Genomic DNA, 112,817 nt, shown 5'->3' on the forward strand with positions numbered 1-112,817 from the left:
TTCGAGATCAGAGTGGCCGGCGCGAGGCCGGTCAGCTTGACCTTGCCGATCATGCCCGCTTCCTCGAGTGCACGCGCGGCCGCCGGAAGGCCAATGCCTGCCGGGACGATGATCACCTTGAGATCGGGAAACGCCTGGACCAGCGCCAATGCCTGCTGCTGGTTGATCTGTTCGCTTTCTTCACCATAAGCCACCTGCACCAGCTTCATCTTGGAGAACTTCGGCTCGGCCGCCATCTTCGCCTTCATGAAGTCGATCCAGGCATTCTGGTTGGTCGCCGTCGGCGTCGACGACAGGATCGCGAATTCGCCTTCACCGTCGCTGAGGGCGAATGCACTTTCCAGCATCATTTCTGCCAGACTGTCGCCCTTGACCTGATTGACAAACACCGCGCGGGCATCGGCAGCCACATCGGAGTCGTACGAAATCACCCTGACGCCCTGCTGAACGGCGCGCTTCAGCGCAGGCGCGACCGCATTGGCGTCATTGCCTGCAATCGCGATGACCCCGACCTTCTGCGAGACGAGGCTGTTGATGAATTCGATCTGCGCCTCGGCAGCCGCCTGCGACGGAGCGACCTGGGTGGCGGTGCCGCCAATCTCCTTGGCCGCCTCTTGTGCGCCTCCGAACGCCACTTTGAAATAGGGATCTGTGTCGAGCTTGGGCAGGAAACCGACCGTTACGGGTTCCTTGGCGCATTCCTGGCTGAAGGCCAGCGACATTGGCGCAAGCAGAACCGCGGATGCGAGCAGGGCTAATCTAAACGCTTTCATTGTGACTCCTCCGTCGAAATTCGGGCTTGAAGGAAGGGGCCCGAGATCACCCCTTTGTCTCGCGCATTGCGCGGGATCTGCTGAGCATCTCCTGTGTGGAGCGCCAGTAATTGCCGACCAGCAGCGAACCGATCAGAAGCAAGCCGATGATCATGCCCTGCGCGTCGCCACCGATCTGGTTCAGCGCCAGTACGTTGCGGATGATGGCGATGAGGACCAGTGCCAGCATGACGCCGGTCAGGCGGCCCTTGCCGCCAAAGACGCTGACGCCGCCGAGCAGCACGATGGTGATGACGTCGAGTTCCATGCCGAGCGCATTGTTGGCGCGGGCGTTGGAGAGGCGCGCGGTATAGACGATGCCGGCTATGGCGGCGACAACGCCCGAGACGACGAACAGGTTCAGCACCATCCGCCGCGTGTTTATGCCCGAATAGCGCGCCACTTCGGGGCCGCCGCCGAGCGCGTAGATGCGCTTGCCGGTCGGCGTCTTCTGCAGCACGACCGCAAACACCGGCGCCAGCACCAGGAAGGGCACGATGGTCCACGGTATCTCGGTGCCAGGCAGGTTGTTGATGCCGAAATCGACGACCGCGGGCGGCAGGATGTTGACCGAGCCGGTGCCGAGCAGGATGTAGCCAAGGCCTCGATAGAGCGCCATGGTGCCGAGCGTCACAACCAACGACTGCAGTCCAAGGCCCGAGACCAGATAGCCGTTGAAGGCGCCGAGCAGGCCGCCGCCGACGAGTGTCAGCGGGATTGCGGCAAGCGTCGGCATACCGGCCTGGACCAGCGAGCCAAAGACGACGGATGTCAGCGCCAGCACCGAGGCGATCGACAGGTCGATCTCGCGGGTGATGATGAGCAGCGTCATCGGCAGGATCAGCAATGCCTTTTCCGAGGCGCTGGCGGCCAGTTGCGAGAGATTGAAGCCGGAAACGAAATTCGGCACGAAGATCGCGGCATAGAGGAAGATGGCTACACAGGAGGTCGCCAGCAGCAGATCCCAGAAATCGATCGAACGGAGGAACTTTTTCACCGCGCCCTCGCCTGTCTTGCCTGCTCGGCGCGCCGTACGATGAAGGTGTCGATGCCGATGGCGACCAGGATCACCAGGCCGTAGACGCCCTGCAGCCACAGCGGATCGACGCGCACCAGCGTCAGCCCGTTTTTGATGACCAGCAGCGTGAGGGCTCCGAGGATGATGCCGAGCAGCGTGCCCGAACCACCGCGGATGGCGACGCCGCCGACCACCGCTGACGCGATCACCGTGAGTTCGAAGCCGAGCGCAACGCGGGCGTCGATGGTCGCATAGCGCGATGCCCACAGCGCGCCGCACAGGCCGCCGAGCAGGCCGGCCATGCCAAAGGCCAGCAGAATGCGCCGGTCGACGGGGATGCCGATCAGACGCGCGCCGTCGGGATTGGAGCCGGCGGCGAACAGTTCGCGCCCGAAGGCGGTGCGATAGAGCAGCACGTAGCCCAGGCATAGGATGACGATTGCGATGACGACGATCAGCGGCACGCCGGCGATCTTCAGGCCGGTCATGTCGAGCCAGGCTTGCGTGACTTCGTCGGCGCTGATCTGGTCGCCGGCTGCCCAGATCGAGTTGAAGCCGCGGAAGATAGACATCGAGGCCAGCGTGACGACGATCGCCGGGATCTTTCCCCTGGTGACGACGAGGCCGTTGATCAGGCCGGCGACGCCACCGACGGCGCATGCGGTCATCAGCCCGATGCCGATGTCGAGTCCTGGATAGGCCTGGACCATGCTGGCCGCCATGTAGGCCGACAGGCCAATCACCGCGGCGATCGAAAGGTCGATGTTGCGGGTGATCAGCACCAGCATCTGCGCGAGTGCTGCAACCACGAGCAGCGCGGCATCCATCGACACGGCGGTCAGGTTTGCAGCGCTCACCATCCGCGGGTTGATGATGGTGACCGGGATCGCGACCGCCAGCATCGCGGCGAGCAGGCCGAACTCCCGCCGCTTCAGTATGTTGAGCGGCCCTTTTCTCTTCTCCTCGCCAGCGGCCTGTGCTACCGGGCCGGCGCTTTCGCCGGCTTTCGTCGCTGCTTCCAGCACCTTTTCCTGGGTGGCTTCGCCCCTGGCAAATTCGGCCGTCCGATGGCCTTCGCGCAGGACGATAATGCGGTCGCACATGCCGATGAGTTCGGGCATTTCGGAGGAGATCAGGATGATGGCCATGCCCTGCGCGGCAAGGTCGGCGATCATCGCATGCACTTCCGCCTTGGTGCCGACATCGATGCCTTGCGTCGGCTCGTCGAGGATGAGGATGCGCGGTTCGGTGCGCAGCCATTTGGCCAACACCACCTTCTGCTGGTTGCCGCCGGACAGTTCCTTCACCGGCTGCGCGTAGCCGGAAAAACGAAGCTTCATACGTTTCAGCCAACCCGAAACCAGATCGATCGCGCGGTTCGTGCCGTAGAAGCCGGAGCGGGCTGCCTTGTCGAGGACGGGCAGCACCGCATTGTCGAGAATGGAAAAATCCATCACCAGGCTCTGGCCCATGCGGTCTTCCGAGACATAGGCGATGCGCGCATCCATGGCGTCGCGTGCCGAGGCGAAGCGCACAGCTTCGCCGTCGATCAGGATTTCGCCGGCATCGGGCTGGTCGATGCCGAACAGCACGCGCGCGATCTCGGTCCGACCGCTGCCGACCAGGCCGCCGAGCCCGAGCACCTCGCCGGCATGGAGCTTGAGGTCGATATTGGAAAAGCCACCGGCGTGCGAAAGCCCCCTCGCCTCCAGCACCAGTGCGCCGGTGGCGTGGCTTCGTTGCGGATAGAGGTCGGTCACCTCGCGGCCGACCATCATGCCGATGGCGGCGGCGCGGCCAAGCTCGGCCTTCGGCTTGACGCCAATGAGACGCCCGTCGCGCAGCACCGCGATGCGGTCGGCGATGCGGAAGATCTCGTCCATGCGGTGGCCGACGAACATCATCGCCACGCCGTGCAGCCGCAGGTCGGCGACGACAGTGAACAGCCGCTCGACCTCGCGCTGCGACAGGGCGGCCGTCGGCTCGTCCATGATCAGCACCCGCGCGTCGAGCGACAGGGCGCGGGCGATCTCGACCAGTTGCTGTTCGGAGGTGCGCAACGTTCCGAGCCGGGTTTCGGCCGGCACGTCGAGGCCGACTGTCGCCAGCACCCTGCGCGCGCCGGTAAGCATGGCGGCGTTGTCGATGCCGCCGAAGCGGTCGCGCGGCATATGGCCGAGATAGATGTTTTCCGCCACCGAAAGATCAGGGAAAAGACCGGGATGCTGGTGCATGACCGAGATGCCGGCAGCCTGGGCCTCGTGCGGCGAATGGAAGACCACAGGCTTGCCATCGACTTCGACATGGCCGCCGGTCGGGAGATACACGCCGGCCAGCAGCTTTACGCACGTGCTCTTGCCGGCGCCGTTTTCGCCAAGCAGAGCCAGCACCTCGCCTGAGCGCAATTCGAAGGACGCGTCCTTGAGGGCAATGGTGCCGCCAAAGGCTTTTGTCGCATGAACCAGGGCAACGGGGACAGCCGCGTCGTTCTTCACCATGGCGTCGGCTTCGCCTAATGCGCCCAAGTGCAGCACCTTTCCTCCCTGGTTCTGTTTTTTCAATTTGCTATATTAAATGGTCGAATGCCGCAACTGGAAAATTGACTTCCATGGCCGCGAAGGGCACTGTCGCGTCGCGCACGGGTGCGATTGGAGTGCTCGACCCCGCAGCAGCCTCAAAGCTGCAAGCGGCTGGAGTGGCTCTGCGGGAATGATGGGGAGGCGCCGGTTTGTCCGGAAAAGGCAGCAATTCGGTCAAGGTTCGGCATTATAACGAGCGCTTCGTGCTTGATGCCATTCGCCGCCTGAAGGAGGCATCCAAGTCCGATCTGGCGCGCGCCGCAAATCTGACGCCGGCCGCGGTCGCCACCATTGTCGACGGGCTAGAATCGTCAGGATTTGTAAAGCAAGTGGGAAAAAGGTTCGGACAACGCGGATCGCCGTCCACTCTCTACCGACTTGCACCGGAGCGCATCTACAGCGTCGGCATCAAGATCGGCCGGCGCGCGCTGGAAGCCGTGCTCGTCGACTTCGCCGGCGAGGTCCGCTCGCGCGAGTCGCACGAATATCGCTTTCCGGATCCCGACATGGTGCTTAAGGCCGGCAACATGTCGCTGGCCAATTTCGACAAGTTGATCGAGGGGCTTGGCGATGCCAGCATCGTCGGTGTCGGCATCGCCTCGCCGTATTTCCTCGGCGGCTGGAGCGAGGAACTCGGCTTTCCCGACGACCTTGGCAGCCGCTGGGAAGCAATCGATCTGACGACGTTCTTCGCCACAAAGCCGAAGACCCCGGTCTTCGTGGAAAACGACGCGTCATCGGCTGCACTCGCAGAGCTCATCCAAGGGACCGGCGCGCGGTTCCGCGACTTCATGCATATCTCGATCGACACCTTTGTCGGCGGCGGACTGGTGCAAGGCGGCAAGGTCCACACCGGGCCGCACGGCAACAGCGCCGCGCTCGGTCCTTTGCCGGTCTCGCCTTCAAGCCTCGATTCGGTGGCGGCCAAGCCGGCGCGCTACCAGAGCCTGCTGCATCGCGCTTCGATCTATGTGCTGGTCAATCATCTCAAATCGCGCGGCATCGAAATCAATCGCGTGCGCGAACTCGACCCCTTGCCGTCGGGGGCGCGCGAACCGCTGTCCGAATGGATCGACGATTGCGCCAATGCGCTGGTCGAGGCGATCATCGCCATCACCTCCGTCATCGACATCGAGGCGATCGTTCTCGACAGCATCCTGCCGCGGCCGATCCATCTCGAGCTGCTGGCAAAGGTGCAGACCCAGTTCAACAGGATCAGCGCCATCGGCATCGTGGCGCCGGAAATCGTATCGGGACAATTCGGCCCCGAGGCTTCGCCAATCGGCGCGGCGATGCTGCCGTTCTCGGCACTGTTGGCACCCGACAGCGGCGTGCTGATGATCGGCAAGGACAGAACGATGCTGCTGGGCAGCCTGTCGAGACTTGCCAGCCAAAGTCAACCAGGGAGAAGCTCAGCGGCTTCAACGGGATAGGATGGCGCTGCAAAGAGCATCAAGCTCCAGGCATCATCAACATCAGCTCGCAGTCCGGCACGGGCAGGGCGTGCTTTTTGCACCGGCACCGGAACTTTTAGCGGCCGCTAATCTTCATTCGTCACCGACATTGAAATGCCGATCGGTCCGCGCTCCGCTTCAGTGCGGGCCCAGGAAGCAAGGAGGAACATATGAACTGGGATCAAATCAAGGGAAAATGGACGCAGTTCAAAGGCAAGGCGAAAGAGCAGTGGGGTGACTTAACCGACGATGATCTTGATCGGATCGAGGGCAACCGGGACCAGCTCTTGGGGCGTATCCAGGAGCGATATGGCATCGCCAAGGAAGAGGCGGAGCGCCAGGTTGATGACTGGTCCAGAAGCATCAGCTGAGCCTTGGACGCAACGCCCTCTTCTCCCACCGGGGTGAAACTCTGCGTCGCCCGCCGTGCCGACTGGTGCGGTGGGCTCTTTCGACAGGCAGGCCCCGCGAGGAACCTTTAGCCGTATCTAATGTTCTACTTGCGTGGCGGGCTTCGCCCCGGCGTGCGCCCCGCCTAGGAGGCGAAGGAGTGCAATCATGAACAACATTATCTGGCTGGTCGGCGCGATAGTGATCGTAATAGCCATTTTGAGCTTTTTGGGTCTGCGATAGCATCTGAACCGTCTCTTCGAGCTGGCGACCGTCCCCGCGCGGCATGGCCTCAGCACGCCCAAGCTGGTCAGACTTAGGTCCCAAGCAAGACACTCTGGGGTTGGACCGAAGCCTCGGCTGAGGAACGTAGCCGGCTGGCTCACGTTGTGGTGAACTTTGGCGCGACGAAGATGTGTCGGGGCGGAAGAGTTCAAAGCCAGGGAGGAGAGGCCCGACGCCGCTAACGAGCGTCGGACCTGGGCGTAAATGCAAACAATCAGCAGACTGTTCAATTCCCATGCCCAGGCAGCACGTGCCGTTGCCGCGCTTCAGGCTGCCGGGATTCGCCGCCGCCAGATCAGCGTGGTCGGATCTTACAACGACAACGATGAACCGATCAGCGTTGCTGGATATTACGACGATGAGATGAGCGCTCTCTGGCGGAGCGCCGTCGCCGGTGCCGCACTTGGCGCCACGGCTGGTCTGTTAGCCGGTTTCAGCGCTTTTGGAGCTCAAGACGTTGATCCTGCGGGGATGACCGGCATGGCTCTGGTCGGTGCGGCGTGGGGCGGCTTTGCCGGCGTGCTTCTCGGAACTTTGGCCAATTTCGCCCAGAAGCCGCGCAAGCCGAAGATCGCAGAAGGTGTCATACTGGTGATGGCCCGGGTCGATGAAAGGCAGGCCGGCGCCGCGCATACGGTGCTCCGGAGTTTCGCGGAGATGCCTTCCGGGCCGATGAAGAGGAGCGCTTTGCCAAATTCAAGCCGGCTCCGCGTCCGATCTGGTGCCCGATGAAGTTTGGTTCGCGAAACAGCAATTCAAACCGGAGGCGCCCGACGAAAGCTTGGCAAACCAACACTTTGGAAGCATGGGGGCTACTTACCGTCGTGTTGTCCTTTATTCTTACCGTTCTGTTGGCTGGTCTCATCCTTGGCTGAACCGAACCCATGCCCTAGCCACCGGCGACACTATGCCCGGCAATTGGCGAAGGTTGTGGCCAGTTCGAAGGATTAAACCATTCGTGCTAAGCGTTAATAGCTTGTAGCCATAGGAGAGGACGCCGACGTGGACAAACGGGCTGAAGGAGACAGGGAGAAATTGGCCCGAGGCGAGTTCGAGCTCAAAGCCGAACGATATGGTGTGAACGCCTTTCTTCTCGTTGTCGAGCTTGTAAATCTGCTGGAAAAGCGCGGATTAATCAGCAGCGACGACGTCGCGAAAATAGCCGAGGCCGCCGCACTTGCCGTCGCCGCATCCAGTCAACCTGACGTGAACAGCATCAATCTGTTGCAGACCATCGCTGCCGCACGCCGGCCCAAATAGGCTTATATCAAATCCGCCGGCAATCAGCGCCAACCAAACGCTATGGATTGAACTGATCTCGGTCGAGCGTACGGAGCCTTTCCATGTGCAATGACTACGAGCAGCACATCGCCTGGGCCGAATACTGCCGGATGATGGAATCGCTGGCGCTCGAAATCCCCAGCCATCAAACCGAGCTGGATCTGCCGCAGGCGGATGACATCCACATCAACGACCCCGGGCCTGTAATGCGCGCCGCCGGCGACGCAATCGAACTGGCGTCGATGACGTTCGGCTTTCCCCCGGCCGGGCCAAAAGGCGGACCTGTATTCAACTTTCGCTCGGAGGGCCGGCAGTTCGGCAACAGCAAGCGCTGTCTCGTTCCGGCGTCGGCATTCTTCGAATTCACGGGAACGAAATATCCAAAAACCAAGCACAGGTTCACGCTGAATGGCCATTCGTTCATGGCGATTGCCGGGTTGTGGCGCGAGGGAATCGGCAACAAGCCGCCAACGTTCACGATGCTGACGAGCGAGCCGGGGCCGGACGTGGCGCCATATCACAACCGGCAAGTGGTTGTGCTGCGGCCGTCGGACTGGGCGGCCTGGATCCACCTGACGAGGTCCGAGGCCGAACTCCTGCGCCCGTTGCCGGAAGGGTCGCTCAGAGTCGAGACAGCTCGGGCGGGTTCGGAGTAGGAACCATCGGAAAATTGCTCGCTTAGCTGCGGCCGCGCCGCATAGCCACGGCGCGCGCCCCATGCTCAGAACGAATGCCCGCGCGATATAAGCGCTTCAGCCCGGCTTGACGTAGCCGGCGGTGACCTCGTCCTTGTGAGCGGCGAAAGCTTCCAGGACTTCGGTTTTCTCAGGCTTCGGAATTTTGAAATGATCCAAGGTCCGCCCGAGTTCCGCTGCGACCTCATCGAATTCCGCGGGGGAAATCCGCAGGTCGCGATGCGCCTCCTCGAGGCCGAGCGGCGTCGTGCCGGGCTTGGTGGCGACGAACTTGAAGGGCCCGCCAGAAACGTCGCAGACCCACAGCGTCCGCATGAACTTGAGGCCGGGCAACCTTTCAAGGTTCTTGGTGTGCCATTTGCGCAATTGTGGGTTCTTGGACTTCTTGCCGACAATCGGGTTCATCACGACGGCGTCGCTGAAATGATCGATCACCGCTGCGATGGCGAACACACCACCCAGGCGCTCATATAGAGTCTTCCCCGATGTGGCTTTCTTAGCCTGGGCGAGTGCGTTGTCGGCAGGCAATACCGACGTCGATGCGGCGGCCAGCGCCAGCCCGGCGACAACACTTCGTCTTGTCAAAGAGGTCGAAATTTTCATCCCTGGTTCCCTTCGAGGTTAGGCCAGAGCAAGCCGCAGCCTGTCTGGCGGGCTTCATGAAGTGACATTCGGACACGTTGCCGTATTTTTAGCATCGTCTAATGAACTAACGCGCCCTTCGCCCGAATTATTCCGATGGACGGCATTGCCGTGGTCAACATGCGTGAAGGTCGCGCGGATGAGGAAGGCTTAAGCACGCGTCGCCGCGCGCGGCAGCGGTCGCGAAGCCACTTCGGCCGCATCGGCGGCCCGATCGATGTTGTTGCGGGCACCGTAGTGTTCCTGGCCTTGCTGGCGGCGGTCGCCTGCGGCCAATAGCCTGTGCTTTTCGAAGATCGCTAGCTTCTGCGGGTAGGTGATCCGCACCTTTGCGTTGCACCCGTCGCATTTGAAGTGCGCGATTGTTCTTAGTGCAGAGCCCTTTCTTACCGCCGGATGCAAGCAATCCGGACATTCGAATGTGAGCGCGACATCTGATAAGTCTTCGGCTAAGCCCATTTCCATCCCCTTCGCAAGCTCGGTGGCTACACTCTGGCGATTCTCAATGAGCAATTCAGATACCAAATGGCTGTGCCAAAGCGGGACTAGGCCAATTCGCCCCAGAACGTTGCGAAGCTAGTGCGCCTTCTCTGTGCCTTTTGAGCCACGAAGAGACCTAACTTCCTCCAGCAGTTCGCGCTCATTGGTAGTCACGTTTCGGAAGATTGCGACAATCATCACCGCCAAGGCTTCAGCAGCCAGGCTTAGAGGGTCAATGTGCTCATCTGCGCAAACCTGATCGAACACGCGTTCACAAATAGCCAAATCGTGAGGGCTGAGGCGGGTGCGATTGAAACGCCGGCGCGACATTTGCGAGCCTTCGAGGCCGCTGCCCGTGCAAAAGAAGCGGGTCTTCGCAAGAAACGCGAGTCATTGAGCGATTGTTCCCGGCTACAAGCTTTGTTAAGCCGCCTGCGGCGGGGGCAGATCAGAACGCTTCCCCACTGCGCATCATGGCGCGTGCGAGCGCGAGCTGTGGCTCGACCTTGGCATTTTCTATCATGGCGAGATGCTTGGCATTCAGGCATTTTCGGACGTCCGCCCGAACGGCGCTGGCCGCCATGCGCGGGCCGATTTTGGACGGCTGGACCGTTGGGCTCACGTCAGACGCAGTAGCCTGGGGGCAAAGACCGCTTCGAACCCTAAACGGGGCCGTCGGCTATCCATTTGACGACGCTGAGGAGCCACGCCTTCCGCCCCTGACAATCGCCATCGCAGCCAGTGCCACCGCGACGACCGAGTTCCAATATTTGAAAACTATTTGAAAACTCTCCCTAGACGGTTTGGCATCATGAACAGTCTTCTTTGGCGGCAGGCGCTCTAGGGTGACCCGAAACTTGGTCAGTGCTGTAAGGCGGTACATATGCTATAGCTAATATTGGGTCGAGGGGGCGACCATGAAAGGGAGGACCAACCATGAAGCCGCATTCCCTCAGCGCCCGCCGTATTGGCCTGCTTATATTCTCGGTGTGTGCTTTCGGGCTGATAACGTCAGCCGCAATGCCCGCAGACAGCAAATTCGCCGTCGAGCCGGTGGTTGAGAAAAGGGTGAAGGAACTGCCCTCCGGACCGTTGTACTGGCGGCTGGAAAGTTTCCCAACGCTGGCGCAGGCCCAAAGCGCTGCGGGCCCGACCTCGCTTGCGGCGGAGGTCGCAGGCAAGGTCTGGCTGTTCACGCTTGGACCGAAGGATGGCTCTACGACCGGCGGAACCAAGGTCGTCGAGATCGGACCGGTCCCTCCGATCAGCGCAAGCGAGTATTTGCTGCGCGTGAACCGCGCCGGTGGAGCGCCCGGCGTCAAGACGAAGATCCATACGCATCCGGGACCGGAGGCCTTCTATGTGCTGACCGGCAAGCTCGGCCAGAGAACGCCCCACGGAGTGACCTATGCTGAAGCTGGTACGGCCATGATCGGACACGGGGCCAACACGCCGATGGAGGTGTTCAGCGCCGGCACAACCGATCTCGATGAGCTGGCGATCTTCGTGGTCGACGCCAATCAGCCGTTCTCGTCGCCGGCCAGCCTCGACTGAGGCGACATTTCCCAGGGTGGTACTTCCGCTCTGTTGCAGACAATCGGTCAACAAGCTGAGAATGTCTGCCCTGGGGTCGAACTCGGGTCCTTCAGGGTGTTGGGTCTTGGCCCCAACGCCATCGGATTGGGTTCGCCTGACCCATAGCCGTCCACTTCCCGCTCGGGGGCGTCGCCACTCCCATGCCAGCGAGCGTTGCCGCGCGATCTGACTGGGGTTCCGACCGGCCCCTTCAGCGGCCCAATGACGGCCGTGAGCTGCTTGACCTCCACAACGGCCTTGGCCTTGGTCGCCTCAGCCCTGGCCATGGTCCCTGGCCTCAGACCCCGCATCGAGATTGCGCTGGGTCGCGGCCACCTAAGCCAATGGCAAAGACAACTCCTCGTCGGCATTCACGGTCGTCTGGTGAAGTACGGCCCAAACACGAGAAGCGCACCAGGGTGCGATTGTCATCGATCGCTTCAGTGTGGTTCGAATGATGCGGGAGTCTGCCCAGGATACTAGCGACCAGTTGACGCTGACAGGTGCATGCTGAATTCGATGGTGCTGCGAGAGAGGATTGAACTCTCGACCTCTCCCTTACCAAGGGAGTGCTCTACCACTGAGCTACCGCAGCCGCCGATGGCGGGGCTTCTGCCATATCGAACCGGCAAGCGCAAGGCCAAGACAAGGGGCACAAACGGGGGCCGGGTTGAAAGGCCGCACCAGGCGATCGTTGCGGACATGGCCGTGCCACAATGTTGGCTATCCCTTGATCCGTACCGGCGGGTCGCCGGGCCGGGGACGGAACGATGAACGACAAGGCAGTTTCTCCGAACAAGCCACCGAAGAAGGATGGTTCCGCGAAAAAGGCAGGAACTGGCCGCAAGGACCGGCTGGCCGAGCAGTTGCGCGCCAATCTGCAGAAGCGCAAGGCGCAATTGCGCTCACGAAGGACCGGCGACGCCGACCAGCGGCCGGACGGGCTGCAGGCGGCGATGAAAAAAGATTAACGCGAATCGGCTATGTTGGTCGCCGGTACTTTGGCCAAATCAGCGTGGGCCAAAGTGGGGAATAGCCTGTTTCTTGAACCAAGCCGGCCAATGGTCTAGATGGCGGCAACAGACTCAACCGATTTAAACCGGCCTTTTAGCCGAGGGGACGCTCTTCATGGATCGCATCAGAATTGTCGGCGGCAACAAGCTTGCCGGAAGCATCCCGATCTCGGGCGCGAAAAACGCCGCGCTGCCGCTGATGATCGCTTCGCTTTTGACCGACGACACGCTGACGCTGGAAAACGTGCCGCATCTGGCCGATGTCGAACAGCTCATCCGCATCCTCGGCAATCACGGCGTCGACTACTCGGTCAATGGCCGCCGCGAAAAGCAGCAGGAAGGCTATTCGCGCACCATCACTTTCTCCGCCCGCAACATTGTCGACACGACGGCGCCTTACGAGCTGGTGTCGAAGATGCGGGCCTCGTTCTGGGTGATCGGGCCGCTGCTGGCCCGCATGGGCGAAGCCAAGGTGTCGCTGCCCGGCGGCTGCGCCATCGGCACGCGCCCAGTCGACCTCTTCCTCGAAGGCCTGCAGGCGCTGGGCGCCGATATCGACGTCGACACCGGCTACGTCATCGCCAAGACCAGGAACGGCCGGCTTGTCGGCAACCGTTATGTGTTCCCGAAAGTCTCGGTCGGCGCCACCCATGTGCTGATGATGGCGGCCTCGCTGGCCAAGGGCGAGACGGTGCTCGAAAACGCCGCCCGCGAGCCGGAGATCGTCAACCTCGCCGAATGCCTCAACGCCATGGGCGCGAAGATCTCGGGCGCCGGCACGGCGACCATCACCATCGACGGCGTCGAGGCGCTGTCGGGCGCCCGCGTCAGGGTGATCCCCGACCGTATCGAGACCGGCACCTATGCTATGGCGGTGGCGATGACCGGCGGCGACGTCGTGCTGGAAGGCGCGCGGCCCGACCTGTTGCAGACGGTGCTGGACATCATTTCGCAGACCGGCGCCGAGATCACGCAGACCAATTCCGGCATCCGCGTCAGGCGCAATGGCGCCGGCATTTCACCGGTTGACGTGACGACGGCGCCCTTCCCGGCTTTCCCGACCGATCTGCAGGCGCAGTTCATGGGGCTGATGACGATGGCCAAGGGCAAGTCGCGCATCACCGAGACGATCTTCGAAAACCGCTTCATGCACGTCCAGGAACTCGCCCGGCTCGGCGCCCACATCACGCTGTCCGGCCAGACCGCGATCGTCGACGGGGTGGCGAAGCTGAAGGGCGCGCCGGTCATGGCGACCGATCTTCGCGCCTCGGTGTCGCTGGTCATCGCCGGCCTCGCGGCCGAAGGCGAAACCACGGTCAACCGTGTCTACCATCTCGACCGCGGCTTCGAGCGGCTGGAGGAAAAGCTGTCCGGCTGCGGCGCGGAGATCGAGCGCATTTCGGGCTAGAGCCTTTCCGCAGGGCTTGTGGCGCGGTTGCACGGACCGGAAAGACCGCCTAACAGAAGGCTGAATAGTCCAACCTTCAGGTGTGAAATCCGCATGGCCCTCAAGCTTGTCGCGCTCGACGATCAGGATCTGAGCATCATCTCGGCGCATGTCCAGGATGCCGTCATGAAGGTCAGCGATCTCGAATACCTGCCTTCGGTAAAGCGCTTCGTGCTGACCATGAATCGCTTCGTCTGGGAGGCCAAATCCGGCTTCTTTCGCCAGCACAACGAGCGGCGGCAGGCTGTGCTGCATTTCGACCGGGTGCTCGGCGCCAAGACCAGCGGCATTGCCCGCGACAAGCCCGACGAAGTGCTGTCGCTGCTGGCGATCAGCTTTCTCGCGCTCGACAAGCCGGCCGGCATCGTCGAGCTGATCTTTTCGGGCGGCGGCGCGATCATGCTCGATGTCGAATGCATCGAGGCGCGGCTTGCCGATGTCGGCGGCGCCTGGGAAGCGACGTCGCGCCCGGCCCACAGGGTTTGAGCCGATGGCCATCACGCTTCGCCAGTCCGACGCCGATTTCGAGCAGCGCTTTGCCGCGTTCCTGCTGACCAAGCGGGAAGTCTCGGCCGATGTCGACGCCGTGGTGCGCGAGATCATCGCCAAGGTGCGCGCCGAGGGCGACGCCGCGCTGGTCGAGTACACGCAGAAATTCGGCGGCGGCGACCTGGCCGAGCTCGGCATCGCCGTCTCCAGGAACGACATTGCCAAGGCTTACGATGCAGCCGACCCGCAAACGGTCGAGGCGCTGAAATTCGCCCGCGAGCGCATCCGCGCCCATCACCAGCGGCAGCTGCCGCAGGACGACCGCTACACCGATGCCGCCGGCGTCGAGCTCGGCTCGCGCTGGACGGCGATCGAGGCCGTGGGGCTCTATGTGCCGGGCGGCACGGCGAGCTATCCGAGCTCGGTGCTGATGAACGCGGTGCCGGCCAAGGTCGCCGGCGTCGAGCGCATCGCCATGGTGGTGCCGGCCTCCGGCGGCGACGTGCCGCCGCTGGTGCTGGTGGCAGCGGACCTTGCCGGCGTCTCAGAAATCTACCGCGTCGGTGGCGCCCAGGCGATCGCCGCCCTTGCCTTTGGCACCGAAACGATAAAGCCTGTCGCCAAGATCGTCGGCCCCGGCAATGCCTATGTCGCGGCGGCCAAGCGCCAGGTGTTCGGAACGGTCGGCATCGACATGATCGCCGGGCCTTCGGAAGTGCTGGTTGTGGCGGACGGCAGCAACGATCCGGACTGGATCGCCGCCGACCTGCTCGCCCAGGCCGAGCACGACGTATCGTCGCAGTCGATCCTGATCACCGACGATTCTGCGTTTGGCGAGGCGGTCGAACAGGCGGTGGAGCGGCAGTTGCAGAACCTGCCGCGCGGAGAAACGGCGGCGGCGAGCTGGCGCGATTTCGGCGCGGTGATCCTGGTGCCGACGATCGAGGCGGCACTGCCGCTGGTCGACCGCATCGCCGCCGAACATGTCGAGCTTGCCATCGACGACCCCGAAGCTTTCCTGGCGCGAATGCGCAATGCCGGTGCGGTGTTTCTCGGCCGCCACACGCCGGAGGCCATCGGCGACTATGTCGCCGGCTCCAACCACGTGCTGCCGACAGCGCGCTCGGCGCGCTTCTCGTCCGGACTTTCGGTGCTCGATTTCGTCAAGCGCACTTCGGTCCTGAAGCTCGGGCCGGAGCAGTTGCGGGCGCTGGCGCCGGCGGCGATTACGCTCGCCAAGGCGGAAGGCCTCGATGCGCATGGACGCTCCGTCGGCATCCGGCTGAACATGTAGACATGTCCGACTACGACCAAACCCGCGCCAGGCTGATCGATGTCGAGCTCGACGAGACGATCGGCCGCTCGACGCCCGATGTCGAGCATGAGCGGGCGGTGGCGATCTTCGACCTGATCGAGGAGAACCGTTTTCAACCGGTCAATGACGATGGCGCCGGGCCGTACCGACTAAAACTGTCGCTGGCCCAATCCCGGCTGGTTTTCGCCGTGACGCGCGAGGACGGCGCAGCCGTGGTCACCCACATTCTGTCGCTGACGCCGCTCAGGCGCATCGTCAAGGATTACTACATGATCTGCGAAAGCTATTATGATGCCATCCGAACCGCGACGCCCAGCCATATCGAGGCGATCGACATGGGCCGGCGCGGCCTGCACAATGAAGGCTCGCAAACGCTGATGGACCGGCTTGCCGGCAAGATCGAGATTGACTTCGACACGGCGCGCCGGCTGTTCACGCTGGTTTGCGTGCTGCACTGGCGAGGCTGAACTGGCCGCCCCGCTGCCCCGCCCGATCCTGCCCCGCTCGATCCTGTTTGTCTGCGGCATGAACGCAGTGCGCTCGCCGATGGCCGAATTGCTGGCACGCAAGGTGCTCCCGCCCACCACCTTCGTCGCCTCGGCCGGGGTGCGCGGCGGGGAACGCGATCCGTTCGTCGATGCCGTGCTGGCCGAAGAGGGCCTTTCACTGGGCGAACGGCACCCGAGAACGATGGACGACCTCGAGGACGATTATTTCGACCTGATCGTGACGCTGGCGCCGGAAGCCCACCACACCGCGCTCGAGCTCACCCGTTCGCTGGCCGTCGAAGTCGAATATTGGCCGATGCCCGACCCGACCGGCGTCAGCGGCACGCGCGAGCAGATCATGGCTGCCTATCGCGACGTGCGCGAGCGGCTGAAGGCGCGGATCGGCCGCCGTTTTCTCGGCAACGGGGCTGAAAACGCCGCGGATTAAGCATGTTCACAAGCGGACGTTTATCATATAGGTTCCGCGCAACTTTCCGGCCGGGGCGCTGGAAGTACCCATCCAAGCAAAGGTATCGAATGCCGAAGGAAGAAGTCCTCGAGTTTCCGGGTGTCGTCACGGAACTGCTGCCCAACGCGATGTTCAGGGTCAAGCTCGAAAACGAACATGAAATCATCGCCCATACGGCCGGCCGCATGCGCAAGAACCGCATCCGCGTTCTGACCGGCGACAAGGTCCTGGTCGAGATGACGCCCTACGACCTGACCAAGGGCCGCATCACCTACCGCTTCAAGTAAGTTCAAGGACCCGGCCGGGATCGCGATGGGCATTTTGCAGAAGCTCGTGCTTGCCTCGGGTTCGCCACGCCGGATCGAGCTGCTGCAGCAGGCCGGCATCGAGCCGGACCGTGTGTTGCCGGCCGATGTCGACGAGACGCCGCTGCGTGCCGAGCATCCGCGCTCGCTGGCCAAGCGGTTGGCGACGCAGAAGGCCGAGAAGGCGCTGGCCTCGCTGAAGACCGAGACCGACTACGTGCCGACATTCGTGCTGGCCGCCGACACGGTGGTCGCCGTCGGGCGGCGCATCCTGCCCAAGGCCGAGACGCTCGACGACGCCGCCAACTGCCTCGGGCTTTTGTCCGGCCGTTCGCACCGCGTCTATTCCGGCATCTGCCTGATCACGCCAGGCGGCAAGCAGCGCTTGCGGCTGGTCGAAACCAGGGTGCGCTTCAAGCGGCTGCCGCGCGAGGAGATCGAGGCCTACATCGCGTCGGGAGAATGGCGCGGCAAGGCAGGCGGCTATGCCGTCCAGGGGCTTGCCGGCGCCTTCGTCGTCAAGCTTGTCGGCTCCTACACCAACGTGGTCGGCCTGCCTCTCTACGAGACGGTGGCGCTGCTCAGCGGCGAAGGCTTCAAGGTGCAGGCCAACTGGCTGTCGGGTACGCGGCTATGAGCCCGGACGACAAGGTCACGCCGTTGCGGCCCAAGCGGCCATGCCCGGAATGCGGCAAGCCATCGGCGCGCGAAACTTACCCGTTCTGCTCGACGCGCTGCAAGGACATCGACCTCAACCGCTGGCTGAAGGGGGTCTACGTCATCCCGGGCCGCGACGAGGATGAGAACGACGACCAGAAATAGCACCGTCCACCTGCGGTTTTGCACAGGCTTGGGACGGTTTCGCAGCCGCGATCGTGACCGGTGATCGGCCTTGCGGACTGGCTGTCGCTTCCCGACTGAAATTAATGTCCAGAACCTATTCCATTCCGGGTAGTATCGGACAGAACAGGTTCCGGCGTTTTGTCTGAGCATGATCTTTTCCGAAAACCGGATTCCGCTTTTCGGGATCATGCTTTTTGTCTGAGCATAATCTTTTTTCCGAAAACCGGATTCCACTTTTCGGGATCATGCTTTTTGTCTGAGCATAATCTTTTTTCCGAAAACCGGATTCCACTTTTCGGGATCATGCTCTAAGCGCTGGACAGGCCGAATTCCCGTGCTATAACCCACGCGCTTTCAAGGGGTGCCGACGGCGCTTTCATGAACCCGGTGTGCAGATTGCCGCCCACTGGGGCAGGCCCAGATAGCTCAGTTGGTAGAGCAGCGGACTGAAAATCCGCGTGTCGGTGGTTCGAATCCGCCTCTGGGCACCATCCACCTCGGTCCATTCTGGACACATAGGTTACGGTTTATACCAGAGACATAGGTAACCCTTTGGCCCGAAAGGGTTTTTGGGGTGGTTCGGGCCTACATGTCTCATCATCGAAATAGCCCAGATCGTGTCCACGAAGCTGACCAGCCAGATATGGTCCTCGCCCTGTTTGGTGCCCGACGGTCTGGCCGGCGAAGACCTGGCTGAGGTTGATCTTTTTGTCCAAAAACCTCATCCGACTTTTTCGGCTGGCATCCAGAAGGCCCGCTTCTGCACTCAGCTCGACCGACAGGGAAACCTTTGCCGAAGTTGACTGTTGTAGCTCCAAGACAGAGGAGAAGGTTGAATGGCTTCCGTCCGATACATCGTTGCGGACGTCGATGAGGCGGTCGCATTCTATCGAGACTATCTCGATTTCAAGATCGAAATGCACAATCCGGGCAAGTTCGCCGCGCTGCTGCGTGACGACTTGACGCTGTATCTCAGCGCCCCAGGTGCGGGGAGCGGTGGTCAGGCGGGCGGCGATCCGAAGCCGGGCGGGTGGAACCGGTTTATGATCGTTACGAAGGGACTCGATGTGCTCATTGAGCGGTTGCGCCGGGCTGATGCAAGATTCCGCGGCGACGTCAGCGACGGCGGTGCCGGTCGCGCCATCTTGCTCGAGGATCCATCGGGCAACGTGATCGAGCTATTCGAGTTCAAGAAGGACTGAGCTTGAACAAATAGCCGGTGGTTGAGGGAATACGAATTCCCGCGATAAATGTGGATTGCCGCGCGTTTGCGAGTTGTTACGCCATAGTTCGACTCAGAACCACGCAGAGGAGCGCGAGCCCGAGCACGACCGTTGTCACGACGTTGACCCTTTCGGCTTTGGCGATTGCTGTCGCCACGTCGCTGCCCTGGTCTCCTGTTGCAGAGCCCCGGATGGTCCCGACCAGGTGGACCCACTTCCTCTCGGCGATCCGATTGGCCGATGCACCGAGAAACAGCGCCAGTATTGCCAAGCCTACGCTCAGCGTTGTCCACACGCCGCGGGCACCGGCCACGTACATCCACATGCCGGTCGCAACCGTCAGAAAGGCCAAGACGGCATAGAAGGGGCCGGTGCCGTAGCGTCGCGCGAGCGTCTGCAGGAATCCGACGCCGGACGGCCCCGCTTGAACGACGGCGGGGGCTATAACCACCACATAAAACACGGCTGCGCCGAACCAAGTCCCGAGCAAGGCAACAAAGATCGGAATCAGTGGGTTGGTCGGTTCCATGATGATATCTCCTTTGTCTCACCCCAGGCCGTTGAAATGGAGTTGTCACATCGGATGAGCCTCCTCCGTCATCACTGTGACGGACAGCGATGGGAAAATGTGACAGATGGACCCGGATGAATGGCTGGCAGAGCGCTTCGAAGCTGATCGCACGCGTCTGCGGAAGGTTGCATACCGCCTGCTCGGTTCATCGACAGAGGCCGACGATGCAGTGCAAGAAGCGTGGCTGCGCCTCAGCCGCTCAGATGCCCGGAGCGTCGACAATCTTACCGCTTGGCTCACTACAGTCGTTGCGCGCGTCTGCCTCGACATGCTGCGGGCGCGCAAATCACGCGCGGAGACTCTGCAGGCGCTCTCCGAGTGGGGCGCGGATTCGGGAGACGCCGCGGACCTCGACAAGGAATTAGCGATTGCCGATTCGGTCGGCCTTGCGCTGAGTGTCGTACTCGAAAAGCTTGCTCCTGCCGAACGTGTCGCCTTCGTGCTGCACGACGTCTTTGATGTGCCCTTCGAAGAGATTGCCCCTATCGTCGGCCGCACCCCGGTCATGGCGCGGCAACTGGCAAGCCGAGCTCGTCGTCGCATACGGGGTCAGCCCACTGTTTCCGCTGCTGAATTGAACGGGCGGCGGCGGCTTGTGGATGAGTTTCTTAACGCAGTTCGTTCCGGCAACATTGATGCGATCGTGGCCCTCCTCGACCCGGACGTCGTTATCCGTGTTGATTCGTCTGCGGCTCCTGACGGAAGAGCGGTGGAAGCACATGGGTCCACAACAGTTGCGAGGGGGGCTCTTGCCTTCGCGGCACGTACGCAATTCGCGACGCCAATGCTTCTGAACGGGGCGCCAGGGATTGTTGTGGCGCCGACCGGACGTGCGCGATATGCACTGACGATAGACGCGGCAGGGGAGAAAATCCGAGCCATTGAAGTGATCGGCGATCCCGCTCGCCTGAGTCAGATCGATTTTGCCACGCTCAATTCACCAGATTAGCACAAGTCGCGACTTATGATTTGTCGCTACATCCAGCTGCCTGCCGTTGTCGATGGCGTGCGAGAATTATCTGGACCATGGCCAGCGACGCCGGTCAAATGTCGATGAAAAACGGCTTCGGCATCTCGGATCCCGCTCTGGCCACAACCTACAGACCGAGGGCGCAGCCGTCCTTGCGCGGTTCAGAACCGCCCAGCAGGGTCCCGTTTGCCCAATCGATGCGGATAGCCTGCGCACCGCCGATCGGGTCCGTGGCAGGAATGATTTCGAAACCGCGTCGGCTAAGTTCAGCTAGGGTCTCGCCAGCGAGCCCGTGTTCGGCCTGGACCTTCATCGTGCCGCTGACGGGGGCGATCCGCGGCAGATCGATCGCCTCCTGCAGATCCATCCCGAAGTCGAGCACTTTCGTCAGCAGGTGCGCGTGGCCCATTGCCTGGTAGTAGCCACCCATGACGCCGAAAGGCATTTCTGCCCGGCCGCCTCTCGCAAGCATCCCGGGTATGATGGTATGCAAAGGTCGCTTGTTCGGCGCCACTGCATTAGGGTGCCTGGGGTCAAGCGAAAAGCTTTGCCCGCGATTGTGCAAGACGACACCGGAGCGTGGCGAGACCAGGCCCGAGCCAAAGCTGTCGAAGACCGAGTTGATGAAACTGACCGCATTGCGATCCTTGTCGACAACGGAAATATAGACCGTGTCGCTGTGCAGCGGCATATCGAACGCCGGCAGATCCGCGCGGGCACGCTTTAGGTCAATCATGCCGGCCAGACGATCGGCCCAGGCATTCGACAACATATCGGCCACCGGGACCTCGGACATGTCGGGATCGGCGACGAGCAGGTCACGCGCGGCGTAAGCGAGGCGTGTTGCTTCGATTTCCAGGTGAAGCCGGTCCGCGGATTGCGGGTCGCCGTAGGCTTCGAAGCGCGAGAGGATGTTTAGAATGAGCAGCGCGATCACACCCTGGCCATTCGGCGGACATTCGAACACATCGCAGCCTCGAAACGCCGCGCTGATCGGGGTCACGTACTCGCCTGTTGCCGAGGCGAAATCTTCGAGTGTGTGCAATCCGCCGAGCCCACGAAGATAGGCGACCATGTCTTCGGCCACAGGGCCAGTGTAGAAGGCCTCTCGTCCCTTCTTGGCGATCAGCCGCAGCGTTGCAGCCAACTCAGGCTGGCGATGCACTTCGCCAACGCCTGGCGCGCGGCCGTTTGGCAGGAAAATCCGTTTCGCCGTAACATCAGAGGCCAGAAGTTCTTCCTCCAACGCCCAGTCACGATGGACCCGCGGTGAAATGGCGTAGCCTTCCTCGGCGAAACGTATAGCGGGGGCCAGGATTTGATCGAAGGGCATATGCCCGTGATCAGCGTGCAATCTGGTCCAGGCATCGATCGCCCCCGGGATGGTGACGGAGCCAGGAGAATTACGGGCCACCTCGGCCATGCCACGTTCAAGGAACCAGTCAATTGTCAGGGCGGCGGGTGTCCTGCCCGATCCGTTGTAGGCGATGACCTCGCCGGATCCGTTTCGCGACAGAAGAGCGAAGCAGTCGCCTCCAATGCCGGTCGAGGCTGGCTCGACGACACATTGCACCGCGCAGGCTGCGATGGCGGCATCCATGGCGTTGCCGCCGGCCGCCATGATCTCCACCGCCGTCAGGGTCGCCGACGGATGAGAGGTGGCGGCCATGGCCTCGCGTGAAACGACAACCGAGCGCGTTGGTTTCTCAAAATTTCGCATGCTATGCCCTTCTGGTCGTGCTCAAGAGGCGGCGTCGCTCATCGTCGAGGGGCGGTGCCGCAGATGCCGCGACATCCAGTATTCGAGTGCCGCCAAGGCACGGATGATCGCGAAGTTCAAAGTGAGATAAATGGCGCCCGCGCAGATGAAGACTTCAAAGGCGCGGTAGGTCTGGGAGATCAATCCCTGGGCAATTCCAGTCACCTCCATCAAGGTTACGATGGAAGCCAGAGACGTGCCCTTGACCATCAGGATGATTTCATTGCCGTAACTCGGCAGCGCCTGGCGAAAGGCCAGCGGCAGGATAATGTGCCGATAGGTCAAACAGGTGGACAGGCCGACAGACCGGGCCGCCTCGACAAGGCCGCGTGGCACCGATTGAATCGCGCCGCGGAGGATTTCGCTGCCATAGGCGGTGGTGTTGAGTGTCAGCGCGATGATTGCGCACCAGTAGGGTTCGCGGAAAACGGTCCATAATCCAATTGCCGACAGTTGGTGCCGGAACTGACCAAGGCCATAATAGGTCAGAAAAATCTGCACCAGCAGGGGCGTCCCCCTGAACACGGCAACGAAGCCACGGATCGGCAGGACGACGAAGGGCGATTCCGATTGCTGGGCAAGCGCCAATGTGACGGCAAGAACGAAGCCGGCAACGATGGAAGTCAGGGCCAATTCCATCGTGAGCGGCAGGCCGGCGAGTAGTTTCGGCAGGATTTCGACGAAAAACCTGAAATCTATCATGCCGACCGGACGCGCCACGGCGCCTTTCGTTCCAGACGGTAAAAGGCATTGCCCGTGACGGAAGCGATAGCCAGATAGAGCAAGGCTGCAGCAATGTAGAAGATGAACGGTTCACGGGTCGAACCTGCGGCGATCTGTGCCTGGCGCATCAGTTCAACGAGGCCGATTACCGATATCAGCGACGAGTCCTTCAGAACCAATTGCCACACATTGCCGAGGCCTGGCAGCGCGTATCTCAGGAGCTGGGGAAAAATAACCTGGCGCAGCCGCTGCAGCCGGTTGAGACCAAGCGCGCAAGCGGCATCGTGCTGTCCCTGGTCGACGGCAACGTAAGCCCCTCGATAGACCTCGGCTTGATAGGCGCCCGAGATGATTGCGATAGCCAAGGTTCCAGTGGCAAAGGCCGGAACGCCGACGAATCCGGACCCTCCCAGGCTATGACCAAGCGAGGTCAGGGCGACACTACCTCCATAGTAAAGCAGATAAATGGTCAGAAGGTCGGGCACGCCCCTGAAAACCGTGCAATAGCCAAGGGCCAAGAAACTTAGCAGTTGGGAGTTGTGGAGACGCCCGGCCGCTGCCAGCCCGCCAAATACAGCGCCAAGCGCAAAGCCCAGCACAGACAGAAGCACTGTGACCGAGGCCGCCATGAGAAGAGCAGCCCCCCAACCTCCGTTCTGGAAACCAAGCAGCCGGAATGCGTCAACCATTGATACCCCCGGCAGGACGAACGGCTCAGCTCCGGAACGGGTCAGGAATGGCCGTTCGCCGGCAAGCGCTTACTTGACTGGAGTGACGTCGCTCTTGAGCCATTTAAGTGACAGGGTTTTGATCGTGCCGTCGGCGGTCGCGGCGTCGATGGCGCCGTTGAGCATGTCTTTCAGCTTGGTGTCCTCTTTGCGGATACCGGCCCCGGAGCCAAGACCGAAGAGACCCCCGACAAATCCTGGTCCTGCAAGCGTATAGTCGCTGAACTCCGGTTTGCTCAGCGTGGCAGCCAGCGCTGTCTGCTGTGCGAAGAGCGCGTCGATGCGACCCGCGGCGAGATCGAGATCGTGTTGCTCGGTGGTCTTGTATTCGCGAATCTCGGCGACGTCCGAGAAGTATTTTTTCACAAATTCCAGGTTTGCCGTCGCAGCCTGAACTCCAATGATCTTTCCCTTCAGCAATGGCTTGAGCCTGTCGATTGCCGCCTGCGCAGAGGCTTCATTGTCCAGCTTGAACCGCTCGTTGGAAATGCCGAGCTTGCCCAGTTCGCTATCCTTGGCGACCGCGAAACCTGAGGGATCCACGGCATATGGCTGGGTAAAATCGATGACCTTCAGACGTTTTTCAGTGATGAACATGCTCGCCATGATCACGTCGAACTTGCCGACGGTCAGCGCGGGGATCATGCCGTCCCAGTCCTGTGCGACTATCTTGCACTCGATCTTCATTCGCCCGCACAGATCATTGGCCAGATCGACCTCGAAGCCGTCCAGTTTGCCGTCGGCCGTTGTGAAGTTCCAAGGCGCGTAGGCTCCTTCGGTGGCAATGGTAATTGCTTTTGGCGTTTCTTGTGCGACAGCGGCCTGGACCAGGCCGAACAGGACCGACGCAATGGCTGCGATGCGGCTAATTTTCATGTCAATCTCCTCTTTTGCCGGTATGGCAGTTCCCTTTCGTCGTGCCGGATTATCTTCCGGCTTCAACGATTTAGATGGTATTCCTAGCGGCGGCCGGGACTTGCAAAGCTAGCCAGAAGCGGCGCTGTCTCGACGATGTGATCCCGCATGACGATCTCTGCCTTGCCGGCATCACCTGACCGCAACACCTCGATCAGGATCTCGTGCTCGGCGCGCGCGCTGGCGGGTTTGTCGACATAGTCGAACCAGATGCGCAGGTAGGGCTCGATCACGACGTGCAGGCTGGCAATCTGCCGGACCAGCTTGGGTCTGTTGCTCAATTGGCAAATCTGCAGATGGAAGGCCTGATGGCGCACGACCCAGTCGCTGCTGCCGGTCTGGCTGGCGCGCTCCATCCGGTCGAGCTGGCGTTCCAGTTCTTCAAGCACTTCGACATCGATGTGCGGCATGGCAAGCCTCACCGCCAACCCTTCGAGCACTGAGCGTATTTCAAAGGTTTCGTAGATCTCATCGAGGGTAAGCCCGGCGACGATGCAGCCACGGTTCGGGCGAATGACCACAAGACCTTCCGCGGCCAGTTGGCGGAATGCTTCGCGAACCGGCATGCGGCTCATGCCGATTTCCGTCGCGATCTCTTCCGGGATCAGCCGGTCCCCGGCCCGGTAACGCCCCATCCTCAGGGCCCGCTGAATGTGGCGATAAGCCTCCTCCTCGGCGGTCGTGATACCCAACGGCTCGATTGCGTCTGCTGCCACGTCCTTGGTCCGGTCAAAGCGTATCTGTGTATCCACTTATCCAGTTGTCGAGACCTGTGTCAAGCACCGAAGCTTGCGCGCGTTAGAATTTCTGTTGTGAGAATAAGGACTTGATCGGGGAAATCGGGCAAGCGCACCGTGGTCAGCTAAGCCGCTGATCGGCCGCTTTTCGACGCCCGCGCGTCGGAAACCTTCAACGCCACCGAACTTTACAAAAAGGCCCGCCGCTCCATTTGCGAAGCGGCGAGGCCCCATATTCGGGGACGATCGCCGGAGTGTTCCCCGGCATTGCTTCCAGTGCAATTCAGGTGCCAGAATTGTTGACCCAAAACGGGTCACCGCACCGGAGGCGCGAGCGCGGACATTCCGCGATCACGCTACTGCCGCGCATTGCCATTCCTGCTACGTTATTTTGCGGCGGACCTGATTTTTCCGCCTGGCCGGCGCTCGATCAGGCAACTTACCCCAACGCGCCCCCCAGTGGCGCCGGCCATTTTCACAACCTTGGAGCGCGGGTGGGCCGGCGCCGTTAGGCTCCCAGCACCTATGGCAATCCGCCAGCGAGCCGCTTTGTCCAGCCTGCAACCATCAGTCCGCACGCAATTCCCACGCAGTCGGCGATCCAGTCGAACAGATCCGGGTCGCGCCCTATCAGTTGCACGGCCTGAAGCCCCTCGATCGCTGCGCCCGTGATAACGAGCAGTACGATCAGCTTCGCCTTGCGTTCCGGCCAGCCGAGACTTCCGAGAGCCGCCAGGACGACGAAGGCGGCGGCGTGATTGAGCTTGTCGTGATCAAACGTGAAAGCCAGGCCAAGACCCAGCAGGAGCTGCTCCGGCAAAAGGGCGAACAGCAGAACGCCGGCAAACGCGGCCGGAAAGGCAATCCTTGCCACGATCTGATAGGAATCCAGGCGCAACAAGGATAAAATGGCCTTTCGTCCGAAATCTGCGGGGGAACACCACCGGCCAGAGCGAGCGCGGCGTCCAATTTCCGCCGTCCGGGCGTCCGGTGCATCGTCAGAATGAATGAATGCCTCGGGTCAGCCGCCGCACAGGCCGGGCTCGTGGCGAGTGCAATAGGCCAGCGGTAGCTTCCGCGATCACGCAATTCCCTGCCGCGCTGACCCGGCTACTATCTGGCTGCGGCGGACCTGACTTCCGCTTGGCCGGCGCTGCGTCGGGGCACCTTACCCATGCCACACGAATCGGCGCCGGCCAGAATTCCACCGATTGCGCAAAGGGGTTAAAAGCCCGCCGCCCTGTCGGACGACGGGCTCCGTTGCCTGGGCGCCAGGGCGCCGCGGTAGCGACCGACGGTACGAATGCTCCCGCAGGTCTCCAATATGCTGCTGCCGAACGGCGTTGCGCATCGGCTAAACAAACGAAGCCCGCGCCTCTGGCGGAGGGCGCGGGCCGACCGGGTTTGCACCCGATCTGCAGCAGAAACCCGGGAGGTTCCCGCTGCTTAGGATAACAATTAGAGACTACTAATGTTCCGGTCTAGGGAAGATGCGGCTGCGCCAGAAACCTCATGGTCGGCGCGATGACGATCGAGGCGTCAGTTCGTGCGCAAGTCGATCTGGAAAATACGCTCGTCGAAATGCCGCGTTTCGACGGCAAAGGTCAAAGCCACTTCAAGGATCAGGCCGCCACGGTCGTCCCGGACCTTGACTGCAATCCTGCGGTGAGGAAGGCCATCCCTGGCCATCTCGGCCAATGTGCGAAGGGCTTCTTTCCTGACCAGCGGGAAATCGTCATATAACGTTCCCTGATCGTCGGAATAGACGATTCCGTCTTCGTCGGAATCAAAGAAGCAGTGGGGCATTGCGCTTGGCCGAAGCTCGGCATCCGGGAACGTTGTCGGCAGATCGCCGCGATCTCGGCCAATCGCGATCAGTGCCTCTCCACCGTTGGCTTCGCCACCATCTCACTTGCGCTCGCGCAATGCCTTCACCGCCTGCGAGAGGATCATCCGGTCGCCGCCGGTCCTTTTGATCAGCTTGCTCACCTGGCTGGGCGAAACACCATTTTCCCGCGCGAAATATTCGACCTCGTAATACTCATCCACCGAAACACGCTTGCGGTCGCTGAAGTCTCGCTTGCTCTTGTCGTCGGCCATTTCTGTTCTCCTCGCCCCTTCTCTTCGCTTCAGGGGGTCAGCTTTGATGCACGCAGCAATTTGAGGGTTCGCTCGCCACAAGGTGACGGGCGAACCTATCGGCGCAGGAAGGGACAGGCTGCGCAGCTGCCGGGTTGGATCGGAATGGAAACAGCCAAGATCCGTGCGAGCAACCGTCGACTTTTCCATGGAATCCTCCCGGAACGTGCAGCCAGCAACGGCTACGCGCCGCCACGGTTCCGGGTCACGCGGCAAACCCACCCTTTGCGCGCAAGGATCAGACTTAGGTCCTGCGGCAACACGTCGGTTGGTCCCTGCCGGGCGGGACCGAAGCCCCGTCGACGGAACGTTTTCAGCTGCCTTACGTTCGAGTGAGCCTTGGCGCGAAGAGCGGACCGAGTTCGCAAAGGAGACGACCATGAGAATGCATTTATCCACCGCAGTGGCGGGATTTCTGCTACTGGCAGGCGTCGGAGCCGTTGCGGCGCAAGACGTCGTCATCGAGCCGGAGCAGGAAACGGTCATCAAGGAGTATGTGAAGAAGCAGCCGCTGGCCTCGGTGAAAATCCCTGGGGTGGAGCTCAATATCGGCTCAACGCTTCCCGATACCGTCGAGCTTCATGAGGTCCCCAACGTCAAATACCGCTATGTCGTCATCGACAACCGCACCGTCGTCGTCGACCCCGGCACGCGCAAGATCGTCAAGATCGTCGAGTGACGTGAAAACTCGGGCAGCCGTCACCCGCCGCTCAGAATGAGCGGCGGGTGACGTTTGCGTTAGGCGGCTCCGCGGCGTCGTCGCTCGGCAGGAACCCGCCGTACCGTGGACGGCCGGGGGGCCTCACAGGCAGTTTCAATGCGAACAATCAGCAGACTTTTCGATTCCCATGACCAGGCAGCGCGTGCCGTCGAAACGCTTCAGGCAGCAGGAATTGCGCGCCACCAGATCAGCGTCATCGGACCCTACGATGATGAAATCGGCGTCGTCTTGCGCGGTCCAGGCAGCGGTTCCGCCCTTGGCGCAGCGGCGGGTTTGTTGGCCGGCCTCGGCGCCTTTGATATCCCAGGCATCGATCCCGTCGGCGCGGGATGGCTGGCATCGGCCCTCGTCGGCGCAGCCTTGGGCTGCGTTGCCGGCAGGCTTTTCGACACATCGTCCGCTAGCGGCAAGCAGCCAGGCCGGCGGGATGCCGAACAGGGTGTGATCCTGGTGCTGGCGCATGTCGATGAAAGACAGGCCGACGCCGCACAGGCGGTGCTTGGAGCTTCCGTTCAGGCGATGCAGTCTTTGGCCAGGGCGGCCTGAAGATTCAACTCCTGCAAAGCGCTTGACCAGACCGCACAGCGGGGCCATCAAGGCACGCACCCAAAAATCTCTGGCAAGCCGCCGCGAGAAAGTGTTGAACACCGTGCCAATCACATTCGGCGAGCGGTTGCGCTCGGCGAGGCTTGATGATTTGCTGTCGGTTTGCGGAGAACGAATGATGCATGAGCCTGTCGGTCAAGACGAATATGGGTCGACCAGCCCGTTCGATCCGGACGATCTGTCGAGGTTGAACGCAATCGGCCCGAGCGCCGGCAGCAACGATTTCGAAAAATACGCAGTCGCCGTGATCATCGTGTTCGGCGCCCTGATCATCGGCGGCCTGATGGCTGCCGGCTTGAGCTTCGGGCGCCGCAGCACCTTCTTTTTCGCGCTTGGCGGCGCCACCGCGGCATGGATCTCCGGCAATGCGCTTCTGCTCGACCGGCCGCGCCTCTACGCGCTGTTCGTCGGCATCGCGGCGCTGATGCTGATTGCGTCGACGATCGCGCTGGTCACCTGAAGCAAGGCGCAATCTTCTTGTTGACCATGATCTTATCCGAAACCGGTTCCCACTTTTTGCCGCGCTGACCTTCGGTTCGGGATCATCGTCTAATACCCGATGGCCTCGCCGGCTGCGGCGCGGCTGTCGATGGCGCCGTTGTAGCGGGCGCCGCCACCCTTCTCGATTTCCGCCAGGCTCTTGCCGCCGACAAGGATGCCGGCCGCCTGGCCCCAGGTCGTGTCGGCAAGATCGAGGCGGTAGCCCATGCCGGTAAGCAGCTTTTCAGTATCCGGCGACAGGCCGAAGGGTTCGATATAGACCGTGTCGGGCAGCCATTGGTGGTGGATGCGCGGCGCGTCGATCGCCTCCTGGATATTCATGCCGTGATCGATGACGTTAACGATCGCCTCCAGCGTGATGGTGATGATGCGTGAACCGCCGGGGCTGCCGATGACCATGAACGGCTTGCCGTCTTTGGCGAGGATGGTCGGGCTCATCGACGACAGCGGCGTCTTTTTCGGCGCGATCGCATTCGCCTCGCCCTGGACCAGGCCATAGAGATTGGGGACGCCGGGTTTCTGGGTGAAGTCGTCCATCTCGTTGTTGAGCAGGAAGCCGGTGCCAGCGGCGACAACGCCGGCGCCGAAAGAGCCGTTCAGCGTGTAGGTCACCGCGACGGCGTTGCCGTCATTGTCGATGATCGAATAGTGCGTCGTCTCGCTGCTTTCGCCAAAGCCCTTCGGCATCAGTTCCTGCGACACCCCGGCCCGGAACGGATCGATCTTTTCGCGGATTTCCCTGGCGTAATTCTTGTCGAGCAGTTTTGCGACCGGATTGTCCACGAAGCCGGGATCGCCGAGCGCCGAATTGCGGTCGACATAGGCGTGGCGCATCGCCTCGACCATGACGTGAACCGTCTCGGCCGAACCGGCACCTAGATAGGACAGCGGGTAGAACTCAAGCACGTTGAGGATCTCGCAGATGATGACGCCGCCGGAGCTTGGCGGCGGCGAGGAAATGATCTCGTAGCCGCGATAATTGCAGGTCACCGGCTGGAGCTCGCGCACTGCATAATTTTCGAAATCCGCCTTGGCCAGAATGCCGCCCTTCTCGCCGCTCGCCTTGACGATGGCGTCGGCGATCGCACCTTTGTAGAAGGCATCCACGCCGCGTTCCGAAATCGCGGCAAGCGAGGCCGCGAGATCGGCCTGGATGAGGCGCTCGCCGACGGCATAGGGCTTGCCGTCCGGCTTGAGGAAAATGGCGGCCGCCGCTGGGTCCCTGGCCAGCCGCTCGGCGCCGCCCAGGAGCGAGGCCACATCGCCCTGCTCCAGCACGAAACCGTCCTTGGCATAGCGGATAGCCGGCGCCAGCAAATCCTGCCGCGTCAGCGTGCCGTATTTCTCCCGCGCCATCTCGAAGCCGGCCACCGAACCGGGCACGCCGACCGCCAGATAGCCGTCGAGACTGGCGCCCTTTACCGGCTTGCCGTCCTTGTCGAGATACATGGTTTTGGTCGCGGCGAGCGGCGCGCGCTCGCGGAAATCGAGGAAGGTCGAACGGCCGTCCTTGAAGCGGATGGTCATGAAGCCGCCGCCGCCGATGTTGCCGGCGGTCGGGTAGACGACAGCCAGAGCGTAGCCGACAGCGACCGCTGCATCGACCGCGTTGCCGCCCTTCTTCAGCACCTCGACGCCGACTTGCGACGCCAGATGCTGGGCGGTCACCACCATGCCGTGCTCGCCCTTCGCCGGCTGCGGCGAGGCGGCAAAGGCGAGGAACGGCACGAAGGTCAGGGTGAGGGAAAGGGTGACGGCGATTAGGGTTCGGCGGGTGTTGTGCATGGCCGTTCTCCGAGGCGTGGGTAGGCCTAGGAAACGCGCTTGGAGAGGTTGAGTCTACTGACATTAATGGGAAGATATGGCGAGGCTTGCGCCTTTATCGACACCTGGGGTTCCTCGCCCCCATTCATGGCGGAAAGGAACCCAAGCTGAAATGAAGCCACGATCCAACGCTGACAAGCAATTTTGTTCTTGCTTTGTGCCGGCAGCTATGCTACTAATCCAACTATGGTGCTGAATCGCACCGCGACCCGCCTCAGGCGGGTTTTTCTTTTTCGACCCGTTCCTTCAAACAATCCCGCCGCCGACGCTCGCCACCGCCGGCCGTTCCGCTGCAACCTTCGCCCGGTAGCCGGCGGCGCGGTAGGCGGCGACCGGATCGATGGCGCCGCCTGTCTTCAGCCGTGCCGTGGCAAGTATCGGCTCGACATCGGTGCGATAGGCTATCTTCAGCGTCTGCGTCGCCATCAGCGCGTCGTTGGTATCCTGGAAGCCTTCGAGCGCCCTGCGGTCGACCAGCAGCGCCTGCGCATAGGCGCGCTGCACTTCTATCGCCGACAGCATCAGGCTTTCGATCGGATCGGTGACGTTGTGGCTCTGGTCGAGCATGTGGGCCGGATCGAAGCCTTCGGCGCCTGAAAGCTCGGCATCGACCAGTTCGTTGAAGACCAGAAAGAGGCGGTAGGGATCGATCGAGCCGGCGTCGAGGTCGTCGTCGCCATATTTCGAATCGTTGAAGTGGAAGCCTCCGAGTTTTTTGAACTGGATCAGCCGCGACACGATCATCTCGATATTGACGTTGGGGGCGTGATGGCCGAGGTCGACCAGGCAGAACGCCTTGTCGCCAAGCTCTTTGGCGATGATGTAGTTGGTGCCCCAATCCTGCACGACGGTCGAATAGAAGGCCGGCTCGTACATCTTGTGCTCGGTGAACAGCTTCCAGTCGTCCGGCAGCCCGGCATAGATCTCCTTCATCGCGTCGAGATAGCGCTCGAATGCCTTGGCGAAGTTGACCTGGCCGGGGAAGTTCGAGCCGTCGCCGATCCACACCGTCAGCGCTTTCGAGCCCAGCGTCCTGCCGATCTCGATGCATTCGAGGTTGTGCTCGACCGCCTGCCGGCGTGTTGCTGCATCGGCATGCGACAGCGAGCCGAATTTATAGGAAAGCCTCTGGTCGCTGGCGTCGGAGAAGGTGTTGGAGTTGATGGCGTCGAAGCCGAGACCGAAGCGGGATGCCGCCTGCTTCAGCCGGTTCGGATCGGCCTTGTCCCAGGGAATATGCAGCGAGACGGTCGGCGTCGCCTGCGTCAGTTGCCGGATGACGGCGCAGTCCTCGATCTTATCGAAAATGTCGCGCGGCTCGCCGGCGCCGGGAAAACGGGCAAAGCGGGTGCCGCCGGTGCCGACGCCCCAGGACGGGATCGCCACGGCGAATTTCTCGACCTTGTCTCTGACAGCGTCGATGGCGATGCCGCGGCGGTCGAGACGCTCGCCGAGAGAGTCGTAATCGCGCTTGAGGTCGGCGTTGCGCGCGGCATTATGCTTGTCGACGAGGTCGACGGAGATGATGGTTTCGGACATGGTTCCTCCCAAATGCGTTCGGTTGGCGCTGCCCCTTACCCGCCTGCCGGCACCTTCTCCCCGGGGAGAAGGGTAACGCTCCGGCCTCGGCGCCAACCCCTCAAAGACGGTCGCTTATCGCGTAAAACTCTGCGCGTTGCCGGCGTCGACGTTGATGATGTTGCCGGTCGATTTTGCCGACATGTCGGAGGCGAAGAAATAGATCGCCTCGGCGATGTCCTCTGGGAATACCGAGCGCTTCAGCATCGAACGCGAGCGGTAATGCTCCTCGAGATCGTCGGTCGACATCTTGTAGGCGGCGGCGCGCTGTTCCTTCCACTCGCCACTCCAGATCTTCGAGCCGCGCAGCACGGCGTCGGGATTGACGACATTGACCCTGATCTGTGCTTCCGCGCCTTCCAGCGCCAGACAGCGTGCCAGATGGATCTCGGCGGCCTTGGCCGTGCAATAGGCGGCGGCGTTGGGCGATGCGGCAAGCCCGTTCTTGGAAGCGACGAAGACGACGTTACCGCCGATCTTCTGCGCCCGGAACAGCCGGAACGCTTCGCGCGAAACGAGGAAGTAGCCGGTCGACAAGATGTCCATGTTCTTATTCCACAGCGCCAGCGTGGTGTCCTCGATCGGCGCCGAGGAAGCCAGGCCGGCATTCGACACGAGGATATCGATGCCGCCGAATTCGACCGCCGTCTCGGCAAAACCGGCGATCACCTGATCCTCGGACGTGACGTTGATGGCGACGGGCCGCACGAAATCCTTGCCATAGGCATTGGCAAGCTCGTCATTGGCGCTGGCAAGGGCTGCTTCGTCGATGTCGGCCAGCACGACGCAGGCGCCTTCGCGCAGCAGCCGGTTGGCGGTGGCCCGGCCGATGCCGCCGGCGCCGCCGGTGACGAGCGCGATCTGGCCGGCAAGAGCCTTTGGTTTCGGCAGGCGCTGCAGCTTTGCCTCTTCGAGCAGCCAGTATTCGATGTCGAAGGCTTCCTGGTCGGGCAGGCCGACATAGGCCGACACCGTCGAAGCGCCGCGCATGACGTTGATGGCGTTGACGTAGAATTCGCCTGAAATGCGCGCCGTCGCCTTGTCGCCGGCGAAGGTGAACATGCCGACGCCGGGCACCAGATAGACGACGGCGTTGGGATCGCGCGCCGGCGGCGAATCCGGGTGCTTGCAGCGGTCATAATAAGCCTGATAGCCGACGCGATACTCCGCCACGTCATCGGCAAGACGGGCAATGACGGCATCGACGTCGGGATTTTGAGGGTCGAACTCGATGACCATCGGCCGGATCTTGGTGCGCAGGAAATGGTCCGGGCAGGACGTGCCGAGTGCCGCCAGCGGCCGCAAATCCCTGGAATTGACGAATTCGAGCACGGCAGGGGAATCATCGAAATGGCCGAGCTTGTGGCTGTTCTCGGAGATCAGGCCGCGGATCCTCGGCATCAGTTTTGCGGCCACGGCGCGACGCGCCGGCGCATCGAGGGATTTGACGACTTCGCCGCCGAAGATCGGCTTGCCCTGGCTCTTGCGCTCGAACCAGTCGATTGCCTGATTGATCACCGAGATCGTCGTCTCGTAGCATTCCTTCGGCGTGTCGCCCCAGCTGAACAGACCATGGCTGGCCAGCACGACGCCCCTGGCGTCGGGGTTCTCGAGGCAGAATTTCTCCAGCCACAGGCCGAGTTCGAAGCCCGGACGTTTCCATGGCAGCCAGCCGATCGTGTCGCCGAAGATCTCCTTGGTCAGCGCCTGCGAATCCTTGGCAGCGGCAATGGCGATGATGGCGTCGGGATGCATATGATCGACATAAGGCTTCGGCACGAAGGCATGCAGCGGCGTGTCGATCGAGGCCGCGCGCGGGTTGAGATTGAAGGTGCAATGAGGCAGATAGCCGACCATCTCGTCTTCATGTTCGAGGCCGCGATAGAGACCCTTCAGCGCCCGCAGTTTATCCATGTAGAGCGTGGCGAAGCCGTCGAGCTTGATCGAGGCGCTGTCGCCGCCCGAGCCCTTGACCCACAGCACTTCCACGCTTTCGCCGGTGAGCGGATCGTTTTGCCAGATCTTGGAGGAGGTGTTGCCGCCGCCATAATTGGTGACGCGCTTGTCGGAGCCAAGGACGTTCGAGCGATAGACCAGACGTTCCGGTTCGCTCATTGCTTGCGCTTTTGCGTCATCCCAAAGATTGGCGAGGCGCGTGCCGGAGCGCTTGTCGAGCATAGGTATCCTCCCTTTGGGACACGCAAACGGCGCCGGTCCCTTTTGTACGAATTTCTACGCAAGCGGCTGTCTTGTCAATCACAAACGATCAATATCAGTCATATTGCACTGCACAATGAAATTATCTGATCGGAAATGATTGACACTGCGCGTTTTGGGTGCCTAGATGCTCAAGCAGGGAGGAACCATGCACGAGAAAGAGCGCCACAGGATCATTCTGTCCGCCGTCCAGGAAAAACCTGTGGTGACGGTGCAGGAGATGGTCGACCTGACGGAGTCGTCCGAGGCGACGATCCGGCGCGACATCGCGGCATTGCACGTGCAAAAACGCCTGCGCCGGGTGCGCGGCGGTGCAGAGGCGCTTTCGCCGCCGCAGTTCATCGGCCTTGCCGGCAGGCCCTTTTCCGTCAACGAGACCATCAACGCTTCGCAGAAGCGGGCAATCGCGCGGGAAGCCGTGGATCTGTGCAAGGACGGCGAGCCGATCATCATCAATGGCGGCACCACCACCTTCCAGATGGTGCATTTCCTGACCGGCCGCCGCATGCCGATCTTCACCAATTCCTTCCCGATCGCGGAGCATTTGCTCAGGCACTCCAAGAACACGGTGATGCTGTCGGGCGGCACCATCTACCGCGAGCAGAACATCATCCTGTCGCCGTTCGACAATGACGTGACACGCAATTTTTACGCGCGCCGCATGTTCATGGGCGCGCAGGGACTGGGACCGCTCGGTCTGATGGAAGGCGACCCGCTGCTGATCCAGGCCGAGCAGAAGCTGATCGACCAGGCAGACGAGTTGGTGGTGCTGGTCGATTCCTCGAAGTTCCGCAAACGCTCGAGCCTGATCCTGTGCGGCCTGTCGCGCATCGCCACGGTGATCACCGACGACGCCATCGAGGAGCGCGAAGCCAAGATGCTTGAGGCCGCCGGCGTGACGCTGATCATCGCCCGCACAACGGCAGGGAATAAGGAAGAATCTTCGCTGCAGGCCTGAGAAAACTCGCACCCGCAGCGGCGATGGAATGCAACGCTCAAGGGAGGATATTCGATGAGCTTCTTTAGGAAATTGATGGTTACGGCGGCGTTCTCCGCCGCCATGTTCGTGAATGCCGCCTACGCCGAAAACGTCAAGATCGCGCTGGTGGTGAAGTCGCTCGGCAACGGCTTCTTCGACGCCGCCAACAAGGGCGCCGAAGAGGCGGCCAAGGAGCTCGGCGATGTCGACATCATCTACACCGGCCCGACCAAGGCGACCGCCGAAGCGCAGATCGAAGTGGTCAATTCGCTGATCGCACAGAAGGTCAACGCCATCGCCATTTCGGCGAACGACGCCGACGCGCTGGTGCCGGTGCTCAAGAAGGCGATGGAGCGCGGCATCACCGTTATCTCGTGGGATTCGGGCGTCGCGCCGGAAGGACGCCAGCTTCACCTCAACCCCTCCGACACCAACCTGATCGGCGAGACCATCATCAAGCTTGCCGCCGACTACCTGCCTGAAGGCGGCGACGTCGCCATCCTGTCGGCTTCGTCGACGGCGACCAACCAGAATGCCTGGATCGACGCGGCCAAGAAGGTGCTGCCGGAGAAGTTCCCCAAGATCAAGCTCGTCGCCACCGTCTATGGCGACGACGACTCGGCCAAGAGCACGGATGAAGCCAAGGGTCTTTTGAAGTCCTATCCGAACCTCAAGGCGATCATCGCACCGACCACGGTCGGCGTCGTTGCCGCCGCGCAGGTGGTGACCGACGAAGGCCTGATCGGCAAAGTCAACGTCACCGGCCTGGCGCTGCCGTCGGAGTTCAAGAAGTTCATTGACAATGGCGCCAGCCAAGCGGTTGCCCTGTGGAACCCGATCGATCTCGGCTACTCCGCCGTCTACCTCGCCCACGACCTGGCGGTGAAGAAGGAAGAAGCCAAGCCCGGTGCTACGCTGTCGATCGGCCGCGTCGGCAAGGTCACGCTCGACGATACCAACTCGGCTGCGATGGCTCCGCCCTTCCAGTTCGACAAGTCGAACATCGAAAAGTTCTCCAAGATCTATTGATCCTGGAGCCTTCGAAACGGTGCGGCGGGGCTCAGGTCCCGCCGCGCTTTCAAACGAACCTTGTTTCAGGGCTTGATACGATTATGGACACGACAGCCCAACACGAAATGGCGAAGGAAGCGCCTTTGTCTTCCGGACCGCGCCTGACGCTGTCCGGCATCTCGAAAAGCTTTCCCGGCGTGCGCGCGCTGCACGACGTCGGCCTGTCGCTCTATCCCGGCCAGGTAACCGCGCTGATCGGCGAAAACGGCGCCGGCAAGTCGACGCTGGTCAAAATAATGACCGGCATCTACCAGCCGGATGCTGGCACCATCAGCATCGACGGCCAGCCGGTCACACTGCCCAGCGCGCACGCCGCGTTCGGGCACGGCATCACCGCCATCCACCAGGAAACGGTGCTGTTCGACGATCTGACGGTGGCCGAAAACATCTTCCTCGGCCATGCGCCGCGCACGCGTTTCAAAACCATCGACTGGCGCACCATGCGCAAGAATGCCCGCGAGGTGCTCGACACGATGGGCGCCGGCCATATCGAAGCCGAGGCCAGGCTGAAGGATCTCGGCATCGCCAACAAGCACCTCGTGGCGGTTGCCCGCGCCATGTCGATCGACGCCCGGATCGTCATCATGGACGAGCCGACGGCAGCGCTTTCGATGAAGGAGATCGAAGAGCTTTTCCTGCTGATCGAATTCCTCAAGAGCGACGGCAAGGCGATCCTGTTCATCAGCCACAAATTCGATGAGATCTACCGCATCGCCGACCGCTATACCGTGTTCCGTGACGGCGAGATGGTCGGCGAAGGCCTGATCAAGGACGCCGGCCAGAGCCAGATCGTGCGCATGATGGTCGGCCGCTCGGTCGATCACATCTTTCCGCAGCGCAAGGCCGAGATCGGCGCGCCGGTGCTGGCCGTCTCCGGCCTGTCGCACCCGACCGAGTTCGACGACATAGGCTTCGAGCTGCACAGGGGCGAAATCCTTGGCTTCTACGGCCTTGTCGGCGCCGGGCGCAGCGAGGTGATGCAGGCGATATCGGGCATCACCCGCACCAGCCGCGGCACGATCACGCTGGAAGGCAAGGCGATCGCGCCGAAATCGGCGGCGGATTCGATCGATGCCGGCATCGTCTATGTGCCGGAGGAACGCGGCAAGCAAGGTGTGGTGATCGGCCTGCCGATCTTCCAGAATGTCTCGCTGCCTTCGCTCAAACGGACATCCAAATCCGGCATATTGCGGCTGGCCGAAGAGTTCGCGCTGGCCCGCTCCTACACCGAGCGGCTCGATCTGCGCGCCTCCTCGCTCAGCCAGGACGTCGGCACGCTGTCGGGCGGCAACCAGCAGAAGATCGTCATCGCCAAATGGCTGGCGACCGCGCCCAGGGTGATCATCCTGGACGAGCCGACGAAGGGCATCGACATCGGCTCCAAGGCGGCCGTGCACGGCTTCATGGCCGAGCTCGTCGCGCAAGGCCTGTCGGTGATCATGGTGTCGTCCGAACTGCCGGAAATCCTCGGCATGTCCGACCGCGTCGTTGTCATGCGCGAGGGCCGTATTGCCGCGGTCTACGACAATAAGGGGCTCGACGCCGAAACCTTGGTCAGGACGGCAGCGGGGATCGCGTCATGAAGCCTTTTCTCAGATATCGCGAGGTCTGGCTGCTGGCGGCAATCGTCGTGCTGATCGGGCTGATCTCAACGCGGTTTCCAGGTTTTGCCGATCCTGCCAATCTGCGCCAGGTGTTCAACGACACGTCGATCCTGATGATCCTGGCGCTCGGCCAGATGGTCGTCATCCTGACCCGCTCGATCGACCTGTCGATGGCTTCCAACCTCTGCTTCACCGGCATGGTGGTGGCGATGCTGAACGCCGCGCATCCGGCGATCCCGATCCCGCTGCTGATCGTCATCGCACTGCTGGTCGGCCTGGTGCTCGGCGCCATCAACGGCCTGCTGGTATGGCGGTTGAACATTCCCTCGATCGTGGTAACGCTCGGCACCCTCACCATCTACCGCGGCGCCACCTTCGTCATATCAGGCGGCGCCTGGGTCAACGCCGACCAGATGAGCGCTGAGTTCATCGGCCTGCAGCGCACGGCTTTCCTCGGCATTCCGGTTCTGTCCTGGATCGCCATACTGGTCATTGCATTGTTTTTCCTCGTGATGACGCGCACCGCGCTCGGCCGCTCGATCTATGCCATCGGCGTCAACCCGACCGCATCGGTCTATGCCGGCATCGATGTCGGCCGGACGAAATTCATCGTCTTCTGCATCTCGGGGATGATCGGCGGCCTCTGCGGCTATCTGTGGATCTCGCGCTACGTCATCGCCTCGGTCGAGGTCGCGAATGGTTATGAGCTCAATATCATCGCCGCCTGCGTCATCGGCGGCATTTCGATTGCCGGCGGCATCGGTTCGGTCGGCGGCGCGGTGCTCGGCGCGCTGTTCCTCGGCATCATCTCCAACGCGCTGCCGGTGATCAACATTTCACCCTTCTGGCAGATGGCGATTTCAGGCAGCGCCATCATCCTGGCCGTGGTGCTCAACGCACGCGGCGAACGCCGGCAAGGCCGCATCATTCTCAAAAAGGCGGAAGCGGCATGATGGACGCCTCGCTTCATTTCTCTGGGACGATTGGAATGTTGCCGTCCGCAACAGTCCCGTTTTCAAAGTGGACGCTGCCCCTCACCCTTGCCCTCTCCCCGTGCAGATACAAGGGGCATCGCCAAGTTTCGGATGGTGTTGTCACATGACCGATATCGCCAACGCCCCTGCCGCACGCCACATTCCGGATCGGCTCGACAACCCTTTCACCGCGGCGGTCTTCTCCTGGGAGGCGCTGCTCGTCGCGGTGGCGGTCGCCATCTTTGCCGTCAACAGTTTTGCCTCGCCCTATTTCCTCGACGCTTGGTCGCTCTCGGACCTGACCTTCAACTTCACGGAAAAGGCGCTGATCGCGCTGGCCATGGCGCTGCTGATCATCTCCGGCGAAATCGACCTGTCGGTCGCCGCCATCATTGCGCTGGCGTCAACGATGATGGGCATGGCAGTGCAGGCCGGCGCCGGCACTCCGGCGCTGGTGGCAATCGGCCTCGTCGTCGGGCTCGGCTGCGGCGCCTTCAACGGCGTGCTCGTCACCAGGCTCGGCTTGCCGTCGATCGTCGTCACCATCGGCACGATGAGCCTGTTTCGCGGCATTGCCTTCATCATCCTGGGCGACCAGGCCTACAAGGGCTATCCCGCGAGCTTCGCCTTCTTCGGCCAGGGCTATGTCTGGTGGGTGGTGTCGTTCGAACTGACGCTGTTCCTGATCGCGGCAGTCGTCTACTGGTTCCTTCTGCACCGGACGAGCTTCGGCCGCCGGGTCTTTGCCATCGGCAACAACCCGGTCGCGGCGCAGTTTTCCGGCGTACGTGTCGGCCGCATCAAATTCATCCTGTTTTGCCTGACCGGCCTGATGGCGGGCATCGCCTCGGTGCTGATCACATCGCGGCTCGGCTCGACCCGGCCGTCGATCGCGCAGGGCTACGAGCTGGAAGTCATCACCATGGTGGTGCTCGGCGGCGTCAGCATCCTGGGCGGCGCCGGCAGCATTCTTGGTGTGGTGCTGGCGGCGTTCATCATGGGACTGGTGACCTTCGGCCTCGGCCTGCTCAACGTGCCGGGGATCGTCATGTCGATCTTCATCGGCCTGCTGCTGATCATCGTCATCGCACTGCCGATCCTGTGGCGGCGCGTACGGCGGGAGCGCTTTGCCTGATGCCCGAAAAATACGCGTTCAAGATGAAGCTCAATCCGGGCATGAAGGCCGAATACAAGCGGCGCCACGACGACATCTGGCCGTCACTCGTAGCGTTGCTGAAACAGGCCGGTATCTCCGATTATTCGATCCATCTCGACGAGGAGACAAACACCCTGTTCGGCGTGCTGTGGCGACGCGATGGCCACGGCATGGACGAATTGCCGAAGCATCCGGTGATGCAGCGCTGGTGGGCCGAGATGGCGGACATCATGGAGACCAGGCCGAACAACGAGCCGGTGGCGGTGCCGCTGGAAACAATGTTCCATATGGAATGACCCGCAACGTCGCCGTCATCGATATCGGCAAGACCAACGCCAAGGTGGCGCTGGTCGATCTCGCCACATCGAGCGAAGTGGCCCTGCGCACGGTGGCGAACGAGCCGGTTCGGCAAGGCCAGTACCCCCACCATGACGTCGAACGGTTATGGGCGTTTATCCTCGGCAGCCTGGCCGAGATCGATCGCGAGCAGCGCATCGATGCGATATCGATCACCACCCATGGCGCAACGGGCGTGCTGGTCGACGCATCAGGCGAACTGGCGCTGCCGGTGCTCGACTACGAATTCGACGGGCCGGATGCCCTTGCCAGGGACTATGACACGATCCGTCCCGCGTTCTCCGAGACCGGCACGCCGCGCCTGCCGGCCGGCCTCAATCTCGGTGCGCAGCTGTTCTGGCAGCAGAAGCGCTTTCCGGCGGATTTCGCCAGAACCGCCGCGATGCTGATGTATCCGCAATACTGGGCCTTGCGCCTGACCGGCGTCGCCGCCAGCGAAGTGACGTCGCTCGGCTGCCACACTGATCTATGGAACCCGTGGAAAGCGGATTTTTCCTCGCTGGTCGACCGGCTGCAATGGCGCCGGCTAATGGCGCCGGCGCGGCAGGCCAAGGACCGCCTGGGCCCGATCCTGCCCGCTCTGGCGCGGCAAACCGGCCTCGACCCGCAAACGCCGGTGTTTTGCGGCCTGCACGATTCCAACGCCTCGCTGCTGCCGCATCTCCTATCCAGCAAGCCGCCTTTCTCCGTCGTCTCGACCGGCACCTGGGTGGTGTCGATGGCGGTCGGCGGCAGCAAGGTCAGGCTCGATCCGGCACGCGACACGCTGGTCAATGTCAACGCACTCGGCGATCCCGTGCCGTCGGCGCGCTTCATGGGCGGCCGTGAGTTCTCCCTGCTGACCGAGGGCCAATCGGAGAACTGGACGGAAGACGATGTTGCTACGGTGCTGGCGCGCAAGACGTCCCTATTGCCTTCCACGCAACAGGGTTCGGGGCCGTTTCCGCATCGTACCGCATCATGGTTTAACGCGGACGGTATGAGCGCCGGCCAGCGCTTTGTCGCCATCTCGTTCTACCTGGCGCTGATGACCGCGACCTGCCTCGACCTGATCGGCGCCGAGGGGTCAACCATCGTCGAAGGACCCTTCGCCCGCAACCGGCTGTTCACCCGCATGCTGGCTGCGGCGACAGCACGCGCCGCCATTGCCTCCGAGGCTGCGACAGGCACCAGCATCGGCGCCGCCTTGCTGGCGTCGGACCAGGGGACACCGCAAGGCAGAGGCGAAAGGACCGAACCGTCGGCCGATCCGGTCTGGACAAGTTACGTGCGCTCCTGGCGTTCGGCGATCGACGAACGAGCCTGACCGCCGAGCTCATGGCGTCCTGATGTTCGGAAATGCCTAAAGCGCATCGCGTTCGATCGGCCTCATGCGATGCGCTTTAGGTTCTTGTTTTTAATGCATGTCGTTATCGCAAAACCGCTGCACACTTTTGCGCGACATGCATTAGCCCGCGTAGAGCAATCCCTGCGGATCGATCTCCGGCTTGCGGCCGGCAATGAGGTCGGCGAGGAACTTTCCCGAACCGCAGGCCATGGTCCAGCCGAGATGGCCGTGGCCGGTGTCGAGGTAGAGATTGTCGTACAGCGCCCGGCCGATGACCGGCACGGAGTTCGGCATCATCGGGCGAAGTCCAGCCCAGAGCTCGGCCTTGCTCTCGTCGAAAGCCCCGGGGAACAGGTCTTTGCCGGTGTTCAGGATCGAGTTGAAATCGCGTGGCTTGAACGTGCGGTCGAAACCGGTGAACTCCGCCGTCGAGGACATCCGCAGCCGGTTTCCCAGCCTGGAATAGCCGATCAGCCGGTCCTCGTCGGCGCCGCCCATGATCGGCCCCTTGCTTTCATCTTCCAGCGGAACAGTCACGGTATAGCCCTTCACCGGATAGACGGGCAGATCGATGCCGTAGCGGCGGCCGAGCAGACCGCTCTCCGGCCCCATCGAAATGACCACCGCGTCACCGGCCACCGGGCCGGCCGAGGTCATCACGGCGCGCACTTGGCCGCCGTCGATGTCGAGGCCTTCGACCGTGGTGTCGTAAAGGAATTGGACGCCGAGTTTCTCGGCGGCATAGGCAGCGAGGCGCTGCGTGAATTGGCTGGAGTCGCCGGTCTGGTCGATCGGCGAATAGACGCCGCCGGCTATCTTGTCCTTGGCGCCGGCAAGGCCGGGCTCGAGCTCGACCAGCCGGTCGCGGCCGACGATTTCGATCGGCAGGCCGTGTTCGCCGAGATAGCGATAATTGTCGGTGCCGGTATCAAAGCTTTGCTGCGAGCGGAAGAAATAGAGAATGCCTTTCTTGCGCTCGTCATAGTGGATGCCGGTTTCGGCGGAGACGGCGTTGATGCAGTCGCGCGAATAGAGCGCCAGACGCAGCTTGACGTCGGTGTTGGCGCGCATGCGCTTTTGCGTGCACTGGCGAAGGAAGCGCAGGCTCCAGGCGAAAAAATACGGATCGAAGCGCAGCCGCACCTTGATGCCGAGATCGTGGTTGTAGAGGCCGCGCAGGAACGTCTTCAGCGCGGCTGGCGAGGCCCAGGCGGTGGCGTCTCCGGGCGACACCAGGCCGGCATTCGACCGGCTGGTGCCGCGTGCCGCCGCCGGATGGCGCTCGATCACCGTCACCTCATGGCCGTCGCTGGCCAGATAATAGGCCGCCGCCGTACCGACGACGCCGGCTCCAAGCACCAGGATTTTCATTCCGCCCCCAGCGCGCTGAACCAAACTTTGCGGAGAGCCCACTTCACCCCAGAGCCGAATTCTTGCTGGTCAGGATGCGCTCCCAGGCAAGCGCATCGGCAACGATCTGGTCGAGGTTGTCGCGCTGCGGGGTCCAGCCGAGCTCGCCGCGCGCCAGCTTCGAATTGGCGACGACCGCGGCGGCGTCGCCGGCGCGGCGATCGCCCATCCGTACCTCGAAATCATGGCCGAAGACGCGGCGGACGCTGTCGATGACCTCGAGCACCGAATAGCCGTGGCTGTAACCACAATTGGCGACCAGGCTCGATCCGCCGGCACGCAGCCGCTGAAGCGCCAGCCGATGCGCCGCCGCCAGGTCGCTGACGTGGATATAGTCGCGCATGCAGGTGCCGTCCGGCGTCGGATAGTCGGTGCCGAACACCTGCATGAAGGAGCGCTTGCCGAGCGCCGTCTCGCAGGCGACCTTGATCAGATGCGTGGCACCGGGCGTCGACTGGCCGGTGCGGCCCTTCGGATCGGCGCCGGCGACGTTGAAATAGCGCAGCGCCGTATAGCGCAACCCATGGGCAATCGCCGCGTCGCGCAGCATCCATTCGCTCATCAGCTTGGACAGGCCATAGGGCGATTCCGGCGCAAGCCGGGCATCCTCGCGTACCGGTTCCAGGCCGGCGCCGCCATAGACGGCGGCGGTCGAGGAAAAGATGAAATTGGGCACGCCTTCGCGCACCGCGGTCTCGATCAAGGTGCGCGTCTTGCAGGTGTTGTTCTCGTAATAGGCAAGCGGGTCGGCGACCGATTCGGGGACCACGATCGAGCCGGCGAAATGGATGATCGCGTCGACCTTATTGTCGCGGATGATCGAGGCAACAAGTTCCCTGTCGGCGACGTCGCCGACGACGAGCTTTGCTTCCGGAGCCACTGCCCATTCAAAGCCGGTGGAAAGCCGGTCAAGGACGACGACGCTGTCACCCGTGTCCAGCAATTCCCAGACCATATGGCTACCGATATAGCCGGCCCCGCCTGTCACCAAAACCGTCATCCGCATCCTCGCTATTCATGATTTGTCGGAACTGTCTCAATCGTCGCCTTACTGGAAAACCTGCCGCCGAGCCATTAGAACCTGCGGTAACCGGTCTCATCGGCGCGTGGCATTGTCCTGAAACAAGATTGATCCACATCAAGGGAATAGGCCACGTTCCGTGGTCGTTAGGAACAGGCTCGGGGCGTGGCATTTTGACCAAAAAGGCCAAGTGGACGACCAATGGCCCAATGACTATGATCGCGCGCAAAATTGGGAAGGCGACATGAACTACCAGCGGTTTTTCGAGGAAGCGATCGACCAGCTCCATGCAGAGCGTCGCTACCGCGTCTTCGCCGACCTTGAGCGTATCGTCGGGAAATTCCCGCGCGCCATCTGGCGCGCCAATGGCCGCGCCGAGGAAATCACCGTCTGGTGCTCCAACGACTATCTCGGCATGGGCCAGCATCCCGACGTCATTGCCGCGTTCCAGAAGGCGGCAGGCAAGATGGGGTCGGGCGCCGGCGGCACCCGCAACATCTCCGGCACCAGCAACCCGCTGGTCGAGCTCGAACTGGAGCTGGCCGACCTGCACGACAAGGAAGCGGCACTGGTTTTCACCTCCGGCTTCGTTTCAAACGAGGCGTCGATCTCGACCATTGCAAAGCTGCTTCCCAATTGCCTGATCATCTCGGACGAGCTCAACCACGCTTCGATGATCGAGGGCGTGCGGCGCTCGGGCGCCGAGAAGAAGATCTTCCGCCATAATGACGTGGCGCATCTCGAAAGCCTGCTGCAGACGGCTGGCCGCGAGCGCGCCAAGCTGATCGTCTTCGAGAGCGTCTATTCGATGGACGGCGACATCGCGCCGATCAAGCAGATCGTCGAACTCGCCGAGCGTTACAACGCCATGACCTACATCGACGAGGTCCACGCCGTCGGCATGTACGGGCCGCGCGGCGGCGGCATCACCGAGCGCGAAGGGCTGGCCGACCGCATCGACATCATCGAGGGCACGCTGGCCAAGGCGTTCGGCACGCTTGGCGGCTACATCGCCGGCAACACTGCGGTGATCGACGCGGTGCGTTCCTATGCGCCGGGCTTCATCTTCACCACGGCGTTGCCGCCGGCGATCGCTGCAGCGGCAACCACCTCGATCCGCCATCTCAAGCGTTCGCAGGCCGAGCGCGACGCGCAGCTGCGTCAGGCGACACGGACCAAGCAAGTGCTGGCCTCAGCCGGCCTGCCGGTGATGGAATCGCCTACCCACATCGTGCCGCTTCTGGTCGGCGATCCCGAGCTCTGCAAGATGGCCAGCGACCGCCTGCTCGGTGTGCACGGCATCTATATCCAGCCGATCAACTACCCGACAGTGCCGCGCGGCACCGAGCGGCTGCGCATCACGCCTACGCCGTTCCATTCGGACGCGCTGATTGCTTCCCTGCAGGACGCGCTGGTCGAGACATGGGACGCGTTGGGGATTCCCTACGGTTCGGCCGGCCGGCCTTCAGTCGCCAAGAGCGACCGCGTCATTCCGTTGCTGGTGCCGAAGTCGGGCGGGTGAAGCCCGTTTGAAACTCGACTCAGGCTTCGAGGCAGCTCATACACTCGTCATCCATTTCGCCAGCCGGTGCGCGGCTTCTTCGAGCTGGTCGAGGCGGCGGTGGAAGCACAGCCTGAGGAAGGCTTCGCCGCCGGGGCCGAAGGCGGTGCCGGGGGCCAGGCCGACATTGGCGCGGTCAACCATGTCGAAGGCGGCAGCGCGGGAATCGGTGATGCCGTCGACCGCGAAGAACAGATAGAATGCGCCCTGGGGCACGGTGAAGCGCGCCCGCCCGGTTTCGGCAAGAATCCCGCAGACCAGGTCGCGCGCCGCCCTCGCCCGCTCCACCTGCTCGACGATGAAGGCATCGCCCTCATCCAGCGCAACGACGGCCCCGCGCTGCATGAACTGGGCAACGCCGGAAGTCGAATACTGGACCAGGTTTTCGAACACCTGCTGCAAGGCGGGATGGATCTTGATCCAGCCGATGCGCCAGCCGGTCATCGCCCAGTTCTTGGAAAAAGAATTGACGAACAGAATGCGGTCCTCATCGGCCATGATGTCGATGAACGACGGCGCGCGGCCGTGGCCGTAATGAAACAGCGAGTAGATCTCGTCGGCGATGATCCACAGCCCCCTTTCGCGGGCAAGATCGAGGATCGCCTGCAACGTTTCCTTGTCGGCGGTCCAGCCGGTCGGGTTGGACGGCGTGTTGACAAACAGCGCCTTGGTCCGCGGCGTGATCGCCGCTGCGATCTTGTCGACATCGCAGGACCAGCCATTGCCCGACTGATCGAGCGTGACCGCAACTGGCACGGCGCCGGCTACCCCGGCGGCGGCGGCGAAGTTCGGCCATGCCGGCGACAGGTAGACGAGTTCGTCGCCCTTGCCGGCCACCGCGTCGATGGCCATCTGGATGGCATGCATGCCGGAGCCGGTGACGATGAATTCTTCGTTGGCGAAAGTCTTGCCGAAATGCCTGGTGTAGTAGCGGGCGAGCGCCTGCCTGAGTTCGGGAATGCCTCTCTGCCAGGTGTAGAAGGTTTCGCCGTCGGCGAGCGCCTTGGCGGCGGCATCGGTGATGAAGGCGGGCGTCGGCAGGTCACCCTCGCCGGCCCAGAGCGGGATCATGCCGTCGCGGCCGCGGCCACGGTTCATGACGGCCACAATGCCGCTTTCAGGCGCCGCCCGAGCCTCGGCGCGCAAGGTATCGATCAAGGTCATGGATAGGTCCGTTTTCGTTTGCTCGACTGCTAGCGTGTTTCAGGGCGGACGAAAACAGAAAACCCCGGCCGCAGCGACCAGGGTTTTGGTCCAGAAAGTTGCCGCAGGCGCTACTTTCTGGCGAGGAGATCGCGAATTTCGGTGAGCAGCGCGACATCGGCCGGCGGCGGGGCAGCCGGGGCGGCCGGTTTCTCGCGCTCCAGCCGCTGGCGCAGATTGTTCACCGCCTTGACCATCAGGAAGATGATGAAGGCGAGGATAAGGAAGTTCAGCGCCACGGTGATGAAGCTGCCATAGGCGAAAACAGCCCCCTGTTTCCTCGCATCCGCCAGCGATGTTGCGTTAACAGCCGAGGACAAGGGCAGAAAGTAGTTGTTGAAGTCCAATCCGCCCAAAATCGCCCCGATGACCGGCATGATGATGTCGTTGACCAAGGAGTCGACGATTCTGCCGAAAGCAGCGCCGATGATGACGCCGACGGCCAGGTCCATCACATTGCCCCTGGAAATGAATTCCTGAAATTCTTTCAGCATTCGACTCCTCCTTCCCATGACTGGCCGTGCTGCCGTCCGCGCCCTCGGCATCGACCAGCAGGCAGGATAGCAAAAACCTGCGGTTGCAAACAGGAGCAAAAGACCGGTTTCAGCCGGTCACGATTGCCCGAGGCAGCCGATAAAATACGCCAAAAGCCGCGATGGACTTGATCGCCAAGCTGTGATTGCGTCTGATCAAGCCGATCCAAAACCGGCACAGGGAGGAAGTTCGAGGCGTGCAGGGCTGGTTCATCGTCATCATCGCGATTGCCTATGTGACGTTGCTGTTTGCCATCGCCAGCCTGGGCGACCGGCGCTCGACTTCATCCGGCCCCGGCCGCGCCCGGCCCTTCATCTATGCGCTCAGCCTTGCCATCTACTGCACCTCCTGGACCTTCTTCGGCTCGGTCGGGCTGTCCTCCGAGCGCGGCCTGGAGTTCCTCGGCATCTATATCGGACCGGTGCTGGTGTTTGTGTTCGGCTTTCCGCTGCTGCAGCGCATTGTCAGGCTGGCCAAGACCGAGAAGATCACCTCGATCGCCGACTTTCTCGGCGCCCGCTACGGCAAGAGTTTTGCTGTCGCGGCGATCGCCACACTGATCGCGACCATCGGCGCGGTGCCCTATATGGCGCTGCAATTGAAGGCAATCTCCGGCTCGGTCAGCCTGATGGTCGAGCACTATACCGGCGCGCCGCCCTCCTTCGATCCGTTCGTCAGCGACATCTCGCTGGTCGTGGCCATGCTGCTGGCGCTGTTCGCGGTGCTGTTCGGCACGCGCCATGCCGACGCCACCGAACACCAGGACGGGCTGGTGCTGGCTGTGGCAGTCGAAACGGTGGTCAAGCTCGCCGCCTTCCTGGCGATCGGCCTTATGGTCACGTTCCTGATCTTCGGCGGGCCGGGCGACATGTTCGACCGGCTCGCCGAAAACACGCAGGTGCGTCAGGCGATGGGCTACAACACCTCGCTCGCTACCTGGCTGGTGCTGACATGCCTGAGCGGCTTTGCCATCCTCATGTTGCCGCGCCAGTTCTACGTCACCATCGTCGAAAACCGCAGCGAGGCCGAGCTGCGCACCGCGACATGGGTGTTTCCGCTCTATCTGGTGGCGATCAACCTGTTCGTGCTGCCGATCGCGCTGGCCGGCCTGGAACTGGTCGGCACGAGAACCAGCAGCGACCTCTATGTGCTGTCACTGCCGCTGTTCAGCGGCCACGACGTGCTGGCCATGGCCGCCTTCATCGGCGGCCTGTCGGCGGCGACCGCAATGGTGATCGTCGAGAGCGTCGCGCTGTCGATCATGATCTCCAACGATCTGGTCATTCCTCTGTTCGTGAGGCGATTGCTGCGGACCACGACCTCCGAGAACGAGGACTGGTCGACGCTCATCTTGAATGTGCGGCGGGCGGCGATCTTCATCATGCTGTTTATCGCCTTCCTCTACTACCGCGAGAGCACCAACAACGCGCGTCTGTCCTCGATCGGCCTGATGTCGTTCGCCGCGATCGCGCAGTTCGCGCCGGCAATGATCGGCGGCCTGGTCTGGCGCGGCGCCAACGGCCGGGGTGCCGCACTAGGCATGGTCGCCGGCATCGTCGTCTGGAGCTACACGCTGCTGCTTCCCTCGCTCGTCGCGGCCGATACCGGCATCCTCGTCCACGGCCTGTTCGGCTTAGATGCGTTGCGGCCGCAAGCTCTTTTCGGCACCGTCGCCGAGCCGCTGAACCATGGCGTGCTGTGGAGCCTGTCGATCAACACGCTGTTTTTTGTGTTCGGCTCGCTGTCGCGGGCGTCGGTGCCGCTGGAGCGCATCCAGGCGTCGATCTTCGTGCCGCGCGAGGCGGGGCCGCTGCCGAGCCTGCGCCGCTTCCGCACCACCATCACCGTCAACGACCTCAAGGACACGATCGCGCGCTATCTCGGTGTCGAACGCACCGAGCGGTCATTCCAGTCATTCGAAAAGAGCAGCGGCACTTCACTGCACGGCAACGAGCAGGCCAGCATGGATGTCATCCGTTTCTCCGAGCAGCTTCTGGCCAGCGCCGTCGGCTCGTCCTCGGCGCGGCTGATCCTGTCGTTGCTGCTGCGCCGCAACGACCGCGAATCCAAGGACGCCTTCCGCCTGCTCGACGACGCCACAGAGGCGCTGCAACACAATCGCGACCTGCTGCAGATCGCGCTCGACCAGATGGAACAGGGCATCACTGTCTTCGACCGGGATTTTCGGTTGATCTGCTGGAACCGCCAGTACCGGGCGCTGTTCGACCTGCCCGACGAGATGGGCCAGGTCGGTGTCTCACTCGATCGTATCCTGCGCCACCTTGCCGAGCGCGGCGATATACCGGCAGATCAACGCGTTACCATGCTGAACCGCCTGACCAGCTTCGTCAGCCCCTGGCAGATGGAGCTGAAGACCAGCGGGCGCATTCTCGAATTGCGCTCCAACCCGATGCCGGACGGCGGCATCGTCGCCACCTACGCCGACATTTCCGGACGCGTCGAGCAGGATCTGGCGCTTAAGCGCGCCAACGAATCCCTGGAACAGCGGGTGAAGAGCCGCACCGCCGAGCTCACCCGCGTCAACGAGGAGCTGGCGCAGGCGCAGATGCTGGCAGAGGAGGCCAATCTCGGCAAGACCCGCTTCCTCGCTGCCGCCGGCCACGACATCTTGCAGCCGTTGAACGCCGCCCGCCTCTATTGCTCGTCGCTGATCGAGAAGACCGGCAAGGGGCCTGCCGGCAAGGCGGCGATGAACATCGAATCGTCGCTGGAATCGGTCGAGACCATCCTCGGCGCGGTGCTCGACATTTCGCGCCTCGATGCCGGCGCGATGAAGCCGGACGATACGACCTTCGGCCTCGACGGGCTGCTGCGCCAGATCGGCAACGATTTCCGGCCGCTTGCCGCCGAAAAGAAGCTCGAGCTCTCGATCATGCCGTCGTCGCTCAGCGTGATGACGGACCGCAATCTGCTGCGCCGCTTGATCCAGAACCTGGTCTCCAACGCCATCAAGTATACCCGCCGTGGCCGTATCCTGGTCGGCGTGCGGCGGCGCGGCGAACTGGCCGAGATCCAGGTGATCGACACCGGCATCGGCATTGCCGGCGACAAGCTGAACACCGTGTTTCGCGAATTCACCCGGCTGGACGAGGGCGCTCGCGAGGCGGAAGGCCTCGGCCTTGGGCTCTCCATCGTCGACCGCATCGCCCGCGTCCTGCGGCTCGAAATCCGGATCTTCTCCAACCCCGGCAAGGGCACACGCTTTTCCGTGCTGCTGCCGGTGGCGGCCGTGCAGGCACCGCGGCGAGAGGCCGAGGCGAAGCCGCCTGCCCGTGCCGCGGCCTCGCTTGCCGGGCTCAATGTGCTCTGCATCGACAACGACGCCCGCATCCTCGACGGCATGCGGCTGCTGCTCGAGGGCTGGGGCTGCAGCGTCGACACGCTTTCCGGCGCGGAGGATCTCGACAGGTCCGGCATGCATCGGCCGGACATCGTGCTTGCCGACTATCATCTCGACAACAGGACCGGCCTCGAATTGATCGCCCAGTTGCGTGCGATCCATGGCGAGGACCTGCCGGCCGTGCTGGTCACCGCCGACCGCTCCAGCGAGGTTCGCGCCGCCGCCGGCAGGCTCGACGTGCCGGTGATCAGCAAACCGCTGAAACCGGCGATGCTGCGCTCGATGATGGCCAGGGTCAGGCCGCTGGCGCCGGCGGCCGAATAGGGATCAGCCGGCCGTCTGCAGCGGGTCGCTGCCGATTTTGGACAAAAGGATGACCGCCTGGGTGCGGCTGTCGACGCCGAGCTTCTGCAGGATGGCCGAGACATGCGCTTTGATCGTCGCTTCGGAGACCCCGAGCTCATAGGCGATCTGCTTGTTGAGCAGTCCCTCGGCCAGCATGCCGAGCACGCGCGTCTGCTGTGGGGTCAGCGCCTGCAGCCGCTTGATCAGGTCGGAAATCTCGGGATCGCGCTCGACGCCGAGATCGACCCCGGCGGGTGCCGCGATATCACCTGCGAGCACCGACTGCACCGCATTGCGGATCTCCTCCATGCTGGCCGATTTGGAGATGAAGCCGGAGGCGCCGAGATCGAGCGCGCGCCGGATCGTCACCGGATCGTCATGCGCCGAGACCACCATCATTGGCACCGCCGGATGGATGCCGCGCAACGAAATCAGGCCGGAAAGACCGCTTGCCCCCGGCATCGAGAGATCGAGCAGCACCAGATCGACATCCTCATTGGCCAGGACCAGCGCCTTGGCGCTTTCGAAATCGCCGGCCTCGTGAATGGCGGCAACGTCTCCGATGCCCGCGAGTGCCTCCCTCAATGCACCGCGAAAAAGCGGATGATCGTCGGCAATGACGAATGTGTAGCCCAACGGTGATATCCCTCCCCGAATCCCGTTGGCGATTTTCCGCCTTGCAGGATATGAACGATCATAACGCCAAGCCTGCTGTTCGGCGTGGCCGGCTTGCTATTCCCGCCCCAGGTCTTTTTGCGAATTGCCTAGGTCTTTTGCGAATTGGGCTTGGCGCCGTCTTCGTCCTTGTCCATGTCCTTGACGATGTCCATGAAGCTGCGCAGGAAGCGCTCCATGTAACCCATCGTCTTGTTGAAATCCTCCTCGCTGGGCAAAGTCGATTCGAGACGCGCGGCAAGCGAATTTTCGAGCTTGGCGACACGTTCGTCGAGCGCCTTCACCGAATTTTGCAGGCGGTCGACCTCATCCTGGAAGGCGGCACGTTCGTCGGCCGCCGTCTTGCAGACAAGCTGACCGGAGCGTTCCTCGCAGAGCGACATGGCGCCGGTTTGCGTATCCATACGGACATAGCCATTGGCCGATTTTTCCAACCGGTAGCGATCGGCTTCCTCGGAAAGGGCCGACGCCGCTATAAGCGAGACCAGTGCTGCGGGGATCAAGACGTGTTTCAGACGCATGTTTTCCTCCATGAGCCAGTCAGCGCAATCTATCACAGTTTGCGCCTGAAATGGGGACGAACCTGAAATGGGGAAGAACACGGGCCTGCCCTTCCCCGCGTGGTCGGTTCGGACTATAGCGCAACCATGTCCGAGATCATCTACAAGATAGTTCCCGAGGCGCTTTGGCGCGAGGCCGAAAGGGAAGGCCGCTTCACCGGCGCGCCGATCGACGTCGCCGACGGTTTCATCCATTTTTCCGCCGCCGGGCAGGTTCGGGAAACGGCGGCCAAACATTTCGCCGGCCAGGGCGGGTTGCTGCTGGTCGCCATCGACGGCGCGCGCCTTGGCGATGCGCTGAAATATGAGGTCTCGCGCGGCGGCGCCTTGTTCCCGCATCTCTACGACGCGCTCGGCCTCGATGCGGTCGTTTCGGTGCAGGCATTGCCGCTCGGCGCCGACGGACAGCATGAATTCCCGGCGCTGGAGGCCGAATGAGCGCGCTCGGCCGGATCGGCCAGAAACTGCTGTTCACGCTCGATCCGGAAACCGCGCATGGACTGTCGATCGCCGCGCTGAGATGCGGGCTGCCGGTCGCCGGTCGTCCGCCGCAGGACAACAGGCTAAAGGTCAGCCGTTGCGGACTCGATTTCCCGAACCCGCTCGGCATGGCGGCGGGTTACGACAAGAATGCCGAAGTGCCGGACGCGCTGCTCGGCCTCGGCTTCGGCTTCGCCGAGGTCGGCACGATCACGCCGCTGCCGCAGGGCGGCAATCCGAAGCCGCGCATTTTCCGGCTGCCTTCGGACGGGGCGGTGATCAATCGGCTGGGCTTCAACAATGAGGGCCACGACGCCGCGGAAAAGCGCCTTGCCGCCCGCATGGGCCGTGCCGGCATCGTCGGCGTCAACATCGGCGCCAACAAGGACAGCACCGACCGCGTCAGTGACTATGAACGCGGCGTGGTCCGGTTTGCGCGATATGCCAGTTATCTGGCAATCAACATCTCCTCGCCGAACACGCCGGGCCTGCGCAACATGCAGGCACGCGAACAACTTGGCGAACTTCTGTCGCGTGTCATGGCCGCGCGTGCGGCAGCATCCGCGAAACCACCCGTCTTCCTCAAGATCGCGCCGGACCTGGTCGAGGCCGAGTTGGAGGACATCGCCGCCGAGCTCACCGAGAAGCAGATTGACGGCCTCATCGTCTCCAACACCACGATCGCGCGATCCGGCCTGCGCAGCGCCGGCCTTGCCGGCGAGGCTGGCGGGCTTTCGGGGAAACCCTTGTTCGAGCGCTCGACCATCGTGCTGGCAAGGATGCGAAAACTGCTTGGCCCGGATACCACTATCATCGGCGTCGGCGGCGTTGATTCCGCCGAGACGGCCCTGGAAAAGATCCGCGCCGGCGCCGATCTCGTGCAGCTCTATACCGGCATGATCTATGCTGGGCCCGCGCTGCCGGGGCGCATTCTTTCCGGCATGGCTCGTTTCATGAACAGTCAAGGGCTGAAGTCGCTGCGCGAGCTTCGCGACAGCCGCCTCGCTCACTGGGCGGTGAAACCGCTTTAGCGATTAGTTAAAGGCGGTGCGCACCCGCAGCCGCAATATGGCGAGCAGGCTGAAGCCGCGTACCAGCAGGAAGACATGCAACGCCGCCCACAAGCCGTGATTGCCGAAGGCCGGCACCAGAATCAGCAGGGCGGCGCTGAACGACAGGAACGACACCAGCATCATGTTGCGCATGTCGCGCGACCATGTTGCGCCGATGAAGACACCGTCCATCTCGAAAGCCAGCACGCCGCTGAGCGCGGTGAACGCCGCCCATGGCAAGTAGATGTCGGCAATGGCGCGGACGTCCGTCGAGGTCGTGATCAGGGCGACGAGATCGGTGCCCTCCAGCAGGAAGAAGAGCGTCGCCGCGCCCGCCAGACCGAGCCCCCAAAGCAGCGTCAGCCGCACCGCCTGGTTAAAGGCGGTGGCGGCGCGCGCTCCAATGGCGCGGCCGGCGAGCTGCTCGGCGGCAGTGGCGAAACCGTCGAGGAAATAGCCGGCAACCAGGAAGAGGTTCATCAGCACGGCGTTGGCGGCCAGCGTCAGCGTGCCGAACTGCGCGCCTTGGCGCGTGAACAGCGCAAAGGCGGCGAGCAGCGAAAAAGAGCGGATCATGATATCGCGATTGAGCGACATCATGCGCAGGAATGACGGCAAATCGAGGACGCGGTGGCGCGGCAGCGTGGGCGCTGCCCAAAAGCGCCGGCCGACAATGGCGAGACCAAGCAGCATGGCGACGAATTCGCCGGTGACCGTTGCCCAGGCAACGCCGGCAACGCCCCAGCCGAGCTCCAGGCCAAGCAGGAAGCAGAGGGCGATGTTGATGCCGTTCAATATCAATTGCAGCATCAGCCCAAGCCCGCCCTCGCCGCGCCCAAGTACGTAGCCAAGGATGGCGTAATTGATCAGCGAGAACGGTGCTGCGAGCATCCTGATGCGGATATAGACGTCCATCGCCGCGCTGACGCGCGGTTCGGCGCCGATGAACCATTGCCCGGCGGCGGAAACCAGCGGCGCAAGCGCGGCAAGCACGACGCCGGCGACGACCGCGATCAGCACGGCGCGCCAGAACACCGCCTGCTCCTCCAACGCATCGCCGCGCCCGAAGGCCTGGGCGACGAGGCCGGTGGTGCCGGAGCGCAGGAAGTTGAAGGTGGTGAAAACGACGTCGAAGATCAGGGCGCCGGCCGCCAGGCCGCCGAGAAGAGCGGCCTCGCCGAACTGCCCAACCACCGCCGTGTCGACGATTCCGAGCAACGGCGTCGTCAGATAGGCAAGCGTCATCGGCACGGCGATGGCGAGCACCGAGCGGTTGGTGACCACGAAGGCCCTGGCTTCGGTGGCGTGGGCTTCGGTGGGTAAAGCCTGCTCCAAACGCGTGTTGCTTCCTGTTGCGGCTTGATCGGCTGGCCGATGTGCCCCAATTTGCGGACCTCGCGCAACCATCCACCCCGCTATGGTCAACCGAAACCCGCCTCTGGCGCACCGCCCGTCCCATGCCCTTGCAGATCGTTCATCATCCCGACTACGACGCCGGCTTCGCCGTCAACCACCGCTTCCCGATGAGCAAATATCCGCTGCTGATGGATGCCTTGCGGGCGCGCGGCCTGGCGCAGCCCGAAGCGCTCAACATGCCGGAGGCGGCGCGGCCATCATGGCTGAAGCTTGCCCACGCGGCAGACTATGTCGACCAGGTGCTTGCCTGCGAAGTGCCGGTGAGGATCGAGCGCGAGATCGGTTTCCCCATTGGACAGCGGGTTTCGCTGAGGGCGCAGCTCGCAACGGCCGGCACGGTGCTGGCTGCGCGGCTGGCCTTGCTGACCGGCATCGCCTGCAACACCGCCGGCGGCAGCCATCATGCGCGGCGCGCGCAAGGCGCCGGCTTCTGCACCTTCAATGACGTAGCCGTTGCCGCGCTGGTGCTGCTTGCCGAAGCTGCTGCCCAAAACATCCTGGTCGTCGACCTCGATGTGCATCAGGGCGACGGCACGGCCGACATCCTGGGCGACGAGCCGCGCGTGTTCACCTTCTCCATGCATGGCGACCGCAACTACCCCGCGCGCAAGATCGCCTCCGATCTGGACATCGCCCTGTCCGACGGCGCCGGCGATGCAGCCTATCTGGAGCGGCTGAACGCCATCCTGCCGGAGCTGTCGGCGCGAAGGCGCTGGGATCTCGTCTTCTACAATGCCGGCGTCGATGTCCATGTCGAGGACCGGCTCGGCAGGTTGTCGCTCACGGATGACGGGCTGCGCGCCCGTGACGATATGGTGATCCGCCATTTCCGCACGCTCGATATCCCGGTGTGCGGGGTCATCGGCGGCGGCTATTCGGCGGATGTCGCAGCACTCGCCGCACGCCACGCCATCCTGTTCGAGGTGGCTGCGGAATACGCCTGAAATTCACTTCCTGAAATTGGCGATCCTGAGCAGGATGAAGGCCGGCACGACGATTGCAGCACCGAGCAGGATGTAGCCGAGGAAACGGTCGATGGCGTGGAAGCCCAAGTTCCACAGGTCGATGAAGAATTTGCGGATGCCGTAAAGCACGTCCATCGGCGACCAGCCGAAGGCATTCATGACCAAGCCGACGAGGAACGACACCACAAGCAGCTTCAGGATCACCCGGAGCGGCGTATCGCCGAGAAAGCGGTTCAGTGCGGACAAGGCCTGTCTCCACAGTCGGGTGCCGCGATTCGGGCACATGCCCAGAAATACGCAGTTGACAGCCCTGCATCAAGCCGAGCCCTCAAACCGGATTGCGCATCGGCGCCGGGCCATGATATCGGAGGAACCAGCGCGGGTATGATGTAATGGTAGCTTGTCAGCTTCCCAAGCTGAACGCGCGGGTTCGATTCCCGCTACCCGCTCCAGCTTTTGCCTCAGTGCATTGCACTTGTTTTTGGCCAATCTGAAAACCAGCGGATTTACAGCCAGTTTTTTGCAACCCGGCTGGCCGCCTTTCATCTGTTTGGCCGATGTACCGGTTCCTGGAATATTTCACATTGAGGGTCGGCGGGGCCTCGAATGACCCCAACCGGAATGTCTACCCTTTGCCCGCTGGCTTCTGCTGGCGGGCTTTTTTGAGCATCCTCGGTATTGCCAACGTGCACCGGCGCCGCTCGGGGCCACGGAATGCGCCCCGCTACTCGCTCCAAGCCTCAGCCCACCTCTCGCAAAATGAAATCGTGCAGCATCTTGGCTGCCGGCGACAGCGCGCGGTTCTTCACCGTGATCAGGCTGTAGGGTCTGACCTCGATGTCGAACTCGGTCTGGACAACATCGATGGCGCCGGCCAGGCCTTCCGGGTTCTGGATGAACTTCGCGACCTGGATCGAAACCGGCGCGATGGCGTCGGATTGCGCGACCATGACCAGAGTCAACAGCAGCGAGCTGGTATTCAGGATGCGGTCCGGCAGCGCGATGTTTCGGTTCAGGAAGTTACTCTCCATCGCCTGGCGTAGCGGCGAGCCGCCCGACTGGAAAACCCAGTCATAGGCGGCGGTGTCTTCCAGCCGCACCACCTTGCCCTTGGTCAGCGGGTGGCCGCGGCGCACGATCAGGCAGGCCTTCTCGACGCCGATGACGCGGGCTTCGAACAGCCGCGGATTGAGGTCGTCGGGGATGCGGGCGATGATGAAATCGTGGCGCGAGGCGATCAGCTCGCGCGCCAACACGTTCGAGGTCTCGACCTGCATGGTGATTTCGATGCGCGGATAGAGGCGCCGGATCTCGCGGATCGCCGGTACCGCCAGCTCGATCGCCGGTGCTGTCACCGCGCCCAGGAACACCGAGCCGCCCTTGCCCGCCTTGAGCTCGAAAATCTCGCGGTCGACCTCGCGCATCTCGAGCAGGATCGATCGCGCGCGCCGTGCCAACGCCTTGCCATAGGGCGTCAGCGTGATGCCGCGCGGCAGCCTTTCGCAGAGCTTGACATCGAGCACGGCCTCCATCTCGGCGATCATGCGCGAGGCCGCCGGCTGCGAGATGTTCATGACCTGGGCCGCGGCGCTCACCCGGCCGTGCTCGTCGAGGGCTGCGATCATGCGCATGTGACGCAGGCTCAAGCCGCTGCGCAGCAAGGTTCCGCCATCGCCCGGGATTTCATCGTAACCGGCTGATATTCCGCCAGGATTTCGCAGCGCTGCCATGATTTTTCCCTACTCGCACGCCCGCCGCCCCTGCAAAATCCGGCAGCGTCGTCACTAGCCTAAGCCATATCAGTCTCGATATAGCAACCATCAAAGATCGCATTTGACAGTTATGGCAAAGCGACACACCCTTCGCGCGTCCTGAGACTTGACGATCGGTGACGAGAGAAAACTCGTATCGATTGAAACCAGAGTTTCGGGGCCGATTGGGAGGATACCGGAGATCGATTGACGGCAGCGGCGCCTCTGGCGCTCCTGCACGATTGCGCGGCCCACGAAACCCAAGGGTACGCGTCCATCAACCAGGGAGAGTTAATGTGAAGATTATCAAGACACTGGCCGCCGTCGCGGCCCTAGGCATCGCGGCCATGACGCTGCCGGCGCAGGCGGGCGAAGGCCTGATCGGCGTGCTGATGCCCACCAAGACCTCGCAGCGCTGGATCAACGACGGCGACGCTGTCAAGTCGCAGCTCGAGGCTTTGGGCTACACTGTCGACCTGCAATATGCGCAGGACGACATTCCGAACCAGCTCAGCCAGCTGGAAAACGAAATCACCAAGGGGCCGAAGGCGCTGATCATCGCTTCGATCGACGGCACCACGATGGGCGATGCGCTGCAGAAGGCCAATGACGCCGGCGTTGTCGTCGTCGCTTACGACCGCCTGATCAAGAAGACGCCAAATGTCGACTACTACACCACCTTCGACAATTTCGGCGTCGGCGTCATCCAGGCCAAATCGCTGCTCAAGGGCCTCGGTTATCCCGAGAAGAAGGGCCCGTTCAACATCGAGCTGTTCGGCGGTTCACCGGACGACAACAATGCGTTCTTCTTCTATAACGGCGCTATGTCGGTTCTTCAGCCGCTGATCGACGACAAGACCCTCGTCGTGAAGTCCGGCCAGATGGGCATGGACAAGGTCGGCACGCTGCGCTGGCTGGCGGCAACCGCCCAGGCCCGCATGGACAATCTGCTCTCCGCCAACTACTCGGACGGCAGCCGCGTCGATGGCGTGCTCTCGCCCTATGACGGCCTGTCGCGCGGCATCATCGCTTCGCTGCGCGCCGTAGGCTACGGCACCGCCGATCAGCCATGGCCGATCGTCACCGGACAGGACGCCGAGACCGCTTCGGTCAAGGCGATCATCGCCGGCGAACAGTATTCGACCGTGTTCAAGGACACCCGCGAACTCGCCAAGGCGACGGTCGAACTCGTCGATAAGGTGCTCTCTGGCGGCAAGCCGGAAGGCCTCGACACCACGACCTACAACAACGACGTCAAGGTCGTTCCCTCGATCCTGTTGACGCCGCATGACGTCGACAAGTCGAACTACCAGGCGCTGGTGGTCGACTCCGGCTACATCAAGGCTGAAGAACTGAAGTAATCGCGGTTACAAAGCCTGGGGTCCTGCGCAGGCAGGGCCCCTTTTCGTTGGCGAGCCAGCCCAGTATTGTTTGCGGACCTCGCAGGAGTGGTATTCTCAATGGCATCGACGATTTTGGAGATGCGCGACATCACCAAGACGTTTCCCGGCGTCAAGGCGCTGTCGAACGTCAAGCTCATGGTCGAGGAAGGCGAGATCCATGCCGTGGTCGGCGAGAACGGCGCCGGCAAGTCGACGCTGATGAAGGTGCTGTCGGGCGTGTATCCGTCCGGCACCTATGACGGCCAGATCATCTATCGCGGCGACGAGTGCCATTTCAAAGGTATCCACGACAGCGAGCGTAAGGGCATCGTCATCATCCACCAGGAGCTTGCGCTGGTGCCGATGCTGTCGATCGCCGAAAACATCTTTCTCGGCAACGAGCACGCCAGATACGGCGTCATCGACTGGAACGCCAACGAGGCGCGCACCAGCGCCCTGCTCAAGAAGGTCGGCCTCAAGGAAGACCCCAACACGCTGATCACCAATATCGGCGTCGGCAAGCAGCAGCTGGTCGAGATCGCCAAGGCGCTCAGCAAGGAAGTGAAGCTGCTCATTCTCGACGAGCCGACGGCGAGCCTGTCCGAAAAGGACAGCCAGGCGCTGCTCGATCTGCTGCTCGAATTCAAGCGGCAGGGCATCACTTCTATCCTGATCTCGCACAAGCTCAACGAGGTGAACCGGGTCGCCGACAAGGTCACCATCATCCGTGACGGCCGGACCATCGAGACGCTGGCCAAGAAGGACATCTCGGAGGACCGCATCATCACCTCGATGGTCGGCCGTTCGCTCGACGACCGCTATCCGCCGCGCGAGCCGAACATCGGCGAGACCGTTCTCGAAGTGAAAAACTGGTCGGTCTACCACCCCATCCATGCCGAGCGGCAGGTCATCAAGGGCATCAACCTCAACGCCCGCAAGGGCGAAGTGGTCGGCATTGCCGGGCTCATGGGCGCCGGCCGGACCGAGTTTGCCATGAGCCTGTTCGGCCGGTCCTACGGCCGCCGCATAACCGGCGAGGTGTTCCTCAACGGCAAGCCGATCGACGTCTCTTCGGTGAGCAAGGCGGTGGAACACGGCATCGCCTACGTTACCGAGGACCGCAAGACTTACGGTCTCAACCTGATCGACCACATCAAGCACAACATCACGCTGGCCAATCTGCCCGGCGTATCGCGCCACGGCGTGATCGACGATTTGCGCGAGCTTTCGGTCGCCAACGATTATCGCGGCAGGACCAATATTCGCGCCTCGAGCGTCTACCAGATGACCGGCAACCTTTCTGGCGGCAATCAGCAGAAGGTGGTGCTGTCGAAATGGCTGTTCGCCAATCCGGAAGTGCTGATCCTCGACGAGCCGACACGTGGTATCGACGTCGGCGCCAAATATGAAATCTATACGATCATCGCGCGTCTCGCCTCCGAGGGTAAGGCAATCATCGTCATCTCGTCGGAAATGCCCGAACTGCTCGGCATCACCGACCGCATCTACGTCATGAACGAAGGACGCATCGTCGGCGAAATGGCGGCAAGCGACGCCAGCCAGGAAAAGATAATGCGCGCCATCGTCCGCGGAGAAGGAAAAGCATCATGAGCACCGAAAGCGCTCCCGGGCCGCAGACCGGCGTTGCCCAGGATCTACAACAGGGACCTCGCATTGCCGTCTCGGCGCTGGTCACCAATCTGCGCGAATACGGGTTGGTGCTGGCGTTGATCGCAATCATGGTGTTCTTCCAGTTCACCACGTCCGGGACGCTGTTCAAGCCGGTGAACCTCAGCAATCTCGTGCAGCAGAACAGCTTCATCATCGTGATGGCGCTGGGCATGCTTCTGGTGATCGTTTCAGGTCACATCGATCTCAGCGTCGGCTCCGTCGCCGGCTTCATCGGCGCACTGGCGGCGATGATGATGGTCATCTGGCCGCTTGGGCCATTGAGCAATCCGCTGGTGGTGTCGATCATCTGCCTGATCGTCGGTGGTGCGATCGGCGCGGCACAAGGCTACTGGATTGCCTATCACCGAATACCGAGCTTTATCGTCACGCTGGCGGGCATGCTGATCTTCCGCGGCATCTGCCAGGCGCTGCTCGGTGGCGGGTCTTCCGTGGGGCCGCTTCCAGTCGGCTTCAAGGCGCTCAGTTCCGGCTTCATTCCGGACCTGATCGGCCCATTGACGCTGATACCGCCAACCGTGAACGCCGCCGGCAAAACCATTGTCGGCAGCGGCCTCACGCTGCACCTGACGACGATCGTGATCGGCCTCGTCGCCGTGCTCGCCTATGCCTATTTCGGGCTCAGGGCACGGCGCACTCGCGAGAAGCATGGCTACGAAGCCGAGCCCTTCTCGCTGTTCGTCGTCAAGACCCTGGTGATCAGCGCGCTGGCGCTGTTTCTCGTCTACCAATTCGCCACCTATAGGGGCCTCCCAATCGTTCTCATGGTGATGGGCGTGCTGATCGCGTTGTTCGTCTTTGTTACCAAACGCATGACGATCGGCCGCCGCATCTATGCGATGGGCGGCAATGCCAAGGCAGCCCAGCTATCGGGCATCAAGACCGAACGGCTGACGTTGATGGTGTTCATCAATATGGGCGTGCTGTCGGCACTCGGCGGCCTGATTATCGCAGCGCGCCTGGGGCAGGCGGTGCCGGCGGCCGGCCTCGGCAGCGAGCTCGACGTCATCGCCGCGGTGTTCATCGGTGGCGCTTCGGCGATGGGCGGCGTCGGCCAGGTCATCGGCGCGGTGGTCGGCGGCTTCATCATGGGCGTCATGAACAACGGCATGTCGATCATGGGCGTCAATGTCGACTGGCAGCAGGTGGTCAAAGGCCTGGTGCTGCTCGGCGCCGTCGTCTTCGACGTCTACAACAAGAACAAGGCTTGAGAGGCAACCAGGAGGCATACGGGTCACATCGCGGCGCTGCCGGGCGGCGCAAAGAAGTCCCTCGAGGGACCTGATCCGCGAGCGCAATCCGGACGAAGAATTTCAATCGAGGCGCGGACAACGGTCCGAGCCGCGCTGGGCAGGGTTTGCCAAGAAAGGCACGCCAAGCCCGCAATTCAGAGAGGGTTACCATGCTGATCTCACAGATCCTCGACGACGCCGAGACGATCCGCGTCGTTGCCCGCAACGGCGGCAAGACCCGCGTCATCAACGGCGCGCGCAGCGTCTATTCGCTGGCGATGGAAGCCGCGCGCACCGGCAGCGGGCTTGTCGCCCTGATCGAGCGCAAGGGCTTCGGCGAAACCATCGATCTGGACGCAGCCTACAAGAAGGGACGACTGCTGTCGCCGATCAACCATCCCGATCCGGCGCATCTCCATCTCACCGGCACCGGGCTGACGCATCTCGGCTCCGCCGCGACCCGCGATTCCATGCACAAGAAGCTCAGCACGGACGGCGAGGAACAGCTGACCGATTCCATGAAGATGTTCCGCATGGGGCTTGAGGGTGGCAAGCCGGCGAAGGGCCAGATCGGCGTGCAGCCGGAATGGTTCTACAAGGGCAACGGCACTATGGCGGTGGCGCCCGGTGCGGCGCTTGTGTCGCCGGCCTTCGCCCAGGATGCCGGCGAGGAGCCGGAGATCGCCGGGATCTATGTGATCGGCGACGACGGCGCCCCGTTCCGCGTCGGCTTCACCCTGTCGAACGAGTTTTCCGACCACGTCACCGAGCGTGTAAACTATCTCTTCCTCGCCCATTCCAAGCTGCGCAACGCTTCGTTCGGCCCGGAGATCCTGATCGGCGACCTGCCGTCCGATATCCGCGGCGCTTCACGCATCCTGCGCGACGGCAAGCTGCTTTGGGAAAAGCCGTTCCTGTCGGGCGAGGCGAACATGTCGCACACCATTGGCAATCTCGAGCATCACCACTTCAAATACTCGGCCTTCCGCCAGCCGGGTGATGTGCATGTACACATGTTCGGCACGGCGACGCTGTCCTTCGCCGACGGCATCAGGACCGAGGCCGGTGACGTATTTGAAATCGAGGCGCAGGATTTCGGCCTGCCGCTGCGCAACCCGCTTGAAATCGAGCAGCCGGTGAAGGTGGCGGTGAAGGCGTTGTAAACTGGTGACAGAATTCAGGAACGAAAATGAACGGCCTGCGGATTGGCACTGTGTCCCTAAGTTTAGTCCTGTTCCTCGCCTTTTTCTCCCCGTCGGCTTACAGCGCCGGACAATGCAGCGCAAAATCCTATCGCGAAGCCCGGATGTCGATGACTAACCGGCTTCTGGCCACCGGCTATTCGAAATCGCAAGTGAGCTTTCTGATGCGCAACGCGGATCGCATGACGTCCGCACTCCGCGCTGACAGACTGAACGACAATGGCAGAGCCTGCGGTATCGACTCCGCCAGAGCCCATGTGCTGGGATGTCTCGGCAAGCAGTTGTTCCCCTTGCGGTCCAGCTCAAGCGCCTCACTTGACGACGAGAAGCAAACCAGAGGATTTTGGGGGAAGAAGCGATTGGCAGTGCGAGAACTGCTCTTTGTCGGTCAGTTTCATGGCTGCCTTGGCGCCGCGAAAGAATATCTGTTTCGCGGCTGACGGCTTGCGAACAAGATCATCGCGCGGCGCGGAAATGCTTGGACAGTTTCAGACCCTGCGCCTGATAGTTCGAGCCGAGATCTGTGCCGTAGAGCGCCTGCGGCCGTTTCAGCATGTGCTCGTAGACCAACCGTCCGACGATCTGGCCGTGGTCGAGGATGAACGGCACTTCGTGGCTACGCACCTCGAGCACCGCCCGGCTGCCGGTGCCGCCCGACGCCGAATGGCCGAAACCCGGGTCGAAGAAACCGGCATAATGGACGCGGAACTCGCCGACCAGCGGGTCGAAAGGCGTCATTTCGGCGGCGTAGAGTGGCGGCACATGCACCGCCTCGCGCGACACCAGAATATAGAATTCGTCCGGATCGAGCACCAGCTCGCCGGCACCGCTCTTGTAGAGCGGCTCCCAGAAATCGACGACATCGTGCGCGGCGCGCTTGTCGACGTCGACCAGGCCCGTGTGGTGCTTGCCGCGATAGCCGACCAGCCCGTCCTTGTCGCCGTCGAGATCGATCGACAGCGCGATTCCCCCGCCTGAGATGTTGGGTGGTTCGGTGGCGACCAACATTTCGGCGCGGTGCAACTCGTGCAGCTCGCTTTCCGACAAGAGCGCATTGCCGGTGCGGAACCTGATCTGCGACAGCCGCGAGCCGGTCCGCACGACGATCGGGAAAGTGCGCGGGCTGACCTCCAGATAGAGCGGGCCTTCATAGCCGGCAGCGATCTTGTCGAACTCGTGGCCACGGTCGGTCATTACCCGGGTGAAGATATCGAGCCGTCCGGTCGAGCTTTTCGGGTTGGCGGAGGCGGAAATATGGGCGGGCAGCGCCAGGCTTTCGAGCAGCGGCACGATGTAGACGCAGCCGGTTTCCAGCACGGCACCTTCGGCGAGGTTGATCTCGTGCAGCTTCAGCCGGTCGAGCTTGTCGACAACCCTGTGGTCCGGGCCGGGCAAGAAGGAAGCACGCACTCGCCATGCCTTGTCGCCGAGCCTGAGGTCAAGGCTGGCCGGCTGGATCTGATCGGCATCGAGCATGCGCGGCGACTTCAGCGCGCCCGTCTGGAACAGCGCGGAAATATCCTGATCGGGAAGAATGCCTGTCTGCCGCAAGGGTCTGGCTCCGTTCGAACGCCGGGCGAGGTCTTGTTCTGTCGCAGGTCCGACCGTGGACGCCTTTGGCACCTGCTTGGTACAACCCTCTTAATCATGCCGGCAATTGACGCAAGCGTGGCGCGGGTCTAAAGCTCGTTATCCCGTGGTGATTTGGCCGGTCGGCTTGCAGCCACGTTAAACAAGTCGCTAAAGGACCGTCGGGCCGCAAGGCCATATGGACCGGTTGCGACTTTCGCGGCCGGTTTTTTGTTGTTTGGACCAATTTTGGTGTTTGGATGGAATGATGACCAAGAAGCGCGACTGGAAGCCTCAGACCGCACTCGTGCATGCCGGGACGCTGCGTTCCGGCTTTGGCGAGACCTCCGAGGCGATGTATCTCACCCAAGGCTATGTCTACGAGACGGCGCAAGCGGCGGAGGCCCGCTTCAAGGGCGAGGAGCCGGGCTTCATCTATTCGCGCTATGCCAATCCGACGGTCGACATGTTTGAGAAACGCATGTGCGCGCTGGAAGGAGCCGAGGACGCGCGCGCCACGGCATCCGGCATGGCGGCGGTGACGGCAGCACTGCTGTGTAGCGCCAAGGCGGGCGACCATATCGTGGCGGCGCGCGCGCTGTTCGGCTCCTGCCGCTGGGTGATCGAGACGCTGGCGCCGAAATACGGCATTGAGGCAACGCTGGTCGACGGCACCGACATCGCCAATTGGGAAAAGGCGGTCAAGCCAAACACCAAACTGTTTTTCCTGGAAAGCCCTACCAATCCAACGCTGGAGGTAGTCGACATTGCCGCCGTCGCGGCACTTGCCAATTCGATCGGCGCCAGGCTGATCGTCGATAATGTCTTCGCTACGCCCTTGCAGCAGAAACCTCTGCAGCTCGGCGCCCACATCGTCGTCTATTCGGCCACGAAGCATATTGACGGCCAGGGGCGCTGTCTTGGCGGCATCGTTCTGTCGGACAAGAAATGGATCGACGAGAATCTGCATGACTATTTCCGCCACACCGGCCCAAGCCTCTCGCCCTTCAATGCCTGGACGCTGCTGAAAGGCCTGGAGACGCTGCCGCTACGCGTACGCCAGCAGACGGAAAGTGCCGGCCGCATCGCGGATTTCCTGGCCGAGCGCCCGCAAATCGCCCGCGTCATCTATCCCGGCCGCGCCGACCACCCGCAAGCGGCCGTGGTCAAGAAGCAGATGTCAGGCGGCTCGACGCTGATTTGCTTCGATGTGAAGGGCGGCAAGCAGGCGGCCTTTGCCTTCCAGAACACACTCGACGTCGTGCTGATTTCCAACAATCTCGGCGACGCCAAGAGCCTGATCACCCATCCGGCGACGACCACACACAAGAACTTGACTGATGAAGCCCGCGCCGAGCTCGGCATCGGACCGGGAACGCTCAGGCTGTCAGTCGGCCTTGAGGACGCCGACGACCTGCTCGAAGACATCGAGCAGGCACTGAGAGTTGCCGGATAAGGGCTGGCCGAACAGAGGCAGCGGGGACGTGCCGATCAGGCGCCGGACGGGGTCTCTTCCAGCTCCGCGACAGTCTTCGTCTGGATAGTCATCACGTTGCCGCGCCAGTCGATGGCGCCGCTCAGCCATCCGCGCGCCCAAATGACGGGAAGCATCAGGTCTCGTGCCATCATCGCCGGGATCGTGCGCGGCGACAGGTGCCATCCCTTGGTCGAGGCCAAGGCGCATTCCGGCAGGTAGGCCGCGACCAGCACGGCGATGGCGGTTGCCGGCAGGCTGACGCCGGCGTCAGCCGCGGCGATCAGTGCAAGCACTAGCGGCGGTGCCGCGCCGATCAGGATTTCGGGGGCAAAGAACAGTGCAAAGGTGACGCGGCGCAGCCGCGCCCAGCGCGCCTGCCGCGACCAGATCTCGCCAAGCGTGCGCCGGCCGAGCGGCTGTTCGAAGGGAGAGGCGACAAGATTGACTCGCAGTCCGAGCCCGTTGACCAGCTTGGTCGCGGCGGCGTCCTCGGCGATCTCGGCGGCAAGCGCGCGGATGCCGCCATTGGCATCGAGCATCGGCTTGTTCCACAACATGCTCTTGCCCTGGGCGAAGCCGAGGCCGAGCGCCTCTCCAGCGTACTGCCAGCGTGCCTGCAGCGTGTTGAGAAAGGCGCATTCGACCTCCCCCCAGAAGCCGTCCGGCCGCGAGCCGATCGGCGTCGAACAGACGAGGCCGGTGTCGTGCCGCCACGCCGCCATCAGGTGCTGGACGTAATCGCTTGGCATAAGCACGTTGGAATCGGCAAGGATGACCCAGCGATAATGCGCCGCCTCCCAACCCTTCACGCAATTGTTGAGTTTTGGATTGCCGCTGATGCGGTCGTCACCGATTAGAAGGCGGGCGCGAATAGCTGGAAAGCGCGCCATTGCGGCGGCGATCGGCTTGACCACCGGGTCGTCGGCATGGGCGACGCAGAAGATGAGTTCATAGCGCGGCCAGTCGAGGGAGAAGGCGCGCTCCAGCGTCTCTTCGGCAAACGGCTCGACGCCGCGCGCCGGGATGACGATCGATACCGGCGGCGCGTTGGCCGCGGGCGGTGCAATACTGGCTGGTCGCTTCAGCTTCTGCGAAGCTAACAAGATGCTGGCGAGATTTGAAAGAAGGAGGGCTATGGAAAGGAGGGCGGCTGCGAATGTCGGTTCCATCGAGATCTGGTCACTCCAGAAATGCCGGCCGCATGACAGCCGTTTTCAACAATTCGACAGAACGCTGAGTCGTCCGGCACAAGCCTGCACACCATCATTGTCATGTGTCACTCAAATGACATTGTTTTTCGGCACCTGCGCTTGAGATCGGGCAAGAAGATGCTGCGCATCGTTGACCAAACTGCGCTGAGCATCGAAAGTTCCATCTACATTGCTTTGGAGCAGTTTATGTACAGCGCCGTCACCCGCAACATCGAAGTGCAGGTCAGGCCGTTCTATCTGGAGGATCACTCCGACCCGCCGCAAAACCGCTATGTCTGGGGCTACCAGGTGACCATCGACAATCAGTCGGATGAGTTCGTGCAGCTTCTGTCACGCTACTGGCACATTACCGACGGTACCGGCAAAGTCGAGGAAGTGCGCGGCCCGGGGGTCGTCGGCGAGCAACCCGGACTCAACCCCGGCGACAGCTATCAGTATACGTCTGGATGCCCGCTCTCGACCCCGTCCGGCATCATGGTCGGGCACTACACAATGCGCAACAAGCGGGGCGAGACGTTCGACGTCGCCATCCCCGCCTTCTCGCTCGATTTGCCGGGCACGCGGCGCACCGTCAATTGAGGGCCGTCATCCAGCCGCTGCAAACTCCGCCGGGTCGAAGTCATATTGCTTCGAGCAGAATTCGCAGGCGACGTGAATGCTGCCATCCTCGGTGCTGTCCCTGATCTCCTCGGCGGAAAAGCCTTCGAGAATGCCGCGGATCTTCTCCCTCGAGCATGAGCACTGGTCGGCGACCGGCACGCCGCCGAACACGCGGACGCCATGCTCGTGGAAAAGCCGGTAAAGCAGCCGTTCGGCGCCGATCGTCGGATCGATCAGCTCGGTCGGTTCAATAGTACCAAGCAGCGCCAGCAGCTCCTGCCAGGAATTGTCGGTCGGGTCATGGATTTCCTCACGCGGATCGCCGTCGCCACCGGGAAGGTCGGGTACGCGCATACGCTCCGCCGACTGCGGCAGGAATTGTGCCAGCAGGCCACCGGCCCGCCATTGCTCGCGGGCACCGCCGACGCCGGGTGTCAGAAGCTTGGCAACCGAAAGGCGGAGGTCGGTCGGAATCTGCTCCGACTGGCGGAAATAGGTGCGTGCGGCATCTTCAAGTGTGACACCGTCGAGCTGGACGATGCCCTGGTAGCGTTGCGTGTGAGCGCCCTGGTCGATGGTCAGCGCCAGGATGCCGCTGCCGATCAGCGTCTGCGGTGACGTCTCGCCGGCAGAAGTCAAAGCCTGCAGCCGGTCGGCATCGAAGCGGGCATAAGCGCGCAGCGCGTGCGGCGTGGAGAAATCGGCGACCAGCATGTCGACGGGCCCGTCGGTGCGGGTCTGCAGAATGAACTTGCCCTCGAATTTCAGCGAAGTTCCGAGCAGTACCGTCAGCACACAGGCTTCGGCCAGGAGCCGGGCGACCGGCTCGGGATAGTCGTGGCGGCTGAGAATGGCGTCGAGCATCGGCCCGAGCTGGACGGTGCGGCCGCGCACGTCGAGCGGGCCGACCTCGAACGGCACGACATGATCGTCGCCGGCGTAGCCGAATTCGCCGAGCTTGGGTTTATGTTCAGCCAATTGATGAGTTTCCAACATGACAAAGCTCCGGGGCGCGGCGATGCCGCCCTCCGGGGCGCATGCGACGAGACGCGCTCGATTTGCGTGATGCGCCTGAGATAGGCACCACCCACTCCCGGATCAAGGCGGCCCAGATCAAGGCGGCGCAGATCAGGCCGGCCCGGATCATCGCGGCCCGTATCAAGCGCCCAGGCACCAGGCCAGGACCGCCTTCTGGGCATGGAGCCGGTTCTCGGCCTCATCGAACACCACAGAATGCGGTCCGTCGATGACCTCGTCGGTAACCTCCTCACCGCGATGCGCCGGCAGACAGTGCATGAACAGCGCGTCCGGCTTGGCTTTCGCCATCAGTGCCGCATTGACCTGATAGGGCAGGAAGACATTGTGGCCGCGGGCACGGTGCTCCTGGCCCATCGACACCCAGCAGTCGGTGACGATGCAGTCGGCCTCGTGAACGGCCTCCTCGGGCGAGCGGGTGAATTTCAGCTTGCCGCCATTGGCTTTCGACCAGTCGACATGCTTCTGAGCCGGTTCGCTGCCCTCGGGCACGGCGACGTTCAGCTTGAAATGGAACCGCGCAGATGCCTCCAGGAGCGAATGCAGCACGTTGTTGCCGTCGCCGGTCCAGGCGATCGTCTTGCCGGCCACCGGACCGCGGTGCTCTTCGAAGGTCATGATGTCGGCCATCAGCTGGCAGGGATGGGTCTCGTCGGTCAGCCCGTTGATGACGGGGACCGTAGCGTTTTCCGTCAGTTCCAACAGCCGGTCATGCGAGGTGGTGCGGATCATGATGGCATCGACATAGCGCGACAGCACCTTGGCCGTGTCGGCAATGGTCTCCGAGCGGCCAAGCTGCATCTCGGTGCCGGTCAGCATGATCGTCTCGCCACCCAACTGCCGCATGCCGACGTCGAACGATACGCGCGTGCGCGTCGACGGCTTGTCGAAGATCATCGCCAGCACCTTGCCTTCGAGCGGCTTGCTGCGTTCTCCGGCCTTGAGCCTTGCCTTTCGCACAGCTGCGTCGTCGAGCATGAAGCGCAGATCGCCTTCGGAAACGGCAGAAAGATCGGTAAAATGGCGAAGGGACATCAGGAATTCCAGGATTACTTCGCAGCGGCAGCGACGATGGCATCCGCCAGGCTCTTGGCGCCGGCACGAATGCGCTCGAGCGCCTCGTGGATCTCGGCGTCGGTGACGGTGAGAGGCGGCAGCAGGCGGATAACGTTGTCGCCGGCCGGAACCGTCAAGAGATGCTGGTCACGCAGTGCCACCGTGACCTTGGTGTTGGGCATCGCGCATTTAAGCCCAAGCATCAGGCCGGTGCCCCTGATGCTTTCGATAACATCCGGAAATTCGTCGGCGACACCGGCAAGCCCCTGCTTCAACAGCAGCGCCTTGCGCCGGACGTCCTCGAGAAAGCCGTCTTCCAGCACCACGTCGAGCACGGCGTTGCCGACCGCCATCGCCAGCGGATTGCCGCCGAAGGTGGTGCCGTGCACGCCGGCGGTCATGCCGACCGCCGCCTCGTCGGTGGCGAGGCAGGCACCCATCGGGAAGCCGCCGCCGATGCCCTTGGCCACCGCCATCAGGTCGGGGGTGACGCCCGCCCATTCATGCGCGAACAGCTTTCCGGTGCGGCCGACGCCGCATTGGACCTCGTCGAAAATCAGAAGCAGTCCGTGCTGATCGCAGAGCTGCCTGAGCCGCTTCAGCGATTGCGTCGGCACTTGCCTGATGCCGCCCTCGCCTTGCACCGGCTCGATCAGGATCGCCGCGGTTTCAGGCGTGATCGCCTTTTCGGCTGCATCCACATCGTCGAAGCCGACCTGATCGAAGCCGTCGACCTTGGGGCCGAAACCTTCCAGGTATTTGTACTGGCCCCCGGCGGCGATGGTCGCCAGGGTACGGCCGTGGAAGGCGCCTTCGAAGGTGATTGTGCGGTATCGCTCGGGATGGCCTTTGACGAAGTGGTAGCGCCGCGCCGTCTTGATGGCGCATTCGAGCGCCTCTGCGCCGGAATTGGTGAAGAACACCTTGTCGGCGAAGCTGGCGTCGGCCAGCCGCTCGCCGAGCCGGCTCTGTCCCGGAATCTCGTACAGATTGGAGACGTGCCAGAGCTTGGCGGCCTGCTCGGTGAGGGCCGCGACCAAATGCGGATGGCTGTAGCCCAATGAATTGACGGCGATCCCGCCGGCGAAATCGAGATATCGCTCGCCCTTATCGGTGACCAGCCAGGTGCCTTCACCGTGGTCGAAAGCCAGGGGTGCGCGAACAAAGGTCTCGAAAAGCGCCGAACCGCTCATTATATGCGTCTCCGGAACCGGAAAAATCAAAAAGCCGCCAAAGCGGCGGCCCTTGTGGCTTATCGTGTTTTTCGGCCGTGAAGTCAACGAAAAGGTCGCGCAAGGACGTGCGGCAAGCCCTCCAGCATAACGCCGGCTCATAAGCGACCGGGCAAGTTGGGGAAAACCGAAAAAACCGATTCGTGTTGGCCTTGGGACTCTTGTCACCGAGTCAGCGCATAAGGTAATTGTAGTAGAGAAATAACTAGATTTCGTGCGGCGGACCTAATCACCCGATATATGTGGTGTCTGCCCGGCAGAAGCCGGGTCGGGAATGGATTCCGATTGCCGCACGTTTCAGCAGGAGCGCGGTCTCATGAACTGGACTGACGAGCGAGTCGAACTTCTCAGAAAATTGTGGTCGGAGGGCCTCAGCGCCAGCCAGATCGCCGCACAGCTTGGCGGGGTCAGCCGCAATGCCGTCATCGGCAAAGTGCACCGGCTGAAACTGTCCGGTCGCGGACGCACGACCGCCTCACCGGCACGCCAGAAGAAGACGGTACAGGGATCGACGATCCAGAAATCGGTGTCCCGGGCAGCAAGCGCCACGCGCCATGCCACCACGTCGATGTCGATCGGTGCGACCGCGCTCAAGGCGCAGTTCGATGCCGAACCGGTGGCGCGCCACTATATCCGCCCGGTCGAGAACGTCGTCGTGCCGATCTCGCGGCATCTGCAACTCGTCGAGCTGAACGAGCGCACCTGCAAATGGCCGAATGGCGATCCGCTTTCGGAAGATTTCCATTTCTGCGGCAACGACGCCGCCGAAACCGGCCCCTACTGCAAGTACCACGCCCGCGTGGCGTTTCAGCCAGCATCGGAGCGGCGGCGGCATAGATAGGCAGTGGGCAGTAGGGGAAGATAGCGCTTCACAAGGGTCGTTTCGCCAACAACTCACTTCCGTATTGCCTATTCCCTACTGGCTACTGCCTATTCCCTTACCCTTACAGCCACCCATTCTTGCGAAACCGCCAGTAAAGAAACGTGCAGATCAGGCCAATTGCCGCCAGGACGGCCGGGTAGCCATATTCCATCCTCAGTTCCGGCATGTCGCTGAAATTCATGCCGTAAATGCCGGCGAGTGCCGTGGGCACGGCCAAGATGGCGGCCCATGAGGCAAGCTTCTTGGAAATCGCCGTCTCCTGGCTTTGACCGACCAGAAGGCTCGCCTCGAAGGCGAAAGCGAGAACCTCACGCAGGCTGTCGATCTTTTCCTGGACAGTGCGGATGTGGTCGGTGACGTCGCGAAACAGCGGATGCATGGCTGTGTGGATTTGCGGCAGATCGGCGCTGGTCAGCCGCCGGCAGACCTCCACCAGCGGCAGAGCAGCGTTGCGCAGGCGCAGGAGATCGCGGCGCAGCATGTAAAGCCGCTCGATATCGGAGCCGGTCATCGGTTTCAGCAGAACCTTGTCCTCGATCGCCTCGACCTCGTTTTCGATCTGCTCGAGCACGGGCATGTAGTTGTCGACGATGAAATCGAGAATGGCGTAGAGGACGAAATCCTCGCCCTTGGCGAGGGAATGCGGACAGCTTTCCCAGTGCTGGCGAACGGCGGCGTAGGAGGTCGACGGGCCATGCCTGACGCTGACGATATAGCCGGCGCCGACGAACAGATGCGTCTCGCCGAAGGTGACACGGCTGTCGATCAACTGCGCCGTGCGGGCAACGATGAACAGGGCATCGCCATATTGCTCGATCTTCGGCCGTTGGTGCGGATGCTCGGCGTCCTCGATCGCCAGTTCATGCAGATGGAATTGCGCCTGGACGCGCAGTAACAAATTGCGGTCGGGCTCCAGCAGTCCGATCCAGACCACGTGGCCCGGCTTCCCGGCCCATTCGCCGGCTTCCTCGATCGGAATGTCGGCGATGCGCCGCCCAGCCGTATAGACGCCGCAAGCGATTATACCCGACATCGGCGGCCCAGGAGTAAACTCGCGGACATATTCCATCGCAGCCTCCTGAAGGCGGGGCCTTCGTCGCGGAACTGAGAAGTCGGCGCGTCGAAAGCTTAGCGCAACTTTCGGTCAGGTGGCGAATCCGAAATTCGCATTAGTATCGAGAGACGCTCATTTCGCTGGTTGCGTTGCGGGAAGAATAATCTTGTCCGTCTTGTCGCCCTTCGGACGATCGGCCGGCATCTGGTCGCCGGTGACGATATAGTAGATCGTCTCGGCGATGTTGGTGGCGTGGTCGCCGATGCGCTCGATGTTCTTGGCGCAAAACAGGAGATGCGTGCACGGCGTGATGTTGCGTGGGTCTTCCATCATGTAAGTCAGCAACTCGCGAAACAGCGAGGTGTACATGGCATCGATCTGGTCGTCGCGGTCGCGCACGAAACCGATTTTTTCCACCGACCGCGATGCGTAGACGTCGAGTACTTCCTTGAGCTGTGTCAGCGCCAGATTAGCCAAAGCCTCGAGGCCGCGGAACAGGCTGCTCGGCTGCCGCCCATCAGCGACAGCAACCACTCGCTTGGCGACGTTCTTGCCGAGGTCGCCTACCCGTTCGAGGTCCGCCGAGATGCGGATCGCACCGACGATCTCGCGCAGATCCGTCGCCATCGGCTGGCGCTTGGCGATGATGATGATCGCCTTATCGTCGATCTCGCGCTGCCCCTCATCCAGAACCAGGTCGTCTCGAATGACTTTCTGGGCAAGTCCCGGATCCGCATTGACCAGTGCCGCGACGGCCTGCTCGACCATGCGCTCGGCATGCCCGCCCATCGCCGCGATGCGCTTCGACAGATATTTCAGCTCCTCGTCATAGGCGCTGACGATGTGCACGGACTGCATGGACCAAATGCCTTCCCGGGATCTTGTGGTTGAGTCGCTCCCTCGAATCCCCGCTGATACGCTAGCCGGATGACAGAAAAAAGAAACGGCCCATCATGGGCTAGAGATAGTACTGCGTCAGCGAGCCGGCAAATGGACGGTGAACGCCGCACCCTTGCCGACTTCCGACCAGATGGAGAGCCTGGCGTTGTGCCGGGTCAGGATATGCTTGACGATGGACAGGCCAAGGCCGGTGCCCTTCTGGGTCCGGCTGTTCTCGACGTCGACGCGGTAGAAGCGCTCGGTGATGCGCGGGATGTGTTCTTCGGGAATGCCGGGGCCGAAATCCCTGATAGTGACGTCGATCCCCGGTTCGGTATCGCTGTCGCTGCGCGTGATCGACACCACGACGCGTCCGCCCGACTGACCATATTTGCAGGCGTTTTCCAGCAGGTTTTCGAAGACCTGGAAAAGCTCGTCCCGATCGCCGGGCACGGCGAGCGGTCCTTCCGCAAAATCACGCTCGATGACGACGCCGTTTTCCTTGGCGAGCGGCCCAAGCGAATCGATTACGCTGTCGATGGCCTGGCGCAGATCGACCTCGGTTCCCAGCTTGAGATAGGGCTTCATCTCCAGCCGTGACAGCGACAGAAGGTCGTCGATGAGGCGCGCCATGCGGCTGGTCTGGTTCTGCATGATCTGCAGGAACTGCTCGCGTGCCGCAGGGTCGTTGCGGGCCGGCCCGCGCAGCGTCTCGATGAAGCCGGCAATCGAGGCGAGAGGCGTGCGCAGCTCGTGGCTGGCATTGGCAATGAAGTCGGCGCGCATTCTGTCGATCCGGCGCGCTTCGCTCTGGTCCTTAAACACCAGCACGTAGAGATCCGTGGCGTGACCGACAGAAGACGCGCTCACCCGATAGGCTCGTTCGACCGGCAGCCTTTCTATGTAGTCGACGCTGTCCGATGCGACGTTGCCTGCCAAAATATTATCCAGCAAGAACTGCATTTCGGGCGCGCGGAATTTCAGCGACAGCGACATGCCGGGGGCAATCCCGCCAAAGGCTGCAAAGGCGGCGGCGTTGGCATGGACGATGGCGGCGGAACGATCGAAAATGATCAGCGGATCGGCAACCGCTGCCGCGAGATATTCGCCGGAAAGTTGTTGCAAGCCGCTCGCCTCGACGGCCGCGGCATTTTTGGTCGATTGACGGGCGACGCCGGCCGGCAGTATCGCAGCGGCAACCAGCACGGCGCCTGCCAGCAGCACCACATAGCCAGACATGCCGGCAAAACCATAAACGATCAGAACCGCAGCGAAGCCGGCCGCGAGCAGCCAGCGGCTGTTCCACAGCCGCATGGCGATGGCTTGCGCCCTGCCTTTCCGCTCTGTGCCGATATCGGCCATTTGCGCTCCGTCGCCTGCGCTCCGTGTGCGGCCAACGCTCAATAACTTCCTACTGGACCGACGCTAGAGCGCCGTGCGTCCAATTGGGCGCACAAAGGACGCTCTACCGGTTTATCTGCTGCATCGTTCTTTCCGAAAATCGATTCCGATATTCGGGCCGATGCAGTAAGGCTTCCAATAGCATGAGTCCGGAGGCTGGAAAGGTTCGTCTCGATGAAAAACGCCAAGGAAAGCCCCGCTGCAGCTTCATCGGGGCCGCTGAAGATCATGATCGACGGCAAGGAGCGGGAGTTCGACATCGAGGCCCCGACGCTTCCCGACTGGATCGAGGACCGCAAGCTCACCGCCGGCGGCTACCCTTACGACAAGAAAATGAAGAGCGAGGAGTATGACGAGAGGTTAGAGAAGCTGCAGATCGAGCTGGTCAAGGCGCAGGCGTGGCTGCAGTCGACAGGCAAGCGGGTAATGTCGCTGTTTGAGGGGCGCGACGCTGCCGGCAAGGGCGGCACGATCTTCGTTTTGCGCCAGTATCTGAACCCTCGCACGGCGCGCAACGTGGCGCTGACCAAGCCAACACCCACCGAGCTTGGACAATGGTACTTCCAGCGTTACGTCGACCACTTCCCGACGTCGGGCGAATTCGTCACCTTCGACCGCTCCTGGTACAACCGCGCCGGTGTTGAACCGGTGATGGGATTCTGCACGCCCGAGCAGCACGAGCAATTTCTGGACGAGGTTCCGCATTTCGAGCGGATGATCCGCAACGAAGGCATCCATTTCTTCAAATTCTGGCTGAACATCGGTCGGGAAACACAGCTCGAGCGGTTCCACGACCGTCGCTGGAGCCCGCTGAAGAGCTGGAAGTTTTCGCCGATCGACATCGCCGGCATCACCAAATGGGACGACTACACCAAGGCGCGCGATCTGATGGTCGAACGCACGCACAAGGAGTTCGCGCCCTGGATCATTGTGCGGGCGAACGACAAGCGGCGCGCGCGGCTGGCCGTCATGCAGCGCATTCTCCTGTCGCTTCCCTATGACGGCCGCGATCTAGACGTCATCGGTAAGGTAGACAAGAAGATCATCGGCGAAGGGCCGACTTTCCTCGAAAAATAAGCTCACCTCATCGATACGCGGCTGTCATGCCGCCAGCCGGGCAATCCGCTGCAGTCGCTTCAGCGTAGTGTCGTCCTGCAGCGCCTGCTGGAAGAGCGAGATCTCCTGGTCGATGCGGTCGCAGAGCGCGCCGGTGTCGCCCCTAAGCAGGTCGCGCGTCTGCTGCAGCGCCGCGACAGGCTTCTTGGCGAGTTGCCTGGCTCTTGCCAACGTGGCTTCCTCGACGCTGGCGTCCGTCACGATCTCGCCGACAAGGCCCAGTGCCCTGGCATCTTCGGCGGCGAGCGTGTCGCCCAGGCAGAAGAAGCGGAACGCCCCGGCATAGCCGAGCTTCTGCGGCGCCAGGATGCTGGTCGCCGCGTCCGGCACCAGGCCGAAATCGACGAACGGCACCCGAAACGTGCTCTTGCTCGAGGCGATCACCATGTCGCAGTGGAACAGGAGGGTGCAGCCGACGCCGACGGCGTCGCCGTCGACACAGGCAAGGACCGGTTTCGGGAATGTCGCCAGCGTGCGAAACATATCGGTAACGGCGTCGATCAGTCGCCGATGTTTGGTGGCGTCGAGAAATTCGGAGAAATCGGCGCCGAGGCAGAAGCACCCGGCCAGACCGCGCAGGACCACGACGCGGACGTCGTCGTCGGCAGCGGCTTCATGGAATGTCCTGGCCAGGCTTTCATAGGCCAGCCTGTCCAGCACCGGGCGGCCGTCACCCGACGATACCGTGACGATCAGCGTGTGATTGCGGAATTCTGCTTTTGAGTGAACGTTCATGGCCTCTCTCCAATCTCACGAGGCGCGCCTCTGTCCGAGCATGTCCGGGTACCCTCTGGCCAGCACCGGCGCAAAGTGGTTGCGGCGCGAACGCACCACGTCGAGCGTGTGCTCGTTGAAGGTGAGCAGTGTGGCAACCACCTGCTGGTTGCCATAGGTACGCTGGTAACCGAGCGGCGTTGCCAGGAAATGCAGCTGCAGCGCGCGAAGCACCCACATCGGCTCGAATTCGATGATAACCTGGTTGACGTTGCGCTTCAGACCCCACTCGACGAAGCCGGCGATCAGCTCCGTGCCGACCGTCGACACGCCGCGCCGGCCGTCGCGGAACCCCGGTGCAACCGCATAGCGGGTCAGTTCATAGACATTCGGGCCCGACGGTGGGGTTCCCTCATAAAGGTCCGCCAGCACATCGGTTAGAAGATGTGCCCGAGTCGTCGGCAACATCCGCTGGTAACCGGCGAGCTCGCCATTGCGGATGACGATCTGGTGCACTGCCTCGTCGTGGTCGAATTGATCGATCTCCAGGCCATCGGGGCGCTGCAGATCGGTCCATCCCATCTCTTCGACGAAAATCTTGTAACGCAAACGATGAACTGACTCCCAGAGGTCGGGCCGTTCCATCAATTCCTGGGTCGTGAGGGAAAAGAGCATTTTGCCGTCTCCTGTTTCAATAGGAAGATACGGCCGTGCTTTCCCAAAAAAATTACGCGATCACGCAAGCAAGAATTTCTAGGCCGGCGCGGCCGACCTAGTTAATATAGCCGCGCCTTATCGCTTCCGCGACGGCCTGGACCCGGTTGACGGCACCGAGTTTGCTTTTGGCGTTAAGAAGGTGTTTCTCTGACGTGTGTTCCGAAATGCCGAGAATTTGTGAGATCTCCCATTCGGACTTGCCAACGGCGGCCCATTGCAGGCATTCGCGCTCACGCGGCGTTAATTCGACATGATCGATGGTTTTGCCCGCCATGGTGTGGAGTTGCATTGCGCGGCCAATCGCATAAGTCGAGACAAGCGACACCAGCCCAAACTCGGCGCTCGACAATTCGACAGCCTCGCCGCCTAGTGACACCATGACGATCTGGCCATCGAGCGTGATTAGCGGGAAGGCCAACCCGTCGCGCAGCTTGAATTCGCCGGCATCGCCCATCACCTCGCCGCCGCTCTTGCCGATGCGGATGCCCTGAGACGCTTCCCGCCACTGGAATGGCGCTTGAAGCTGCTTCATGTGACTGACGACGGGGTCGTGATCGACGTAGTTGCGCGCGACGTAGCGCTCAAGCCATTCAGCCGGCCAGTCGCAAAGCAGCACATGGTCCTTTTGCTGGTTTCTCGGCGTGCCAGGTTGCGGAACCGTCCCGGCCATCAGCGCCGTCAGCCCGAACCCGCTTGTTACCCCCAGCAGCTTTTCGCAGACGGCGGCCGCTGTGCCGGCGTGCTGCAACTGATCTATCAGTTCCAGGGTACGATCGAAATGACCCATCGCAACATCTACCCCATGTTGCCTTCCGCTCTTGAGGCCAATGGCAGTGATCAACCCGCACCACGCCATCAACCCCGGACTGCAAAGCTGCTTCCCCTGTGCGTCCTACTGCTCCTCTTCAGCCGGCATCACGCAGTCATTTGCAAACTCACTAAACAATATCCCTAAATCGTCACGATGAAACCAAAAACCGTTGTACCTGTGTTATTTTCGTACAAAAACCTGTGTTATTTCGTACTAAAGCCGGGGCAAGACCGGACGGAGTCGTCGCGTGGCGTTTCGGCGCATATCCATTTCATTGATTTCGATATTGATCGGGGCGCAATCGCTTGCGGCTGATGCGCTCGCCGCGGAGCCGCAGGTGCCGGTGTTTTGGGACGCCAAGGAGCGGCTGCCAAAGCCGGACCTTTCGATGCTGCCGCGGCTGCGATTCCTGACCACCACGGATTTCCCGCCATTCAATTTCCTCGATGGGGCAGGCCGGCTGTCGGGCTTCCATGTCGACCTGGCGCGCGCCATCTGCGCCGAGCTCGGCATTGCCGAAAAATGCCAGATCCAGGCGCTGCCCTGGGCCGAGCTCGAAGGTGCGCTCGGGAAAGACGAAGGCGAAGCGATCATTGCCGGCATCGCCGCGACGCCGGAGTCGCGGTCGAAATACGCATTCTCACGCCCCTACCTGCAATTTCCGGCACGCTTCATCATGCTGAAGACACAGGCGTTGACCGAACCAATGTTCGACAGGCTGCGCAGCAAACGTGTCGGCGTGATCGCCGGTTCCGCGCATGAGCGGATGCTGCGCACTTATTTCGGCGACGTCCAAATCGTCCCCGTCGCAAAGCCGGAGGAGCTTTATGGCAGGCTTAAAGCCGGCAAGATCGACGCCGCCTTCGGCGACGGCATGCGTTTCGCGTTCTGGCTCGGCGGCTCCGATGCGGCTGGCTGTTGCCGCTTTGCCGGCGGCCCCTATCTGGCGCCCGAATACCTTGGCTCAGGCATGGTAATCGCCACCAGGGCCGACGATCCGGCACTGGCGGCCGCATTCGACTACGCGCTGCAGGAAATTTCGGTGAAAGGTACGTTCGCCGAGTTTTATCTTCGCTATTTTCCGGTCAGCTTTTTCTGACTGCCGGCTCAGGTCAGCGTGCGAAGGCGCGCCTTGGCGGCTCGCGCGATGGCGGCGACCGTCAGCGCATCGAGATCGAGTTCCCGGCGGACGAGCTGCAGCACGCGCACCTCCTCCAGGCGCATTTCGAGATCGACGGCCGCAACCTCGAAGGCGGCGGCATAGGCGGTACCACGCAAGCGTTCCGGAAGCGCCTCGGCGACACGCGCCAGGACGCCCTCCAGCCCGTCCTTTTCCTGCAGCATTTCCTGGCAGGCCTGAGCGACATCGACCAGCCGCTCCTGGTTGAAATCCTCAAACACCGGCCAGGATCGAACGACGTCGCCGATCCGCGCCAGTTCGATGTCGGTCATGTCGCGGTCCGACGCCGAAGTGATGACCATCAGGTAGATCATGGCTTCGTGTGGCGACAATGGCATTTACAACTCCTTGAGATGGGTCCCGAAGTTAGGAACGAGAGACCGGCGCCGCAAGGAAAAACAGCCGCCATCGTTGGCGCTCCGGTCACGCCTTGGAACTTGATCCATCCCGACTAATTGGGACGGGAGCTCTTAATCTTCTTGCCTGATCGCGGTCCTGCCCTGAAACCGGGTTCCACTTTTCGGGATCATGGTCTAGAGCATGCGGCTGCCGGCATGGATGCCGGCAAGTTGCAGGAATAGCATCATGGCCGAACAACAGCCGATCGATCTCAGTCCGGAAGTCCTCACCGCCGCCGCCGAAAGCAAGGCGTGGCCGTTCGAGGAAGCGAAAAAGATCGTCGCTCGCTACGCGATCGGCGGCTACCCGGAAACGGTGCTGTTTGAGACCGGCTACGGCCCGTCCGGCCTGCCGCATATCGGCACGTTCGGCGAGGTGGCGCGCACATCTATGGTGCGCCACGCCTTCCGCGTGCTGACCGAAGACAAGGTCAAGACGCGACTGCTGTGCTTCTCCGACGACATGGACGGATTGCGCAAGGTGCCGGACAATGTGCCTAACAAGGACATGCTGCGCGCCTATCTCGGCAAGCCGCTGACCAGGATACCGGACCCTTTCTCCAATGAGTATCCGTCGTTCGGCGCCGCCAATAACGCACGGCTGCGCGCTTTCCTCGACCGTTTCGGCTTCGATTACGAATTCGCTTCCTCGACCGACTATTATACTTCCGGCCGCTTCGACGCGACGCTGCTCAAGATGCTCGAGCGCTTTGATAACGTGATGGCAATTATGCTGCCGTCGCTGCGCGAGGAACGGGCGCTGAGTTATTCGCCCTTCCTGCCGATCCATCCCAAGACCGGGATCGTCATGCAAGTCGCGATCGACGAGCGCAAGCTCGGCGCCGGCACCATCGTGTGGCGCGATCCGGACACCGGCGAGCGCTTCGAGACGCCGGTGACCGGCGGTCATGCCAAGCTGCAATGGAAGCCCGATTGGGCGATGCGCTGGGCAGCACTCGGCGTCGATTACGAGATGTCCGGCAAGGATCTGATCGATTCCGTCAAGCTCGCCGGGCAGATTTGCCGCGCGCTCGATGCTCCGGCGCCGGAGGGCTTCAATTATGAGCTGTTCCTCGATGAGCACGGCCAGAAGATCTCGAAGTCGAAGGGCAATGGGCTAACCATCGACGAGTGGCTAACTTACGCGCCGACCGAGAGTCTTAGCCTTTATATGTTCCAGCGCCCGCGAACCGCGAAGAAGCTTTATTTCGACGTTATCCCGAAGGCAGTGGACGAGTATTATACGTTCCTCTCTGCCTATCAGAGGCAGGACTGGAAGGAGCGGCTGGGCAATCCGGTCTGGCACATGCATGACGGCAATCCCCCGGCAGTCGACCTGCCGGTTCCGTTCTCGCTGCTGCTCAACCTGGTCAGCGCCTCGAATGCCCAAAACAGGAGCGTGCTGTGGGGTTTCATTTCGCGCCACGCGCCGGGTGTGACGCCGACGAGCCATCCCGAGCTCGACCGGCTGGCAGAATATGCCATCCGCTATTTCGACGATTTCGTGAAGCCGGCGAAAGTGTACCGTGCTGCCGACGCGGTCGAGCGCGAGGCGCTGACCAAGCTTTCGGAAGCGCTCGCCGCGCTGCCGGCTGATGCCGACAGCGAGGCAATCCAGAACGCCGCCCTCAATGTTGCGCGCAAGATCGAGCGCTACCAGGATCATTCCAAGCAGAGCCCGGAGGGCGGACCCGGTGTCTCCGTCGCCTTCTTCCAGATGATCTATCAGGTGCTGATAGGTCAGGAACGCGGGCCGCGCTTCGGCTCCTTCGCCGCGCTCTACGGCATCGCCGAAACGCGCGAGCTCATTCAGCGGGCGCTGGCTGGTCAGCTGGCGGCGTGAGGGCGCCGTCCTGCTCCTCCAGGATCGAGCTAGGCGCTACAGGCGCGGATCGCGACGCAGCAGCCGGGAGCGGCGGCAGGCGTGAAACGCTCGGCGCCGGCCCGAAGACGCCTTTTTTTGCTGCACGCGCCTTCTCGCCGGCTTCTACGTAAGGGCCGCCCGTAGCGGCGCGCGCCCAGCCATTTTCGACCAGCCATTGGCCGATATCCTGATTGCCGATCCGGCACTCGGCGGCGATCAGATCACGACCGCCTTCGGGCGGCACGGCACAGACCACCGCACGACTGCGGAGAAAGGCGCGGAAGGCCGTTCGCGCCCGAATGCCGCAATTCCAGGACTCGCCGCCGTCGGTGCAAGTCTCCTCCTGCTTGACGATGTCGATACCGGAAACCGCAATCGAATAGCCCTTTGCTTCGATGACCCCGGCGGCCGGCGCGATGGGCTGGAATAGTTTCGTGCCTTTCCAGTCGTCGGGCATTTTCGTTTTTGGCGGCTTGGGCGGTCCGGCCAATGCCAGATCGCTCAACGGGGCGCGCGGCTCTATCCGTTCAAGCTCGTTGGAACCGAGCTGCGGCGGCACCACGATTTCTGGATCGATTGCCCTCGAATGCGCCGCCTGCTTGGCCGGCACTGGTTTCGGGATGGCCGACGTAGCCGGCGCGGCGGGCTGCGGTTCAGCGCCGACCTGGATTTGCTCCCAGGCGCCGCCGCCTTCGCTCTGGACGGCGCGGCCGCCGGCGACAATTGCCGTGGCCATCGCCGGGATCGCCAGAACAGCCAAGGCAAGGTGAGGCAGACGCACCGGCCCCGCGCCTACTGGCTTGCCCAGACAATCCGCGCCACCCATTCGACATCGCCCATGGGGATGTCGCGGTCCGGGTGATCGGGATTGAGGGAGACCAGCGCGATCGACTTCGGTGTCTGGCGGTCGAGCACCTTAGCCATCACCTCGCCGGCATTTGTCTTGACGACGACGCGATCGCCCTTTCGTATGGTAGCTCCCGGCTCGACGATCAGGACATCGCCATTGCGGTAGAGCGGCAGCATGGAATCGCCCTGGACCTTCAACGCATAGGAGGTTTCGGTTGCCCGTGCCGGCAGTTCGATCAGGTCCCATCCCTGCCCCGCCGGAAAACCGGCGTCGTCGAAGAAGCCACCGGCGCCGGCCTGGGCGAAGCCAAGCAGTGGCACCGACGATTTCTGCACGGGCAGTGCGCCGGAATTACCCCGGCCTTCGACCAGCCCTGCAAATTCATCCAGCGAGGCGCCGGTCGCCTCGATGATCTTGGCCAGCGATTCGGTCGACGGCCAGCGCGGCCGCCCATCTGAGGACAGCCGCTTCGATTTGTTGAAGGCGGTCGAGTCGAGCCCAGCGCGCCTGGCAAGGCCGGAGGCCGAAAGCGAATAACGCTCGGCAAGAGCGTCGATGGCGGCCCAAACGCGGTCGTGCGAGAGCACCTTGCTCTCCTTCGAAACAGGAAAAAATACCTTCGCTGTTCTACCCCTTGGCCGCCATCTTGTCCACCGCCGGAGACGGCGTCAGGCCGCCTCCTTGGCCTCGTTCCTGGTATAGGGATCGAAGCGCTCGTAGAAGGTCTCGCCCTTCTCGGCCATGTCGAGCAGCAGCTTCGGCGCCTTGAACTCGGCGCCGTATTTCTTCTGCAGGCGCTTGGCGAGTTTGACGAATTTCTTCGCGCCGATGCCGTCGATGTAGGACAGTGCACCGCCTGTATAAGGTGCGAAGCCGAAGGCCAGGATCGAGCCGACATCGGCCTCGCGTGGGTCGGTAACGATGCCCTCTTCCATCACCCGTACCGCCTCAAGCGCGATGGTGACCAGCAGCCGCTGCTTCAGTTCCTCATAGTCGACCTGCTCCGGCGACAGCTGCGGGTAGAGGTCCCTGAGGCCTGGCCACAGCTTCTTCTTTGCCGGTTTTGCCGGATAGTCATAGAAGCCCTTGCTGTTCTTACGGCCCAAGCGACCATGCGTGTCGACCATCGTGTTGATCAGCGCCATCTGCTTCGGATCGACCGCCTTGTCGCCGAGGTCGCGCATGGTCTGCTTCATGATCTTCTGGGCAAGGTCGATCGCCGTCTCGTCGGTCAACGCCAGAGGACCGACCGGCATGCCAGCGGCTTTCGCCGCATTCTCGATCATCGGCGCCGGAACACCTTCGATCAGCATCTTGTAGGCTTCCGACATGTAGCGCAGTACGCAGCGATTGACGTAAAAACCGCGCGTATCGTTGACGACGATCGGCGTCTTCTTGATGGCGCGGACAAAGTCGATCGCGGTGGCCAGCGCCTTGTCGCCGGTTTTCTTGCCGAGGATGATCTCGACCAGCATCATCTTGTCGACCGGCGAGAAGAAGTGGATGCCGATGAAATTCTTCGGCCGCGCCGAATTCCTGGCCAGCGATGTAATCGGTATGGTCGACGTATTCGAGGCGAAGATCGCCGACGGCTTGAGTACAGCCTCGGCCTGTTCGGTGGCATCCTTCTTGACGGCCGAGTCCTCGAACACCGCCTCGACCACAAGATCGCAGCCGGCAAGATCCGCGTAATCGGCTGTTGGCGTGATCAGCGACAGCAACCGATCCTTATCCTGCGGCTTGGCACGGCCCTTCTTCACCTGATCCGAGATCAGGGTCTCGGAATGCGCCTTGCCCTTGGTGGCGGACTCCATGTCGCGGTCGAGCAGCACCACCGGAATGCCGGCCTTGGCCGTTACATAGGCGATCCCGGCGCCCATGAAGCCGGCGCCGAGCACGCCGATCTTCTTGAACGTCGTTTCCGGCACACCAGCTGGGCGGCGAGCGCCCTTGTTCAGTTCCTGCAGCGACACGAACAATGAGCGGATCATCGCCGCCGCTTCCCTGGTCTGCATGATCTCGGTGAAGTAGCGTTGCTCGATCCGCAAGGCGGTATCGAACGGCACCAGCAGGCCCTCGTAGACGCATTTCAGGATGGCGGCGGCAGCGGGATAATTGCCATAGGTCTCGCGGCGCAGAATGGCGATAGCCGGCGGCCACAGATTGGCACCTGCCACCGAATAGATCGGAGCGCCGGGCAGCTTGAAGCCCTTTTCATCCCATGGCGCCACCGGTTTCAAGCCGTTCTTGATCATCGCCTTGGCAGTTTCGACCAGCTTGTCCGCCTCGGCGATCTCATGGATCAAGCCCATTGACTTGGCCTTCTGCGGCGACAGCGTCTGGCCGGACGTCAGCATTTGCAGCGCCTGCTGCTGGTCGGTCAGCCGCGGCACGCGCTGGGTGCCGCCGGCGCCTGGAAAAATGCCGATCTTCACTTCCGGAAGCGCCATCCTCACCTGGTCGGAATCGGCCGCGACACGGCCATGGCAGGCGAGCGACAATTCGAACGCGCCGCCCATGCAGGTGCCGTTGATCGCCGAAACCCACGGCTTGCCCGACGTTTCCAGTTTACGGAACAGGCCATTCATAGCGCCCGCCTTGTCGAACAGCGCCTTGGTCGCCTTCTCCGGGTCCTTCGCCTTATCGGCGGCGAAGCTCGCCAGCATCTTCTGCAGCATGGTGATATCGGCGCCGCCCGAGAACGTATCCTTGCCGGAGGTGATCACCGCGCCCTTTATCACTGCATCGCTTGCCACTTTGTCGACGATGGCGTTCAGTTCGCGCATCACCTCCTCGGTGAAGACGTTCATCGAACGGTCCGGCATGTTCCAGGTGACCAGCGCAATGCCGTCGGCGTCGATGTCGAGGGTGAAATTGGCGTAGCTCATCATCTCTCTCCGTCAGACGCGTTCGATGATCGTTGAAGTGCCCATGCCGGCTCCGATGCAAAGCGTCACCAGCGCGGTGTTGAGGTCACGGCGTTCCAATTCGTCCAGCACCGTACCGAAGATCATCGCACCGGTGGCGCCGAGCGGATGGCCCATGGCGATGGCCCCACCATTGACGTTGATCCGGTCATGCGGAATGTCGAAAGCCTGCATGTAGCGCAGCACCACCGAAGCGAAGGCCTCGTTGAGCTCGAACAAGTCGATGTCCTGCAGCTTCATCTTCGCCCGCTTCAACAGCTTCTCGGTGACGTCGACCGGGCCGGTCAGCATCAGCACCGGTTCGGAGCCGATATTGGCGAACGCACGGATGCGCGCGCGCGGCTTGAGGCCGAGCGTCTTTCCCGCCTTTTTCGAGCCGAGCAGCACGGCCGCCGCGCCGTCGACAATGCCGGAGGAATTGCCGGCATGGTGGACGTGGTTGACCTCTTCCACCTCGGGATGCTTCTGCACGGCGACGGCGTCGAAGCCGCCCATTTCGCCCGGCATGACGAAGGACGGATTGAGTGCGGCCAGCGACTGCATGTCGGTCGAGGGCCGCATGTGCTCGTCATGGTCGAGGATGGTCAGGCCGTTCTGGTCCTTGACCGAGATCACCGAATTCTTGAAGCGGCCCTCTCCCCACGCCTTGGCGGCGCGCTTCTGGCTCTCGACCGCATAGGCGTCGACGTCATCGCGCGAAAAGCCGTATTTGGTGGCGATCAGGTCGGCCGATATGCCTTGCGGCACGAACCAGCCGGGCAGGCCGACCGAGGGATCCATGAACCAGGCGCCGCCGGAGGCGCCCATGCCGACGCGCGACATCGATTCGACGCCACCGGCAATGACGATCTCGTCGGCGCCTTGCGCGATCTTGGCGGCCCCGAAATTGATGGCGTCGAGGCCCGAGGCGCAGAAGCGCGATATCTGCATGCCGGGCGCCCTGGTGTCGTAGCCGGCTTCGAAAGCGGCGGCACGTGGCATGACCGCACCCGCCTCGCCAACCGGATCGACGCAGCCGAAGATAATGTCGTCGACGGTGCTAGTGTCCAGCCCGTTGCGGTCGCGGATGGCCTCGAGCACCTTGGCGCCGAGCCGCACCGCCGGCACTTCGTGCAGGGAGCCATCTTTCTTGCCCCTGCCGCGCGGCGTGCGCACGGCATCATAGACATAAGCTTCGGCCATTGGTGATCTCCTGTGATCTAAAATCGGGGCTCGACCACCACTTCGGTCCGCACCGAATTGGCGATGAAACAGGCGTCGTGCGCCTTGTGATGAATACTCTCGATCATAGCCGCATCTGCGTCGCATTCGACGAGCGGCCGAAGGGTGACATGTGTGATGGCTGTGCGCCCCTCAGCATTCTTGGCCATCAGGCCTTCGGCTTCGTCGTGATAAGATCGGACATTGAGCTTAGCGCGTTTTGCCAGATCCAAGAACCAGAGCATGTGGCAAGAAGAAAGCGAAGCGACGAACAGTTCTTCCGGATCGACGATCGTTGCATCGCTAAAAGGTGCCGGCACAATCGACGGCGATGCGGAAGCGGAGATGACCGCGCCACCATCAAAATGAAGTTCATGGACCCGGGAACAGCGGCCGGAAAGGAAATCCTCCCGTGCCCCCGACTTCCAGCGAAGCCCAGCAAAATGCTTCGACATGCGACCTCCTAAAGGCTCCGCCCGATCAGCAATTTCATGATCTCGTTGGTGCCGCCGTAGATGCGCTGGACGCGGGCATCGCGGAACATGCGGGCGATCGGATATTCATTCATGTAGCCATAGCCGCCATGCAATTGAAGGCATTCGTCGACGACTTTTCCTTGCAGGTCTGACAGCCAGTATTTGGCCATCGAAGCCGTCACCGGGTCGAGGCCACCGTTAATATGGCGGGCAATGCAGTCATTATAGAAGACGCGGCCGATGGTCGCCTCGGTCTTCAATTCGGCAAGCTTGAACTGGGTGTTCTGGAATTCGATGATGGCCTTGCCGAACGCCTTGCGCTCCTTGACGTAGTCGATGGTAAGCGCCAGAGCCCGCTCGACCATGGCAATAGCAGTGGTGCCGATCTGCAGCCGCTCCTGCGGCAATTGTTGCATCAACTGGACGAAGCCCTGGCCTTCGTCATTGCCGAGCAGGTTCGAGGTCGGCACACGCACGTCGTTGAAGAACAGTTCCGACGTGTCGTTGGCCTTGAGGCCGATCTTGTCGAGGTTACGGCCGCGCGCGAAACCCTCCACCTCGTCAGTCTCGACGACGATCAGCGAGATGCCCTTGGCGCCCTTCTCAGGATCGGTCTTGGTAACGACGATGATGAAATTGGCGAGCTGGCCGTTGGTGATAAAAGTCTTCGAGCCGCTGAGCTTGTACCGGTTGCCGTCCTTTTCGGCACGCATCTTGATGCCCTGCAGGTCGGAGCCCGCACCCGGCTCAGTCATGGCGATGGCGCCGATCAGCTCGCCGGTCGCCAGCCTCGGCAGCCATTTCTTCTTCTGCTCCTCCGAGCCGTAGTGGAGGATATAGGGGGCAACGATCGAATTGTGCAGGCCAATGCCGAACCCGTCGACGCCGACATGGCCGATCGCCTCGATGATGGCGCTCTCATGCGCGAAGGTGCCGCCCGATCCGCCATATTCCTCCGGCATCGAGGCGCACAGCAGTCCGGCAGCACCCGCCTTCTGCCAGCTTTCGCGGTCGACCATCTCGTTCTTCTCGAACTCGTCGTAACGCGGCGCGATCTCTTCCGACATGAAGCGGTGCGCCATGTCGTAAAGCATGCCGACCTCGTCCGCCGCCCAGGCGGGCTTGGGAAGGCCCAGGATTTCGGCGGGGTTGGTCATGGTTTCTCCCTCGCGCCGACGTCCCCCTCGAGACGAGGGTGGCCGCGAAGCGGCCGGGTGGAGTCGCCGATGACTTGCTCGACCTTATCTTTTACAACCTGCGCCATGTGCCACGGCATTGCGATCATTTTCCTCCAAGGCATGCACCAGAATGGAGGTCGGCGCACTGCACGCAGAACCCCTCCCGGCTCTTCGGGCCACCCTCCCTCGAGGGGCAGGGGAACGCCGAAGCTAGAACGCTTCCGCCGGCAGTGCCATCAATGTGTCGGCACCGCTGGAGATGCGGGCAAGATGCGCCGACGTCTCCGGCATGATCCGCTCTACGAAGAAGCGCGCCGTCACCAGCTTGTTGTCGTAGAAAGACGAAGCGCCGTCGGGACCATCAGCCAATTTCGCTGCGGCCACCTTGGCCATCCGGGCCCACATATAGCCCAGCGCCACCAGGCCGAAGAGATGCATGTAGTCGGTCGAGGCGGCACCCGCATTGTCGGGCCTGGCTATGCCGTTCTGCACCAGCCACATCGTCGCCGCCTGCAGATCGTCGAGGCCCTTTTTAAGCGCCTTGGTGAAGGGCGCCATCTTCTCGTCGGTGCGGTTCTCCTCGCAGAACTCTCCGACTTCCCTAAAGAAGACCTGGACCGCGCGGCCGCCATTCAAGGCCAGCTTGCGGCCGACGAGGTCGAGCGCCTGGATGCCGTTGGCACCCTCATAGATCATGGCGATGCGGGCATCGCGGACGAACTGGCTCATGCCGTGTTCTTCTATATAGCCGTGGCCGCCGAACACCTGCTGCGCCATTACCGCATGATCGAAACCCTTGTCGGTGAGCACGCCCTTGACCACCGGCGTCATCAGGCCGGTATAGTCGTCTGCGACCTGGCGATCTTTGTCGTCACCGGAGCGGTGAGCGATGTCGGACTTGATCGCCGTCCACAGCGCCAGCGCGCGGCCGGCCTCGTTGAACGCCTTCATGGTCATCAGGCTGCGGCGGATGTCCGGATGAACGATGATCGGATCGGCCTTCCTGTCCGGCGCCTTCGGTCCTGACAGCGAGCGGCCCTGCAGACGGTCCTTGGCGTAGGAAACCGCATTCTGGTAGGCGACCTCCGATAGCGAGAGCCCCTGCAGGCCGACGCCAAGCCGCGCCTCATTCATCATGGTGAACATTGCTTTCAGCCCGCCATTGGCCTCGCCGAGCAGCGTGCCTTCAGCGTCGTCGTAATTCATGACGCAGGTCGAGTTGCCATGGATACCCATCTTCTCCTCGATCGAGCCACAGGAAACGGTGTTCTTCTCGCCCGGATTGCCTGAGGCATCGAGCTTGAACTTCGGCACGATGAACAGGGAGATGCCCTTCACGCCATCCGGCGCGCCCTCGATACGGGCCAGCACCAGGTGGACGATATTGTCCGACATGTCATGCTCGCCGGCCGAGATGAAGATCTTCTGGCCGGATATCCTGTAGGTGCCGTCGCCATTTGGGACGGCCTTGGTGCGCAGCAGGCCAAGATCGGTTCCGCAGTGCGGCTCGGTCAGATTCATGGTGCCGGTCCAGGCGCCCTCGACCAGCTTCGGCAACCATGTTGCCTTCTGCTCTTTGGTGCCATGGGTGATGATCGCAGCGATCGCGCCTTGCGTCAGGCCCGCATACATCATCAGCGACATATTGGCCGACACCATGTATTCGGCAACCGCGGTGTGCACCGCGTAGGGCAAGCCTTGCCCGCCAAACTCGACAGGTGCGGCGAGCCCCATCCAGCCGCCTTCGCGATACTGGTCGAAGGCCTCATTGAAGCCTTTCGGCGTCGTTACCGAACCGTCGTCATGGCGCACGCAACCTTCCGTGTCGCCGACACGGTTCAGCGGCTGCATCACGTTTTCAGCGAGTTTCGCCCCTTCGGCAAGGATGGCCTCGAGCACATCCGGCGTGGCGTCGGAAAATCCGGGAAGATTGGAATAGCGCTGATACCCCAGCACTTCGTTCAGCACGAACATCGTGTCGCGGATCGGCGCCTTGTAGATCGGCATGCGTTTTCCTCCACCATGCGGTCTTGGCCCCGAAATCAGCCCCAGTGTACCAGTGTATGAGGATAGCAGGCGGGCCAGTATGACGGGTCGGAGATAGCAAATGTTGACGTTTGCGTAAACGTCAATTCTGCGGTGCGACGAATTTTCTCCCGCGCGCCAAGACCGCAAACGGCGAAGGACGGCAAACGACGAAGAACCCCGCAGCGAAAGCCGCGCGGCTCTTATCCGTCGGAAATCGAAAGCTTAGTTTAGCTCGCCACGCTGGCCTGCGGCGTCGAGCGCTCGATCAGCATTTGCCGGACGGTCAACATCGAAGCACTCAGTTCGCTGATGGCATCGTCGATCAGCGCCCGCTGCTTCTGCAGACGGGCAAGCTGCTTCTCCGACTTGTCGAGCGCCAGCCGCAATTGCTTTGTGTTGGAGCCGTTCGGATCGTAGAGGTCCATCATCTGCTTGACGTCACGCAGCGAGAATCCGACCTTGCGGCCAAGCAGGATCAGCTTCAGCCGGGCCCTGTCGCGGCGCGTATAGAGGCGGGTCGAGCCGTCGCGCTGCGGGTTGAGTAGACCCTTGTCCTCATAGAAACGCAGCGTACGCAGCGTCACGCCGTATTTCTTGGCCATTTCGCCGATGCGGACAAGCTCTTCACCGGCTTCGCTCGACATATCGTTGGTGTTGGCCGCGGCTTGGCCGGGCGAAATAAGTTTCATGGTCACTGGCTTTCCCCGTCTGATGGCGTCGCGGTCGCGGACCTAGCGTCGCCTGAGTGAAAGCGGGGGCGTGCTTCCACTCGTGGTTTCAACAAACAAATCGCAAACGGCGTAATCCGCTCATTTACGTTTACGTCAATTCTATATCGATAGCCGCCCTACCACGCAAGAGCGTTCTAGGCTTGGAACTTTATGCCGCAGCGCCGGCGGATAACCTAAAAAGTCGTTGCCGATTTCGGGAGCGATCATGCGGCTGATCAAACGTCCACGGCGTCCTTTGTGCGTCCAATAGAAGACACCCGGCGCCGTCCGCAGCCAGCCGACAAAGTTGCAACTTCTTAAGCTTGGTTAACGCGTTGTTTACCACGTTGGGGCGAAATGTGCGCATGTCGGTTACCCGTGTCTATCCTGTATTGAAATTTTTCACGGTTTTCGGAGCGCGGATGAGACCCGGGAAGCTCGTCTTCCACTGCAACAAGCCAAGCAGTCGCCTTCGTCCCGGCAGGACTTTGGGAACCTGGTGAAAGCCAGCAATTCTGAAACGGGCGCATTGATGAACAGCAAGCGGTCCTACCTCGATACACTCAACGCCGGCAGGCAACGCCGGCCGCACACGACGCTTGAAGAGCTCAACCGCTCCCTGGAAACTCTGGAGCAGCGGCTGGAGCGGACGCGCGAGGAGACGACAAACCACCCCGATCCGCGCCGACCAGCGGCAGAACCGCGCTATCCCAGCGCTCAACCCTATGGCCAGCAGCGCCGGTATGAAGACCCACGCGAGGCGCAGCAGCCGAAAGGTCCAGCAGCGGCCTTCGACCAGAACTACCAGGCGATCGCCCGCGATATCGACCGGGTGCGCGGTCAGGAGGACAGCGTCGCCTTAGCCGGCAAGATCGCCGGAGAATTGCGCGGCCTGCGCGAAGAGCTGCGCCAGCAGATGACCTCCGGCCTGCAACGCGAGTTCGACGTACTGCGCAAGAATATTGAGCGAGCCTTCCAGTCAAATGGCGGCGGCAAAGGCAGCGCCGAACTCGGCGTCGAGTTCGAGCGGCTTTCCGGCGCCATCCAGACACTGGCCGAAAAAAGCGACGACAGAAGCGTCAATATGCTGCGGCTCGAGCTTGAGCAGGTCAAGGCCGCGCTCGATACGCTAGCGCGCGAGGAGAGCGTGCAGGCGGTCGGCCGCCGCTGGGACGAATTCGACCGCCGCTGGAACGCCTTCGAGGACCGCGTCGACGCCGATCAGCGCAAGCGCTCCGACGCGCCCGGCCTGTCGGCGCTGACGGAGCGGCTCGAACAGATCAGCAATGCCGTCAGCAATCTGCCGGAATCGCTGTCGCTGCGCTCGCTCGAAGAAAAGGTCCGCACGCTTGCCGGAGCGGTCGATCATTTCGCCCGCCAGCAGGACAATCGCGGCAGCGACACATTCAGCCAGATCGACGAGCGGCTCGACGAGATTTCCCGCGCGATCGTCGCCTCGACGGTTGCCGCGCAAGCCAATTCGTTCGACCCCGAGCCCTTCGAACGCATCGAGAAGCGGATCGATTCACTGGCCCAGCAAATCGAAGAAGTGTCGCAGGATCGTCCGGGCCGGGAGGTCATCGACCGGCTCAACACATTGTCGAGCCGCGTGGACGAACTGGCCGGCCGAGCCAATCTGCCGGAACAGGCGATGGAGCGCCTTGCCAGGCAAATCGCGCTTATCTCCGACAAGATCGACCACGCACCGGCCATGCCCGACGCCGATTACATCTTCCAGGGGCTCGAGCAGCGCTTCGACGTGCTATCCAGCATGATGGAACGCCGCCAGGGCGACGCCATCGAACAAGGCAACATGCTGTTTCGCGACCTCGAGCGCCGGTTGGACGAGGTCGCCGACAGGCTGGACCAGCGCATGCCGCAGGTCGACAACGCCGACATCATGGATGCCATCGACGCCCGCTTCACCGCGCTGGCCAAGCGGATGGAGACACGCGTTCCAGATCCCGCCAACGAGGCGGCGATCCGCGGCCTGGAGAGCCGGCTCGAAGACATCTCAAGCCGGCTGGATTCGTCCGCCGCACAAGTCGCCAGCATCGACCCGGCTTTGATCCGCAGCCTCGAAGCGCAGGTCGCCGGCCTGACGGCGCACCTTTCCAAGCCCGGCACGCCGCTGCCGGAATTCGACGACATCAGCCCGCGTCTCAACGAAATCGAGAAATCGCTGGCCGGAACCCGCGATTCCATCCTCGGCGCGGCGCGCGAGGCGGCCGAGAGTGCCGTCCGCTCGCTGGCCGGATCAAGCGCCAACACGGCGGCCGTTACCGGCCTCGCCCAGGACCTGAAGACGCTCGAGGCGCTGACGCGCCGTTCGGACGAGCGCAATTCGAGGACGTTCGAGGCTATCCACGATACGCTGCTCAAGATCGTTGACAGGCTTGGTTCACTGGAGACCGGCGAACCGGCAAGCGCGGAGTTGAGTAAGCGCTCCGGGCGGGCATCCAAGATCTCGGTGCAGGATGCACCGTCGATGGACCTCGACCAGCCGCTGCCGTTGACGGGCAACATGGCCGATCTCGACGGCCGCGCCGCGGCGCTCGTGCGCGGAGAGCCAGGTCCGCGAACGCCGGCCGAGGCCGCCGCGGCAGCCGCCCTGGCGGCTCTCGGTTCAGACACGACACGTGAAAAGAACGAACAAGGCGGCGGCAGGAAATCGATGTTAGGCGGGCTGGCGCGCGCCTTGAAGGGCAAGAAGGAGACCGAGACGCCGCCGCTTGCAGGCTCGGCGCCGAGCGCCGAGATACCGAGCGTCGATCTCGACGAGCCCCTCGACCCCAAGCTCGCCAACCGGCCACTGGAACCCGGCTCCGGCGCACCCGACCTCAGCGCCATCATGAAGCGCGTGCGCGACGAGCGCGGGCAGCCGGCCCGGGAAGGCAGCGCCGAGGCGGCGAAATCGGACTTCATCGCGGCAGCCAGAAGGGCTGCGCAAGCGGCGGCCGCCGAGGCGGACGCCCTCAAGCGCCAGTCGACGATGAAAGGCCCGGTCAAGGCACTCAGGATCGGCGACCTGCTCAAGGCGCGGCGCAAGCCGATCCTGATGGGGGCAATCGCCATCATGCTGGCGCTTGCCGGCCTGCAACTGGGCAAAGCCTTCTTCTCCGACCCGGTCGAAGTCGCCGACAATGAGGCGGCACCAGCCGTGGCCGTACAGCCGGTGGAAACCGCATTAGCCAGCGTTGCCAGCGAGCCGAAGGCGGACACGCAGACAACAACACAGGAGAGCGAGCCGTCGCCCACCGTCAGGCAGGCCGAGCCATCCGCATCGATGACCAAGGACGACACGGCGGCGCAAACCGGCCCCGCCACACAGGCAGCCGAAGCATCGACGGCGCCCTCGCCTTCCGGAGCGTCCGCTGACCTGGCGGCGCCAGACACCACGGCCGCAGTGCCCGCGCCGGCAGCGGCGACGGCCAGCGACGCCGAGCCAAAGCCTATCGCGCCTGCTATGGCCCCCGCTGCGACGCAGGACACGACCGGCACTGTGCCGCCGGCGGATGCTGCCCCGGCAGGCGTTGCCAAGATCGACGTTCCGGCCGATGCCGGTCCGGCCGCCCTGCGCGATGCAGCGGCCGGCGGCGACGCCAAGGCGCTGTTCGAGATCGGCTCGCGCTACGCCGAGTCACGCAGTGTCAAGGAAGACATGACGGCGGCGGCCAAATGGTATGAGAGAGCTGCCGAACTCGGTTTCGCACCGGCAGAATACCGCATCGGCAATTTCTACGAGAAGGGCATCGGCGTCGCACGCGACATCAAGAAAGCGAAGACCTGGTACCAGCTTGCCGCAGAGCAGGGCAATGCCAGCGCAATGCACAATCTTGCCGTGCTGTTTGCGATGGCGGCGGACGGCGTGACCGACAACGAATCGGCAGCACGCTGGTTCCAGGCGGCGGCGGATCTCGGCGTCAAGGACAGCCAGTTCAATCTCGGCATCCTCGCGGCGAAGGGTGTCGGCATGAAGCAGAATCTCGAGGAGAGCTATAAATGGTTCGCGCTCGTCGCCAAGACCGGCGACAAGGATGCAGCGGCCAAGCGCGACGAGATCGCCAAGGCGCTGAGGCCCGAGCAGTTGGAGCGTGCGCGGGCCGCGGCTGAACTGTGGACAGCCAAGCCGCTCGATCCAGCCGCCAATTCGGCCGACATTCCTGAATCGTGGCAGGACGGCACACCGCAGACGACCGCCGGCATCGATATGAAGAAAGCGGTCCAGAACATCCAGCGCATTCTCAACAAGAACGGCTACGAGGCCGGCAATCCCGACGGCATGATGGGCCTGAAAACCAAGAACGCAATCATGGCCTTCCAGGCCGACAACGATATGAGGGCAACCGGCGCGATCGACGAAAAGCTGGTCAAGGCGCTGCTCGCGCGTAAATAACGGCAGATGCGTCGTTTCCGCGACGCCCTTGCCACAGATTTGCCTGTTAACTGATTGAGTTGTTTTTTGTTTCGGCGGCGCGGCGAAGTTTGACTTCACCGCCCGGCCGGCGCAAGAACGAAATAGCCTTTTAGCGCAAAATGCCCGCAACGGTTGCATTCGCCAGGAGGCAAACTGATCGAGACTGACGGGTGGGCATCTATCTCCCGATCGCGGAAATTTCCGTCAACATCTTCGTGCTGCTGGCCATGGGTGCGGCGGTGGGTTTCCTGTCGGGCATGTTCGGCGTGGGCGGCGGCTTTCTCATTACGCCGCTGCTGATCTTCTACAACATACCGCCGGCAATCGCGGTCGCCACCGGCGCCAACCAGGTCATCGCTTCCTCCTTCTCCGGCGCCCTGTCGCACATGAAGCGCGGCACGCTCGACTTCAAGCTTGGCGGCGTGCTTTTAGGCGGCGGCATCGTCGGCTCGACCGGTGGTATCTATGTCTTTGCGCTCCTGCGCCGGCTCGGCCAGCTCGACCTGTTTATCTCGCTGCTCTACGTCGTGCTGCTCGGCACTGTCGGCGGACTGATGCTCGTCGAGAGTGTCAACGCATTGCGCGCCACTCGCAGCGGCGCCGCACCGGTCTTGAAGAAATCCGGCCAGCACAATTGGATCCACCGCCTGCCCCTGAAGATGCGGTTCAGGGCCTCGAAGCTCTTCGTCAGCGTCATTCCGGTGCTTGGGCTGGGCGCGGCGATTGGCTTCCTGTCGTCGATCATGGGCGTCGGCGGCGGCTTCATCATGGTGCCGGCCCTGATCTACCTTTTGAAAGTGCCGACCAACGTCGTCATCGGCACCTCGCTGTTCCAGATCATCTTCACCTCGGCCTACACCACGCTGGTCCACGCCACCACCAACCAGACGGTCGACGTCATGCTCGCTTTCCTGTTGATGGCAGGCGGCGTCGCCGGCGCGCAATATGGCGCCAAGGCCGGTCAGCGGCTGCGGGGCGAGCAACTCAGGGCGCTGCTGGCGCTGCTGGTGCTGGCGGTCGCCATCCGGCTTGCCATCGATCTCTTCGTCACGCCACCCAATCTCTATTCGCTGTCCGGCGTGGGCCTGAGCTGATGGCTGGCTTCAGGACGCTCGCGGCCGCCGCCTTGCTGTCGCTGCTGGCGGCTGCGCCGCCGGCGAAGGCGCAGGCGCTTCTGACCGAAAATATCCAGATCGGCCTTTCGACCGACAATGTCTCGATTACCGCCGGCTTTTCCGGCGCCGACCTGACCATCTTCGGCTCGCTGGAAAATGCGGATCCGCTTGTCGCGCGGCAAGGGCGCTACGACGTGATCGTCGTGCTGGAAGGCCCGGCCCGACCGGTCGTCGTGCGCCGCAAGGACCGGGTGCTCGGCGTCTGGGTCAATCTGGAGTCGGAGACCTTCAAAAACGTACCTGTCTCCTATTCGGTGGCGACGACGCGGCCGCTGCAGGACGTCACCGATCCCAACAGCTACAAGCAGCTGTCGCTTGGCGCCTCGAACCTCTATTTGCAGCCGGCCGACGCCGGCGACAGCCCGGCCACAATCGAGGAGTTCACCGCCGCGCTGCGCGAACGCAAGGCGGCGACCGGCCTCTACAGCGAGAATGTCGGGGGTGTGCAGTTCCTGTCGCAGAACCTGTTCCGCGCCACAGTCAGGCTCGCCCCAAACGTTCCGGTCGGCACCCATAAGGCCCGCGCCTTCCTATTCAAGAGCGGCCTGTTCATCAAGGAAAGCTCCGCCCAGCTCGAAATCCGCAAGTCCGGTTTCGAACAGTCGATCTTCCGCGTCGCCCACGACTACTCGTTCCTCTACGGTGTCTTTGCCGTATCGCTGGCCATGCTGACAGGCTGGCTCGGAAGACTGGTCTTCAGGAAAGACTGAACTCTCGTAAAAGTGGTTTCCCTTTCCGAGGGTATGGGTTAGACCGCGACCCCCGGGCCCGACCGGACACGAGCTGCTGCTCCCCAAATCAGAAATACAGGAACGCACGATGCGACCAGCATTCGCCGGGATCGACTTCGGCACTTCGAATTCCACCGTAAGTGTGGTCAGGAACGGGCAGCCGAGGCTGGTGGCGTTGGAAGACGGCCAGGTCACGCTGCCCAGTGCGGTATTTTTCAATTTCGAGGACAACCGCACCTATTTCGGGCGACGCGCCCTTGCCAACTATACGGACAGTATCGAAGGCCGCCTGATGCGCTCGTTGAAGAGTGTGCTCGGCAGCTCGCTCGCCCACGAAAAGACACGCATCAAGGCGCGCTCGATCGGCTTCATGGAGATTGTCGGCCTGTTCGTCGGCCATCTGAAAAAGAAGCTGGAAGAAGAAGCCCATGACGCGGTCGATAGCGTCGTGCTGGGACGGCCCGTGCAGTTCGTCGACGACGATGCCCAGGCTGACGCGAAGGCGGAGCACGAACTCGAAAATGCCGCTCGTGCCCACGGCTTCAAGCACATCGCCTTCCAGTTCGAACCGATTGCCGCGGCACTCGACTACGAACAAAAGGTGACGCGCGAGGAACTGGCGCTGATCGTCGACATGGGCGGCGGCACGTCCGACTTCTCCATCGTGCGCGTCTCGCCCGAGCGCGCCCGCTCGCTTGACCGCAAGGACGACATCCTGGCCAGCCGCGGCATCCACATCGGCGGCACCGACTTCGACCGGCTGTTGAGCATCGCGCATGTGATGCCGCAGCTCGGCTATCTCTCACTGACCAAGGATGGCAAACGTAATCTGCCGGCGAGCTACTTCATCGATCTGGCGACGTGGCAGCGCATCAACCTGGTCTATATCGCGAGGGCGATGACGCACCTGCGCCAGATCCGCTATGAGGCGGAGCGCGCAGACCTGGTCGACCGCTTCATCCACATCGTCGAGCATCGTTACGGCCACGCGCTGGCGGCGCTGGTCGAAAAGGCCAAGATCGAGCTGACGGACCGTTCGTCGGCCGATGTCGAGGTCGCGCTGCCAGAGGTGAGGTTCACGGCAGAAATCACGCGCAAGGGTCTCGAAGCCACCATAGCCAGGGACATTGAGCGTGTTGCGGCTACAGTCGAGCAGACCATCCGCGACGCACAGGTGAAGGCCTCGGACATCACCGCGGTGTTCTTGACCGGCGGATCGACCGCGATCCCGCTGGCCAGGCAGCGGATCCTGGCGCTGGTGCCGCAGGCGTCGGTAATCCAAGGTGATGTGTTCGGCTCGGTCGGGCTTGGGCTGGCGCTCGACGCGCAGCGGAAGTTCGGCTGATCGGCTTAAAGCGGCGCGAGTCTCTCAGCTTTGCCGCCAAGATGCGCCTTGAGCGCCATCTGGGCTAGGCTCGGCTGCCGGTCGCGATGCGTGATCATGGCAAATTCGCGCTTCGGCAGATCGACCGGCACAGAACGTAGGCTACCTTCGGCGACCGCGCGGGCGACGACGAGTTCCGAGATGATGCTGGCGCCGGCGCCGGCCTCGACCGCCTGGCGAATAGCCTCATTGCTCGGCAATACCAGGAATATCTGCAGGTCCGCGAACGAAATCCCGTCGCGTCGGGCAAGGTCCTCCAGCGCCTCGCGCGTGCCCGACCCGCCTTCGCGAATGATCCAGCGAAGCCCGCCAAGGTCGGGATGTCCAGGCGAAACTTCCGCGATCTCAGGGTGCGAGCGCGCCACGACCAGCATCATGCGATCGATATCGACCTTGGCACGCCGCAAAATGTCGGATTCGGTGCGCCCCTCGACCAGGCCAAAATCGGCTGCGCCATCAAGTACATCGGTCTCGACCTGCCTGGTGTTGCCAATGCTCACGCTCAGCCTGACGGCAGGATAGGCTTCGTGGAAAGAGGCGAGCCGGCGCGGCAGCCAATAGCTGGCAATGGTCTGGCTGGCAGCGATCGAGAGACTGCCGGTGATCGTTTGCGAGACATGCTCCAGCACGTTGTGGGCGGCCGCAGCCCGCTCGAGGACCGCCTTGGCCTCGGGCAAGAATCGGCGTCCGGTTTCGGCGAGCTCGATGTTGCGGCCGACGCGGTTGAACAACTGGACGCCATGCTGCTGTTCGAGCGAGCGGATCGCGGCGGATGCGGCCGACTGTGAGATGCCCAGCAACTCGGCCGCTTTGGTCATGTGCGCCCGTTCGGCGACGGCGACGAAGATCCGCAACTGGTCCAGGGTCATTCCGACACTAAGAAGCAAATCCGATTGGAATTACAAGAGCAAGTTGTTAGACGGATCGGTCGCTTTGTTCTAAATTTTGGCTCGAAATTGGAAGAAAGTCGCGCCAGAGCAGTCGAGGGTAGAATTGGTGGGGCGGTTCAAATCCGTGTTTGCGCACTGGACCCGCAGCCTGCGGCGGCGGCTCTTGGGTGAACGCTATCGGCCGGAAGAGCATTACATGCGCGGCCCAGGCCCGAAGACGAGAGCCAAGTTCGCGGAGCGCAAGAGCATCACCGGATCATGACCAACAACCTGCTGCGCGGAGCCAATTCGGCACCATCACAACGGCCGCTTGCCGATACGCGAGCGCCCGCTGAACGCGACGGCGTCGATACTTCGCCTGATGTCTCCGACAGCATCGCCAAGACCACCTGCTATATGTGCGCCTGCCGCTGCGGCATCGACGTCCATATCAAAGACGGCAAGGTCCGCTACATCAACGGCAACAAGGATCATCCGGTCAATCGCGGCGTGCTGTGCGGCAAAGGCAGCGCCGGCATCATGCAGCATTACAGCCCGGCCCGGCTGACGAAACCATTGCTGCGCACCGGACTGCGCGGCTCGGGCGAGTTCCGCGAGATCGAGTGGGAGGAAGCTTTGTCGCTCGCGACAGAACGGCTTTCGAACATCCGCCAGACCGATCCGAAGAAACTCGCCTTCTTCACCGGCCGCGACCAGTCGCAATCGCTGACCGGTTGGTGGGCGAGCCAGTTCGGCACGCCGAACTTCGCAGCCCATGGCGGTTTCTGCTCGGTGAACATGGCAGCCGGCGGCCTCTACACGATTGGCGGCTCGTTCTGGGAGTTCGGCGAGCCCGACTGGGACAACACCAAGTATTTCATGCTGTTCGGGGTTGCCGAAGACCATGATTCCAATCCGATCAAGATCGGCCTCGGCAAGCTCAAGGCGCGCGGCGCCAAGGTGGTTTCAATCAATCCCTGCCGCACCGGCTACAACGCGATTGCCGACGACTGGATCGGCATCCGGCCCGGCACCGACGGCCTGTTTGTGTTCGCCCTCATCCACGAATTGCTGAAGGCAGGGCGCGTCGATCTCGACTACCTCTTGCGCTACACCAACGCCCACATCCTGGTCATTCAGGAGCCTGGAGCCGCCGATGACGGGCTGTTCATGCGCGACTGCGACGGCAATCCGCTGGCTTGGGACAGGGTGGCGAAGACGCCTGTCGACGCCGGCGATACCGACGCAAAGCCCGCACTGACCGGCAGCGTTCTCGTCGACGGCCGCCGCTGCGTGCCGGTCTTCCAACTCGTCGCCGACCGCTATCTGGACGAGTGCTATTCACCCGACGCCGTCGCTGATCGGTGCGGCATCTCCGCCGACACGATCCGACGCATTGCTGCAGAACTCGCTCATGTCGCCTTCGAACAGCAAATCGAACTGCCGGTGGCCTGGACGGACTGGGCCGGCCGCCGGCACAAGACCATCAAGGGTCGGCCGGTGTCGATGCATGCGATGCGCGGCATCTCGGCCCATTCGAACGGGTTTCACACTTGCCGCGCCATTCATCTGCTTCAGGTGCTTCTCGGCACGGTGGACGTGCCGGGCGGCTTCCGCTTCAAACCGCCTTATCCGCGGTCCGCGCCGCCGGGTCCAAAGCCCGCCGGCAAGAATGTGAAGCCGATGACACCGCTCAAAGGCATGCCGCTCGGCTTCGTCTGCGGACCTGAGGACCTGCTGATCGATGAAGGCAGCAGGCCTGTTCGTATCGACAAGGCATACTCCTGGGACGCGCCGCTGGCCGCCCATGGGCTCATGCACACGGTCATCCGTAACGCCTGGGCAGGCGATCCCTACAAGATCGACACTCTGTTCATGTACATGTCCAACATGGCCTGGAACTCGTCGATGAATACGGTCGAGACGATGGCGATGCTGACCGATATCGATGCGGCGGGCGAGTACAAGATCCCGTTCATCATCTATTCCGACGCTTATTATTCCGAGACCGTGCCTTTTGCGGATCTGGTGCTGCCGGACACGACCTATCTCGAGCGTCATGACTGTATCAGTCTGCTCGACCGGCCGATCAGCCACGCCGACGGTCCGGGCGACGCCATCCGCCACCCCGTCGTCGAGCCGGACCGCGACGTCAGGCCGTTCCAGACGGTGCTGATCGAACTCGGCGCGCGGCTCGGTCTGCCCGGTTTCGTCGATGACGACGGCTCCGCCAAATACCGCGACTATGCCGACTACATCGTCAATCACGAGCGTACGCCAGGTGTCGGTCCACTCGCCGGCTGGCGCGGCAAGGACGGGACCTTGGTCGGCAAGGGCGACGTCAATCCCGACCAGTTGCAGCGCTACATCGACAATGGCGGCTTCTGGCACCAGGATTTCGCGGCCGATCAGCGCTACTACAAGATGGCCAACCGCTCCTATCTCGACTTCGCGGAGAGCATGGGCTTCACCCCGAAAGCCGAGCCGATCGTGTTCCAACTCTATTCCGAGCCGATGCAGCGCTTCCGCCTGGCGGCACGCGGCCATGGCCGGGTGCTGCCGCCGGAAGCCGAGCGTAGCCGCATCGAGACCTATATGGATCCGCTGCCGTTCTGGTATGCGCCCTTCGAAGAGACTGCGGTTGACAGCCAAGCCTATCCGCTGCACGCGCTGACGCAGCGGCCAATGCACATGTATCATTCCTGGGGCTCGCAGAATGCCTGGCTAAGGCAGATCACCAGCCAGAACCGGCTGTTCGTGCATCACCGGACCGCCGCCAGCCTCGGGCTTGTCGATGACGACTGGGTATGGATCGAGAGCATCAACGGCAAGGTCAAAGGACAGGTCAAGCTGGTCGACGGCGTCAACGCCGATACGGTGTGGACGTGGAATGCGATCGGCAAGCGTCGCGGCAGCTGGGGGCTCAAGGACGACGCGGCCGAATCCAATCGCGGCTTCCTGCTCAACCACATCATCGGCGACCAGACCTCCGCCGATGCCAGCGGCAAACGCTATTCGAATTCCGATCCGGTGACCGGCCAGGCGGCGTGGTTCGACCTGCGCGTGCGCATCGTCAAATGCGCGGCCGAGGAAGCCGGCTTCACCGAGCCGCAGTTCGAGCGGTTCCGGCAGCCACCGCATTTCGAACCCTCGCCCGACAAGCTCACTTTCGGCGCAGAGTTCCGCCGGGAAAGAGAAGCTGCCAGACCATGACCTGCCTTCCCGCCCAAACCGACAAGAAGCTCGGCCTCGTCATCGATCTCGACACCTGCGTCGGCTGTCAGGCCTGCGTCACCGCCTGCAAGGAATGGAACACCGGCGGCCACACGGCGCCGCTGACCGACATCGATCCTTATGGCGGCGACGCCGACGGGGTCTGGTTCAACCGCGTGCACAGCTATGAGCACATGACTGAGATGGGTGGGCGCACAGTCAATTTCCCGCGCTCCTGTCTGCATTGCGAGACACCGGCCTGTGTCACCGTATGCCCGACCGGCGCCTCCTACAAACGGGCCTCGGACGGCATTGTGCTGGTCGACGAGGACAAGTGCATCGGCTGCAAATTGTGCAGCTGGGCCTGCCCTTATGGCGCGCGCGAGTTCGACACCGATGTCGGCGTGATGAAGAAATGCACGCTGTGCGTCGACCGTATCTACAACGACAATCTGGCGGAAGAAGATCGCGTGCCGGCCTGCGTCGCTGCTTGCCCGACCAGCGCGCGGCATTTCGGCGATCTGGGCGATCCGGCATCGGCTATCTCGCAACTGGTGGCCGAGCGCGGCGGTGTCGATCTGATGCCGGAAATGGGCTATAAGCCGACCAACAAATATCTGCCGCCACGTGCCCACACCACCCGCGCCGCATCGGTGCCGGCGCCGGCGCTTGAAGCGGTGCGGGCCGAAGGCGGCTTCCTCGGCTGGGTCGACCGCATGCTTTCGAACTAACCCGCGTCTCATGCATCCAGCATTTTCCGTCGTCTTTTTCACCACCGCCACGGGCGCCGGTTACAGCCTGCTCGCACTCCTTGGCGTGCTCGCCGGACAGGGCTTTATCCCGCCCGATTTCTGGCTTGGCCTCACCGGCATGGGGCTGGCGCTTGGCCTGATCTCGGCAGGCCTGCTGTCGTCGGCCGGCCATCTCGGCCGTCCCGAACGCGCCTGGCGTGCCTTCTCGCAATGGCGAAGCTCCTGGCTGTCACGCGAAGGCGTTGCGTCGGTTGCGACCTTCATCCCGGCGGGACTGTTCGGTACTGGCTGGGTGGTCCTCGGCCGTACGAGCGGCTGGGTGGCTGTCGCCGGGCTGCTCGCTGCCATCGGCGCGGTCGCAACCGTCTGCACCACCGGCATGATCTACGCGTCGTTGAAGCCTATCGCCCAATGGCACAGCCGCTTCACCCTGCCCGGCTATCTGATCTTTTCGGCAATGACCGGCTGCGTGCTGCTCAATGCGCTGCTGCAGGGTTTTGCCGTCGGCTCGAATACGCTTCTCGCGGCTGCCCTATTGCTGACCGTGCTCGGCTGGGGCTGGAAGCTGGCGACCTGGCGGCATAACGACCGGCTGGAAATCCCGACCACCGCCAACTCGGCGACGGGTCTGGCCGGCGGCACGGTGCGGTCGATGGAATGGCCGCATACCGAGGAAAACTACTTGCTCAAGGAGATGGGTTTCCGCATCGCGCGCAAGCACAGCGTGCGGCTACGCCAGATCACGCAGGTGCTCGCCTTTGCTTTGCCTGCGTTGCTGTTGGTCGCGGCGTTCGCCTTGCCGTGGCCCTATGCGGCGGTTTCGTCGATGCTCGCCGCAATCGCCCAGCTCGCCGGCATGCTGGTCGAGCGCTGGCTGTTCTTCGCCGAGGCCAAGCACACCGTCACCTTGTACTACGGAAGGTAGGTTCAGCCCGGCCTGAGCATCGCGTGGGAAATCGCGAAGATGCGTTCGGTGCCAAGCATGTAGGCCATCAGCGTTTCGCGGCGGAACAGCCCGGCATAGGCGCGATCAAGCAGATTGAGCGAGCCGGTATAGGCGCCGAAGGCCGGCATGATCATGCGGCCACCATCGCCGGCAAAGCAGCGCCGCCGCACCGAGCGGCCTTGCTGCACGATGCGGGCGCAAGGATGCAGATGGCCTGATATCTCGCCCTCCACCCTTACCGCCGAAGGCTCGTGCCGGAAGAGCAGAGAGCCGATGGCCAATTCGCGCACGGTCTCGCCGGGCAGGTCGGCCGGTGCTTCAGGATCATGATTGCCGGTGACCCAGAACCAGTCGCGCCCTACCATCACCCCTTCCAGCCTTTCGCGAAAGCTTGCGTGCATGCGCGCGGCGCCGCCGCCATCGTGAAAACTGTCCCCCAGGCTGATGACGATCGAAGGCTGGTAGTCGGCGATTACCGCTTGCAAGCGGAGTAACGTGGCTCCGGTGTCGTAAGGGGGAACCAGCGTGCCGCGCCTGGCCAGCGAGGAGCCTTTTTCCAGATGCAGATCGGACACGGCCAGAAGCCGAAATTCGGGAAAGTAGAGCACGCCGCGGCGGTCGCAGACCGCGCGTTCGCCGGCGATATCGACAGAGCCTACCTCCGCCAGAGGTGCAGCCATGGCCAGCGCGACAGTCATTTCGTCCCCATGGCCTCCTCGACCAGCGTGGCTGCATCCATCAGCAGCGTGTCATCGGCCTCGCCGTGCACCGGCATTTTGCCGATCTCGAGCATGATCGGCACGGCGAGCGGCGATATTTGCTCGAGGTTCTTATGCATGATTCGACCCTGGACGCGCGAGAGCATCTCGGCAAGTCTGCTGACATCCAGCAGACCGGTCGCGGCGTCGGCACGCGTCGCCTGCAGCAGGATATGGTCAGGCTCATGGCTGCGCAGCACGTCGTAGATGAGATCCGTCGACACGGTCACCTGGCGGCCGCTCTTCTCTTGGCCCGGGTGGCGTTTCTCGATCAATCCCGAGATCAGCGCGCAATTGCGAAAGGTGCGCTTCAACAACCAACTGCCAGCGAGCCAGGCTTCGAGGTCGTCGCCCAGCATGTCCTCATCGAAGAGCGCTGCCAGCGACGGTTTCTTCGCCCTGAACATCCGGCCCATATCGGCAAGCGACCATATGGCAAGCGCATAGTCGGTGGCGACGAAGCCGAGCGGCTTGGCCCCCGCTCTGTCGAGGCGGCGGGTGAGCAGCATGCCGAGCGTCTGGTGCGCCAGCCTGCCCTCGAACGGATAGGCCACCAGATAGTAGCGGTTGCCGCGCGGAAAAGTCTCGATCAGCAGATCGTCGCGTTTCGGCAGCACCGACTTGTCGGCCTGGAAACGTAGCCAGTCGGCGACCTGCTCCGGCAGTTTCTTCCAGCGCTGCGGATCGTCCAGCATGGCGCGGACCTGTTCGGCCAGGTACGTCGAAAGCGGGAATTTGCCACCACCGTAATACGGGACCTTGGCGTCGCTGCCGGGTGCATTCGAAACGAAGCACTCATTATCGCGGATACCTTCGAAGCGCAGCACCTTGCCGGCGAACATGAAGGTGTCGCCATGCGTCAGCGTTTCGAGGAACGCCTCCTCGATCTTGCCCAGAACCCGGCCGCCACGCGAAGCCGCGCCTCTGCTGCCGGGCTGGACGTAGCGGACGTTGAGCGCCGGCACTTCGATGATGGTGCCGACATTGAGCCGGTATTGCTGGGCGACGCGAGGATTTGAGACCCGCCACAGCCCGTCCTTGTTGAGACGAATACGGGCGTAGCGTTCGTAGTTCTTCAGCGCATAGCCGCCGGTGGCGACGAAATCGATGACGCGATCGAATGTCGGCCGATCGAGATCGGCGTAGGGTGCTGCCATCCGCACTTCCTCAAACAGCGCATCGGCATGGAACGGAGCGCCGCAGGCACAGCCCAGCACATGCTGCGCCAGCACGTCGAGCCCGCCATTGACCAGCGGTGGCGTATCCTGGGCACCGAGATAATTGGCATCGAGCGCCGCCCTGCATTCCAGCACCTCGAAGCGGTTGGCCGGAATCAGGATCGCCTTGGACGGTTCGTCCATACGGTGGTTGGCGCGGCCGATGCGCTGCGCCAGCCGGCTGGCACCTTTCGGCGCGCCGACATGGACGACCAGGTCGACATCGCCCCAGTCGATGCCGAGGTCGAGCGTCGAGGTGGCGACGATCGCACGCAAGGCATTCTCGCCCATCGCCTTTTCGACGCGCCGGCGCTGGGCGACATCGAGCGAACCGTGATGCAGCGCGATCGGCAATGTGTCCTCGTTGACCCGCCACAACTCCTGGAACAGCAGCTCCGCCTGGCTGCGTGTGTTGACGAACAGCAGGGTTGTCTTGTGGCGCTTGATCTCGTTGTAGATCTCCGGCGTTGCATAACGGGCCGAATGTCCCGCCCACGGCACGCGCTCCTCCGAATCGAGAATGGAGATGTCTGGCTTGGCCCCGCCGGTGACGACGATCAGTTCGGCCATCGGCCCTGGTGGATTCTGGCTGACCAGCCACCGCCGCAATTCGTCGGGCTCGGCGACCGTCGCCGACAGGCCTATCGTCTGCAGGGCGGGCACAAACGAGCGCAGCCGGGCCAGCCCGAGCGACAGGAGATGCCCGCGCTTCGAGGTCACCAGCGAATGTAATTCGTCGAGCACGACATAGCGCAGGTCCTCGAAGAAGCGCCTGGCATCGGGCGCGGCAATCAGCAGCGCCAGTTGCTCGGGCGTGGTCAGGAGAATGTCGGGCGGCGCCAGCTTCTGCCGCTGGCGCTTGTGTGCGGGCGTGTCACCGGTGCGCGTCTCGACGGTGACCGGCAGCCCGATTTCTGCGACGGGTTTGCCGAGATTGCGCTCGATGTCGACGGCCAGCGCCTTCAGCGGCGAGATGTAGAGTGTATGGATGCCTCGATGCGCCTGCCCCGGCCTTCTCCTCGGTCGGCCGGCCAGTTCGGTCAGCGATGGCAAGAACCCGGCCAGCGTCTTGCCGGCGCCGGTCGGGGCGATCAGCAATACCGACTGCCCGTCCTGGGCTTTGGCCAGCAAATCGATCTGGTGGGCGCGCGGCGACCAGCCCTTTTCCGCAAACCATTTGACGAATGGCTCGGGCAGGACGACGGCGGCATTCTGTTGGGCAAGGCGCGGCTGCTCTGTCACGTGCCAGAGGTAGCGCGGCGACGCGCAATCGCCAAGCAGAATCAGAACAAAAGGTGATCGATTCGCGTTAGGGCCGGCGAAACCCGGTCGGGCCGCCATAGAGATAACCGATACGGGCGACCGCCTCCCTCAGTCCTTCGCGCGACACCAGCATGGTGTGGCCGTTGGCGTGGATCATGGTCTCCGGATCCGTCATGATCGCGACGTGGCCTTTCCAGAAGACCAGGTCGCCGCGCCGCAACCCGGCAAAATCCGGCCCGGGATCGAGCGGTTCACCGACGGTCGCCGCCTGCATGTCGGTGTCGCGCAGCACTTGCCTGCCAGCCATGTGCATTGCAAGTTGCACGAGACCGGAACAATCGATGCCGAATCCGGAGACGCCACCCCACAGGTAGGGCGTGCCGAGAAACGACTCGGCGACCGCGACGTAGTCGGGGGCAAACTCGGCGACAGGCCTGAGATGACCCGAGATGACCGCCTGGCCGGACGGCAGCAGAGCATAATGCGTGCCGCGCGTTTCCGCTGAGCCCGTCACCGCCACCAATGACCCCATCGAGAGCTCCCCGCTCACCGGGAACCGCAAATCCGGTCCCGGATACAGGAAAGTGCGCGGCACCGAGACAACATGCGTGGCCGCATGGTCCCGACCGCCCAGCACAGTGTCGGCGACATAGCCGACGTAGCCGTCGCGCTCGGCCTGTATCCAGGCCCAGCCCCCAACGTTCTCGAAGACGAGGACGTCTTCGCCGAACAGAAGCTGGGTATCGACGCCGGCGTCCGGCCGCGGCGCCCTGCGGATGTCAGCGACGGAGGCTGATATGCGAGCCGGCCGGCCGGCGACGAAACGGTCGGCGGAAACCTCGCCTTTCAGCCTGGCGTCGGCGAGATCGGAGCGGAAGGCATGGAGGCGGGCATCCCTGGCGGTCAAATCGGCAACTCGTTCAAATGGGCAACTCGTTCAAATGGGCAACTCTTGGGCTCTGGCAATGATAACATCGCCAAAGCGCTCGACAAAGAGCGCGCCTTCTACTGTGCGCCTGACCAGCACGTTGCGCTTGTCGAGCTCGTCGCGGTGGCGCGACACCAGTTTCAGCGCCCCCATCGTATCGAGCGCACGGGTGATCACCGGCTTGGTGACGTTGAGGCGGGCGGCTAACCCCCGCACCGTGTGTGGCGGCGGATCGAGATAGATGGTGAACAGGATCGCCGTCTGGCGCATGGTGAGATCGGGCGCGTCGTCACGCACCTCGGATAACACCACCTGTTGCCATAGTCGCAAGGCCTGGCTTGGACGCATGATAATCGACATCCGTCCAGCATGACTGAAAATTGTTTCGGTTCCGTTTCAGTCAATAACTTCGTCGGCTATGCCCGAGAATCAAGCGTAGCGGTTCGAAATGACCTGCTCCAGCGCCCGGATGCCTTGCGCTTCGCCACCGGCAAGACCGTGCGGGCGGTCGGACGGGTTCCAGGCGAAGATGTCGACATGCGCCCAGCCGGCGGTCTTTTCCACGAAGCGCTTCAGGAAAAGCGCCGCGGTGATCGAGCCGGCGAAACCGTCTGACGTGACATTGTTGATGTCGGCCACCTTCGACGCCAGCTTGGCGTCATAGGGCTTCCACAACGGCATGCGCCATAACGGATCCTCGACCGCAACGGAGGCGTCCGCCAGCTCGGATGCAAGCGCCTCGTCATCGGTGTAGAACGGCGGCAGGTCGGGACCGAGCGCAACACGGGCAGCGCCTGTCAGCGTCGCCATATCGACCAGCATCTGCGGCTCTTCATCATCGGCCAAGGCCAAGGCATCGGCGAGTACCAGCCGTCCTTCGGCGTCGGTGTTGCCGATTTCGACGGTGATGCCCTTGCGGCTCACCAGCACGTCGCCTGGCCGGAAGGCGTTGCCGGCTATCGAATTCTCGACAGCCGGGATGAGCACGCGTAGCCGGACCTTCAGCCCGGTGGCCATAATCATGGAAGCGAGGCCCAGCACGTTGGCAGCGCCGCCCATGTCCTTCTTCATCAAAAGCATGCCCGAGGACGGCTTGATGTCGAGACCGCCTGTATCGAAGCAGACGCCCTTGCCGACCAGCGTTATCCTGGGGGCATTGTTCGGCCCCCAAATCATGTCGATCAGGCGCGGCGCGTCGGCAGATGCCCGACCGACGGCGTGGATCATCGGAAAGTTGGCGGTAAGAAGATCGTCGCCTTTGGTCACCGATATTTCGGCCTTGTGCGTCGCGGCCAAGGTCCGGGCGGCTTTTTCCAGCTGGCCGGGGCCCATATCGCTGGTCGGCGTGTTGACCAGATCGCGCGCCAGGAAAATGCCATTGGCGATGCGGCGGATGCGGGCAGCGTCGGTGCCTGCCGGCAGCGCGAAGCGAAGGCTCTTGCCTGGCTTCTTGCCGTAGCGGGTGAAGACATAGCCGCCGAGCGCCACGGCGAGTGCCGTAAGCTCCGGCTTGGCGGGTGCCGACGCAAAACGCCAGTCGCCCGCGGGCAAGGCTCTCGCCAGTGCGCCGACGGCCAGTGCGCCCTCGTCATCACCGGTGCCGAACAGGGCTCCGGCAATCGCGCCGTTGTCGCCAGGCACGATCAGCGTCCTGCCAGCTTCGCCGGAGAAGCCGTTGGCCTTGGCCCAGGCGACCGAGGATGGCGCAAGGCCCGCTGCCGCCAGAGCATCCTTCGCCACCAGATGGACCGGCAGCGCATTGCTCAATTCTTTCTCGACGAGTTCGACAGGCATTCGCTGGTCTCCGGGTTTTCCGAGTCGGCGTTTCTTAACTCTCCGTTAGGGTTAACAGAATATTTCTGCGGGAGGGAAGATGACCACGCAAATGGTCACGCGATGAACGGAGCCTTGGTGCCGATGCTGACCAACCGCAGGATGAACGCCAGCGCAAACAGGCTGATCAGCACGGCGTTGATGATGGCGCTTGCCGCAGGCGTCGCTGGCTGCGGAACCAGCAAATTGACGACTGGTTCGATTTCTCGTCCAAGCGGCAGGCCGCTGGAAACAATGTCGGCGGGCGAACTGCACAACGCTACGATGGCGCTCGGCCAGTCCTATGCGAAAAACCCCAGCGACAAGCGCATCGCGACAAATTATGCCGCGGCGCTGCAGATGGACGGCGACGCAGACCAATCGCTTGCGGTGATGCGCAAGCTGGCGATCGCCTTGCCGAAGGACCGCGACGTGCTCGCCGCCTATGGCAAGGCACTTGCCGCCAACGGACAGTTCGAACCGGCTCTCGATGCCGTGCGCCGCGCGCAGACTCCTGAATATCCTGATTGGAAACTGGTGTCGGCGGAAGCTGCTATTCTCGACCAGCTGGGCCAAAAGGACGAGGCGCGCCAAGGCTATCGCAAGGCGCTTGACCTCAGGCCGAACGAACCGTCGATCCTTTCCAATCTCGGCATGTCGTACGTGCTGGAAGGCGATTTGCGCACG

General features: G+C 62.6%; 104 protein-coding genes, 3 tRNA genes and 1 riboswitch (2 of these 108 cut by a window edge). Of the genes, 53 read left to right on the top strand and 54 right to left on the bottom strand.

All coding sequences use genetic code 11. The features are described from left to right. The 3 genes in view from NKJ72_RS03530 to NKJ72_RS03540 are tightly spaced (at most 46 nt apart) and all read right to left on the bottom strand, a layout consistent with a single transcriptional unit that may run on beyond the window. A protein-coding gene (locus NKJ72_RS03530; RefSeq protein WP_352475871.1) for a rhamnose ABC transporter substrate-binding protein crosses the window boundary here: on the bottom strand, positions 1 to 773 show its 5' portion. 229 nt of this gene lie to the left of the window's left edge; 773 of the gene's 1,002 nt are visible here — the first part of the coding sequence; its start codon is at positions 771 to 773; the stop codon falls past the left edge of the window. A gap of 46 nt (positions 774 to 819) precedes the next feature. Beyond that, a complete protein-coding gene (locus tag NKJ72_RS03535; protein WP_352475872.1) occupies positions 820 to 1,809 on the bottom strand; it encodes an ABC transporter permease in 990 nt (329 codons plus the stop codon). Then, complete coding sequence (locus NKJ72_RS03540; protein WP_502901825.1) at positions 1,806 to 4,364, bottom strand: ATP-binding cassette domain-containing protein; 2,559 nt, start codon at positions 4,362 to 4,364, stop codon at positions 1,806 to 1,808. Before NKJ72_RS03540 ends, NKJ72_RS03535 begins: the two co-directional genes overlap by 4 nt. A 194-nt stretch (positions 4,365 to 4,558) precedes the next feature. On the opposite strand from NKJ72_RS03540, the gene NKJ72_RS03545 reads away from it, so the two are divergent. Together NKJ72_RS03545 and NKJ72_RS03550 are read left to right on the top strand one after the other, a co-directional pair. Beyond that, positions 4,559 to 5,842, top strand: coding sequence for an ROK family transcriptional regulator (locus NKJ72_RS03545; RefSeq protein WP_352475874.1), 1,284 nt, complete (start codon positions 4,559 to 4,561; stop codon positions 5,840 to 5,842). Between the two features lie 191 nt (positions 5,843 to 6,033). Beyond that, positions 6,034 to 6,234 (top strand): CsbD family protein, encoded by a 201-nt coding sequence (locus NKJ72_RS03550; RefSeq protein WP_023677416.1) that lies wholly within the window; start codon positions 6,034 to 6,036, stop codon positions 6,232 to 6,234. A gap of 727 nt (positions 6,235 to 6,961) precedes the next feature. Here the strand turns inward: NKJ72_RS03550 and NKJ72_RS03555 are convergent. Next, positions 6,962 to 7,171, bottom strand: coding sequence for a hypothetical protein (locus tag NKJ72_RS03555; RefSeq protein WP_352475875.1), 210 nt, complete (start codon positions 7,169 to 7,171; stop codon positions 6,962 to 6,964). A 369-nt stretch (positions 7,172 to 7,540) separates the two neighbouring features. Between NKJ72_RS03555 and NKJ72_RS03560 the strand changes: the two genes are divergently transcribed. Both NKJ72_RS03560 and NKJ72_RS03565 read left to right on the top strand, forming a co-directional pair. Next, the gene (locus NKJ72_RS03560) at positions 7,541 to 7,798 is read left to right on the top strand and encodes a hypothetical protein (RefSeq protein WP_352475876.1); all 258 of its coding nucleotides are present in this window, start codon (positions 7,541 to 7,543) and stop codon (positions 7,796 to 7,798) included. An 83-nt stretch (positions 7,799 to 7,881) separates the two neighbouring features. Beyond that, positions 7,882 to 8,475 (top strand): SOS response-associated peptidase, encoded by a 594-nt coding sequence (locus NKJ72_RS03565; protein WP_352475877.1) that lies wholly within the window; start codon positions 7,882 to 7,884, stop codon positions 8,473 to 8,475. Positions 8,476 to 8,571: 96 nt separating this feature from the next. On the opposite strand, the gene NKJ72_RS03570 is transcribed toward NKJ72_RS03565, so the two are convergent. Beyond that, the gene (locus tag NKJ72_RS03570; RefSeq protein ID WP_352475878.1) at positions 8,572 to 9,117 is read right to left on the bottom strand and encodes a group I truncated hemoglobin; all 546 of its coding nucleotides are present in this window, start codon (positions 9,115 to 9,117) and stop codon (positions 8,572 to 8,574) included. Between the two features lie 135 nt (positions 9,118 to 9,252). On the opposite strand from NKJ72_RS03570, the gene NKJ72_RS03575 reads away from it, so the two are divergent. Next, complete coding sequence (locus NKJ72_RS03575; protein WP_352475879.1) at positions 9,253 to 9,435, top strand: hypothetical protein; 183 nt, start codon at positions 9,253 to 9,255, stop codon at positions 9,433 to 9,435. A gap of 649 nt (positions 9,436 to 10,084) precedes the next feature. On the opposite strand, the gene NKJ72_RS03580 is transcribed toward NKJ72_RS03575, so the two are convergent. Then, positions 10,085 to 10,219: a hypothetical protein gene (locus NKJ72_RS03580; protein ID WP_352475880.1), complete on the bottom strand. Its 135-nt coding sequence runs from the start codon at positions 10,217 to 10,219 to the stop codon at positions 10,085 to 10,087. A gap of 353 nt (positions 10,220 to 10,572) precedes the next feature. Here NKJ72_RS03580 and NKJ72_RS03585 point away from each other — a divergent pair, with 353 nt between their 5' ends. After that, complete coding sequence (locus tag NKJ72_RS03585) at positions 10,573 to 11,190, top strand: cupin domain-containing protein (RefSeq protein WP_352475881.1); 618 nt, start codon at positions 10,573 to 10,575, stop codon at positions 11,188 to 11,190. A gap of 541 nt (positions 11,191 to 11,731) precedes the next feature. Here the strand turns inward: NKJ72_RS03585 and NKJ72_RS03590 are convergent. Next, positions 11,732 to 11,806: transfer RNA gene (locus NKJ72_RS03590), tRNA-Thr, on the bottom strand. 175 nt (positions 11,807 to 11,981) lie between these two features. Here NKJ72_RS03590 and NKJ72_RS03595 point away from each other — a divergent pair. The 11 genes from NKJ72_RS03595 to NKJ72_RS03645 all read left to right on the top strand — a co-directional run bounded on the left by NKJ72_RS03595 (position 11,982) and on the right by NKJ72_RS03645 (position 18,782). Beyond that, the gene (locus NKJ72_RS03595) at positions 11,982 to 12,182 is read left to right on the top strand and encodes a hypothetical protein (RefSeq protein ID WP_352475882.1); all 201 of its coding nucleotides are present in this window, start codon (positions 11,982 to 11,984) and stop codon (positions 12,180 to 12,182) included. Positions 12,183 to 12,339: 157 nt separating this feature from the next. After that, on the top strand, positions 12,340 to 13,632 hold the full coding sequence (gene murA / locus NKJ72_RS03600) for a UDP-N-acetylglucosamine 1-carboxyvinyltransferase (RefSeq protein ID WP_352475883.1): 1,293 nt from the start codon (positions 12,340 to 12,342) through the stop codon (positions 13,630 to 13,632). Between the two features lie 93 nt (positions 13,633 to 13,725). Next, positions 13,726 to 14,157, top strand: coding sequence for a DUF2948 family protein (locus NKJ72_RS03605; protein WP_254820565.1), 432 nt, complete (start codon positions 13,726 to 13,728; stop codon positions 14,155 to 14,157). A 4-nt stretch (positions 14,158 to 14,161) separates the two neighbouring features. Further along, entirely contained in the window at positions 14,162 to 15,454 is a 1,293-nt protein-coding gene (gene hisD / locus NKJ72_RS03610) for a histidinol dehydrogenase (protein WP_352475884.1), read from the top strand. Positions 15,455 to 15,456: 2 nt separating this feature from the next. Then, positions 15,457 to 15,942: a UPF0262 family protein gene (locus tag NKJ72_RS03615; RefSeq protein ID WP_352475885.1), complete on the top strand. Its 486-nt coding sequence runs from the start codon at positions 15,457 to 15,459 to the stop codon at positions 15,940 to 15,942. Between the two features lies 1 nt (position 15,943). Continuing rightward, the gene (locus tag NKJ72_RS03620; RefSeq protein ID WP_292663983.1) at positions 15,944 to 16,411 is read left to right on the top strand and encodes an arsenate-mycothiol transferase ArsC; all 468 of its coding nucleotides are present in this window, start codon (positions 15,944 to 15,946) and stop codon (positions 16,409 to 16,411) included. Between the two features lie 89 nt (positions 16,412 to 16,500). Further along, positions 16,501 to 16,719, top strand: coding sequence for a translation initiation factor IF-1 (gene infA / locus NKJ72_RS03625; protein ID WP_006200926.1), 219 nt, complete (start codon positions 16,501 to 16,503; stop codon positions 16,717 to 16,719). A 25-nt stretch (positions 16,720 to 16,744) separates the two neighbouring features. Next, positions 16,745 to 17,374: a Maf-like protein gene (locus tag NKJ72_RS03630; RefSeq protein WP_352475886.1), complete on the top strand. Its 630-nt coding sequence runs from the start codon at positions 16,745 to 16,747 to the stop codon at positions 17,372 to 17,374. Beyond that, complete coding sequence (yacG, locus tag NKJ72_RS03635) at positions 17,371 to 17,559, top strand: DNA gyrase inhibitor YacG (protein ID WP_352475887.1); 189 nt, start codon at positions 17,371 to 17,373, stop codon at positions 17,557 to 17,559. Before NKJ72_RS03630 ends, yacG begins: the two co-directional genes overlap by 4 nt. Before the next feature lie 436 nt (positions 17,560 to 17,995). Beyond that, positions 17,996 to 18,071, top strand: a tRNA-Phe gene (locus NKJ72_RS03640). A gap of 345 nt (positions 18,072 to 18,416) precedes the next feature. Then, complete coding sequence (locus NKJ72_RS03645) at positions 18,417 to 18,782, top strand: VOC family protein (RefSeq protein ID WP_352475888.1); 366 nt, start codon at positions 18,417 to 18,419, stop codon at positions 18,780 to 18,782. Between the two features lie 76 nt (positions 18,783 to 18,858). Here NKJ72_RS03645 and NKJ72_RS03650 read toward each other — a convergent pair whose 3' ends face one another. Next, on the bottom strand, positions 18,859 to 19,332 hold the full coding sequence (locus NKJ72_RS03650) for a hypothetical protein (protein ID WP_352475889.1): 474 nt from the start codon (positions 19,330 to 19,332) through the stop codon (positions 18,859 to 18,861). A gap of 106 nt (positions 19,333 to 19,438) precedes the next feature. Here NKJ72_RS03650 and NKJ72_RS03655 point away from each other — a divergent pair, with 106 nt between their 5' ends. Further along, complete coding sequence (locus tag NKJ72_RS03655; RefSeq protein ID WP_352475890.1) at positions 19,439 to 20,323, top strand: sigma-70 family RNA polymerase sigma factor; 885 nt, start codon at positions 19,439 to 19,441, stop codon at positions 20,321 to 20,323. 148 nt (positions 20,324 to 20,471) lie between these two features. Here NKJ72_RS03655 and ggt (NKJ72_RS03660) read toward each other — a convergent pair whose 3' ends face one another. From ggt (NKJ72_RS03660) to NKJ72_RS03695, 8 genes are all read right to left on the bottom strand, one after another. Beyond that, positions 20,472 to 22,064, bottom strand: coding sequence for a gamma-glutamyltransferase (gene ggt / locus NKJ72_RS03660; protein WP_352475891.1), 1,593 nt, complete (start codon positions 22,062 to 22,064; stop codon positions 20,472 to 20,474). A gap of 21 nt (positions 22,065 to 22,085) precedes the next feature. After that, the gene (locus NKJ72_RS03665) at positions 22,086 to 22,805 is read right to left on the bottom strand and encodes an ABC transporter permease (protein ID WP_352476074.1); all 720 of its coding nucleotides are present in this window, start codon (positions 22,803 to 22,805) and stop codon (positions 22,086 to 22,088) included. Beyond that, complete coding sequence (locus NKJ72_RS03670) at positions 22,802 to 23,515, bottom strand: ABC transporter permease (RefSeq protein ID WP_352475892.1); 714 nt, start codon at positions 23,513 to 23,515, stop codon at positions 22,802 to 22,804. Before NKJ72_RS03670 ends, NKJ72_RS03665 begins: the two co-directional genes overlap by 4 nt. A 69-nt stretch (positions 23,516 to 23,584) precedes the next feature. Next, a complete protein-coding gene (locus NKJ72_RS03675) occupies positions 23,585 to 24,430 on the bottom strand; it encodes a transporter substrate-binding domain-containing protein (RefSeq protein WP_254820023.1) in 846 nt (281 codons plus the stop codon). An 83-nt stretch (positions 24,431 to 24,513) separates the two neighbouring features. Continuing rightward, positions 24,514 to 25,185: a GntR family transcriptional regulator gene (locus tag NKJ72_RS03680; protein WP_352475893.1), complete on the bottom strand. Its 672-nt coding sequence runs from the start codon at positions 25,183 to 25,185 to the stop codon at positions 24,514 to 24,516. A 544-nt stretch (positions 25,186 to 25,729) separates the two neighbouring features. Continuing rightward, entirely contained in the window at positions 25,730 to 26,080 is a 351-nt protein-coding gene (locus tag NKJ72_RS03685) for a VanZ family protein (protein WP_352475894.1), read from the bottom strand. A gap of 665 nt (positions 26,081 to 26,745) precedes the next feature. Beyond that, positions 26,746 to 27,012, bottom strand: a complete 267-nt coding sequence (locus NKJ72_RS30955) for a DUF6894 family protein (RefSeq protein WP_502894180.1) — start codon at positions 27,010 to 27,012, stop codon at positions 26,746 to 26,748. Positions 27,013 to 27,114: 102 nt separating this feature from the next. After that, positions 27,115 to 27,306: a DUF3606 domain-containing protein gene (locus tag NKJ72_RS03695; protein WP_254820019.1), complete on the bottom strand. Its 192-nt coding sequence runs from the start codon at positions 27,304 to 27,306 to the stop codon at positions 27,115 to 27,117. A gap of 418 nt (positions 27,307 to 27,724) precedes the next feature. Between NKJ72_RS03695 and NKJ72_RS03700 the strand changes: the two genes are divergently transcribed. The 3 genes from NKJ72_RS03700 to NKJ72_RS03710 all read left to right on the top strand — a co-directional run bounded on the left by NKJ72_RS03700 (position 27,725) and on the right by NKJ72_RS03710 (position 29,132). Beyond that, positions 27,725 to 28,024, top strand: a complete 300-nt coding sequence (locus tag NKJ72_RS03700) for a DUF1236 domain-containing protein (protein WP_352475896.1) — start codon at positions 27,725 to 27,727, stop codon at positions 28,022 to 28,024. A gap of 138 nt (positions 28,025 to 28,162) precedes the next feature. Then, positions 28,163 to 28,612 carry a hypothetical protein gene (locus NKJ72_RS03705; protein WP_352475897.1) on the top strand — a complete coding sequence of 150 codons (450 nt, stop codon included), beginning with the start codon at positions 28,163 to 28,165 and terminating at the stop codon, positions 28,610 to 28,612. A gap of 175 nt (positions 28,613 to 28,787) precedes the next feature. Continuing rightward, complete coding sequence (locus NKJ72_RS03710; protein ID WP_352475898.1) at positions 28,788 to 29,132, top strand: hypothetical protein; 345 nt, start codon at positions 28,788 to 28,790, stop codon at positions 29,130 to 29,132. Positions 29,133 to 29,221: 89 nt separating this feature from the next. Here the strand turns inward: NKJ72_RS03710 and ggt (NKJ72_RS03715) are convergent, their stop codons facing one another. The 3 genes from ggt (NKJ72_RS03715) to NKJ72_RS03725 all read right to left on the bottom strand — a co-directional run bounded on the left by ggt (NKJ72_RS03715) (position 29,222) and on the right by NKJ72_RS03725 (position 34,753). Beyond that, complete coding sequence (ggt, locus tag NKJ72_RS03715) at positions 29,222 to 30,958, bottom strand: gamma-glutamyltransferase (RefSeq protein ID WP_352475899.1); 1,737 nt, start codon at positions 30,956 to 30,958, stop codon at positions 29,222 to 29,224. 285 nt (positions 30,959 to 31,243) lie between these two features. Continuing rightward, the gene (gene rhaI, locus NKJ72_RS03720; RefSeq protein WP_352475900.1) at positions 31,244 to 32,536 is read right to left on the bottom strand and encodes an L-rhamnose catabolism isomerase; all 1,293 of its coding nucleotides are present in this window, start codon (positions 32,534 to 32,536) and stop codon (positions 31,244 to 31,246) included. 114 nt (positions 32,537 to 32,650) lie between these two features. Beyond that, entirely contained in the window at positions 32,651 to 34,753 is a 2,103-nt protein-coding gene (locus NKJ72_RS03725; RefSeq protein ID WP_352475901.1) for a bifunctional rhamnulose-1-phosphate aldolase/short-chain dehydrogenase, read from the bottom strand. Between the two features lie 187 nt (positions 34,754 to 34,940). On the opposite strand from NKJ72_RS03725, the gene NKJ72_RS03730 reads away from it, so the two are divergent. From NKJ72_RS03730 to NKJ72_RS03760, 7 genes are all read left to right on the top strand, one after another. Beyond that, positions 34,941 to 35,750, top strand: coding sequence for a DeoR/GlpR family DNA-binding transcription regulator (locus NKJ72_RS03730; protein WP_352475902.1), 810 nt, complete (start codon positions 34,941 to 34,943; stop codon positions 35,748 to 35,750). 54 nt (positions 35,751 to 35,804) lie between these two features. Further along, a complete protein-coding gene (gene rhaS / locus NKJ72_RS03735; protein ID WP_254820009.1) occupies positions 35,805 to 36,800 on the top strand; it encodes a rhamnose ABC transporter substrate-binding protein in 996 nt (331 codons plus the stop codon). Positions 36,801 to 36,883: 83 nt separating this feature from the next. Next, a complete protein-coding gene (locus NKJ72_RS03740) occupies positions 36,884 to 38,425 on the top strand; it encodes a sugar ABC transporter ATP-binding protein (protein WP_352475903.1) in 1,542 nt (513 codons plus the stop codon). Then, positions 38,422 to 39,399 (top strand): ABC transporter permease, encoded by a 978-nt coding sequence (locus NKJ72_RS03745; RefSeq protein ID WP_352475904.1) that lies wholly within the window; start codon positions 38,422 to 38,424, stop codon positions 39,397 to 39,399. The genes NKJ72_RS03740 and NKJ72_RS03745 overlap by 4 nt, the downstream gene beginning before the upstream one ends. Positions 39,400 to 39,544: 145 nt before the next feature. Next, positions 39,545 to 40,555 (top strand): ABC transporter permease, encoded by a 1,011-nt coding sequence (locus tag NKJ72_RS03750; RefSeq protein ID WP_352475905.1) that lies wholly within the window; start codon positions 39,545 to 39,547, stop codon positions 40,553 to 40,555. Next, positions 40,555 to 40,872 carry an L-rhamnose mutarotase gene (rhaM, locus tag NKJ72_RS03755; RefSeq protein WP_352475906.1) on the top strand — a complete coding sequence of 106 codons (318 nt, stop codon included), beginning with the start codon at positions 40,555 to 40,557 and terminating at the stop codon, positions 40,870 to 40,872. Before NKJ72_RS03750 ends, rhaM begins: the two co-directional genes overlap by 1 nt. Next, the gene (locus NKJ72_RS03760; protein ID WP_352475907.1) at positions 40,869 to 42,239 is read left to right on the top strand and encodes an FGGY-family carbohydrate kinase; all 1,371 of its coding nucleotides are present in this window, start codon (positions 40,869 to 40,871) and stop codon (positions 42,237 to 42,239) included. The genes rhaM and NKJ72_RS03760 overlap by 4 nt, the downstream gene beginning before the upstream one ends. Before the next feature lie 141 nt (positions 42,240 to 42,380). Here NKJ72_RS03760 and NKJ72_RS03765 read toward each other — a convergent pair whose 3' ends face one another. Together NKJ72_RS03765 and galE are read right to left on the bottom strand one after the other, a co-directional pair. Beyond that, the gene (locus tag NKJ72_RS03765; RefSeq protein WP_352475908.1) at positions 42,381 to 43,631 is read right to left on the bottom strand and encodes a D-amino acid dehydrogenase; all 1,251 of its coding nucleotides are present in this window, start codon (positions 43,629 to 43,631) and stop codon (positions 42,381 to 42,383) included. 43 nt (positions 43,632 to 43,674) lie between these two features. Further along, entirely contained in the window at positions 43,675 to 44,670 is a 996-nt protein-coding gene (galE, locus tag NKJ72_RS03770; RefSeq protein ID WP_352475909.1) for a UDP-glucose 4-epimerase GalE, read from the bottom strand. A 265-nt stretch (positions 44,671 to 44,935) separates the two neighbouring features. Between galE and hemA the strand changes: the two genes are divergently transcribed. Continuing rightward, positions 44,936 to 46,213, top strand: coding sequence for a 5-aminolevulinate synthase (gene hemA, locus NKJ72_RS03775; protein WP_352475910.1), 1,278 nt, complete (start codon positions 44,936 to 44,938; stop codon positions 46,211 to 46,213). Between the two features lie 36 nt (positions 46,214 to 46,249). On the opposite strand, the gene NKJ72_RS03780 is transcribed toward hemA, so the two are convergent. Together NKJ72_RS03780 and mscL are read right to left on the bottom strand one after the other, a co-directional pair. Continuing rightward, complete coding sequence (locus tag NKJ72_RS03780) at positions 46,250 to 47,416, bottom strand: pyridoxal phosphate-dependent aminotransferase (RefSeq protein ID WP_352475911.1); 1,167 nt, start codon at positions 47,414 to 47,416, stop codon at positions 46,250 to 46,252. Positions 47,417 to 47,526: 110 nt separating this feature from the next. Next, complete coding sequence (mscL, locus tag NKJ72_RS03785) at positions 47,527 to 47,949, bottom strand: large conductance mechanosensitive channel protein MscL (protein ID WP_352475912.1); 423 nt, start codon at positions 47,947 to 47,949, stop codon at positions 47,527 to 47,529. 236 nt (positions 47,950 to 48,185) lie between these two features. On the opposite strand from mscL, the gene NKJ72_RS03790 reads away from it, so the two are divergent. Beyond that, a complete protein-coding gene (locus NKJ72_RS03790) occupies positions 48,186 to 51,674 on the top strand; it encodes a PAS domain-containing hybrid sensor histidine kinase/response regulator (RefSeq protein WP_352475913.1) in 3,489 nt (1,162 codons plus the stop codon). Positions 51,675 to 51,677: 3 nt separating this feature from the next. Here the strand turns inward: NKJ72_RS03790 and NKJ72_RS03795 are convergent, their stop codons facing one another. Both NKJ72_RS03795 and NKJ72_RS03800 read right to left on the bottom strand, forming a co-directional pair. After that, positions 51,678 to 52,340, bottom strand: a complete 663-nt coding sequence (locus NKJ72_RS03795; protein ID WP_473556440.1) for a response regulator — start codon at positions 52,338 to 52,340, stop codon at positions 51,678 to 51,680. A gap of 119 nt (positions 52,341 to 52,459) precedes the next feature. Beyond that, positions 52,460 to 52,891, bottom strand: coding sequence for a hypothetical protein (locus NKJ72_RS03800; protein ID WP_352475914.1), 432 nt, complete (start codon positions 52,889 to 52,891; stop codon positions 52,460 to 52,462). 126 nt (positions 52,892 to 53,017) lie between these two features. Here NKJ72_RS03800 and NKJ72_RS03805 point away from each other — a divergent pair, with 126 nt between their 5' ends. Both NKJ72_RS03805 and NKJ72_RS03810 read left to right on the top strand, forming a co-directional pair. Next, positions 53,018 to 53,368 carry a DUF952 domain-containing protein gene (locus tag NKJ72_RS03805; RefSeq protein WP_352475915.1) on the top strand — a complete coding sequence of 117 codons (351 nt, stop codon included), beginning with the start codon at positions 53,018 to 53,020 and terminating at the stop codon, positions 53,366 to 53,368. Beyond that, the gene (locus NKJ72_RS03810) at positions 53,365 to 54,441 is read left to right on the top strand and encodes a quinone-dependent dihydroorotate dehydrogenase (RefSeq protein WP_352475916.1); all 1,077 of its coding nucleotides are present in this window, start codon (positions 53,365 to 53,367) and stop codon (positions 54,439 to 54,441) included. Before NKJ72_RS03805 ends, NKJ72_RS03810 begins: the two co-directional genes overlap by 4 nt. A gap of 3 nt (positions 54,442 to 54,444) precedes the next feature. Here the strand turns inward: NKJ72_RS03810 and NKJ72_RS03815 are convergent, their stop codons facing one another. Continuing rightward, positions 54,445 to 55,707 carry an MATE family efflux transporter gene (locus tag NKJ72_RS03815; RefSeq protein WP_352476075.1) on the bottom strand — a complete coding sequence of 421 codons (1,263 nt, stop codon included), beginning with the start codon at positions 55,705 to 55,707 and terminating at the stop codon, positions 54,445 to 54,447. Between the two features lie 212 nt (positions 55,708 to 55,919). On the opposite strand from NKJ72_RS03815, the gene NKJ72_RS03820 reads away from it, so the two are divergent. Continuing rightward, positions 55,920 to 56,822 carry a histone deacetylase family protein gene (locus NKJ72_RS03820; RefSeq protein WP_352475917.1) on the top strand — a complete coding sequence of 301 codons (903 nt, stop codon included), beginning with the start codon at positions 55,920 to 55,922 and terminating at the stop codon, positions 56,820 to 56,822. A 3-nt stretch (positions 56,823 to 56,825) separates the two neighbouring features. Here NKJ72_RS03820 and NKJ72_RS03825 read toward each other — a convergent pair whose 3' ends face one another. Further along, complete coding sequence (locus NKJ72_RS03825; RefSeq protein WP_352475918.1) at positions 56,826 to 57,089, bottom strand: DUF6460 domain-containing protein; 264 nt, start codon at positions 57,087 to 57,089, stop codon at positions 56,826 to 56,828. Between the two features lie 132 nt (positions 57,090 to 57,221). Between NKJ72_RS03825 and NKJ72_RS03830 the strand changes: the two genes are divergently transcribed. Continuing rightward, a tRNA-Gly gene (locus NKJ72_RS03830) sits at positions 57,222 to 57,295 on the top strand. A 288-nt stretch (positions 57,296 to 57,583) separates the two neighbouring features. Here the strand turns inward: NKJ72_RS03830 and NKJ72_RS03835 are convergent. Further along, a complete protein-coding gene (locus tag NKJ72_RS03835; RefSeq protein ID WP_352475919.1) occupies positions 57,584 to 58,573 on the bottom strand; it encodes a LysR family transcriptional regulator in 990 nt (329 codons plus the stop codon). A 317-nt stretch (positions 58,574 to 58,890) separates the two neighbouring features. Between NKJ72_RS03835 and chvE the strand changes: the two genes are divergently transcribed. From chvE to NKJ72_RS03860, 5 genes are all read left to right on the top strand, one after another. Next, the gene (chvE, locus tag NKJ72_RS03840; RefSeq protein WP_254816339.1) at positions 58,891 to 59,955 is read left to right on the top strand and encodes a multiple monosaccharide ABC transporter substrate-binding protein; all 1,065 of its coding nucleotides are present in this window, start codon (positions 58,891 to 58,893) and stop codon (positions 59,953 to 59,955) included. Positions 59,956 to 60,054: 99 nt separating this feature from the next. Then, positions 60,055 to 61,587 (top strand): multiple monosaccharide ABC transporter ATP-binding protein, encoded by a 1,533-nt coding sequence (gene mmsA / locus NKJ72_RS03845; protein WP_254816338.1) that lies wholly within the window; start codon positions 60,055 to 60,057, stop codon positions 61,585 to 61,587. Next, positions 61,584 to 62,876, top strand: coding sequence for a multiple monosaccharide ABC transporter permease (mmsB, locus tag NKJ72_RS03850; protein WP_292659525.1), 1,293 nt, complete (start codon positions 61,584 to 61,586; stop codon positions 62,874 to 62,876). The genes mmsA and mmsB overlap by 4 nt, the downstream gene beginning before the upstream one ends. A 191-nt stretch (positions 62,877 to 63,067) precedes the next feature. Next, positions 63,068 to 64,060 (top strand): AraD1 family protein, encoded by a 993-nt coding sequence (gene araD1, locus NKJ72_RS03855; protein ID WP_352475920.1) that lies wholly within the window; start codon positions 63,068 to 63,070, stop codon positions 64,058 to 64,060. Between the two features lie 26 nt (positions 64,061 to 64,086). Beyond that, positions 64,087 to 64,539 (top strand): hypothetical protein, encoded by a 453-nt coding sequence (locus NKJ72_RS03860; RefSeq protein WP_352475921.1) that lies wholly within the window; start codon positions 64,087 to 64,089, stop codon positions 64,537 to 64,539. 16 nt (positions 64,540 to 64,555) lie between these two features. Here the strand turns inward: NKJ72_RS03860 and NKJ72_RS03865 are convergent, their stop codons facing one another. Continuing rightward, positions 64,556 to 65,650, bottom strand: a complete 1,095-nt coding sequence (locus NKJ72_RS03865) for a 2'-deoxycytidine 5'-triphosphate deaminase (RefSeq protein WP_352475922.1) — start codon at positions 65,648 to 65,650, stop codon at positions 64,556 to 64,558. Positions 65,651 to 65,785: 135 nt separating this feature from the next. Further along, positions 65,786 to 65,863: riboswitch (SAM riboswitch) on the top strand. Between the two features lie 70 nt (positions 65,864 to 65,933). On the opposite strand from NKJ72_RS03865, the gene NKJ72_RS03870 reads away from it, so the two are divergent. Next, positions 65,934 to 67,124, top strand: a complete 1,191-nt coding sequence (locus NKJ72_RS03870; protein WP_254816333.1) for an O-succinylhomoserine sulfhydrylase — start codon at positions 65,934 to 65,936, stop codon at positions 67,122 to 67,124. 35 nt (positions 67,125 to 67,159) lie between these two features. Here the strand turns inward: NKJ72_RS03870 and NKJ72_RS03875 are convergent, their stop codons facing one another. Next, positions 67,160 to 68,314, bottom strand: a complete 1,155-nt coding sequence (locus NKJ72_RS03875) for a glycosyltransferase (RefSeq protein WP_352475923.1) — start codon at positions 68,312 to 68,314, stop codon at positions 67,160 to 67,162. Between the two features lie 228 nt (positions 68,315 to 68,542). Here NKJ72_RS03875 and apaG point away from each other — a divergent pair, with 228 nt between their 5' ends. Next, positions 68,543 to 68,935: a Co2+/Mg2+ efflux facilitator ApaG/CorD gene (gene apaG, locus NKJ72_RS03880; protein ID WP_254816331.1), complete on the top strand. Its 393-nt coding sequence runs from the start codon at positions 68,543 to 68,545 to the stop codon at positions 68,933 to 68,935. Positions 68,936 to 68,941: 6 nt separating this feature from the next. Here the strand turns inward: apaG and NKJ72_RS03885 are convergent, their stop codons facing one another. The 3 genes from NKJ72_RS03885 to NKJ72_RS03895 form a co-directional block, all read right to left on the bottom strand. Next, complete coding sequence (locus NKJ72_RS03885) at positions 68,942 to 69,952, bottom strand: Hsp33 family molecular chaperone (RefSeq protein WP_352475924.1); 1,011 nt, start codon at positions 69,950 to 69,952, stop codon at positions 68,942 to 68,944. A 162-nt stretch (positions 69,953 to 70,114) separates the two neighbouring features. Continuing rightward, positions 70,115 to 71,026 carry an ornithine carbamoyltransferase gene (gene argF / locus NKJ72_RS03890; RefSeq protein ID WP_254816329.1) on the bottom strand — a complete coding sequence of 304 codons (912 nt, stop codon included), beginning with the start codon at positions 71,024 to 71,026 and terminating at the stop codon, positions 70,115 to 70,117. 14 nt (positions 71,027 to 71,040) lie between these two features. Further along, positions 71,041 to 72,240, bottom strand: coding sequence for an aspartate aminotransferase family protein (locus NKJ72_RS03895; RefSeq protein WP_023677349.1), 1,200 nt, complete (start codon positions 72,238 to 72,240; stop codon positions 71,041 to 71,043). Positions 72,241 to 72,595: 355 nt separating this feature from the next. On the opposite strand from NKJ72_RS03895, the gene NKJ72_RS03900 reads away from it, so the two are divergent. Next, the gene (locus NKJ72_RS03900) at positions 72,596 to 73,120 is read left to right on the top strand and encodes a GcrA family cell cycle regulator (RefSeq protein WP_352475925.1); all 525 of its coding nucleotides are present in this window, start codon (positions 72,596 to 72,598) and stop codon (positions 73,118 to 73,120) included. Between the two features lie 103 nt (positions 73,121 to 73,223). Here the strand turns inward: NKJ72_RS03900 and NKJ72_RS03905 are convergent, their stop codons facing one another. The 3 genes from NKJ72_RS03905 to NKJ72_RS03915 form a co-directional block, all read right to left on the bottom strand. After that, positions 73,224 to 74,231, bottom strand: coding sequence for a magnesium and cobalt transport protein CorA (locus NKJ72_RS03905; protein WP_352475926.1), 1,008 nt, complete (start codon positions 74,229 to 74,231; stop codon positions 73,224 to 73,226). 117 nt (positions 74,232 to 74,348) lie between these two features. After that, the gene (phoU, locus tag NKJ72_RS03910; protein WP_254816325.1) at positions 74,349 to 75,074 is read right to left on the bottom strand and encodes a phosphate signaling complex protein PhoU; all 726 of its coding nucleotides are present in this window, start codon (positions 75,072 to 75,074) and stop codon (positions 74,349 to 74,351) included. 117 nt (positions 75,075 to 75,191) lie between these two features. Further along, positions 75,192 to 76,457, bottom strand: coding sequence for a sensor histidine kinase (locus NKJ72_RS03915; protein WP_352475927.1), 1,266 nt, complete (start codon positions 76,455 to 76,457; stop codon positions 75,192 to 75,194). A 213-nt stretch (positions 76,458 to 76,670) separates the two neighbouring features. On the opposite strand from NKJ72_RS03915, the gene ppk2 reads away from it, so the two are divergent. Beyond that, positions 76,671 to 77,573, top strand: coding sequence for a polyphosphate kinase 2 (gene ppk2 / locus NKJ72_RS03920; protein ID WP_352475928.1), 903 nt, complete (start codon positions 76,671 to 76,673; stop codon positions 77,571 to 77,573). A gap of 24 nt (positions 77,574 to 77,597) precedes the next feature. Here ppk2 and NKJ72_RS03925 read toward each other — a convergent pair whose 3' ends face one another. The 3 genes from NKJ72_RS03925 to NKJ72_RS03935 all read right to left on the bottom strand — a co-directional run bounded on the left by NKJ72_RS03925 (position 77,598) and on the right by NKJ72_RS03935 (position 79,830). Continuing rightward, on the bottom strand, positions 77,598 to 78,347 hold the full coding sequence (locus NKJ72_RS03925) for an enoyl-CoA hydratase-related protein (protein ID WP_352475929.1): 750 nt from the start codon (positions 78,345 to 78,347) through the stop codon (positions 77,598 to 77,600). Positions 78,348 to 78,362: 15 nt separating this feature from the next. Continuing rightward, the gene (locus NKJ72_RS03930; RefSeq protein ID WP_352475930.1) at positions 78,363 to 79,001 is read right to left on the bottom strand and encodes an acyl-homoserine-lactone synthase; all 639 of its coding nucleotides are present in this window, start codon (positions 78,999 to 79,001) and stop codon (positions 78,363 to 78,365) included. Between the two features lie 97 nt (positions 79,002 to 79,098). Beyond that, positions 79,099 to 79,830 (bottom strand): helix-turn-helix transcriptional regulator, encoded by a 732-nt coding sequence (locus tag NKJ72_RS03935; RefSeq protein ID WP_023677341.1) that lies wholly within the window; start codon positions 79,828 to 79,830, stop codon positions 79,099 to 79,101. A 271-nt stretch (positions 79,831 to 80,101) separates the two neighbouring features. Between NKJ72_RS03935 and NKJ72_RS03940 the strand changes: the two genes are divergently transcribed. Further along, positions 80,102 to 80,953: an ABC transporter substrate-binding protein gene (locus NKJ72_RS03940; protein ID WP_352475931.1), complete on the top strand. Its 852-nt coding sequence runs from the start codon at positions 80,102 to 80,104 to the stop codon at positions 80,951 to 80,953. Positions 80,954 to 80,961: 8 nt separating this feature from the next. Here NKJ72_RS03940 and NKJ72_RS03945 read toward each other — a convergent pair whose 3' ends face one another. After that, entirely contained in the window at positions 80,962 to 81,372 is a 411-nt protein-coding gene (locus NKJ72_RS03945) for a tellurite resistance TerB family protein (RefSeq protein WP_352475932.1), read from the bottom strand. Between the two features lie 247 nt (positions 81,373 to 81,619). Here NKJ72_RS03945 and NKJ72_RS03950 point away from each other — a divergent pair, with 247 nt between their 5' ends. Beyond that, the gene (locus NKJ72_RS03950) at positions 81,620 to 83,275 is read left to right on the top strand and encodes a lysine--tRNA ligase (protein WP_352475933.1); all 1,656 of its coding nucleotides are present in this window, start codon (positions 81,620 to 81,622) and stop codon (positions 83,273 to 83,275) included. On the opposite strand, the gene NKJ72_RS03955 is transcribed toward NKJ72_RS03950, so the two are convergent. The 8 genes from NKJ72_RS03955 to NKJ72_RS03990 all read right to left on the bottom strand — a co-directional run bounded on the left by NKJ72_RS03955 (position 83,238) and on the right by NKJ72_RS03990 (position 92,644). Then, complete coding sequence (locus NKJ72_RS03955; protein ID WP_352475934.1) at positions 83,238 to 84,077, bottom strand: thermonuclease family protein; 840 nt, start codon at positions 84,075 to 84,077, stop codon at positions 83,238 to 83,240. The two genes, NKJ72_RS03950 and NKJ72_RS03955, sit on opposite strands and share 38 nt — an antisense overlap. Before the next feature lie 11 nt (positions 84,078 to 84,088). Then, on the bottom strand, positions 84,089 to 84,733 hold the full coding sequence (locus tag NKJ72_RS03960) for a S24 family peptidase (RefSeq protein WP_352475935.1): 645 nt from the start codon (positions 84,731 to 84,733) through the stop codon (positions 84,089 to 84,091). Positions 84,734 to 84,814: 81 nt separating this feature from the next. Further along, on the bottom strand, positions 84,815 to 87,034 hold the full coding sequence (locus NKJ72_RS03965; RefSeq protein WP_352475936.1) for a 3-hydroxyacyl-CoA dehydrogenase NAD-binding domain-containing protein: 2,220 nt from the start codon (positions 87,032 to 87,034) through the stop codon (positions 84,815 to 84,817). A gap of 12 nt (positions 87,035 to 87,046) precedes the next feature. Then, entirely contained in the window at positions 87,047 to 88,255 is a 1,209-nt protein-coding gene (locus tag NKJ72_RS03970; RefSeq protein ID WP_352475937.1) for an acetyl-CoA C-acetyltransferase, read from the bottom strand. A gap of 17 nt (positions 88,256 to 88,272) precedes the next feature. Then, positions 88,273 to 88,728 (bottom strand): OsmC family protein, encoded by a 456-nt coding sequence (locus NKJ72_RS03975; RefSeq protein WP_352475938.1) that lies wholly within the window; start codon positions 88,726 to 88,728, stop codon positions 88,273 to 88,275. An 8-nt stretch (positions 88,729 to 88,736) separates the two neighbouring features. Continuing rightward, positions 88,737 to 89,906, bottom strand: a complete 1,170-nt coding sequence (locus NKJ72_RS03980) for an acyl-CoA dehydrogenase family protein (RefSeq protein WP_352475939.1) — start codon at positions 89,904 to 89,906, stop codon at positions 88,737 to 88,739. A gap of 231 nt (positions 89,907 to 90,137) precedes the next feature. Then, positions 90,138 to 91,934 (bottom strand): acyl-CoA dehydrogenase, encoded by a 1,797-nt coding sequence (locus tag NKJ72_RS03985; RefSeq protein WP_352475940.1) that lies wholly within the window; start codon positions 91,932 to 91,934, stop codon positions 90,138 to 90,140. Between the two features lie 248 nt (positions 91,935 to 92,182). After that, a complete protein-coding gene (locus tag NKJ72_RS03990) occupies positions 92,183 to 92,644 on the bottom strand; it encodes a MerR family transcriptional regulator (protein ID WP_254816399.1) in 462 nt (153 codons plus the stop codon). Between the two features lie 553 nt (positions 92,645 to 93,197). Here NKJ72_RS03990 and NKJ72_RS03995 point away from each other — a divergent pair. The 4 genes from NKJ72_RS03995 to NKJ72_RS04010 all read left to right on the top strand — a co-directional run bounded on the left by NKJ72_RS03995 (position 93,198) and on the right by NKJ72_RS04010 (position 100,333). Then, positions 93,198 to 97,061, top strand: a complete 3,864-nt coding sequence (locus NKJ72_RS03995) for a peptidoglycan-binding protein (RefSeq protein ID WP_352475941.1) — start codon at positions 93,198 to 93,200, stop codon at positions 97,059 to 97,061. A gap of 191 nt (positions 97,062 to 97,252) precedes the next feature. Further along, entirely contained in the window at positions 97,253 to 98,176 is a 924-nt protein-coding gene (locus tag NKJ72_RS04000; protein WP_254816309.1) for a sulfite exporter TauE/SafE family protein, read from the top strand. Continuing rightward, positions 98,176 to 98,967, top strand: a complete 792-nt coding sequence (locus NKJ72_RS04005) for a TIGR02186 family protein (protein ID WP_352475942.1) — start codon at positions 98,176 to 98,178, stop codon at positions 98,965 to 98,967. Before NKJ72_RS04000 ends, NKJ72_RS04005 begins: the two co-directional genes overlap by 1 nt. A 109-nt stretch (positions 98,968 to 99,076) precedes the next feature. Beyond that, positions 99,077 to 100,333, top strand: coding sequence for an Hsp70 family protein (locus tag NKJ72_RS04010; protein ID WP_352475943.1), 1,257 nt, complete (start codon positions 99,077 to 99,079; stop codon positions 100,331 to 100,333). 5 nt (positions 100,334 to 100,338) lie between these two features. Here the strand turns inward: NKJ72_RS04010 and NKJ72_RS04015 are convergent, their stop codons facing one another. Next, complete coding sequence (locus tag NKJ72_RS04015; protein ID WP_352475944.1) at positions 100,339 to 101,241, bottom strand: LysR substrate-binding domain-containing protein; 903 nt, start codon at positions 101,239 to 101,241, stop codon at positions 100,339 to 100,341. A 279-nt stretch (positions 101,242 to 101,520) separates the two neighbouring features. On the opposite strand from NKJ72_RS04015, the gene NKJ72_RS04020 reads away from it, so the two are divergent. From NKJ72_RS04020 to NKJ72_RS04030, 3 genes are read left to right on the top strand one after another with little or no spacing between them, the layout of a single operon-like run. Continuing rightward, positions 101,521 to 104,454 carry a molybdopterin oxidoreductase family protein gene (locus NKJ72_RS04020; RefSeq protein ID WP_352475945.1) on the top strand — a complete coding sequence of 978 codons (2,934 nt, stop codon included), beginning with the start codon at positions 101,521 to 101,523 and terminating at the stop codon, positions 104,452 to 104,454. After that, positions 104,451 to 105,185, top strand: a complete 735-nt coding sequence (locus NKJ72_RS04025) for a 4Fe-4S dicluster domain-containing protein (RefSeq protein WP_352475946.1) — start codon at positions 104,451 to 104,453, stop codon at positions 105,183 to 105,185. The genes NKJ72_RS04020 and NKJ72_RS04025 overlap by 4 nt, the downstream gene beginning before the upstream one ends. Before the next feature lie 10 nt (positions 105,186 to 105,195). After that, positions 105,196 to 106,131, top strand: a complete 936-nt coding sequence (locus NKJ72_RS04030) for a dimethyl sulfoxide reductase anchor subunit family protein (RefSeq protein WP_352475947.1) — start codon at positions 105,196 to 105,198, stop codon at positions 106,129 to 106,131. A gap of 2 nt (positions 106,132 to 106,133) precedes the next feature. On the opposite strand, the gene pdeM is transcribed toward NKJ72_RS04030, so the two are convergent. The 5 genes from pdeM to NKJ72_RS04055 all read right to left on the bottom strand — a co-directional run bounded on the left by pdeM (position 106,134) and on the right by NKJ72_RS04055 (position 112,112). Beyond that, positions 106,134 to 106,850, bottom strand: a complete 717-nt coding sequence (gene pdeM / locus NKJ72_RS04035; RefSeq protein WP_352475948.1) for a ligase-associated DNA damage response endonuclease PdeM — start codon at positions 106,848 to 106,850, stop codon at positions 106,134 to 106,136. Then, positions 106,847 to 109,369, bottom strand: coding sequence for a ligase-associated DNA damage response DEXH box helicase (locus NKJ72_RS04040; protein ID WP_352475949.1), 2,523 nt, complete (start codon positions 109,367 to 109,369; stop codon positions 106,847 to 106,849). Before NKJ72_RS04040 ends, pdeM begins: the two co-directional genes overlap by 4 nt. Positions 109,370 to 109,436: 67 nt before the next feature. Further along, complete coding sequence (locus NKJ72_RS04045; RefSeq protein WP_352475950.1) at positions 109,437 to 110,297, bottom strand: C40 family peptidase; 861 nt, start codon at positions 110,295 to 110,297, stop codon at positions 109,437 to 109,439. A 30-nt stretch (positions 110,298 to 110,327) separates the two neighbouring features. After that, positions 110,328 to 110,678 (bottom strand): MarR family winged helix-turn-helix transcriptional regulator, encoded by a 351-nt coding sequence (locus NKJ72_RS04050; RefSeq protein ID WP_023676939.1) that lies wholly within the window; start codon positions 110,676 to 110,678, stop codon positions 110,328 to 110,330. Between the two features lie 69 nt (positions 110,679 to 110,747). Further along, positions 110,748 to 112,112 (bottom strand): leucyl aminopeptidase family protein, encoded by a 1,365-nt coding sequence (locus tag NKJ72_RS04055; protein WP_352475951.1) that lies wholly within the window; start codon positions 112,110 to 112,112, stop codon positions 110,748 to 110,750. Positions 112,113 to 112,235: 123 nt separating this feature from the next. Between NKJ72_RS04055 and NKJ72_RS04060 the strand changes: the two genes are divergently transcribed. Beyond that, positions 112,236 to 112,817 carry the 5' portion of a tetratricopeptide repeat protein gene (locus NKJ72_RS04060; protein WP_352476076.1) on the top strand. The gene runs 240 nt beyond the window's last position, so only the first 582 of its 822 coding nucleotides appear in the window; the start codon lies at positions 112,236 to 112,238; its stop codon lies off the right edge, out of view.

Source organism: Mesorhizobium sp. M0045 (assembly GCF_040323385.1).
Classification (GTDB): Bacteria; Pseudomonadota; Alphaproteobacteria; order Rhizobiales; family Rhizobiaceae; genus Mesorhizobium.

Excerpts from the sequence above, each read along its gene's own strand:
- NKJ72_RS03725 (WP_352475901.1), bottom strand. The coding sequence starts at position 34,753 with ATGCTCGACAAGCGCTCCGGCACGCGCCTCGCCAATCTTTGGGATGAC.
- araD1 (WP_352475920.1), top strand. The coding sequence starts at position 63,068 with ATGCTGATCTCACAGATCCTCGACGACGCCGAGACGATCCGCGTCGTT.
- NKJ72_RS03675 (WP_254820023.1), bottom strand. The coding sequence starts at position 24,430 with ATGAAAATTAGCCGCATCGCAGCCATTGCGTCGGTCCTGTTCGGCCTG.
- ggt (WP_352475891.1), bottom strand. The coding sequence starts at position 22,064 with ATGCGAAATTTTGAGAAACCAACGCGCTCGGTTGTCGTTTCACGCGAG.
- NKJ72_RS03870 (WP_254816333.1), top strand. The coding sequence starts at position 65,934 with ATGATGACCAAGAAGCGCGACTGGAAGCCTCAGACCGCACTCGTGCAT.
- NKJ72_RS03930 (WP_352475930.1), bottom strand. The coding sequence starts at position 79,001 with ATGCTCTTTTCCCTCACGACCCAGGAATTGATGGAACGGCCCGACCTC.
- NKJ72_RS03805 (WP_352475915.1), top strand. The coding sequence starts at position 53,018 with ATGTCCGAGATCATCTACAAGATAGTTCCCGAGGCGCTTTGGCGCGAG.
- NKJ72_RS03750 (WP_352475905.1), top strand. The coding sequence starts at position 39,545 with ATGACCGATATCGCCAACGCCCCTGCCGCACGCCACATTCCGGATCGG.
- NKJ72_RS03800 (WP_352475914.1), bottom strand. The coding sequence starts at position 52,891 with ATGCGTCTGAAACACGTCTTGATCCCCGCAGCACTGGTCTCGCTTATA.
- NKJ72_RS03550 (WP_023677416.1), top strand. The coding sequence starts at position 6,034 with ATGAACTGGGATCAAATCAAGGGAAAATGGACGCAGTTCAAAGGCAAG.
- pdeM (WP_352475948.1), bottom strand. The coding sequence starts at position 106,850 with ATGACTGTCGCGCTGGCCATGGCTGCACCTCTGGCGGAGGTAGGCTCT.
- NKJ72_RS03995 (WP_352475941.1), top strand. The coding sequence starts at position 93,198 with ATGAACAGCAAGCGGTCCTACCTCGATACACTCAACGCCGGCAGGCAA.
- NKJ72_RS03980 (WP_352475939.1), bottom strand. The coding sequence starts at position 89,906 with ATGACCAACCCCGCCGAAATCCTGGGCCTTCCCAAGCCCGCCTGGGCG.
- NKJ72_RS03895 (WP_023677349.1), bottom strand. The coding sequence starts at position 72,240 with ATGAGCGGTTCGGCGCTTTTCGAGACCTTTGTTCGCGCACCCCTGGCT.
- NKJ72_RS03975 (WP_352475938.1), bottom strand. The coding sequence starts at position 88,728 with ATGTCGAAGCATTTTGCTGGGCTTCGCTGGAAGTCGGGGGCACGGGAG.
- NKJ72_RS03810 (WP_352475916.1), top strand. The coding sequence starts at position 53,365 with ATGAGCGCGCTCGGCCGGATCGGCCAGAAACTGCTGTTCACGCTCGAT.
- infA (WP_006200926.1), top strand. The coding sequence starts at position 16,501 with ATGCCGAAGGAAGAAGTCCTCGAGTTTCCGGGTGTCGTCACGGAACTG.
- NKJ72_RS03730 (WP_352475902.1), top strand. The coding sequence starts at position 34,941 with ATGCACGAGAAAGAGCGCCACAGGATCATTCTGTCCGCCGTCCAGGAA.
- NKJ72_RS03885 (WP_352475924.1), bottom strand. The coding sequence starts at position 69,952 with ATGTTGGAAACTCATCAATTGGCTGAACATAAACCCAAGCTCGGCGAA.
- NKJ72_RS03905 (WP_352475926.1), bottom strand. The coding sequence starts at position 74,231 with ATGGAATATGTCCGCGAGTTTACTCCTGGGCCGCCGATGTCGGGTATA.
- NKJ72_RS03565 (WP_352475877.1), top strand. The coding sequence starts at position 7,882 with ATGTGCAATGACTACGAGCAGCACATCGCCTGGGCCGAATACTGCCGG.
- mscL (WP_352475912.1), bottom strand. The coding sequence starts at position 47,949 with ATGCTGAAAGAATTTCAGGAATTCATTTCCAGGGGCAATGTGATGGAC.
- NKJ72_RS03925 (WP_352475929.1), bottom strand. The coding sequence starts at position 78,347 with ATGAACGTTCACTCAAAAGCAGAATTCCGCAATCACACGCTGATCGTC.
- NKJ72_RS03570 (WP_352475878.1), bottom strand. The coding sequence starts at position 9,117 with ATGAAAATTTCGACCTCTTTGACAAGACGAAGTGTTGTCGCCGGGCTG.
- NKJ72_RS03990 (WP_254816399.1), bottom strand. The coding sequence starts at position 92,644 with ATGAAACTTATTTCGCCCGGCCAAGCCGCGGCCAACACCAACGATATG.
- NKJ72_RS03970 (WP_352475937.1), bottom strand. The coding sequence starts at position 88,255 with ATGGCCGAAGCTTATGTCTATGATGCCGTGCGCACGCCGCGCGGCAGG.
- NKJ72_RS03655 (WP_352475890.1), top strand. The coding sequence starts at position 19,439 with ATGGACCCGGATGAATGGCTGGCAGAGCGCTTCGAAGCTGATCGCACG.
- NKJ72_RS30955 (WP_502894180.1), bottom strand. The coding sequence starts at position 27,012 with ATGCCCCACTGCTTCTTTGATTCCGACGAAGACGGAATCGTCTATTCC.
- NKJ72_RS03650 (WP_352475889.1), bottom strand. The coding sequence starts at position 19,332 with ATGGAACCGACCAACCCACTGATTCCGATCTTTGTTGCCTTGCTCGGG.
- NKJ72_RS03860 (WP_352475921.1), top strand. The coding sequence starts at position 64,087 with ATGAACGGCCTGCGGATTGGCACTGTGTCCCTAAGTTTAGTCCTGTTC.
- mmsB (WP_292659525.1), top strand. The coding sequence starts at position 61,584 with ATGAGCACCGAAAGCGCTCCCGGGCCGCAGACCGGCGTTGCCCAGGAT.
- NKJ72_RS03700 (WP_352475896.1), top strand. The coding sequence starts at position 27,725 with ATGAGAATGCATTTATCCACCGCAGTGGCGGGATTTCTGCTACTGGCA.
- murA (WP_352475883.1), top strand. The coding sequence starts at position 12,340 with ATGGATCGCATCAGAATTGTCGGCGGCAACAAGCTTGCCGGAAGCATC.
- NKJ72_RS03835 (WP_352475919.1), bottom strand. The coding sequence starts at position 58,573 with ATGGCAGCGCTGCGAAATCCTGGCGGAATATCAGCCGGTTACGATGAA.
- NKJ72_RS03765 (WP_352475908.1), bottom strand. The coding sequence starts at position 43,631 with ATGAAAATCCTGGTGCTTGGAGCCGGCGTCGTCGGTACGGCGGCGGCC.
- argF (WP_254816329.1), bottom strand. The coding sequence starts at position 71,026 with ATGTCCCTTCGCCATTTTACCGATCTTTCTGCCGTTTCCGAAGGCGAT.
- NKJ72_RS04055 (WP_352475951.1), bottom strand. The coding sequence starts at position 112,112 with ATGCCTGTCGAACTCGTCGAGAAAGAATTGAGCAATGCGCTGCCGGTC.
- NKJ72_RS03900 (WP_352475925.1), top strand. The coding sequence starts at position 72,596 with ATGAACTGGACTGACGAGCGAGTCGAACTTCTCAGAAAATTGTGGTCG.
- mmsA (WP_254816338.1), top strand. The coding sequence starts at position 60,055 with ATGGCATCGACGATTTTGGAGATGCGCGACATCACCAAGACGTTTCCC.
- NKJ72_RS03935 (WP_023677341.1), bottom strand. The coding sequence starts at position 79,830 with ATGGGTCATTTCGATCGTACCCTGGAACTGATAGATCAGTTGCAGCAC.
- phoU (WP_254816325.1), bottom strand. The coding sequence starts at position 75,074 with ATGCAGTCCGTGCACATCGTCAGCGCCTATGACGAGGAGCTGAAATAT.
- NKJ72_RS03670 (WP_352475892.1), bottom strand. The coding sequence starts at position 23,515 with ATGGTTGACGCATTCCGGCTGCTTGGTTTCCAGAACGGAGGTTGGGGG.
- NKJ72_RS03965 (WP_352475936.1), bottom strand. The coding sequence starts at position 87,034 with ATGAGCTACGCCAATTTCACCCTCGACATCGACGCCGACGGCATTGCG.
- NKJ72_RS03780 (WP_352475911.1), bottom strand. The coding sequence starts at position 47,416 with ATGACCTTGATCGATACCTTGCGCGCCGAGGCTCGGGCGGCGCCTGAA.
- rhaS (WP_254820009.1), top strand. The coding sequence starts at position 35,805 with ATGAGCTTCTTTAGGAAATTGATGGTTACGGCGGCGTTCTCCGCCGCC.
- NKJ72_RS03875 (WP_352475923.1), bottom strand. The coding sequence starts at position 68,314 with ATGGAACCGACATTCGCAGCCGCCCTCCTTTCCATAGCCCTCCTTCTT.
- NKJ72_RS03575 (WP_352475879.1), top strand. The coding sequence starts at position 9,253 with ATGGACGGCATTGCCGTGGTCAACATGCGTGAAGGTCGCGCGGATGAG.
- NKJ72_RS03705 (WP_352475897.1), top strand. The coding sequence starts at position 28,163 with ATGCGAACAATCAGCAGACTTTTCGATTCCCATGACCAGGCAGCGCGT.
- rhaM (WP_352475906.1), top strand. The coding sequence starts at position 40,555 with ATGCCCGAAAAATACGCGTTCAAGATGAAGCTCAATCCGGGCATGAAG.
- NKJ72_RS04015 (WP_352475944.1), bottom strand. The coding sequence starts at position 101,241 with ATGACCCTGGACCAGTTGCGGATCTTCGTCGCCGTCGCCGAACGGGCG.
- NKJ72_RS04030 (WP_352475947.1), top strand. The coding sequence starts at position 105,196 with ATGCATCCAGCATTTTCCGTCGTCTTTTTCACCACCGCCACGGGCGCC.
- rhaI (WP_352475900.1), bottom strand. The coding sequence starts at position 32,536 with ATGTCCGAAACCATCATCTCCGTCGACCTCGTCGACAAGCATAATGCC.
- NKJ72_RS03945 (WP_352475932.1), bottom strand. The coding sequence starts at position 81,372 with ATGCCATTGTCGCCACACGAAGCCATGATCTACCTGATGGTCATCACT.
- NKJ72_RS03665 (WP_352476074.1), bottom strand. The coding sequence starts at position 22,805 with ATGATAGATTTCAGGTTTTTCGTCGAAATCCTGCCGAAACTACTCGCC.
- ppk2 (WP_352475928.1), top strand. The coding sequence starts at position 76,671 with ATGAAAAACGCCAAGGAAAGCCCCGCTGCAGCTTCATCGGGGCCGCTG.
- NKJ72_RS03630 (WP_352475886.1), top strand. The coding sequence starts at position 16,745 with ATGGGCATTTTGCAGAAGCTCGTGCTTGCCTCGGGTTCGCCACGCCGG.
- NKJ72_RS03695 (WP_254820019.1), bottom strand. The coding sequence starts at position 27,306 with ATGGCCGACGACAAGAGCAAGCGAGACTTCAGCGACCGCAAGCGTGTT.
- NKJ72_RS04025 (WP_352475946.1), top strand. The coding sequence starts at position 104,451 with ATGACCTGCCTTCCCGCCCAAACCGACAAGAAGCTCGGCCTCGTCATC.
- hisD (WP_352475884.1), top strand. The coding sequence starts at position 14,162 with ATGGCCATCACGCTTCGCCAGTCCGACGCCGATTTCGAGCAGCGCTTT.
- hemA (WP_352475910.1), top strand. The coding sequence starts at position 44,936 with ATGAACTACCAGCGGTTTTTCGAGGAAGCGATCGACCAGCTCCATGCA.
- NKJ72_RS03580 (WP_352475880.1), bottom strand. The coding sequence starts at position 10,219 with ATGGCGGCCAGCGCCGTTCGGGCGGACGTCCGAAAATGCCTGAATGCC.
- NKJ72_RS03820 (WP_352475917.1), top strand. The coding sequence starts at position 55,920 with ATGCCCTTGCAGATCGTTCATCATCCCGACTACGACGCCGGCTTCGCC.
- NKJ72_RS03760 (WP_352475907.1), top strand. The coding sequence starts at position 40,869 with ATGACCCGCAACGTCGCCGTCATCGATATCGGCAAGACCAACGCCAAG.
- NKJ72_RS03615 (WP_352475885.1), top strand. The coding sequence starts at position 15,457 with ATGTCCGACTACGACCAAACCCGCGCCAGGCTGATCGATGTCGAGCTC.
- NKJ72_RS03645 (WP_352475888.1), top strand. The coding sequence starts at position 18,417 with ATGGCTTCCGTCCGATACATCGTTGCGGACGTCGATGAGGCGGTCGCA.
- NKJ72_RS03915 (WP_352475927.1), bottom strand. The coding sequence starts at position 76,457 with ATGGCCGATATCGGCACAGAGCGGAAAGGCAGGGCGCAAGCCATCGCC.
- apaG (WP_254816331.1), top strand. The coding sequence starts at position 68,543 with ATGTACAGCGCCGTCACCCGCAACATCGAAGTGCAGGTCAGGCCGTTC.
- NKJ72_RS03555 (WP_352475875.1), bottom strand. The coding sequence starts at position 7,171 with ATGCGCGGCGCCGGCCTGCCTTTCATCGACCCGGGCCATCACCAGTAT.
- NKJ72_RS03745 (WP_352475904.1), top strand. The coding sequence starts at position 38,422 with ATGAAGCCTTTTCTCAGATATCGCGAGGTCTGGCTGCTGGCGGCAATC.
- NKJ72_RS03950 (WP_352475933.1), top strand. The coding sequence starts at position 81,620 with ATGGCCGAACAACAGCCGATCGATCTCAGTCCGGAAGTCCTCACCGCC.
- NKJ72_RS03985 (WP_352475940.1), bottom strand. The coding sequence starts at position 91,934 with ATGCCGATCTACAAGGCGCCGATCCGCGACACGATGTTCGTGCTGAAC.
- NKJ72_RS03740 (WP_352475903.1), top strand. The coding sequence starts at position 36,884 with ATGGACACGACAGCCCAACACGAAATGGCGAAGGAAGCGCCTTTGTCT.
- NKJ72_RS03585 (WP_352475881.1), top strand. The coding sequence starts at position 10,573 with ATGAAGCCGCATTCCCTCAGCGCCCGCCGTATTGGCCTGCTTATATTC.
- yacG (WP_352475887.1), top strand. The coding sequence starts at position 17,371 with ATGAGCCCGGACGACAAGGTCACGCCGTTGCGGCCCAAGCGGCCATGC.
- NKJ72_RS03605 (WP_254820565.1), top strand. The coding sequence starts at position 13,726 with ATGGCCCTCAAGCTTGTCGCGCTCGACGATCAGGATCTGAGCATCATC.
- ggt (WP_352475899.1), bottom strand. The coding sequence starts at position 30,958 with ATGCACAACACCCGCCGAACCCTAATCGCCGTCACCCTTTCCCTCACC.
- NKJ72_RS04050 (WP_023676939.1), bottom strand. The coding sequence starts at position 110,678 with ATGTCGATTATCATGCGTCCAAGCCAGGCCTTGCGACTATGGCAACAG.
- NKJ72_RS03710 (WP_352475898.1), top strand. The coding sequence starts at position 28,788 with ATGATGCATGAGCCTGTCGGTCAAGACGAATATGGGTCGACCAGCCCG.
- NKJ72_RS03595 (WP_352475882.1), top strand. The coding sequence starts at position 11,982 with ATGAACGACAAGGCAGTTTCTCCGAACAAGCCACCGAAGAAGGATGGT.
- NKJ72_RS04005 (WP_352475942.1), top strand. The coding sequence starts at position 98,176 with ATGGCTGGCTTCAGGACGCTCGCGGCCGCCGCCTTGCTGTCGCTGCTG.
- NKJ72_RS03815 (WP_352476075.1), bottom strand. The coding sequence starts at position 55,707 with ATGACGCTTGCCTATCTGACGACGCCGTTGCTCGGAATCGTCGACACG.
- NKJ72_RS04020 (WP_352475945.1), top strand. The coding sequence starts at position 101,521 with ATGACCAACAACCTGCTGCGCGGAGCCAATTCGGCACCATCACAACGG.
- NKJ72_RS04010 (WP_352475943.1), top strand. The coding sequence starts at position 99,077 with ATGCGACCAGCATTCGCCGGGATCGACTTCGGCACTTCGAATTCCACC.
- galE (WP_352475909.1), bottom strand. The coding sequence starts at position 44,670 with ATGACGGTTTTGGTGACAGGCGGGGCCGGCTATATCGGTAGCCATATG.